General features: G+C 61.4%; 89 protein-coding genes and 9 pseudogenes (2 of these 98 running past the window's edge). 49 read left to right on the top strand and 49 right to left on the bottom strand.

Features of this window, described 5'->3' with window-relative positions; all coding sequences use genetic code 11:
- The 3 genes in view from R1A29_RS26725 to R1A29_RS26715 are tightly spaced (at most 40 nt apart) and all read left to right on the top strand, a layout consistent with a single transcriptional unit that may run on beyond the window.
- Positions 1-653, top strand: partial view of a putative bifunctional diguanylate cyclase/phosphodiesterase gene (locus tag R1A29_RS26725; protein ID WP_119427578.1) — the 3' portion only. 1,471 nt of this gene lie to the left of the window's left edge; only the last 653 of its 2,124 coding nucleotides appear in the window; its start codon lies beyond the left edge, outside the window; its stop codon occupies positions 651-653.
- A 40-nt stretch (positions 654-693) separates the two neighbouring features.
- Positions 694-1,185, top strand: a complete 492-nt coding sequence (locus R1A29_RS26720; RefSeq protein WP_114886018.1) for a M48 metallopeptidase family protein — start codon at positions 694-696, stop codon at positions 1,183-1,185.
- 24 nt (positions 1,186-1,209) lie between these two features.
- Positions 1,210-1,506 (top strand): winged helix-turn-helix domain-containing protein, encoded by a 297-nt coding sequence (locus R1A29_RS26715; RefSeq protein WP_008033286.1) that lies wholly within the window; start codon positions 1,210-1,212, stop codon positions 1,504-1,506.
- A gap of 207 nt (positions 1,507-1,713) precedes the next feature.
- On the opposite strand, the gene R1A29_RS26710 is transcribed toward R1A29_RS26715, so the two are convergent.
- The gene (locus tag R1A29_RS26710) at positions 1,714-2,166 is read right to left on the bottom strand and encodes a GNAT family N-acetyltransferase (RefSeq protein WP_085709127.1); all 453 of its coding nucleotides are present in this window, start codon (positions 2,164-2,166) and stop codon (positions 1,714-1,716) included.
- A gap of 256 nt (positions 2,167-2,422) precedes the next feature.
- On the opposite strand from R1A29_RS26710, the gene R1A29_RS26705 reads away from it, so the two are divergent.
- A complete protein-coding gene (locus R1A29_RS26705) occupies positions 2,423-3,160 on the top strand; it encodes a substrate-binding periplasmic protein (RefSeq protein WP_085709128.1) in 738 nt (245 codons plus the stop codon).
- A gap of 6 nt (positions 3,161-3,166) precedes the next feature.
- Here the strand turns inward: R1A29_RS26705 and yccS are convergent, their stop codons facing one another.
- From yccS to betI, 9 genes and pseudogenes are all read right to left on the bottom strand, one after another.
- Positions 3,167-5,350, bottom strand: coding sequence for a YccS family putative transporter (gene yccS, locus R1A29_RS26700; RefSeq protein WP_134828362.1), 2,184 nt, complete (start codon positions 5,348-5,350; stop codon positions 3,167-3,169).
- 110 nt (positions 5,351-5,460) lie between these two features.
- Positions 5,461-6,639: an NAD(P)/FAD-dependent oxidoreductase gene (locus R1A29_RS26695; protein WP_305835765.1), complete on the bottom strand. Its 1,179-nt coding sequence runs from the start codon at positions 6,637-6,639 to the stop codon at positions 5,461-5,463.
- A gap of 48 nt (positions 6,640-6,687) precedes the next feature.
- Positions 6,688-8,072, bottom strand: a pseudogene (gene dbpA / locus R1A29_RS26690) (ATP-dependent RNA helicase DbpA).
- A gap of 80 nt (positions 8,073-8,152) precedes the next feature.
- Complete coding sequence (gene mdtD / locus R1A29_RS26685; protein WP_085709132.1) at positions 8,153-9,592, bottom strand: multidrug transporter subunit MdtD; 1,440 nt, start codon at positions 9,590-9,592, stop codon at positions 8,153-8,155.
- Positions 9,593-9,656: 64 nt separating this feature from the next.
- Positions 9,657-10,994 carry a TldD/PmbA family protein gene (locus R1A29_RS26680; RefSeq protein ID WP_438300015.1) on the bottom strand — a complete coding sequence of 446 codons (1,338 nt, stop codon included), beginning with the start codon at positions 10,992-10,994 and terminating at the stop codon, positions 9,657-9,659.
- A complete protein-coding gene (locus tag R1A29_RS26675; protein ID WP_438300014.1) occupies positions 10,994-12,436 on the bottom strand; it encodes a TldD/PmbA family protein in 1,443 nt (480 codons plus the stop codon). The genes R1A29_RS26680 and R1A29_RS26675 overlap by 1 nt, the downstream gene beginning before the upstream one ends.
- A gap of 193 nt (positions 12,437-12,629) precedes the next feature.
- Entirely contained in the window at positions 12,630-14,333 is a 1,704-nt protein-coding gene (gene betA / locus R1A29_RS26670) for a choline dehydrogenase (RefSeq protein ID WP_438300013.1), read from the bottom strand.
- A 131-nt stretch (positions 14,334-14,464) separates the two neighbouring features.
- Positions 14,465-15,937 (bottom strand): betaine-aldehyde dehydrogenase, encoded by a 1,473-nt coding sequence (gene betB, locus R1A29_RS26665; RefSeq protein ID WP_438300012.1) that lies wholly within the window; start codon positions 15,935-15,937, stop codon positions 14,465-14,467.
- Positions 15,938-16,025: 88 nt separating this feature from the next.
- On the bottom strand, positions 16,026-16,619 hold the full coding sequence (betI, locus tag R1A29_RS26660; RefSeq protein WP_085688616.1) for a transcriptional regulator BetI: 594 nt from the start codon (positions 16,617-16,619) through the stop codon (positions 16,026-16,028).
- Between the two features lie 482 nt (positions 16,620-17,101).
- On the opposite strand from betI, the pseudogene R1A29_RS26655 reads away from it, so the two are divergent.
- A pseudogene (locus R1A29_RS26655) lies at positions 17,102-19,041 on the top strand (BCCT family transporter).
- A gap of 248 nt (positions 19,042-19,289) precedes the next feature.
- On the opposite strand, the gene choV reads toward R1A29_RS26655, so the two are convergent.
- From choV to R1A29_RS26640, 3 genes are all read right to left on the bottom strand, one after another.
- Positions 19,290-20,468, bottom strand: coding sequence for a choline ABC transporter ATP-binding protein (gene choV, locus R1A29_RS26650; RefSeq protein ID WP_085709138.1), 1,179 nt, complete (start codon positions 20,466-20,468; stop codon positions 19,290-19,292).
- Positions 20,465-21,310 carry a choline ABC transporter permease subunit gene (gene choW / locus R1A29_RS26645; protein WP_085709139.1) on the bottom strand — a complete coding sequence of 282 codons (846 nt, stop codon included), beginning with the start codon at positions 21,308-21,310 and terminating at the stop codon, positions 20,465-20,467. Before choW ends, choV begins: the two co-directional genes overlap by 4 nt.
- A 66-nt stretch (positions 21,311-21,376) precedes the next feature.
- On the bottom strand, positions 21,377-22,324 hold the full coding sequence (locus R1A29_RS26640; protein WP_085709140.1) for a choline ABC transporter substrate-binding protein: 948 nt from the start codon (positions 22,322-22,324) through the stop codon (positions 21,377-21,379).
- Positions 22,325-22,758: 434 nt separating this feature from the next.
- Here R1A29_RS26640 and R1A29_RS26635 point away from each other — a divergent pair, with 434 nt between their 5' ends.
- Together R1A29_RS26635 and R1A29_RS26630 are read left to right on the top strand one after the other, a co-directional pair.
- Positions 22,759-24,135 (top strand): L-serine ammonia-lyase, encoded by a 1,377-nt coding sequence (locus R1A29_RS26635; RefSeq protein WP_114886004.1) that lies wholly within the window; start codon positions 22,759-22,761, stop codon positions 24,133-24,135.
- A gap of 445 nt (positions 24,136-24,580) precedes the next feature.
- Positions 24,581-25,684 (top strand): GlxA family transcriptional regulator, encoded by a 1,104-nt coding sequence (locus tag R1A29_RS26630; RefSeq protein ID WP_065260190.1) that lies wholly within the window; start codon positions 24,581-24,583, stop codon positions 25,682-25,684.
- A 78-nt stretch (positions 25,685-25,762) separates the two neighbouring features.
- On the opposite strand, the gene R1A29_RS26625 is transcribed toward R1A29_RS26630, so the two are convergent.
- The 6 genes from R1A29_RS26625 to R1A29_RS26600 all read right to left on the bottom strand — a co-directional run bounded on the left by R1A29_RS26625 (position 25,763) and on the right by R1A29_RS26600 (position 30,960).
- A complete protein-coding gene (locus tag R1A29_RS26625; RefSeq protein WP_085688602.1) occupies positions 25,763-26,023 on the bottom strand; it encodes a hypothetical protein in 261 nt (86 codons plus the stop codon).
- A gap of 272 nt (positions 26,024-26,295) precedes the next feature.
- Positions 26,296-27,459 carry a gamma-butyrobetaine dioxygenase gene (locus tag R1A29_RS26620; RefSeq protein ID WP_438300011.1) on the bottom strand — a complete coding sequence of 388 codons (1,164 nt, stop codon included), beginning with the start codon at positions 27,457-27,459 and terminating at the stop codon, positions 26,296-26,298.
- Positions 27,460-27,483: 24 nt separating this feature from the next.
- Positions 27,484-27,960: a thioesterase family protein gene (locus R1A29_RS26615; protein WP_438300010.1), complete on the bottom strand. Its 477-nt coding sequence runs from the start codon at positions 27,958-27,960 to the stop codon at positions 27,484-27,486.
- A gap of 56 nt (positions 27,961-28,016) precedes the next feature.
- Positions 28,017-28,982 carry an L-carnitine dehydrogenase gene (locus R1A29_RS26610; protein ID WP_438300009.1) on the bottom strand — a complete coding sequence of 322 codons (966 nt, stop codon included), beginning with the start codon at positions 28,980-28,982 and terminating at the stop codon, positions 28,017-28,019.
- Between the two features lie 70 nt (positions 28,983-29,052).
- Positions 29,053-29,940, bottom strand: a complete 888-nt coding sequence (locus R1A29_RS26605) for a 3-keto-5-aminohexanoate cleavage protein (RefSeq protein WP_039768000.1) — start codon at positions 29,938-29,940, stop codon at positions 29,053-29,055.
- Between the two features lie 75 nt (positions 29,941-30,015).
- The gene (locus tag R1A29_RS26600; RefSeq protein WP_192552471.1) at positions 30,016-30,960 is read right to left on the bottom strand and encodes a choline ABC transporter substrate-binding protein; all 945 of its coding nucleotides are present in this window, start codon (positions 30,958-30,960) and stop codon (positions 30,016-30,018) included.
- Between the two features lie 192 nt (positions 30,961-31,152).
- Between R1A29_RS26600 and R1A29_RS26595 the strand changes: the two genes are divergently transcribed.
- Complete coding sequence (locus R1A29_RS26595) at positions 31,153-32,097, top strand: GlxA family transcriptional regulator (RefSeq protein ID WP_085688589.1); 945 nt, start codon at positions 31,153-31,155, stop codon at positions 32,095-32,097.
- A gap of 1 nt (position 32,098) precedes the next feature.
- Here R1A29_RS26595 and R1A29_RS26590 read toward each other — a convergent pair whose 3' ends face one another.
- From R1A29_RS26590 to R1A29_RS26580, 3 genes and pseudogenes are all read right to left on the bottom strand, one after another.
- Positions 32,099-32,515 carry a DUF3010 family protein gene (locus tag R1A29_RS26590; protein ID WP_438300008.1) on the bottom strand — a complete coding sequence of 139 codons (417 nt, stop codon included), beginning with the start codon at positions 32,513-32,515 and terminating at the stop codon, positions 32,099-32,101.
- A 32-nt stretch (positions 32,516-32,547) separates the two neighbouring features.
- A pseudogene (locus tag R1A29_RS26585) lies at positions 32,548-32,766 on the bottom strand (helix-turn-helix domain-containing protein); the annotation flags it as partial.
- Between the two features lie 16 nt (positions 32,767-32,782).
- Positions 32,783-33,184 (bottom strand): lysozyme inhibitor LprI family protein, encoded by a 402-nt coding sequence (locus R1A29_RS26580; protein WP_438300007.1) that lies wholly within the window; start codon positions 33,182-33,184, stop codon positions 32,783-32,785.
- Between the two features lie 234 nt (positions 33,185-33,418).
- Here R1A29_RS26580 and R1A29_RS26575 point away from each other — a divergent pair, with 234 nt between their 5' ends.
- From R1A29_RS26575 to R1A29_RS26530, 10 genes are all read left to right on the top strand, one after another.
- A complete protein-coding gene (locus R1A29_RS26575) occupies positions 33,419-34,396 on the top strand; it encodes a dipeptidase (RefSeq protein WP_039768004.1) in 978 nt (325 codons plus the stop codon).
- A gap of 214 nt (positions 34,397-34,610) precedes the next feature.
- Positions 34,611-35,141, top strand: coding sequence for a DUF5943 domain-containing protein (locus R1A29_RS26570; protein WP_007926354.1), 531 nt, complete (start codon positions 34,611-34,613; stop codon positions 35,139-35,141).
- A gap of 15 nt (positions 35,142-35,156) precedes the next feature.
- Positions 35,157-37,217 (top strand): dimethylglycine demethylation protein DgcA, encoded by a 2,061-nt coding sequence (gene dgcA, locus R1A29_RS26565; RefSeq protein WP_007959780.1) that lies wholly within the window; start codon positions 35,157-35,159, stop codon positions 37,215-37,217.
- A gap of 134 nt (positions 37,218-37,351) precedes the next feature.
- Positions 37,352-39,301 (top strand): dimethylglycine demethylation protein DgcB, encoded by a 1,950-nt coding sequence (gene dgcB, locus R1A29_RS26560; RefSeq protein WP_438300006.1) that lies wholly within the window; start codon positions 37,352-37,354, stop codon positions 39,299-39,301.
- Positions 39,301-40,521, top strand: a complete 1,221-nt coding sequence (gene etfA / locus R1A29_RS26555) for an electron transfer flavoprotein subunit alpha (RefSeq protein WP_114885994.1) — start codon at positions 39,301-39,303, stop codon at positions 40,519-40,521. Before dgcB ends, etfA begins: the two co-directional genes overlap by 1 nt.
- A 9-nt stretch (positions 40,522-40,530) precedes the next feature.
- Positions 40,531-41,301: an electron transfer flavoprotein subunit beta gene (gene etfB / locus R1A29_RS26550; protein ID WP_438300005.1), complete on the top strand. Its 771-nt coding sequence runs from the start codon at positions 40,531-40,533 to the stop codon at positions 41,299-41,301.
- A 1,185-nt stretch (positions 41,302-42,486) separates the two neighbouring features.
- A complete protein-coding gene (locus R1A29_RS26545; protein ID WP_438300004.1) occupies positions 42,487-45,939 on the top strand; it encodes an alpha/beta fold hydrolase in 3,453 nt (1,150 codons plus the stop codon).
- Positions 45,940-46,100: 161 nt separating this feature from the next.
- Positions 46,101-47,969 (top strand): hypothetical protein, encoded by a 1,869-nt coding sequence (locus R1A29_RS26540; RefSeq protein WP_248742244.1) that lies wholly within the window; start codon positions 46,101-46,103, stop codon positions 47,967-47,969.
- Positions 47,970-47,994: 25 nt separating this feature from the next.
- Positions 47,995-49,239 (top strand): metallophosphoesterase family protein, encoded by a 1,245-nt coding sequence (locus R1A29_RS26535; RefSeq protein WP_438300003.1) that lies wholly within the window; start codon positions 47,995-47,997, stop codon positions 49,237-49,239.
- A gap of 161 nt (positions 49,240-49,400) precedes the next feature.
- Positions 49,401-51,059: a hypothetical protein gene (locus R1A29_RS26530; RefSeq protein ID WP_438300002.1), complete on the top strand. Its 1,659-nt coding sequence runs from the start codon at positions 49,401-49,403 to the stop codon at positions 51,057-51,059.
- A gap of 71 nt (positions 51,060-51,130) precedes the next feature.
- Here R1A29_RS26530 and gbcA read toward each other — a convergent pair whose 3' ends face one another.
- The gene (gene gbcA, locus R1A29_RS26525; protein ID WP_438300001.1) at positions 51,131-52,423 is read right to left on the bottom strand and encodes a glycine-betaine demethylase subunit GbcA; all 1,293 of its coding nucleotides are present in this window, start codon (positions 52,421-52,423) and stop codon (positions 51,131-51,133) included.
- Between the two features lie 280 nt (positions 52,424-52,703).
- Here gbcA and gbcB point away from each other — a divergent pair.
- Positions 52,704-53,803, top strand: a pseudogene (gene gbcB, locus R1A29_RS26520) (glycine-betaine demethylase subunit GbcB).
- Between the two features lie 229 nt (positions 53,804-54,032).
- Here gbcB and R1A29_RS26515 read toward each other — a convergent pair.
- Entirely contained in the window at positions 54,033-54,857 is an 825-nt protein-coding gene (locus tag R1A29_RS26515; protein ID WP_438300000.1) for an SDR family oxidoreductase, read from the bottom strand.
- Between the two features lie 120 nt (positions 54,858-54,977).
- Entirely contained in the window at positions 54,978-56,018 is a 1,041-nt protein-coding gene (locus tag R1A29_RS26510; RefSeq protein ID WP_007959802.1) for a threonine aldolase family protein, read from the bottom strand.
- Between the two features lie 128 nt (positions 56,019-56,146).
- Between R1A29_RS26510 and R1A29_RS26505 the strand changes: the two genes are divergently transcribed.
- The 8 genes from R1A29_RS26505 to fdhA all read left to right on the top strand — a co-directional run bounded on the left by R1A29_RS26505 (position 56,147) and on the right by fdhA (position 65,791).
- Entirely contained in the window at positions 56,147-56,857 is a 711-nt protein-coding gene (locus R1A29_RS26505) for a TraX family protein (RefSeq protein ID WP_438299998.1), read from the top strand.
- A 159-nt stretch (positions 56,858-57,016) separates the two neighbouring features.
- Complete coding sequence (gene glyA, locus R1A29_RS26500) at positions 57,017-58,270, top strand: serine hydroxymethyltransferase (protein ID WP_085709159.1); 1,254 nt, start codon at positions 57,017-57,019, stop codon at positions 58,268-58,270.
- Between the two features lie 20 nt (positions 58,271-58,290).
- Entirely contained in the window at positions 58,291-59,541 is a 1,251-nt protein-coding gene (locus R1A29_RS26495; protein ID WP_003206307.1) for a sarcosine oxidase subunit beta, read from the top strand.
- Positions 59,542-59,554: 13 nt separating this feature from the next.
- A complete protein-coding gene (locus R1A29_RS26490) occupies positions 59,555-59,884 on the top strand; it encodes a sarcosine oxidase subunit delta (RefSeq protein WP_085709160.1) in 330 nt (109 codons plus the stop codon).
- Positions 59,881-62,898 carry a sarcosine oxidase subunit alpha gene (locus tag R1A29_RS26485; RefSeq protein WP_438299996.1) on the top strand — a complete coding sequence of 1,006 codons (3,018 nt, stop codon included), beginning with the start codon at positions 59,881-59,883 and terminating at the stop codon, positions 62,896-62,898. The genes R1A29_RS26490 and R1A29_RS26485 overlap by 4 nt, the downstream gene beginning before the upstream one ends.
- A 55-nt stretch (positions 62,899-62,953) precedes the next feature.
- On the top strand, positions 62,954-63,586 hold the full coding sequence (locus R1A29_RS26480; RefSeq protein WP_085709162.1) for a sarcosine oxidase subunit gamma: 633 nt from the start codon (positions 62,954-62,956) through the stop codon (positions 63,584-63,586).
- A gap of 49 nt (positions 63,587-63,635) precedes the next feature.
- Positions 63,636-64,493, top strand: a complete 858-nt coding sequence (gene purU / locus R1A29_RS26475; protein WP_114885971.1) for a formyltetrahydrofolate deformylase — start codon at positions 63,636-63,638, stop codon at positions 64,491-64,493.
- Between the two features lie 98 nt (positions 64,494-64,591).
- The gene (fdhA, locus tag R1A29_RS26470; RefSeq protein WP_085688554.1) at positions 64,592-65,791 is read left to right on the top strand and encodes a formaldehyde dehydrogenase, glutathione-independent; all 1,200 of its coding nucleotides are present in this window, start codon (positions 64,592-64,594) and stop codon (positions 65,789-65,791) included.
- 57 nt (positions 65,792-65,848) lie between these two features.
- Here the strand turns inward: fdhA and R1A29_RS26465 are convergent, their stop codons facing one another.
- From R1A29_RS26465 to R1A29_RS26455, 3 genes are all read right to left on the bottom strand, one after another.
- Entirely contained in the window at positions 65,849-66,154 is a 306-nt protein-coding gene (locus R1A29_RS26465) for a hypothetical protein (protein ID WP_438299993.1), read from the bottom strand.
- A 124-nt stretch (positions 66,155-66,278) separates the two neighbouring features.
- Positions 66,279-66,953, bottom strand: coding sequence for an anti-sigma factor (locus R1A29_RS26460; protein WP_438299992.1), 675 nt, complete (start codon positions 66,951-66,953; stop codon positions 66,279-66,281).
- A complete protein-coding gene (locus R1A29_RS26455) occupies positions 66,950-67,576 on the bottom strand; it encodes a sigma-70 family RNA polymerase sigma factor (RefSeq protein WP_265815093.1) in 627 nt (208 codons plus the stop codon). The genes R1A29_RS26460 and R1A29_RS26455 overlap by 4 nt, the downstream gene beginning before the upstream one ends.
- Positions 67,577-67,724: 148 nt before the next feature.
- Between R1A29_RS26455 and R1A29_RS26450 the strand changes: the two genes are divergently transcribed.
- Complete coding sequence (locus R1A29_RS26450; RefSeq protein WP_085709166.1) at positions 67,725-68,276, top strand: DUF2780 domain-containing protein; 552 nt, start codon at positions 67,725-67,727, stop codon at positions 68,274-68,276.
- Between the two features lie 14 nt (positions 68,277-68,290).
- Here the strand turns inward: R1A29_RS26450 and R1A29_RS26445 are convergent, their stop codons facing one another.
- Positions 68,291-69,178 (bottom strand): acyltransferase, encoded by an 888-nt coding sequence (locus R1A29_RS26445; RefSeq protein ID WP_438299991.1) that lies wholly within the window; start codon positions 69,176-69,178, stop codon positions 68,291-68,293.
- Positions 69,179-69,351: 173 nt separating this feature from the next.
- On the opposite strand from R1A29_RS26445, the gene R1A29_RS26440 reads away from it, so the two are divergent.
- The 4 genes from R1A29_RS26440 (at position 69,352) to creD (ending at position 73,480) form a co-directional block, all read left to right on the top strand.
- Positions 69,352-69,858, top strand: a complete 507-nt coding sequence (locus R1A29_RS26440) for a retropepsin-like aspartic peptidase RloA2 (protein ID WP_085709168.1) — start codon at positions 69,352-69,354, stop codon at positions 69,856-69,858.
- A gap of 73 nt (positions 69,859-69,931) precedes the next feature.
- Positions 69,932-70,612 (top strand): two-component system response regulator CreB, encoded by a 681-nt coding sequence (gene creB, locus R1A29_RS26435; protein WP_438299989.1) that lies wholly within the window; start codon positions 69,932-69,934, stop codon positions 70,610-70,612.
- A complete protein-coding gene (creC, locus tag R1A29_RS26430) occupies positions 70,612-72,027 on the top strand; it encodes a two-component system sensor histidine kinase CreC (protein WP_438299987.1) in 1,416 nt (471 codons plus the stop codon). Before creB ends, creC begins: the two co-directional genes overlap by 1 nt.
- An 82-nt stretch (positions 72,028-72,109) precedes the next feature.
- A complete protein-coding gene (gene creD, locus R1A29_RS26425) occupies positions 72,110-73,480 on the top strand; it encodes a cell envelope integrity protein CreD (protein ID WP_438299985.1) in 1,371 nt (456 codons plus the stop codon).
- 87 nt (positions 73,481-73,567) lie between these two features.
- Here the strand turns inward: creD and R1A29_RS26420 are convergent, their stop codons facing one another.
- The 8 genes and pseudogenes from R1A29_RS26420 to R1A29_RS26385 all read right to left on the bottom strand — a co-directional run bounded on the left by R1A29_RS26420 (position 73,568) and on the right by R1A29_RS26385 (position 82,476).
- On the bottom strand, positions 73,568-74,197 hold the full coding sequence (locus tag R1A29_RS26420; protein ID WP_438299984.1) for a glutathione S-transferase: 630 nt from the start codon (positions 74,195-74,197) through the stop codon (positions 73,568-73,570).
- Positions 74,198-74,263: 66 nt separating this feature from the next.
- Complete coding sequence (locus tag R1A29_RS26415) at positions 74,264-74,443, bottom strand: hypothetical protein (protein WP_438299983.1); 180 nt, start codon at positions 74,441-74,443, stop codon at positions 74,264-74,266.
- On the bottom strand, positions 74,440-75,570 hold the full coding sequence (locus R1A29_RS26410) for a PepSY-associated TM helix domain-containing protein (RefSeq protein ID WP_438299982.1): 1,131 nt from the start codon (positions 75,568-75,570) through the stop codon (positions 74,440-74,442). The genes R1A29_RS26415 and R1A29_RS26410 overlap by 4 nt, the downstream gene beginning before the upstream one ends.
- 74 nt (positions 75,571-75,644) lie before the next feature.
- Positions 75,645-78,071, bottom strand: a complete 2,427-nt coding sequence (locus tag R1A29_RS26405) for a TonB-dependent siderophore receptor (protein ID WP_438299981.1) — start codon at positions 78,069-78,071, stop codon at positions 75,645-75,647.
- Positions 78,072-78,234: 163 nt separating this feature from the next.
- The gene (locus R1A29_RS26400; RefSeq protein ID WP_438299980.1) at positions 78,235-79,206 is read right to left on the bottom strand and encodes a FecR family protein; all 972 of its coding nucleotides are present in this window, start codon (positions 79,204-79,206) and stop codon (positions 78,235-78,237) included.
- The gene (locus R1A29_RS26395; protein WP_114885954.1) at positions 79,203-79,721 is read right to left on the bottom strand and encodes an RNA polymerase sigma factor; all 519 of its coding nucleotides are present in this window, start codon (positions 79,719-79,721) and stop codon (positions 79,203-79,205) included. Before R1A29_RS26395 ends, R1A29_RS26400 begins: the two co-directional genes overlap by 4 nt.
- Before the next feature lie 111 nt (positions 79,722-79,832).
- Positions 79,833-80,540: a 3'-5' exonuclease gene (locus R1A29_RS26390; protein ID WP_438299979.1), complete on the bottom strand. Its 708-nt coding sequence runs from the start codon at positions 80,538-80,540 to the stop codon at positions 79,833-79,835.
- Positions 80,537-82,476: pseudogene (locus R1A29_RS26385) on the bottom strand (putative nucleotidyltransferase substrate binding domain-containing protein). Before R1A29_RS26385 ends, R1A29_RS26390 begins: the two are co-directional and overlap by 4 nt.
- Before the next feature lie 254 nt (positions 82,477-82,730).
- On the opposite strand from R1A29_RS26385, the gene R1A29_RS26380 reads away from it, so the two are divergent.
- A complete protein-coding gene (locus R1A29_RS26380) occupies positions 82,731-83,177 on the top strand; it encodes a response regulator (protein WP_114885948.1) in 447 nt (148 codons plus the stop codon).
- A 69-nt stretch (positions 83,178-83,246) separates the two neighbouring features.
- Here the strand turns inward: R1A29_RS26380 and R1A29_RS26375 are convergent, their stop codons facing one another.
- Positions 83,247-85,424 carry a malate synthase G gene (locus R1A29_RS26375; protein ID WP_438299978.1) on the bottom strand — a complete coding sequence of 726 codons (2,178 nt, stop codon included), beginning with the start codon at positions 85,422-85,424 and terminating at the stop codon, positions 83,247-83,249.
- Between the two features lie 476 nt (positions 85,425-85,900).
- Between R1A29_RS26375 and R1A29_RS26370 the strand changes: the two genes are divergently transcribed.
- Positions 85,901-86,419 carry a glycine cleavage system protein R gene (locus R1A29_RS26370; protein ID WP_011336250.1) on the top strand — a complete coding sequence of 173 codons (519 nt, stop codon included), beginning with the start codon at positions 85,901-85,903 and terminating at the stop codon, positions 86,417-86,419.
- Positions 86,420-86,642: 223 nt separating this feature from the next.
- Here R1A29_RS26370 and rarD read toward each other — a convergent pair whose 3' ends face one another.
- From rarD to R1A29_RS26345, 5 genes are all read right to left on the bottom strand, one after another.
- Positions 86,643-87,530: an EamA family transporter RarD gene (rarD, locus tag R1A29_RS26365; protein WP_114885944.1), complete on the bottom strand. Its 888-nt coding sequence runs from the start codon at positions 87,528-87,530 to the stop codon at positions 86,643-86,645.
- A gap of 66 nt (positions 87,531-87,596) precedes the next feature.
- Positions 87,597-88,571 (bottom strand): serine/threonine protein kinase, encoded by a 975-nt coding sequence (locus R1A29_RS26360; protein ID WP_438299977.1) that lies wholly within the window; start codon positions 88,569-88,571, stop codon positions 87,597-87,599.
- 116 nt (positions 88,572-88,687) lie between these two features.
- Positions 88,688-90,589, bottom strand: coding sequence for a PhoX family protein (locus tag R1A29_RS26355; protein WP_265813056.1), 1,902 nt, complete (start codon positions 90,587-90,589; stop codon positions 88,688-88,690).
- A gap of 72 nt (positions 90,590-90,661) precedes the next feature.
- Positions 90,662-91,426: a TOBE domain-containing protein gene (locus R1A29_RS26350; RefSeq protein WP_438299976.1), complete on the bottom strand. Its 765-nt coding sequence runs from the start codon at positions 91,424-91,426 to the stop codon at positions 90,662-90,664.
- 58 nt (positions 91,427-91,484) lie between these two features.
- Positions 91,485-92,225 carry a ComF family protein gene (locus R1A29_RS26345; RefSeq protein WP_438299975.1) on the bottom strand — a complete coding sequence of 247 codons (741 nt, stop codon included), beginning with the start codon at positions 92,223-92,225 and terminating at the stop codon, positions 91,485-91,487.
- A gap of 91 nt (positions 92,226-92,316) precedes the next feature.
- Here R1A29_RS26345 and bioB point away from each other — a divergent pair, with 91 nt between their 5' ends.
- The 11 genes and pseudogenes from bioB (at position 92,317) to R1A29_RS26290 (ending at position 107,028) form a co-directional block, all read left to right on the top strand.
- The gene (gene bioB / locus R1A29_RS26340; RefSeq protein ID WP_007959840.1) at positions 92,317-93,372 is read left to right on the top strand and encodes a biotin synthase BioB; all 1,056 of its coding nucleotides are present in this window, start codon (positions 92,317-92,319) and stop codon (positions 93,370-93,372) included.
- Positions 93,373-93,440: 68 nt separating this feature from the next.
- Positions 93,441-94,618 (top strand): annotated as a pseudogene (gene bioF, locus R1A29_RS26335) (8-amino-7-oxononanoate synthase).
- Positions 94,611-95,342 carry an alpha/beta fold hydrolase gene (locus R1A29_RS26330; RefSeq protein ID WP_438299974.1) on the top strand — a complete coding sequence of 244 codons (732 nt, stop codon included), beginning with the start codon at positions 94,611-94,613 and terminating at the stop codon, positions 95,340-95,342. Before bioF ends, R1A29_RS26330 begins: the two are co-directional and overlap by 8 nt.
- Positions 95,335-96,146, top strand: a pseudogene (gene bioC / locus R1A29_RS26325) (malonyl-ACP O-methyltransferase BioC). Before R1A29_RS26330 ends, bioC begins: the two are co-directional and overlap by 8 nt.
- Complete coding sequence (bioD, locus tag R1A29_RS26320; RefSeq protein ID WP_438299973.1) at positions 96,143-96,823, top strand: dethiobiotin synthase; 681 nt, start codon at positions 96,143-96,145, stop codon at positions 96,821-96,823. Before bioC ends, bioD begins: the two are co-directional and overlap by 4 nt.
- 106 nt (positions 96,824-96,929) lie before the next feature.
- Positions 96,930-97,226 (top strand): pyrroloquinoline quinone biosynthesis protein PqqE, encoded by a 297-nt coding sequence (locus R1A29_RS26315; protein ID WP_438299972.1) that lies wholly within the window; start codon positions 96,930-96,932, stop codon positions 97,224-97,226.
- A gap of 275 nt (positions 97,227-97,501) precedes the next feature.
- A complete protein-coding gene (locus tag R1A29_RS26310) occupies positions 97,502-99,307 on the top strand; it encodes a phenylacyl-CoA dehydrogenase (RefSeq protein WP_438299971.1) in 1,806 nt (601 codons plus the stop codon).
- 258 nt (positions 99,308-99,565) lie between these two features.
- The gene (locus tag R1A29_RS26305) at positions 99,566-101,680 is read left to right on the top strand and encodes a cytochrome-c peroxidase (RefSeq protein ID WP_438299970.1); all 2,115 of its coding nucleotides are present in this window, start codon (positions 99,566-99,568) and stop codon (positions 101,678-101,680) included.
- 208 nt (positions 101,681-101,888) lie between these two features.
- A complete protein-coding gene (locus R1A29_RS26300) occupies positions 101,889-103,178 on the top strand; it encodes a GGDEF domain-containing protein (protein WP_438299969.1) in 1,290 nt (429 codons plus the stop codon).
- A 90-nt stretch (positions 103,179-103,268) separates the two neighbouring features.
- Complete coding sequence (locus tag R1A29_RS26295) at positions 103,269-105,065, top strand: acyl-CoA dehydrogenase C-terminal domain-containing protein (protein ID WP_438299968.1); 1,797 nt, start codon at positions 103,269-103,271, stop codon at positions 105,063-105,065.
- A 184-nt stretch (positions 105,066-105,249) separates the two neighbouring features.
- On the top strand, positions 105,250-107,028 hold the full coding sequence (locus R1A29_RS26290) for an acyl-CoA dehydrogenase C-terminal domain-containing protein (protein WP_438299967.1): 1,779 nt from the start codon (positions 105,250-105,252) through the stop codon (positions 107,026-107,028).
- 228 nt (positions 107,029-107,256) lie between these two features.
- On the opposite strand, the gene R1A29_RS26285 is transcribed toward R1A29_RS26290, so the two are convergent.
- Complete coding sequence (locus R1A29_RS26285) at positions 107,257-108,186, bottom strand: LysR family transcriptional regulator (RefSeq protein ID WP_438299966.1); 930 nt, start codon at positions 108,184-108,186, stop codon at positions 107,257-107,259.
- Positions 108,187-108,355: 169 nt separating this feature from the next.
- Here R1A29_RS26285 and R1A29_RS26280 point away from each other — a divergent pair, with 169 nt between their 5' ends.
- From R1A29_RS26280 to R1A29_RS26265, 4 genes are all read left to right on the top strand, one after another.
- Positions 108,356-109,639: an aspartate aminotransferase family protein gene (locus R1A29_RS26280; RefSeq protein WP_438299965.1), complete on the top strand. Its 1,284-nt coding sequence runs from the start codon at positions 108,356-108,358 to the stop codon at positions 109,637-109,639.
- 252 nt (positions 109,640-109,891) lie between these two features.
- The gene (locus R1A29_RS26275; RefSeq protein ID WP_438302089.1) at positions 109,892-110,248 is read left to right on the top strand and encodes a type II toxin-antitoxin system RelE/ParE family toxin; all 357 of its coding nucleotides are present in this window, start codon (positions 109,892-109,894) and stop codon (positions 110,246-110,248) included.
- Complete coding sequence (locus tag R1A29_RS26270; RefSeq protein ID WP_438299964.1) at positions 110,241-110,561, top strand: helix-turn-helix domain-containing protein; 321 nt, start codon at positions 110,241-110,243, stop codon at positions 110,559-110,561. Before R1A29_RS26275 ends, R1A29_RS26270 begins: the two co-directional genes overlap by 8 nt.
- Positions 110,562-110,648: 87 nt before the next feature.
- Entirely contained in the window at positions 110,649-110,807 is a 159-nt protein-coding gene (locus R1A29_RS26265) for a YqaE/Pmp3 family membrane protein (RefSeq protein ID WP_065259115.1), read from the top strand.
- A 3-nt stretch (positions 110,808-110,810) separates the two neighbouring features.
- On the opposite strand, the pseudogene R1A29_RS26260 reads toward R1A29_RS26265, so the two are convergent.
- The 5 genes and pseudogenes from R1A29_RS26260 to pqqB form a co-directional block, all read right to left on the bottom strand.
- Positions 110,811-112,618: pseudogene (locus R1A29_RS26260) on the bottom strand (S9 family peptidase).
- On the bottom strand, positions 112,584-113,720 hold the full coding sequence (gene pqqE, locus R1A29_RS26255) for a pyrroloquinoline quinone biosynthesis protein PqqE (protein ID WP_371807421.1): 1,137 nt from the start codon (positions 113,718-113,720) through the stop codon (positions 112,584-112,586). Before pqqE ends, R1A29_RS26260 begins: the two are co-directional and overlap by 35 nt.
- 7 nt (positions 113,721-113,727) lie before the next feature.
- Positions 113,728-114,004 (bottom strand): annotated as a pseudogene (pqqD, locus tag R1A29_RS26250) (pyrroloquinoline quinone biosynthesis peptide chaperone PqqD).
- Positions 114,001-114,753 (bottom strand): pyrroloquinoline-quinone synthase PqqC, encoded by a 753-nt coding sequence (gene pqqC / locus R1A29_RS26245; protein ID WP_192552450.1) that lies wholly within the window; start codon positions 114,751-114,753, stop codon positions 114,001-114,003. Before pqqC ends, pqqD begins: the two are co-directional and overlap by 4 nt.
- Before the next feature lie 21 nt (positions 114,754-114,774).
- Positions 114,775-115,343: the 3' portion of a pyrroloquinoline quinone biosynthesis protein PqqB gene (gene pqqB, locus R1A29_RS26240; RefSeq protein WP_438299963.1), read on the bottom strand. It continues 343 nt past the right edge of the window; the window shows 569 of its 912 coding nt (coding positions 344-912); its start codon lies beyond the right edge, outside the window; the stop codon is at positions 114,775-114,777.

The raw sequence follows: 115,343 nt of genomic DNA, 5'->3' as shown, positions 1-115,343 counted from the left end.
GCGTCGGCGATGTGCCGCCGGGGCTGTTCCTGCCGTTGCTGGAAGAGGCGACGTTGATCAGTCGGCTCGGCAGTTGGATCTATCACCGCAGCGCCGGGCAGCGTAAGGCCTGGGAGTCCGAGTTTTCCAGGGACCTGGTGCTTGGGGTGAGCCTGAGCAATACCCAGTTTGGTTTGCCGAACCTGGTGACCGAATTGCGCCAGGTGCTGGAGCGCCATGGCTTGCAACCGCATCAGATGGAAGTGGAAGTGACCGAGGAGGCGCTGACGATCAACCCGGACGAGACCCGCAAACAACTGAAGCTGCTGCGCAATCTCGGGGTGCGGGTAGCGCTGGACGATTTTGGTTCCGGGTCCTGCTCGCTGTCGCATCTGCGGGATCTGGAGCTGGATACGCTCAAGCTCGATCGCCACCTGATCGCCCGATTGCCGGACTCGTCCCGGGACGCCTCGCTGGTGCGCACGGTCATCGACTTATGCAAGGAATACGGCTTGCTGGTGATTGCCGAAGGCGTGGAAACCGTCGAGCAATATCAATGGCTGCAAGCCCATGGCTGTGAGTACGTGCAAGGCTTCCTCGTGGCGCGGCCGTTGGTCGCCGAGGACGCGACGCGCTTTGCCGAGCCGTTCGACTGGAGCGCGTTGGCCGGTTGAATTCGCTACACTGGCGGCCTTTTCATGACCCGTGCCGCCCATGACCGCGTTGAAATACCTCCAGGCCTATCCCGCGCAATTGCAGGATCAGGTGCGCCAATTGATTGCCGAAGATCGCCTCGGTGATTACCTGAGCCAACGTTATCCGGGCCGCCACGATGTGCAGAGCGACAAGGCGTTGTACGGCTACGCGCTGGACCTGAAACAGGAATACCTGCGTAACGCCCCGGCCATCGACAAGGTTCTGTTCGACAACCGCCTCGACCTGACCCACCGCGCCCTCGGCCTGCACACCACGGTGTCGCGGGTGCAGGGCGGCAAGCTCAAGGCCAAGAAAGAGATTCGCATTGCCTCGCTGTTCAAGGAGGCCGCGCCGGAGTTTTTGAAGATGATCGTCGTGCATGAACTGGCGCACTTCAAGGAGTCGGATCACAACAAGGCGTTCTATAAATTATGTGAGCACATGCTGCCAGGCTATCACCAGATCGAGTTCGATCTGCGGGTGTACCTGACGTGGCGGGACATGCAATAAGACATCAAACAACGGAGCGCATGCATGGACGTGAGCAAGACCAAGAGCAGTTTCTACCGGCGCTTGTACGTGGCGTACCTGATCGACAGCGGCCTGGCCAGCAGCGTGCCGGCGCTGACCGACGTCACCGGCATGCCCCGGCGCACGGCGCAGGACACCATTGCGGCACTGGCGGATCTGGATATCGTCTGCGAGTTCGAGCAGGAAGAGGGCGCGCGCAACCATGCGGGGCGCTACCGGATTCGTGAGTGGGGGGCGATTGATCGGGGGTGGATCGAGAGGAATTTGCGGCAGATCAAGGCGGTTTTGGAGTATCCCTGAGTTGGTTGTTCGCCTCTGGATCGTTGCCCTCACCCCAGCCCTCTCCCGGAGGGAGAGGGAGCTGACCGAGGTGTCTTGCGTCATACATCGACCTGATTAAGCGTGGCGATTATGGATTCGACAACGCTCGTTCAGGTCGGTGGATCTCTCCAATTTTCCACGTTAGGTCCCCTCTCCCTCCGGGAGAGGGTTAGGGTGAGGGGCTTTTCAGGAGCGCCGCATCCCTATGTGCGGAATGTCATCCTCAAGATATTCCTCACCCGCCACCACAAACCCGTACCGCCCGTAATACCCCTGCAGATGCGCCTGGGCCGACAGATAGATCGGCACCTCTGGCCAACGCTTCTCAGCCTGTTTCAGCGCCTGTTCCATCATTTCATGCCCCAGGCCTTTGCCACGTCCGGCGGGCGCCGTCAGTACACGGCCGATCACCACGTCGCCGCCCTGGGATTCCGGGTCCAGCAGGCGCAGATATGCCACCAGTTGATCACCTTCCCACCCCATCAAATGGCAGGTGTCCCCGTCCAGATCCTGCCCGTCCGGGTCCAGGTACGCACAGCGCTGTTCGACCACGAACACTTCCGAGCGCAGTTTCAAAATGGCGTACAGCTGTTCCAGTCCCAGATCGCTGTGATGTTTGCAGACCCACTCGATTGTCATCTTCCGATTCCTTGAACTACGTCGCCCGATACTAAGCGCCACGTCGAAATATGTCTGTATGGCTGAGAAATCTGTGACAAAGGCCAAAATGCCATCATTCCCTTCTGGCGGCGCCGACATCTTTGTGTAATCTGCTGAGAAGCGCTGTGCAACGGCTTCAATGAGCTAATGTTAGGGCCTGGGATTCGCCGGTACGGGGCCTTGGGGTTTTGACTGAAAACACGCCGGGCGGCCCGCCCGCTAAGGATTTTCAAGCATGCCGCGATTGCATCGAGCGTTGGCTTTGATCGGATTGCTGTTGCTGGGTCAAAGCGCTGCAGCGGAGAAATTGCGTCTGGTCTTCGACGTCTGGCCGCCCTTTACCGATGACACACTGGTCAACGGTGGGCTGGCCACGGACATCGTCAGCACGGCCCTGGCCCGGGCCGGTTATGCCAGCGATTACGAACAGGTGCCGTGGGCGCGGGCGTTGCTCGGGGTTGGCGAGGGACGTTACGACGTGCTGGTCAACGCCTGGTACAACGACGAGCGTACGAAGCTCGGGCAGTTTTCCGACGAGTACCTGCTCAACCGCGTGCGTTTTCTCAAGCGCAAAGACACCCCCATCGAATACAACAACTTGCAGGAACTGCACACCTACCCGATTGCCGTGGTGCGCGGCTATGCCTATTCGGCGCCGTTCGATGCCGACACCGCGCTGCAGAAAGTTCCTGTGCATAACTTCGCCATGGCCGTGCGCATGCTGGCGGCGGACCGGGTCAAGCTGACCCTGGAAGACGAATACGTCGCCCGCTATTACCTGGCCCGTGAATCACCGAAGGTGCGTAACGCCGTGGAGTTCCTGCCCAAGCCTCTGAGCGAGAACAGCCTGCACATTCTGGTCAGCCTGAAGAACCCGGAGCACGAACAGATCGTGGCCGGGTTCGACAAGGCGATTGCGGCGATGAAGGCCGATGGCAGCTATGACAAGTTGCTCAGGCAGCACGGCATGTGAGGCGACTCAATCTTCGGCGGTGTCCTTGATCAAGTGCGCCGCCAGCGTGCGCAACGGGCCTAGCTGACGGCAGATCAGCGCCAGTTGCGTCTGCACCAGCCGTTGGCCTTCATCGATTTCGTCCGCCATTTGCTCAAGTTCATTGGCCAGCGCTTCTTCTTCATCGCTCTGGATCGCAATCGGCTGTTTGCTCGCCAGCCCCTGGGCGATCTCGTCGATGCTGCTGGCCAGTTTCACCCCGGCGCCATCGATCAGATGCTCACGCACTTCGGCCGGCAACTGGGTTTCCCGGTGCGCGCCAAGGCCCGACAGATAGCTGAGCAGGGTGTGCGACAGCACCAGGAAACGGAAACCGACATCGGCTTCCTTTCGGAAATGCCCCGGCTCCATCAGCATGTTCGCCAGCGTAGTCGACAGCGCCGCGTCGGCATTGTGCGCGTTGCGCCGGGCGAGGCGATAGGCGAGGTCGTCGCTCTTGCCGGCGGCGTATTGCTGCATGATCTGGCGCAGGTAGATGCTGTTGCAGGTCAGGGTGTTGGCCAGCACTTTGTTCAGGCGCCGACCCTGCCAGTCCGGCAGGAACAGGATCACCGTCAGGCCTGCGATCAGGCTGCCGAGCAGGGTATCGAACAGACGCGGCACAAACAGCCCGTAACCGTCGCCGACCTGGTTGAAGCAGAACAGCACCATGATCGTGATGGCGGCGGTGGCCACGGTGTAGCGGGTGGTGCGGTTGGTGAAGAACACCACGCCGGCGGCGATGGCGAAGCACGACTGCACCAGCGGGCTCGGGAACAGATCGAACAGCGCCCAGGCGATGGTCAGGCCGATGGCGGTGCCGAGAATCCGCTGGCCGAGTTTGCGCCGGGTAGCGCCGTAGTTCGGCTGGCAGACGAACAGCGTGGTGAGGATGATCCAGTACCCCTGCGACGGGTGAATCAGATGCACCATGCCGTAACCGATACTCAGTGCCAGCGGCAGGCGCAGGGCGTGGCGGAACAACAGTGACGTCGGCGTCAGTTGGGTGCGCAGGCGAGTCAGCACATCCTTGAAGTTGCGCGGCGAGCGGTCGAGCAGGCTGCTGTCGGTGGCATCGGCCAGGGCATCAGGGTTGCTGGCATCGCTGAGCAAGCGGTCAAGAGTGCCGAGGTTGGCCGCCAGTGCCCGCAGCGAACGCAGCAGCCCGCGCCAGGCCGGGTTGCTCTGGATGCGCAGGTGTTCGAGGGAGGCGTGCAGGTCGCTCAGGGCTTCGGCGAATGTCGCGTCGTAGATGAATGGCTGGCGCATCTGGATCGACTCGGCCAGCGCCCGGCACGCCTTGCCTTGCTGGCGCAGCAGGCGTTGGCAGCGGAACAGCACGTCGCTATGGAAAAACGCCTCGGCCAGCGCGTTGTAAGGGTAGTGCGAAGAACTGGCGCGTTCGTGAATGTCCTGGGCGAGGAAATAAAGCTTCAGGTAGCGGCTGACTTTCGAGCCGGGGCGGCCATTGCCGACGCGGTGCAGGATGATTTCCTTGGCACTGTTCAGTGCCGCCACGACGCGGCCGTTTTGCTGGGCCAGTTCCAGGCGCCGCGCTTCGACGTCCAGCTGACGGATCGGCTCGAACAGCGAGGCTTTCAGCTTCAGGTAATAACCCAGCTCACGAAACAGCCGCGCCAGGCTCTGCTGCACCGGCTGGTTGGAGAACATCGCCTGCCACAAAACCGACAGCAAACCGTACCACGCGGCCCCGGCCACCAGCAGCATCGGCTCGTGCCAGAAATCCGTGACTGCGCCGCCGCGCTGGTCCACGCCGATCATGGTGTAGACGGAAAGAATCAGCGTCGCCGAAGCAATCGCGCCATAACGCTCGCCGAGCGCACCGAGCATGGTCAGGCCGAAACTGGCCAGCGCCAGAGCGATGACGAACACGATGGGGTAGGGGAACAGCAATTCCACCGACAGCGCCGCAACGCTGAAACACACCAGCGTCACTGCCAGGGCATTGAGACGGCCCTGCCAACTGTCGTCGGTCTCGGCCAGGGCGCTGGCGATGATCCCGAGGAACAGCGGGATCAGCAGCCCCATTTCATCCTGATACCAGCACAGCGCCATGCTGCCGGTCAGGGCGATGAACACCCGCACGCTGTAGCTGAATTTATCCAGCGCCCACAGGCGCCGCAAAGACTGACGAAACGAGGTCGAGGACATGAAGTGCGAAGGCCTTCCGAGGCGATGCCGCTAAATTGAGCCAGTAATGACGCCGACGCAATGGCGCCGATCACATCTGACAGCAAAAAGTGTTCCGCACGGCCTTCAGGTCAGACGTATTGCGCCGCCGCGTAACCCGATGCCCAGGCCCACTGAAAGTTGAAGCCGCCCAGATGCCCGGTGACATCCAGCACTTCGCCGACAAAGTACAGGCCCGGGCTTTTCAGCGATTCCATGGTCTTGGACGAGACTTCGCGGGTGTCGACGCCACCGAGGGTGACTTCGGCAGTGCGGTAGCCTTCGGTGCCGGCCGGGACGACTTTCCAGCTGCCGAGCTTTTCGGCGATGTCTGCCAGTTCGGCGTGGGTGTACTGCTTCATCGGTTTGGAGACGAACCAGTTGTCCGCCAGCAGGTTGGCCATCTTCTTGGTGAAAATTTCACCGAGCAGGGTTTTCAGTTCGCTGTTCGGGCGCTCGGCGGTCTGCTGTTGCAGCCAGCTTGCGGCGTCGTGATCCGGCAGCAGGTTGATCTCGACCGTGTCGCCCGGCTCCCAGAACGAGGAAATCTGCAGGATCGCCGGGCCGCTGAGTCCGCGGTGCGTGAACAGTATGTTCTCGCGAAAGCTCTGGTCGTTGCAGCTGACCAGGCAATCCACCGAGGTGCCGGACAGTTCGGTGCACAGATCCTTGAGCTGATCGGTGATGGTGAACGGCACCAGACCGGCGCGGGTCGGCAGCAGGTCGTGGCCGAATTGCTTGGCGACCTGGTAACCGAATCCGGTCGCGCCCAGCGTCGGGATCGACAGGCCGCCGGTGGCGATCACCAGCGACTGGCACTGGATCTGGCCAAGGGTGGTGTCGAGCAGGTAGCCGCCCTCGACTTTCTCGATGGTCTGGATCGAAGTGTCGAGGTGCAGGTTGACGCCGACCTGATCGCACTCGTCCAGCAGCATGCCGAGGATGTCGCTGGATTTGTTATCGCAGAACAACTGGCCGAGTTTCTTCTCGTGATACGGCACGCCGTGCTTGGCGACCATGCCGATGAAATCCCACTGGGTGTAGCGGGCCAGCGCGGATTTGCAGAAGTGCGGATTCTGCGAGAGGAAATTGCCCGGCTCGGTGTACATGTTGGTGAAGTTGCAGCGCCCACCGCCGGACATCAGGATTTTCTTGCCGGCCTTGTTCGCGTGGTCGAGCAGCAACACCTGACGCCCGCGCCCGGCGGCGGTCAGTGCACACATCAACCCAGCGGCGCCAGCGCCAATGATCACGACTTCGGTAGAGCGCAAAACGGTGTCCTCACACAACGATCAGTATCGGTTTCGGTAACGTTCAGGTCAGAGGACGCGAACGCGCAGCGAACGACCCTTGATCTTGCCGTTGTTCAAGCGCTGCAGCGCCTGCATGACCACGGTGCGCTCGACGGCCACATAGGACTGGAAGTCGAAGATCGCGATCTTGCCAACCTGCGTGCCCGGAATACCGGCTTCACCGGTCAGTGCGCCGAGAATGTCACCCGGACGCACCTTGTCCTTGCGCCCGCCGGCGATGCACAGCGTGCTCATCGGCGGTTGCAGCGGGGCACCGCCCTGGGATTTCAGGTTGTCCACCTGATCCCAGTTCAGCGGGGTTTTCTGCAGTTGTTCGATGGCCTGGGCGCGGTGCGCTTCCGACGGCGCCACCAGGCTGACCGCGATGCCTTTCTCGCCGGCACGACCGGTACGGCCGACGCGGTGAATGTGGATTTCCGAATCCCGGGCAAGCTCGACGTTGATCACCATGTCCAGCGAATCGATGTCCAGACCACGGGCGGCAACGTCAGTGGCCACCAGTACCGAAGTGCTGCGGTTGGCGAACATCGCCAGTACCGGTCGCGGTCACGCTGTTCCAGATCGCCGTGCAGGCCGACGGCGGAGATGCCTTTGGAGGTCAGGTGATCGACGGTTTCCTGCACTTGCTGCTTGGTGAAGCAGAACGCCACGGTGGAGGCCGGGCGGAAGTGGTGCAGGACCTTGGTCACCGCGCTCATACGCTCTTCCGGTGAGATCTCGTAGAAGCGCTGCTCGATCTGGGTGTCGTCGTGGAACGCTTCGGCCTTGACCGTTTGCGGATCGCGCATGAACTTCGAAGCGAGTTGCTTGATGCCCACCGGGTAGGTCGCCGAGAACAGCAGGGTCTGACGGCGGGTCGGGGTCTGCTCGATGATGTCTTCGATGGCGTCGTAGAAACCCATGTCGAGCATGCGGTCGGCTTCGTCGAGGATCAGCGTGTTGAGGCCGTCGAGGACCAGCGAGCCCTTGCGCAGGTGCTGCTGGATGCGCCCCGGGGTGCCGACGATGATGTGCGCGCCGTGCTCCAGCGAGGCGATCTGCGGGCCGAACGACACGCCGCCGCACAGGGTCAGGACCTTGATGTTGTCTTCGGCGCGGGCCAGACGACGGATTTCCTTGGCGACCTGGTCGGCCAGCTCGCGGGTCGGGCAGATGACCAGAGCCTGGCAACCGAAGTAGCGCGGATTGATCGGGTTCAGCAGGCCGATGCCGAACGCGGCGGTCTTGCCGCTGCCGGTCTTGGCCTGGGCGATTAGGTCCATCCCCTTGAGGATCACCGGCAAGCTCTGCGCCTGGATCGGCGTCATCTGGGCATAACCGAGAGATTCGAGGTTAGCCAGCATGGCGGCGGACAGCGGCAAAGTATTAAAAGCGGTGGCGATGGTGGTCACGGGACTGGCCTGCAAAACAAAATGTCGCGCAGTGTAGCAGCCCCGTGCCACTTTCCTCGAAAGTTCTGGACGAACAGTGGTTAATGTTCGATGTGTTCGTCCGGATGTTCATCGGGACGTTTGACGCGCCGCCCGTCTTCTTTCGAGAGTTGCGAGAAGATGGTCGCCGCCAGCATCGCCATGACACCCACGGTCACGAACGTCAGCTGGAACGCGCCCAGCACCGTTTCAACGCCATCATTGCCGATTTCCGCCGTGAAGCCGCCGAGCAACGCACCGGCGCAGGCCACCCCGAGACTCAGCGACAACTGCGCGACCACCGACAGCAGGCTGTTGCCGCTGCTGGCGCTGGCGTCGTCGAGATCGATCAGGGTCACGGTGTTCATCGCGGTGAACTGCAGCGAGTTGATCGCGCCGAGAATCGCCAGCAGGCAAAGCAGCAGCCAATACGGTGTCTGCTCGCTGACCAGGCCCATGCTCGCCAGCATGATCCCCAGCGCCAGCGTGTTGCCGGTCAAAACGATGCGATAGCCGAGACGTTCGATCAGCGGCCGCGCCATCCACTTGGCAAACATCGCTGCGGCGGCCAGCGGCAGCATGCTCATCCCGGCCTGCGACGGTGAATAACCCAGCGCCACCTGCAGCAGTAACGGCACCAGAAACGGCAACGCGCCGCTGCCCAGACGGGCGAACAGGTTACCGATGATCCCCACCGCAAACGTCCGCGTCTTGAACAGCGAAGGCGCGAACAGCGGATTCTCGACTCGCCCGGCGCGCAACCAGTACGCGGCCAGACAGGCCATGCCACCGAACAGCAGCAACATCACGCGCAAGTGCGGCAAGTGCAATTCGCCAAGGCCTTCCATGGCGATGGTGATCAGAATCATCGCTGCGCCGAACAGCAGGAAGCCGAGGCTATCGAAGCGTGTGCGCTCGGTGCCGCGCAGGTCGGGAATGAACTTCCACACCGCGTAGCAGCCGATGACGCCGACCGGCAGGTTGATCAGAAAGATCCAGTGCCACGTCAGGTATTGCACCATCCAGCCGCCCATGGTCGGGCCGATCAGCGGGCCGAGCAGGCCGGGAATGGTGATGAAGCCCATGATCCGTACGAGTTCAGAACGCGGGTAGGCGCGCAGCACCACCAATCGCCCGACCGGCAGCATCAGTGCACCGCCGAGGCCCTGAATCACCCGGGCGCCGACCAGCATGGTCAGGCTGCTGGACAGGGCGCAGAGCAGCGAGCCGATGCTGAACAGCAGGATCGCGCCGAAGAAGATTTTCTTGGTGCCGAAGCGGTCGGCGATCCAGCCCGAGGCCGGAATCAGCAACGCCACGGTGAGCATGTAGGCGATGACTACGCCCTGCATGCGCAACGGGTCTTCGGCCAGATCCCGGGCCATGGCCGGCAGGGCGGTGTTGAGGATGGTCCCGTCGAGGGACTGCATGAAGAAAGCGATGGCGACGACCCACGGCAACCAGCGGGCGGTGATGGCGTCGAGAGGCGGGCGGTTGGGCATGGAACCTCTTGTGGTGTGGGGCTGTGAATGATCGTTCCCGCGCCAGGCGCGGGAACGATTTGTATCAGAGGGTCAAAGTCAGTCGGCTCACCAACGCCCCCGGCAACAACGCCGACGAGGTATTGCGCTGACTGTAGGTGCTCGCCGACAGCAGCAACTCGCGCTCGGCGGTCAACGCTTCCAGCTGCGAACCCAGCAGGCTGTAGGCACTGTCGTCGAAACGCATGGTGCTGACCGGCGCCTGAATCTCGCCGTTCTCGACCCAGAACGTGGCAAACCGGGTCATGCCGGTCAGGCGCGCCGCCGGTTGATCCGAGAAGTTCAGATACCACAGGTTGCTGATGTAAAGCCCGGTGCCCAGTTGCTTGAGAATCTCCGCTTGCGGCAGATCACCGGCGCCCATGTTCAGCGCGCTCGGCGATTCGCCACCGCCGGCACCGTTGGCCGTCAGGCCGTATTCGGCAGCACTGCGCGATCCCACCAACTGGTCACCCGCTTTGCCTTCGATGATCAACCGCAGGTCACTGCGCGGATAACCTTCACCGGAAAACGCCGGGCTCAGCGAGCCGCTGACTTTCTCGTCGAGGGAAACCAGCGGACTGAACGTCTGATCGCCGGCATACAGCTTCTGCAACGGACTGCTCTTGCTGGCAATCGACTGCGCCGAGAAACCACCCCAGCACAACATGCCCATGATTTCTTCCAGGGCTGCCGGTGCCAGATAGGCGCGGTATTGTCCCGGTGGCAGGGTGCGCAACGGACGACCGAGAAACTCAAGCTGCTCGCGGGCCTGCTGGAAACGCTTGGCGAAACCTTCGCTGCTCCACTCGTGCCCGGCATAGCTGGCTTTCACCGCTTCGCCGTTCTCGTGGAACAGGCTGAAGTCGAAGTTGAAGCTGTTGGCCTGATGCCAGCCGAACGCCCCTGAAGAACTGGCAAAACCACGGCTGATCGGGCCGGCGGCATAGAAACCGACCAGATCCAGCCCTTCGGCCGCCTCGGCGATTTCAGCGACCACCTGCTCGGTGTCCGGCAGCGGATGCTCCTGCACGTTCTGGCTCTGCCAGCCGTTGTGGTTGAGCAGCAGATAGGGATCCTGCGGTAGCAGCGGCAGGGTTTCGCGCAGTTGCTGCAAGCCTTCGGCGAGGCGTTGCAGATCGGTTGCCTGTTCGCCGGACAGAGTGATGTGCAGGTCGGCATGCCGCCCGTCGTCGATCAGTTTCAGACCGATACCGGCTTGTTGCACTTGCCCGGCCTGACGCACCTTGGCGTGGTTGAAGCGCACGAAGGCCGATGATTCGGCGTCGTAACTCAGGGTGAACTGCTCCGGCTCGCGCACAGCATCGCGCAGCCAGTTGACCAGCACCTTGAAGGCCTCGACCTGGCTCTTGGAAATACTCATCAGGCGTCTCCCCCAAACACATCAACATTGCTGAACACGCAGGCCGGCGAAGCGTGGCCGACGCGGATCACCTGGTTCGGTTCGCCCTTGCCGCAGTTCGGCGTGCCCAGCACCCGGGTGGTGCCGGCGTTGCCGACTGCGCGCAGGCTCTTCCAGAAGTGCGCGGAAATGCCCCGGTAGTTGGGGTTTTTCACCACGCCTTTGAGTTCGCCGTTTTCAATCAACTGGCCCCATTCGCAGCCGAACTGGAATTTGTTCCGCGCATCGTCGATCGACCACGAACGGTTGGTGCTCATCAGGATGCCGTTTTCGATGCCGCCGATCAGTTGTTCCAGCGACTGGTCGCCCGGCTCGATGTTGAGGTTGGCCATGCGGTCGATCGGCGGTCGGTTCCAGCCGCAGGCACGGCTGTTGGCGACACCGTCCAGGCCCGCGCGGTACTGCGACAGCGCACCGCCCAACGGCCGCACCAGCAGACCTTCGCGAATCAGGAATTGCTTGCTGGCAGCCGTGCCGTCGTCATCGTGGCCGTAGCTTGCCAGCTCTTCGGGAATGTCCGGATCGAAGGTCACGTTGAGCAGTTTCGAGCCGTATTGCAGGCTGCCGAAATCCGAGGTTTTGACGAAACTGGTGCCGGCGTAATTGCGCTCGTCGCCGAGAATCCGGTCCAGTTCCAGCGGGTGGCCGATGGATTCGTGGATCTGCAGCATCATCTGGTCGGGCATCAGCAGCAGGTCACGCGGACCTTGCGGCGTATTGGGTGCGAGCAACAGTTGCAGTGCCTGATCGGCGACTTGCGGACCGGCACCGATCAAACCGCAACGGCTGATCACGTCGGCGCCGCCCTGCTGGCCGAAGTTCTCGCGGCCGAGGCTGCGGGTCTGGCTGTCGTTGCCGTCGTAGGCGGTGACGTCCAGGCCCGGATAGACGAAGCGCTGGGCCTGGCGCAATTCAGCCCCGGCGCTGCTCAGGTAGATCTGTTCGACGTGGGTGATGCCGATGCTCACTTCCCAATTCACCAGGCGCTCATCCTTTGGCACCGAGGCGGATTCCGCACCGAGCAGCTCGAAGCATTCGCTCAGGGACGGGAAGGGTTGTTGCAGATTGGGTGAAAAGTAGTCGGCGCGGTCGCTGGACACCGGCTGCTGGCTCAGGTCGAGCAGGGCGTGGGGCTTGATCCGCCGGGCTTGCTGTTCGGCGCGCTCGAGGGCGGCTTGCAGGCCTTGTTGCGACAGGTCATTGGTCGCGGCGTAGGCTTCGACGCCGTTGACGCGAACGGTGAGCATCGCGCCTTCGTCGCGGCTCAGGCTCGGCGGTTCGGCGACGTTCTTGCGCACCGACAGGTACTGGCCGGACTCGCGTACATACCGCAAGGAAAAAAACTCGGCGCCCGTGCGCAAGGCAGCGAAGCGCTGCTTGAGCTGGGGGTGGAAATCGAACATCAGGGAACCTCCTTGTTATGGGAGTAGCGGCGAAGCGGATTCGGCGGGGAGGGGTGAAACGATTGCGCGAGGACTAGAGTAGGCCTGCGTCGGGGTAGGATCAAGTGAAGAGGGGGTGTAGGAGGATTTACCGCTTTGAGTCGGCTGATCGTTCCCACATTGCATGGGAACGATCACCGCCCGGTACTACGACTTACTGAGCAACAGCGCTCACATCACGCAGTGCCTTGCCTTTCACCGGCGCATCGCCAGCGACGTAGTACGGCGCCTTGCTGCGTGGCAGTGGCTGACGGCCACGGATCTTGTCGGCGATTTTCTCGGCCATCATGATCGTCGGCGCGTTCAGGTTGCCGGTGGTGATGATCGGCATGATCGAGGCATCGACCACGCGCAGACCCTGCATGCCATGCACGCGGCCCTGACCGTCCACGACCGCCATCTCGTCGGTGCCCATCTTGCACGAGCAGGACGGGTGGAACGCGGTTTCGGCGTGCTCGCGGATGAACTTGTCCAGCTGCTCATCGGTTTGCACTTCGATGCCCGGGCTGATTTCGCGGCCACGGAAGGCGTCCAGTGCAGGCTGTTGCATGATTTCACGGGTCAGGCGGATGCCGTCGCGGAATTCCTGCCAGTCCTGCTCGGTGGCCATGTAGTTGAACAGGATGCTCGGGTGCTGGCGCGGATCCTTGGATTTGACCTGGATGCGACCACGGCTCGGCGAACGCATGGAACCCATGTGCGCCTGGAAACCGTGCTCTTTCACACCGTTGCTGCCGTTGTAGTTAATCGCTACCGGCAGGAAGTGGTACTGGATGTTCGGCCATTCGAATTCCGGACGGGTGCGGATGAAACCGCCGGCTTCGAACTGGTTGCTGGCGCCGATGCCGGTGCCGTTGAACAGCCACTCGGCACCGATGGCCGGCTGGTTGTACCAGAGCAGCGACGGGTACAGCGAGACCGGTTGGGTGCAGGCGAATTGCAGGTACAGCTCGAGGTGATCCTGCAGGTTTTCGCCGACGCCCGGCAGATCGTGAACGACCGGGATGTCGAGGCTTTCCAGCAGTTTCGCCGGGCCGACGCCGGAGCGTTGCAGCAGTTGCGGCGAAGCGATCGCGCCGGAGCAGACGATGACTTCTTTGCGGGCGCGGGCTTCAACGCGCTCTTCGGCAGCGCCGACCAGATAACGCACGCCGATGGCGCGCTTGCCGTCGAACAGAACCTTGTCAGTCAGGGCGTGAGTGACGATGGTCAGGGTCGAACGCTTCTTGGCCACGTCCAGGTAACCACGGGCGGTGGAAGCACGACGGCCTTTCGGCGTCACGGTGCGGTCCATCGGGCCGAAGCCTTCCTGCTGGTAGCCGTTCAAGTCTTCGGTGCGTGGGTAGCCGGCTTGTACGCCAGCTTCAACCATGGCGTGGAACAGCGGGTTGTTGCCAGCCTTCGGCGTGGTCACGCTGACCGGGCCTTCGCCACCGTGGTAGTCGTTCGGGCCGATGTCGCGGGTTTCCGCTTTACGGAAGTACGGCAGGCAGTCGAGGTAGGTCCAGTCTTCCAGGCCTGGCAGTTTTGCCCAGCCGTCGTAGTCCATCGCGTTGCCGCGGATGTAGCACATGCCGTTGATCAGCGAGGAACCGCCAAGGCCCTTGCCGCGGCCGCATTCCATCCGACGACCGTCCATGTACGGTTCCGGATCGGTTTCGTACGCCCAGTTGTAGCGACGACCCTGCAGCGGGAATGCCAGTGCGGCCGGCATCTGCGTGCGGAAGTCCATGCGGTAGTCCGGGCCGCCTGCTTCGAGCAGCAGGACGGTGACGCCTTCGTCTTCAGTCAGACGGGTCGCCAGGGTGTTACCGGCAGAACCGGCACCCACAATGATGTAATCGAATTCTTGGGACATAGGTCCTCCGGGAGTTTCAAGCTGCAAGCTTCAAGCTGCAAGAGAGCAGCGAGCGGTGCTGAGATAGAGCGGCAAACCAAGCTGCTTTTACTTGCAGCTTGAAGCTTGCCGCTTGTCGCTGGATCAGCTGATCAAAATACCGAAACGTACTCGCCCAGCTCGACTTGCACGGACTTGATGCGCGTGAAGTTATTAAGAGAGCTGATCCCGTTCTCACGGCCAACGCCCGACTGCTTGTAACCGCCGACCGGCATTTTTGCGTCGGACTCGCCCCAGGCGTTGATCCAGCAGATACCGGCTTCCAGTTGATGAATCACGCGGTGGGCGCGGTTCAGGTCGCGGGTGACGATACCGGCGGCCAGGCCGAAGTCGGTGTCGTTGGCGCGACGGATCACTTCTTCTTCGGTTTCGTAGGTCAGGATCGCCATTACCGGGCCGAAGATTTCTTCACGAACGATGGTCATGTCGTCGGTGCAGTCGGTGAACACGGTCGGAGCCACGAACGCGCCTTTGGCGAATTCGCCGTCGGTCATGCGCTCGCCGCCGCACAGAACGCGGGCGCCTTCTTCTTTACCCTTGGCGATGTAGCCCAGCACGTTTTCCATGTGCGCGAAGCTGACCAGCGGGCCGAAGTTGGTGTTTTCGTCTTCCGGGTTGCCAACGCGGATGCGGGCAACGCGCTCGACGATCTTGGCTTCGAAAGCGGCTTTCAGGTGGCTCGGTACGAACACGCGAGTGCCGTTGGTGCAGACCTGACCGGAGCTGTAGAAGTTGGCCATCATGGCGGTGTCGGCGGCGCGATCCAGGTCGGCGTCGTCGCAGATGATCAGCGGGGACTTGCCGCCCAGTTCCATGGTCACGTCTTTGAGCGACGAAGCCGAAGCGCTGGCCATTACCTTCTTGCCGGTGTCGGTGCCGCCGGTGAAGGAGATTTTTTCGATGCGCGGGTGCTCGGTCAGCCAGGTGCCGACTTCACGGCCGCTGCCGGTCAGTACGTTGAACACGCCATTTGGAACGCCGGCTTCGGTGTAGATCTCGGCCAGTTTCAGGGTGGTCAGCGAGGTTACTTCGCTTGGCTTGAAGATCATCGCGTTACCGGCCGCCAGGGCTGGAGCGGATTTCCACAGGGCGATCTGGATCGGGTAGTTCCACGCACCGATACCGGCAACCACGCCCAGCGGCTCGCGACGGGTGTAGACGAATGCGGTGTCACGCAGCGGGATCTGCTCGCCTTCGATGGCGGGTACCAGGCCTGCGTAGTATTCCAGCACGTCGGCGCCGGTGACGATGTCGACGTACTTGGTTTCGGAGAAGGCTTTACCGGTGTCCAGGGTTTCCAGGGCAGCCAGTTCATCGTTGCGCTCGCGCAGGATGTCGACGGCGCGACGCAGGATGCGCGAACGCTCCATGGCGGTCATCGCGGCCCAGATCTTCTGGCCTTTTTCGGCGCTGACGACAGCGCGCTCGACGTCTTCCTTGGTCGCACGTTGCACTTGTGCGAGGACTTCACCGTTAGCCGGGTTGATGGCTTCGAAGGTGGCATCGCTGCCGGCGTCGGAGTACGCGCCATCGATGTAGAGTTTTTGCAGTTCGAAACGGGCCATAGTGTCCTCGCAAGTGCATAAGTGGTTGGCGTTGACCACCGCGATCAGGCTGCGGTGGCGTTCAGGGGCCGAGCGTTTTCTGTGTGCTCTAGCTCACCTTCTTGGCCAATTGGAAATCCATGTATTCGTAAGCGATCTGTTGCGCCTGCGCAGTGTCGAAAGCGTCTCCCGACAGCGCGCCGCGCAACCACAAGCCGTCAATCAGAGCTGCCAGTCCACGGGCGGCGGTGCGCGCATCTTCGAGCGGCAACACACGGCGGAACTCGCAGCACAGGTTGGAATACAGACGGTGATCGTTGATCCGCTGCAACCTGTGCAAAGACGGCTGGTGCATGCTGGTGGCCCAGAAGGCCAGCCAGGTTTTCATTGCCGGGCCATTGACCTGGCTGGCGTCGAAGTTGCCTTCGATGATCACCTGCAGATGCGCCCGGGGGCTGCTGTCTGCCAGCGCCTGACGGCGCGCGGTGACGTTCTCGCTGAGGACGCTCATCAGATACCGCATCGTGGCGGCAATCAGGCCGTTCTTGTCCTGAAAATAGTGACTGATGATGCCATTCGAGACACCGGCCAGACGGGCGATCAGCGCAATGCTGGCGTCCCCCATTCCGACCTGATCGACGGCCTGCAAAGTGGCTTCGATCAGTTGTTGGCGGCGGATGGGTTGCATACCGACCTTGGGCATCTTGCACATCTCCTTAGGCCTTCCGAGGGGCGATAAACGCCGATCGGATTGAGGGCCAGTCTATTTTGTTTTGATTGAACGTTCAATCAACAAAGAATAAGATCTGCGACAAATCGTCGCTGCCTACAGATTTTTCCTACGAGTAAGTGGCGATAAACCGACATCCGAAAATGCTCGAAACCTGCGCGGGGCAAGGCGCGGTTCGACGTTCGATGGACGTGTTGAATGGGCAAGACGCTCGAGGCCAGGTTTCGGATGAACGTCCGGACCTCGGCCACGACGGCGATTCGCGGTGCCATCTCTGCAGGTTCGGGCTTTTTTCGGGGTGTCTTTATATCACCCGCCGGTCGGCTGCCAACTAACCGATTGGTCGGGTTCCGTGTTGCCTTGTGTTCTTCTCTCGCACTGCCTGGAGCATTTGTGCCATGAGTTCTGCCTCGCTTATAAAGACCCCGCCCGAGAAGGTGACGGTCAACGGTTGGGTGTTCTACACCTCTACCGTGCTGATTCTGTTGTTGACCGCCATTCTGATCATCGCCCCGCAAGAGGCCGGCAGAATGTTGGGAGTGGCTCAGGCCTGGTTGTCCCGCAGCTTCGGCTGGTACTACATGGTGGTGATCGCCGCTTACCTGGTTTTCGTGGTGGGCCTGGCGTTTTCCTCCTACGGCAAACTCAAACTGGGTAGCAAGGACGACACCCCTGATTTCAGCTACGGCGCCTGGGCGGGGATGCTGTTCTCGTCGGGTATCGGTATTTCGCTGCTGTACTTCGGCGCCTCCGAGCCGCTGGATCACTACTTCAACCCGCCGGAAGGCGCGTCGGCCACCAACCTGGCAGCACGTCAGGCTGTCCAGCTGACCTTCCTGCACTGGGGCCTGCACGGCTGGGCGATCTATGCGCTGGTCGGTCTGGCCGTGGCTTATTTCGCATACCGTCATAACCAGCCGCTGGCACTGCGTTCGGCGCTGTACCCGCTGGTGGGCGAGCGTTGGGTCAAGGGCGCTGCCGGTCATGCGGTAGACGGCTTCGGCATGTTCGTGACCCTGCTGGGTCTGGTGACCAACCTGGGGATCGGCTCGCTGCAAGTGTCCTCGGGCCTGGAAAACCTGTTCGGCATGGAGCACAGCAACACCAACCTGCTGATCGTGATCATCGTGATGAGCACCGTGGCGACCATCGCTGCCGTGTCCGGCGTGGAAAACGGCATCCGTCGTCTGTCCAACCTCAACATTATCCTGTTCAGCGGCCTGCTGATTTTCGTGCTGCTGTTCGGCCCGACCCTGCACCTGCTCAACGGCTTCGTGCAGAACATCGGCGACTACCTCAACGGCGTGGTGCTGAAGACTTTCGACCTGTACGTCTATGAAGGCGACAGTGCCAAGTCCGACCGCTGGCTGGGCCTGTGGACTCTGTTCTACTGGGCCTGGTGGATTTCCTGGGCGCCATTCGTAGGCATGTTCATCGCGCGTATTTCCCGTGGTCGTACCGTGCGTGAACTGGTGGCCGGCGTGCTGCTGATTCCGCTGGGCTTCACTCTGGCGTGGCTGTCGATCTTCGGTAACTCGGCGCTGGACCTGGTGATGAACCACGGTGCGGTGGAACTCGGCAAGACGGCGCTGGAACAGCCGTCGATGGCGATCTATCAGTTGCTGGAACACTACCCGGCGTCGAAAGTCGTCATCGGTGTGTCGATCTTTGTTGGTTTCGTGCTGTTCCTGACCCTGCCGACTCCGGCGCGGTGATGATGGCCAACCTTTCCTGCAAGGGCGGCACCGTTGACGAAGACGCGCCGCACTGGTTGCGGATCTTCTGGTCGGTCGTGATCACTCTGGTGACCATCGGCCTGCTGTTCGCCGGTAACTTCGAAGCCATGCAAACCATGGTGGTGCTGGCCGGTCTGCCGTTCTCGGTGGTGCTGGTGTGCTTCATGTTCGGCCTGCACAAGGCGATGCGTCAGGACATGCAGATCGAACAGGAGCAAGCGCAACTGGCTGAGCGCGGCCGTCGTGGTTTCAGCGAGCGTCTGACCCAACTGGATCTTCAACCGAGCCAGTCGGTGGTGCAGCGCTTCATGGACAAACACGTCACTCCGGCGCTGGACGATGCGGCTGCCCAGTTGCGTGCCCAAGGCCTGGAAGTGCAGACGCTGCTGGGTAAATCCAAGCGTTGCATGGGCGTGCGTGTCGAGATGGAAGAGGGCAACCCTTTCGTCTACGAAGTGAGCCTGGACGGCTACCTGGCGACCCCGACCGAATCGGCCCAGTCCGATGAAGCGCGCCAGCGTTACTACCGCGCCGAGGTGTACCTGCACAACGGCAGCCAGGATTACGACCTGATGGGCTTCACGCAGGATCAGATCACACGCGATGTGCTCGATCAGTTTGAAAGCCATCGGCAGCTCCTTGGCCGGGTGTACAGCTAAGATCAAAAGCCCCCTCACCCTAACCCTCTCCCTTAGGGAGAGGGGACTGATTGGGGGATGCTTGAGAACTACGCCGACCTGAACGAGTTTCACTGAATCCATAATCGACTCGATCTTTCAGGTCGATGTATAGCGAAAGACACTTCGGTAGGTTCCCTCTCCCTTTGGGAGAGGGTTAGGGTGAGGGGACTTTCCCTGACCCAATAAAAAAGGGATCGCTCACCGCGATCCCTTTTTTTCATCCTGCCTTACCCCAGGTTCTTCCCGAGCAGCGCGTGATACAGCTCGCTGTCCCCGAGAATCCCCACCACATGATTGTTGTCGTGCAGCACCAGTTTGTTGCCGGTCTGGTAACGGATCTGCAACGCGTCACGCATGCCGATGTTCGAGTCCACCAGCGTCGGACGACGATCGAGACCTTCCACCGCTTGCCCCGGTACCCAGTTCTGCAGGTCGAGTACCGAGCCGTTCTTGCGTGCACCCTTGATGGTGTTGCCTTCGGCCAGGTCCAGCCATGAGTCGCCGCCCGGATCGAGGCATACCGAGCCGTTGATGCGTTTGCAGTTGTCCAGGGTGCGCATCAGGCTGCGACCGCAGAGCACGTTGAGCGGATTGGTGTGGGCGACGAAGGTGCGCACGTAGTCGTCCGCAGGGTTGAGCACGATCTCTTCCGGCACGCTGTACTGGATGATCCGGCCGTCTTTCATGATCGCGATGCGGCTGCCCAGTTTCAGCGCCTCATCGAGGTCGTGGCTCACGAATACGATGGTCTTGCTCAGCTTGCGTTGCAGTTCCAGCAATTCGTCCTGCAGACCCTGGCGGATCAGCGGGTCGAGGGCCGAAAACGGTTCGTCCATCAGCAAAATGTCGGCGTCCATCGCCAGTGCGCGGGCCAGGCCCACACGCTGCTGCATGCCACCGGACAGTTCGTTGGGTTTCTTGTTGCGCCACTGGGTCAGGCCCACCAGCTCAAGCTTGTCGTCCACCAGTTTGCGGCGTTCTTTCTCGGGACGGCCCTGCATTTCCAGTCCGAAGCTGATGTTCTCGCGCACCGTCAGCCAGGGCATCAGGGCGAACTTCTGGAACACCATGGCAATGCGCTTGGTGCGCATCATTTTCAGTTCGGCCGGGCTGCAGGAGGCGATGTCGATCTGTTTGCCTTCGTGCTCGACGAACAGCTTGCCGCGGCTCACGGTGTTGAGGCCGTTGATGCAGCGCAGCAGGCTGGACTTGCCGGAGCCGGACAAACCCATCAGTACGCAGATTTCACCTTTCTCGATATCCAGGCTGGCCTTTTCAACGCCGACAATCTGCCCGGTCTTTTTCAGGATCTCGTTACGGGTCATGCCCTGATCCAGCAGCTTGAGTGCCTCGCGTGGATCCTTGGCGAAGATAACGTCTACGTTGTCGAAGCGGATTATGCTCATGCGTCACCCCCTACTTTGGCGTCGGGTTGTTTGCAGATACGGTCGAGCATGATCGCCAGCAGTACGATCGCCAGGCCCGCTTCGAAGCCCAGGGCGATATCAGCAGTGTTCAGTGCGTTGACCACCGGTTTGCCGAGTCCGTCGGCGCCCACCAGTGCCGCGATCACCACCATCGACAGCGACAGCATGATGCACTGGGTGATGCCGGCTGCGATGCTCGGCATGGCGTGGGGCAGTTCGATCCGTGAAAGCAGTTGGCGACGCGAGCAGCCGAAGGCCTTGCCGGCGTCCATCAGTTCTTCCGGGACATCGCGGATGCCCAGGTAGGTCAGGCGGATCGGCGCAGCGATGGCGAACACCACCGTGGAGATCAGGCCCGGAACCACGCCCAGCCCGAATAGGGTCAGGGTAGGAATGAGGTAAACGAAGGTCGGTACGGTCTGCATCAGATCGAGCACCGGCCTCATCAAAGTGTAGAACATCGGTTTGTGCGCGGCGACGATGCCCAGCGGCACGCCGATGACCACGCAGACCAGGGTCGCGAACATGACCTGGGCGAGGGTTTCCATGGTTTCCTGCCAGTATCCCAGATTGAGGATCAGCAGAAAGGAGGCGATCACGAAGGCGGTCAGGCCCCATTTGCGTTGAATGAAGTGCGCGAGCAGAGCGATGAGGCCGATCAACACCAGCGGGTTGAACCAGGTCAGCGCAAACGTCACGCCGTGGATCATCGTTTCCAGGGTCACGGCGATTGCGTCGAAGGTGCTGGCGCCGTGTTGCGTCAACCATTCAACGAAGCCCGCGATGTACTGGCCTAAAGGGATTTTCTGATCAATCAGCATGGTAGTGAACGTCCGCATGCAAGGAAATAACAGCCCGGGCGGGACTGGCCCGCCCGGCATAAGCGATTACTGATTCAGCTTGGCTTTCACGGCCTCCAGGCCAGGTTTACCGTCAATGGTGGTCACGCCAGCGAGCCAGGTATCGAGCACCTGTGGATTCTTTTTCAGCCAGGCCTTGGCGGCCGCTTCAGGCTTCATCTTGTCGTCGAGGATGTTGCCCATCAGGGTGCTTTCCATGTCGACGGTGAACTCCAGATTTTTCAGCAACTGACCGACGTTGCTGCATTCCTCGACGTAGCCCTTGCGGGTGTTGGTCGCGACAGTAGCGGCGCCGAAATCCGGGCCGAAGAAGTCGTCGCCGCCGGTCAGGTATTGAATCTTGAAGCGCTTGTTCATCGGGTGCGGCGCCCAGCCGAGGAACACCACGGCGGTGTCGCGTTTCTGCGCACGGTCGACCTGCGAGAGCATGCCCGCCTCGGACGATTCGACGACCTTGAAGCCGGCGTCTTTCAGGCCGAAGGCGTTCTTGTCGATCATGCTCTGGATCAGGCGGTTGCCGTCGTTGCCAGGCTCGATGCCGTAGATCTTGCCGTCGAGCTCTTTCTTGAATTTGGCGATGTCGGCGAAGTCATGCAGGCCCTTGTCGTACAGCGCCTGCGGTACGGCGAGGGTGTATTTGGCGCCCTTGAGGTTGGTGCGCACCACTTCCACGGTGCCGGCGTCACGGTAGGCCTTGATGTCGTTTTCCATGGTCGGCATCCAGTTGCCGAGGAACACGTCCATGTTCTTGCCGTCGGCCAGCGACTTGTAGGTCACGGGCACGGAGATCATGGTGGTCTTGGTCTTGTAGCCGAGGGCGTCGAGCACCACGCTGGTGGTCGCGGTTGTTGCGGTGATGTCGGTCCAGCCGACATCGGAGAAGTTAACGGTACTGCACTGCGCCGGTTCTGCGGCTTGAGCCAGTAACGGCAGACTCAGCATGGCGGCCAACAACAACGACGGGGAACCTTTCATGGATGGACTCCTTGGTGTTTTTTTTGGCAGTGTTCCGACTGGACCACCGCACTTATAGGTTGCGGTTGGATGGCGTTCTGGAGACAGCTCTGTCACGGCGCCTTGCAATCGAGTCGATACGATCATGTACCAGTGAAAATCTGACGCCTACAGGGTGCGTCGTATCCAGTACAGGGATGGTCGCATCCAGTGTCAGTGACGTCGTTTACAGCTTTTTTCAGCCCTGTTTGGCCATCTGAACCGCATAAAAACGGCGAAAACACGGGCGAAAACCGGCACGGCGTTCGTGGGCATGAGTGCGTCGGTGTCAGACGCCGTGCGACCCGGGAAAAGCCTGATGATGCGGGCATTCCGGCGGATCGCAGCTTGAGCGTAGCAGCTCCGCAAGCGGGCGCTTCACGCCCCGGACCGGCACTCTCAGGAGCTCTGCATCAATGGCTATCAGCGTTTTCGACCTGTTCAAAATCGGCATTGGTCCCTCCAGTTCTCACACCGTCGGGCCGATGCGCGCCGCGGCGCTGTTCGTCGAGTCGCTGCGCGACAGATTCCTGCTGGAGCAGGTTCGGCGGATTGAAGTGCAGCTGTTCGGTTCGCTGTCGGCCACCGGTGTCGGTCACGGCAGCGACAACGCGGTGATCATGGGCCTGATGGGCGAGTGGCCGGACGCGATCGATCCGTCGCAGATCGGCCCGCGGATCCAGGCCCTGCGCGAAACTCACACCCTATTACTGGATGGTCGTTTGTCGGTGCCCTTTATATGGGCCCGCGACATGCGTCTGATCGACGAGAACCTGCCGTTCCACCCCAACGCCATGACCCTGGTTGCCGAAGGCGATCACGGCGAGATTCATCGCGACACCTACTATTCGGTCGGCGGCGGTTTTGTCGTCGATGAGGCGCAGGCCTCCAGCGGTGTGGTGGACCTGGATCGCACCGAATTGCCCTATGACTTCTCCAGCGCCGTCGAACTGCTGGAGTTGTGCAAGCAGAACAACCTGCGCGTGGCCGAACTGATGATGGCCAACGAGAAAGTCTGGCGCAGCGAAGAGGAAATCCGCGCCGGGCTGATGAAGCTCTGGCGGGCGATGCAGGATTGCGTCGAGCAGGGCCTCAAGCACGAAGGCATCCTGCCCGGCGGCCTCAATGTGCGTCGGCGTGCGGCCAAGTTGCACCGCAGTCTTCAGGAGTTGAACAAGCCCAACGTGATCGGCTCGACCCTCAGCGCCATGGAGTGGGTCAACCTGTTCGCTCTGGCGGTGAACGAAGAAAACGCGGCCGGCGGGCGCATGGTCACGGCGCCGACCAACGGCGCGGCCGGGATCATTCCGGCGGTGCTGCACTACTTCATGAAATTCAGCGAAGCGGTGACCGACGCCAACGTGGTCGATTATTTCCTCGGGGCGGCGGCGGTGGGGATTCTGTGCAAGAAGAACGCCTCCATCTCCGGTGCCGAAGTCGGTTGCCAGGGCGAGGTCGGTTCGGCCTGCGCAATGGCGGCGGCGGGGCTCGCGGAAGTGCTTGGCGCCACACCGGAGCAGTTGTGCAACGCGGCGGAAATTGGCCTGGAGCACAACCTCGGCCTGACCTGCGATCCGGTGGGCGGTCTGGTCCAGGTGCCGTGCATCGAGCGCAACGCGATTGCGGCGGTGAAGGCAATCAACGCGGCGCAGATGGCTTTGCGCGGCGATGGCCAGCACTTTATTTCGCTGGACCGGGTGATCCGCACCATGCGCGATACCGGCGCCGACATGCATGACAAATATAAGGAAACTTCACGGGGTGGATTGGCGGTCAGCGCGGTCGAGTGCTGATACGCCGACAGCGCCAGACCAGTCAAAACTGCGCACCAAGTGAGCATCGACAATAAAACGCGCCACCTTTTGGCGCGTCGCAATCAGATAAGAGTGTTTCCCACCCGCATGGCCGGATTCGCGCCGGCTACCGTCCGTCATCCGTGCCAGCGGTGACACTGTAGGACAATCCCCCGCAGCCCTGTTCCCACAAGTGCTACCGATCTGCTCACGCACCCCGGGGCAGGGCTTTCACCGCCGTTGATGGCACTTCGAACAACCTTTCGTCGGACGGCTTGTATAGACGCGTCGCGACGTCGTTTTCAGGAGTTATTGAACAGCCATTCAATTTTAGGCATGGCAATTGCTCTGTCATAACAAAGCCCCGTCTCACGCAAGAGAACGATGGCAATAACAAGAGCCTCCGCCTGAGGCCATCACCTGCTTTGTGTGAGGAGATACCGCGATGACGTCGTTCAACTCCGGGGCTCAACCCCAGAACCGTGCGCCTCAATCCATCGGCTTTCTGCTGCTGGACAATTTCACGCTGATTTCCCTGGCTTCCGCAGTCGAACCGCTGCGCATGGCCAACCAGTTGTCCGGTCGCGAGCTGTATCGCTGGACCACCCTCACCGTCGACGGTGGCCAGGTCTGGGCCAGTGACGGTCTGCAGATCACCCCCGACGCCTCCATGCACAAAGCCCCGGCCCTCGACACCATCATCGTGTGCGGCGGGATCGGCATTCAACGCACCGTTACCCGTGAACATGTCTCGTGGCTGCAAAGCCAGGCGCGCCAGTCCCGTCGCCTCGGCGCCGTGTGCACCGGCAGTTGGGCACTGGCCTGCGCCGGCCTGCTCGACGGCTTCGATTGCAGCGTGCACTGGGAATGTCTGGCAGCGATGCAGGAAGCTTTCCCGCGCGTGGCCATGAGCACCCGTCTGTTCACCCTCGACCGCAACCGTTTCACCAGTTCCGGCGGCACCGCACCGCTGGACATGATGCTGCACCTGATCAGTCGCGATCACGGCCGTGAACTGTCCGCCGCGATCTCGGAAATGTTCGTCTACGAGCGCATCCGTAACGAGCAGGATCACCAGCGCGTGCCGCTCAAGCATATGCTCGGCACCAACCAGCCGAAACTGCAGGAAATCGTCGCGCTGATGGAAGCCAATCTGGAAGAGCCGATCGACCTCGACGAGCTGGCGGTGTACGTCGCCGTGTCCCGTCGCCAGCTCGAGCGCCTGTTCCAGAAATACCTGCACTGCTCGCCGTCGCGCTACTACCTCAAGCTGCGCCTGATCCGTGCCCGGCAACTGCTCAAGCAGACGCCGATGTCGATCATCGAAGTGGCGTCGGTCTGCGGCTTCGTGTCGACGCCGCACTTCTCCAAATGCTACCGCGAATACTTCGGCATTCCGCCGCGTGACGAGCGCGTCGGCTCCAACACTACCCAGCAGGTGGCGATGCTGCCGCTGCCGCAGGCCATCGTGATGTCGCCGCTGTCCGGGCCGATGTCGGCGCTGAGCCAGGCGCGCAACGAGTCGACCTTCGCCAGCGTGCGTCTCTAAAACGAAAGATCGCAGCCTGCGACAGCGCCTTCAGCAAAGGCACTGTCGCAGGCTGCGATCTTTTTTTTCGGACAGGTATCAGGCGCGGGTCTGCTGGTACTGCGCCAGGGCCGGCAGCAACTGCTTGTCGATGGCTTCACGCACGATCGGCTGGATGCTCGCGCTGCTGGTGTACATCTGCTTGACCATGGTGCGCAGCGTGTTGGCCCGCACATCGTCCAGACCGCGCACGGCGCACTCGCAGGCCTGCTGTGCGGTAGAGCCCGACGGTACTTCGAATCCCAACGACTTGAGTTGGCCCAACAGGTCTTCCTGATCGATCAAATCGGCATACATCATGACGCGAATCCTTCTTTGGCAACGGAGGTCGTGGCTCGATTCTGGTGGGCCTGTACAGGCACGGCAAGGGCGATTTGTCGCAGTGTCCACATTGGCTATGAGCATGTCGTTTTCGGCTAACTCGCCGGCCAGGGGAGTGGGCACACTGGACTCAGCTCGCTTCACGAAGGTTTGGTCACCCTCGGCATGGCAGCTCCTCAACAGTACCCTCGCCCCGATCCTGTCACGGCTTGTATCGGGGCTTTTTTTGCCTGCAATAACGCTGGCGCGGTCTAGCGCTGAAGCACCAGAATCCGCGACAGCAACTCGTCCCGATCGATGTAGCAGCCCTGAAAATGCCGGGCTCCTGTAGTCGGGTCGAAGGCGTTGCGCGCATGCAGAGTGCGGCGATTGTCGAAGCACCACAACTCGCCCGGATTGAGCCGCTGCATCGCCCGGAAGCGCGGCTCGCGGGTCATGGCGATGAAGCGTCGATACGCTCGATACAGCACGGGCATTTGCTCCACGGACGTGTCGAACGCGCCGCGCAGGAAGTTGGCCATGCGGATTTCCGCAACCCGGCCCAAAGCATCGAGGGCGATGATCGGCGCAAGGCAGCGATAGTCGCTGTGGCGGTCCTTGTTGCGAAACTCCACCGGGATCTCGCACAGCGCCTTGAACGACGCGGGATCTTCCTGGCGCAACGCTTCGGCAATCGCAAAACCATCGACGAAAATGCTCTCGCCACCCTCGGCGTCGTTCACCAGGCAATGCAGAAATTGCAGCCCCGGTTGCAGCTCGCGGGTCGGCAGGTCCGTGTGCAGCGGCAAGTTGAAAGCGGTGTAGGCATTGCTGTCGGCATCGGCCTTGGATTGCACGTTGAACAGCACGCCGAAATTGCTCTCGCGGATGAACGAAATGCGCTGGGCGATCAGCTTCAGCGAGCCGGGTTCGGTAGGCACGCCGCGCACCTGGGTCAGGCCGATGTCGCGTACCGCCAGCAGCCATTGCAGCAGTGCCGCGTTGTCGTTCATCAGCGCTGAATAGTCGAACACCGGCAGCTGCAAATCGCTGTGCCACAGAAAGGCTTTCGGTTTGGCGGCGAGGCGTTCGGCACGGGACTCATCGTCATAGGCGTGGGCCCGCAACCAGCCTGCATCGAAGCGACTCAGGTGGCCGTCCTGCCAGTCGATGCGCAGGCAGCCATCGGTGTCGATATGCGCGGCGGCAGGTGACAGATCCGGCGCCGCATCGACGATCTCGAACACTTGCTCGCGGGTAACGCTGTAGACGCACTGCGGACACGGGCAGTTGTCCCGCAACCATACGTGGTGGAACGGGCTGACGCGCCCGTCGGCCCATTCGATCAGAACGCGATCCGCCAGGTTCTGCACGCCGTTCAGCGCGCTGATCAACGGATAAGTACGGAAATCGGCAACTGCGGCGGCGGTTTGCATGGCGGCTCCTTGCGATGAATGGATTTACCGGGCTGGGGGCAGGGCGATGACCCGGCCGATGTAAGCCGGGGCGGGCAGGTCGGCCTGCTCGGCGACGATGGCTTGCAGACGGCCCAGGGTTGCCGGGGTAAACGGTGCGGAACGCGGCCCGGCGAGATCGACGTGCAGCAGCATCTGTTCGTTGCCGGCCAGCTCCTTGTCACCACCGGCCAGGTGCAGGCTGTGATAGAGATGCAGGCGTTTCTGGTCGTGACCGATGATCTGCGTGCGCACTTCCACTTCGGCATCGAGCTTCACTTCGTGCAGGTAGTTGAGGTGCAGTTCGAGGGTGAACAGCGAGTTTCCGCTGGCTTCGCGGTGGTTGCTGTCCATGCCGAGACGATCCATCAGGGCGTCGGTGGCGTAGCTGAAGATCAGCAGGTAGAAGGCGTCGCGCAGGTGGCCGTTGTAGTCGACCCAGTCGGGGATGATGCGGGTTTGGTAGGTGGTGAGGGTGGGCATTTTTATCTCCAGGCACGAGCGCTCCCACGCTTTGCGCGGGAACGCTCAATCTGCAATTACTCGCTGAAACTCATTCCATGCTTTTCTTTGGTGGTCTTCACCGCCTCAAGCACCGCCAGCAGACAATCATCACGATAGCGCTCCAGCGCCGAAATACTGTGCCGCCCCAGTTGATCGCTGGTGCCATCCACCACATCGTCGATCAGCTTGTCCGTCAGTTCCGGCGCCGGCAGGTACGTCCACGGCAACTGCAACGCCGGACCGAACTGCGACATGAAGTGACGCATGCCGGCATCGCCACCGGCCAGGGTGTAAGTCAAAAACGTACCCATGAACGACCAGCGCAGACCGGCGCCAAAGCGGATCGCGTCGTCGATTTCACCGGTGGTTGCCACACCGTCGTTGACCAGGTGCAGCGCTTCGCGCCACAGCGCTTCGAGCAGGCGGTCGGCGATGAAACCGGGCACTTCCTTGCGCACATGCAGCGGGCGCATGCCGAGGGATTCGTAGACTTTCATTGCCGCTTGAACCGCTTCCGGCGCGGTGTTTTTGCCGCCGACCACTTCCACGAGCGGCAGCAGGTAAACCGGGTTGAACGGGTGGCCGACCACGCAACGTTCCGGGTGGGTCGAGCTCTCGTAGAACTCGCTCGGCAACAGGCCCGAAGTGCTGGAACCGATCAGCGCATTCGGCTTGGCCGCTGCGCTGATTTTGCTGTGCAGCTCCAGTTTCAGTTCGAGGCGTTCAGGGGCGCTTTCCTGGATGAAATCTGCGTCACGCACGCACTCTTCAATGGTCGCCACAAAACGCAGGCGATCCTGCGAAGCGCCCGGCGTCAGGCCGTTTTTCTCCAGCGCGCCCCAGGCATTGGCCACGCGTTTGCGCAGGGCCGCTTCGGCTCCCGGCGCCGGGTCCCAGGCCACCACGTCGAGGCCGTGGGCGAGGGCGCGGGCGACCCAGCCGCTGCCGATGACGCCGCTGCCCAGTGCTGCGAAGGTTTTGATTTCGGTGATAAAGCTCATGGTGATTTCCTGGAATGAGGCAAAAAAACGGTGGGCGCCAATGGCCCGCCCACCGGGGGAAAGGGTGATTTCAGCCGCGCTGGGTCAGGCCCATTTTCTTGCGACCTTCCGCTGGGGTCAGCACCCGGGCGCCGAGGCGGCTGAGGATCTCGGTGGCGCGTTCGACCAGTTGGCCGTTGGTCGCCAGCACGCCTTTGTCCAGCCACAGGTTGTCCTCCAGACCGACCCGCACGTTGCCGCCGAGCAGCACCGCTTGCGCGGCCATCGGCATCTGCATCCGGCCGATGCCGAAGCCTGCCCACACGGCGTCGGCCGGAAGGTTGTCGACCATGGCTTTCATGGTGGTGGTGTCGGCCGGCGCACCCCACGGAATGCCCAGGCACAGCTGGAACAGCGGGTTGTCGAGCAGGCCTTCCTTGATCATCTGTTTGGCGAACCACAGGTGACCGGTGTCGAAAATCTCCAGCTCCGCCTTCACGCCCAGCTCGGTGATGCGCTTGGCGCCGGCACGCAGCTGGGCCGGAGTGGAGACGTAAATGGTGTCGCCGTCGCCGAAGTTCAGGGTGCCGCAATCCAGCGTGCAGATTTCCGGCAGCAGTTCTTCGACGTGGGCCAGACGGGTCAGCGGGCCGACCAGATCGGTGTTCGGGCCGAACTCCATCGGGCTCTCGCCCGGGCCGATTTCCAGGTCGCCACCCATGCCGGCGGTGAGGTTGACGATGATGTCGACGTCGGCTTCGCGGATGCGCTCCATGACTTCGCGGTACAGCGCCACGTCACGGCTGAACTTGCCGGTCTGCGGGTCACGGACGTGGCAGTGCACGACTGTGGCGCCGGCCTTGGCCGCTTCGACGGCGGCTGCGGCGATCTGCTTTGGAGTGACCGGCACATGAGGGCTCTTGGCGGTCGTGTCGCCAGCACCGGTGAGTGCGCAGGTGATGATGACGTCGTGGTTCATGGTGCGTTTTCCTTCAGGCGTGATGGGTCTGTTCGCAGCCCGTGGTGGGCTGCGAAGTGGTTCGTTCGCTGCGGTTTATTTGCTGGTGAGCTGGAGGTTTTCAGCCGCCGGTTTGCCATCGAAGGTGGTGACGCCTTCGAGCCAGCGCTGTTTGTCCTGCGGGTGATCCTTGAGCCATTGCTTGGCCGATTCGAAAGCGTCCTTGTGATCGAGCAGCGGCTGCATCATCCGGCTCTCGTCTTCGGCGGTGAACGTCAGGTTGCTCAGCAGGCGACCGACGTTCGGGCATTGTTCGGCGTATTTCGGCGCGGTGACGGTCCACACGGTGGCCATGCCTTCGTTCGGGCCGAGGGCGTCGTCGCTGCCGGTCAGATAGGTCATCTTCACGTTGACATTCATCGGGTGCGGCGCCCAGCCGAAGAACACCACGGCTTCCTTGCGGCGCACGGCGCGGTCGACGGCGGCGAGCATGCCGGCTTCGCTCGATTCCACGAGCTGGAACTTGCCGAGGCCAAACTGATTCTTGGCGATCATCGCCTTGATCTGAGTGTTGGCGCCCGAGCCTGGCTCGATGCCGTAGATCTTGCCGCCCAGTTCTTTCTCGAACTTGGCGATGTCGGCGAAGGTTTTCAAGCCCTTGTCCGCCAGATAGGTCGGTACGGCGAGGGTGGCGCGGGCATCTTTCAGGCTCGGCGCTGGAAGGACTTTGACTTGGTTGGCGTCGACGAACGGGGTGATGGTCTGGGTCATCAGCGGGTTCCAGTAGCCGAGGAACAGATCCAGACGCTGGTCGCGGATGCCGGCGAAAATGATTTGCTGGGAGGCGCTGGTTTGTTTGGTGCTGTAGCCGAGGCCGTCGAGCAGAACCTGGGTCATGGCGCTGGTAGCGATCACGTCGGTCCAGTTCACCACGCCCATGCGCACGTTCTGGCACGACGCAGGTTCGGCCGCCATGACACTGGCGCTTAAAAACGCGGTACCGCTGAGTGCGAGAACACAGCTGCTGATCAGTCGTTTCATGTCGGGTTCCTCGGCAGGTCGTTATTGTGGGTCCCGGCGTCTGTCGCGCCGGTGATGCCAAGTTACGCAGCAATGCCCCTGTGAAAACGCACTGCGGCGACTGGCTCTTGCACTGTAGCGACCTGTGCTCTTGAACGCCGACGGCAAACGGCGTATCAACGTTGCACGCTACCCGCTGACCGAGTGCGCACCATGTCCCAGGATTTCTACTTTCTGTTGATGCCGGGTTTTTCCGCCATCGGTTTCATCTCTGCGATCGAACCGCTGCGGGTGGCCAACCGCTTTCGCGGCGAGTTGTATCGCTGGCACGTGTTGAGCGCCGATGGCGGGGCGGTGCTGGCGAGTAACGGGATGTCGGTCAACGCCGATGCGGCGCTGGAACCGCTGAAGAAAGGGGCGACGTTGCTGGTGGTCGCCGGGTTCGAACCGCTGAAATTCGCCACCCCTGCGCTGGAGCACTGGCTGCGACGCCTGGACAACGAAGGCGTGACCCTCGGCGCCATCGATACCGGCAGCTTCGTCCTCGCCGAAGCGGGCCTGCTCGATGGTCATCGCCTGACCCTGCACTGGGAAGCCATCGACGCCTTCAAGGAATCTTATCCACAGCTCAGCGTCACCCAGGAGCTGTTCGAGATCGACCGCCGGCGCATCACCTCCGCCGGCGGCACCGCGTCCATCGACCTGATGCTCGACCTGATCGCCCAGGCCCACGGCCCGCAACTGGCGATCCAGGTCAGCGAGCAGTTTGTATTGGGGCGGATTCGCCCGCGCAAGGACCACCAGCGCATGGAAGTCGCCACGCGTTACGGCATCAGCAACAAGAAACTGGTGCATGTGATCGGCGAGATGGAGCAGCACAGCGAACCGCCGCTGACCACCCTGGAACTGGCGGAATCGATCAAGGTGACGCGGCGGCAACTGGAGCGGTTGTTCCGCCTGCATCTGAACGACACGCCGAGCAACTTCTATCTGCGCTTAAGGCTGGAAAAGGCCCGGCAGCTGTTGCGCCAGACCGACATGAGCGTGCTGGAAGTCAGCATCGCCTGCGGGTTTGAATCACCGTCGTATTTCACCCGCAGCTACCGGGCGAAGTTTGCCCGGTGTCCACGCGAGGATCGGCGTACCGCTCAGGCCTGAGTTACTTCTTCATCAAAGCCGAGCAGGCCGCCTTGTAAGCCTCATGCTGATACTTGTTCAGCGTCCCCGGCAGCTCAAAGTTGTGCTTCTTGGTCTGGGCATTGATCGTCTGCGGCGACAGCAACGTCACCTCGCAACCGTCCAGCAACTGAAACACGCCCTCGATCTTGAACGTGGTCGGCCCGCCGGCAAACTCACCCTTCTTGCTGCGCTTCTTGATCGCGATTCGATCAATGGCGTTTTCTCGTACAAAAGACGCCACCTGAGCGGCGAACAGCTTCACGTTGGCCGCCTCGTCGTCATCGTCCAGGGCAATTTTCTTGGTGTTCAGAGCGACATGGCTCAGCGCCGAGCCGTTGAGGGACGCCACGGCGATGATCGCTTCACTGCCTTTGATTTCGATACCGCAGATGTTCATGTGAATCCCTTGATTGGCTGAAGAAGTACAGCTTACAGCTCGAGCTGGTTGGCAGTGATGCCAAACGCTGCTGCAATCTTCTCGCGAGTGACCTTGCGTGGCTTTGCAACGGTTTCCTGCTGTGCGAAGGCCGGCTGCGAAATGCCCATGCGTTTCGCCACTTCTTCCTGGGTCAGGTTGAGATGTTCGCGCCAGGCGCGAACCGGAAGGGCGCCATCAACGATGCGGCTAACGACTTCGTGGGGAATCATGCTTTCCATCTTCCAGTCACTCCTGACCTATCGACTCCAAAAACTCCGACCGCTCGTCACTCATCCGCGCCACGCAGTCATTCTGCGCAATCTTGAACGCCTTGCTGCCGTCCGTCGCCGGGAAGGCTTCGACGGCGCAGTCGGCGTCGCGGGTTTTCAGCCATTGTTGCTGGGCGGTCTTGAGTTTGGCGGTGATGTCGGCCAGTTGCGCGGGGTTCTTGCCGTAAGTCGACTGCATGCGTTCGTTCAGGCTGTTGTAGTTGTCCTTGAGCAGGTCTTCGGCGGTGGTGCGGCTGTAGGTCGAGCATTCCAGGGTCTGGACGTCGTTTTCCACCGCGTCGCACGGGTTGTTGTCGGACTCTTCGGCGGCGTGTACGCCGGTCGCAATCAGTGCCAAAGCCAGGAAGATCGATTTCATTGATGTCGCCGCTCTAATCCAGTGGTGTTTCCGGGATGCGGCAGATTCTGGCTCAAGCTCGCGGGCTTGAACAGGTGGCTGGTCGGACCGGTTGGCGACGCTTTGTCGCGGATTGACGCTTTCGGCAATTCCCCTGTCGTTTTTGCACCCGGCTGGTCGCGCACCGAGGCATATGCTGGCCCCAAAGCGCCGGCAGACGATTCGGCGCATGAATCGCCAATAAGGGGACGCCTGATGAGCCCAGCCGAATTACACGCCGACAGCATCGTTATCGACGGTCTGATCATTGCCAAATGGAACCGCGAGCTGTTCGAAGACATGCGCAAGGGCGGTCTGACGGCGGCCAACTGCACCGTGTCGGTGTGGGAGGGCTTTCAGGCCACGGTCAACAACATCGCCGCCAGCCAGAAGCTGATCCGCGAAAACAGCGACCTGGTGATCCCCGTCCGCACCACCGCCGACATCCGCAAGGCGAAGGAGCAGGGCAAGACCGGCATCCTCTTCGGCTTCCAGAACGCCCATGCGTTCGAAGACCAGATCGGCTATGTCGAGGTGTTCAAGCAGCTCGGCGTCGGCATCGTGCAGATGTGCTACAACACCCAGAACCTGGTGGGCACCGGTTGCTACGAACGTGACGGCGGCCTGTCGGGTTTCGGTCGCGAAATCGTCGCCGAGATGAACCGCGTCGGCGTCATGTGCGACCTGTCCCACGTCGGCTCCAAGACCTCCGAGGAAGTCATCCTCGAATCGAAAAAACCGGTCTGCTATTCCCACTGCCTGCCGTCGGGGCTGAAAGAGCACCCGCGCAACAAGTCCGATGAAGAGCTCAAGTTCATTGCCGACCACGGCGGTTTCGTCGGCGTGACCATGTTCGCGCCGTTCCTGGCCAAGGGCATCGATTCGACCATCGACGACTACGCCGAAGCCATCGAATACACCATGAACCTGGTCGGCGAAGACGCCATCGGCATCGGCACCGACTTCACCCAGGGTCACGGCCAGGACTTCTTCGAATACCTGACCCACGACAAGGGCTACGCCCGCCGTCTGACCAACTTCGGCAAGATCATCAACCCGCTGGGCATCCGCACCGTCGGCGAGTTCCCGAACCTGACCGAAACCCTGCTCAAGCGCGGCCACTCCGAGCGAGTCGTCCGCAAGATCATGGGCGAAAACTGGGTGAACGTCCTCAAAGACGTCTGGGGCGAATGAATAACTCTGGAGCCTACTCCGCTCGCCGATAGCTGCGTCAGGTCCTCGCGCCAAACTCGCCGTACGTCCCGTACTGTCTCGCTTGTCGCTCCGGTCCTTCCTTGCTCTCGACGTGCTCGCTACGGCTCCAAAGTCATTCATACGGCTTGTTTATAAGAGCAAAGCAAAAGCTTCGCTCGGCACCAACCACGAATTTTTCTGGAGTTAAGTTTCCATGGCCAAGATCGCCCCGCAATTGCCAATCGAAGTCGACAGCGAGACCGGTGTCTGGACCTCCGACGCCCTGCCGATGCTGTACGTGCCGCGGCATTTCTTCGTCAACAACCACATGGGCATCGAGGAAGTGCTGGGCGCCGACGCCTATGCCGAGATCCTCTACAAGGCAGGCTACAAATCCGCCTGGCACTGGTGTGAAAAAGAAGCCGAATGCCACGGCCTGGAAGGCGTCGCGGTGTTCGAGCACTACATGAAGCGTCTGTCGCAGCGCGGCTGGGGCCTGTTCAAGATCCAGGACATCGACCTCGATAAAGGCACCGCCAGCGTCAAGCTCGAACACTCGGCGTTCGTCTACGTCTACGGCAAGGTCGGGCGCAAGGTCGACTACATGTTCACCGGCTGGTTTGCCGGTGCCATGGACCAGATCCTCGCCGCACGCGGCAGCAAGATCCGCACCGTGGCCGAGCAGGTCTACGGTGGCTCCGAAGAAGGCCACGACGACGGCCTGTTCACCGTCAAGCCGTTGTAAGTCGAGGAACCCGCCATGGCTTTCGAAGCAATGTTTCAGCCAATTCAAATTGGCAAACTGACCATCCGCAACCGCGTGCTCAGCACCGCGCACGCCGAGGTCTACGCGACCGACGGCGGCATGACCACCGAGCGGTACGTCAAATACTACGAAGAGAAAGCCAAGGGCGGCATCGGCCTGGCGATCTGTGGCGGTTCGTCCGTGGTGGCGATCGACAGCCCGCAGCAATGGTGGAGTTCGGTGAACCTGTCCACCGACCGGATCATCCCGCACTTCCAGAATCTCGCCGACGCCATGCACAAGCACGGCGCCAAGATCATGATCCAGATTACCCACATGGGCCGTCGCTCCCGTTGGGACGGTTTCCACTGGCCGACCCTGATGTCGCCGTCGGGCATCCGCGAACCGGTGCACCGCGCCACTTGCAAAACGATTGAGCCGGAAGAAATCTGGCGGGTGATCGGCAACTACGCGCAAGCGGCTCGCCGCGCCAAGGCCGGTGGCCTGGACGGCGTCGAACTGTCGGCCGTGCACCAGCACATGATCGACCAGTTCTGGAGCCCGCGGGTCAACAAGCGGACCGACGAATGGGGTGGCACCTTTGAAGGCCGGATGAAGTTCGGTCTGGAAGTGTTGAAAGCGGTGCGCGCCGAAGTCGGTGACGACTTCTGCGTCGGCATGCGCATCTGCGGTGACGAGTTCCACCCGGACGGTCTGTCCCACGAAGACATGAAGCAGATCGCCAAGTATTACGACGATACCGGCATGCTCGATTTCATCGGCGTCGTCGGCTCGGGTTGCGACACCCACAACACCCTGGCCAACGTGATTCCGAACATGAGTTACCCGCCGGAGCCGTTCCTGCACCTGGCGGCCGGGATCAAGGAAGTGGTCAAGGTTCCGGTGCTGCACGCGCAGAACATCAAGGACCCGAACCAGGCCACGCGGATTCTGGAGGGCGGTTACGTCGACATGGTCGGCATGACCCGTGCCCACATTGCCGATCCGCACCTGATCGCCAAGATCAAGATGGGCCAGATCGACCAGATCAAGCAGTGCGTCGGCGCCAACTACTGCATCGACCGTCAGTATCAAGGTCTGGACGTGCTGTGCATCCAGAACGCCGCCACTTCCCGTGAATACATGGGCGTGCCGCACATCATCGAGAAATCCACCGGGCCGAAACGCAAGGTAGTGATCGTCGGTGCCGGCCCGGCGGGGATGGAAGCTGCCCGTGTGGCAGCCGAACGTGGCCACGACGTGACGCTGTTCGAGAAGAAAGAATTCATCGGCGGGCAGATCACCACGGCGTCGAAAGCGCCGCAGCGTGACCAGATCGCCGGCATCACCCGCTGGTTCCAGCTGGAGCTGGCGCGGCTGAAAGTCGACCTGCGTCTGGGCACTGCTGCAGATGCCGACACCATCATGGACCTGCGTCCGGACATCGTGGTGCTGGCGGTCGGCGGGCATCCGTACCTGGAACAGAACGAACACTGGGGCGCCGCCGAAGGGCTGGTCGTCAGTAGCTGGGACGTGCTCGACGGCAAGGTTGCGCCGGGCAAGAACGTGCTGGTCTACGACACCATTTGCGAGTTCACCGGGATGTCGGTGGCCGACTTCCTCGCCGACAAGGGCAGCCAGGTCGAGATCGTCACCGACGACATCAAGCCGGGCGTGGCCATCGGCGGTACGTCGTTCCCGACCTACTACCGCAGCATGTACCCGAAAGAAGTGATCATGACCGGCGACATGATGCTGGAGAAGGTCTACCGCGAAGGCGACAAGCTGGTTGCGGTGCTGGAGAACGAATACACCGGCGCCAAAGAGGAGCGGGTGGTGGATCAGGTGGTCGTCGAGAACGGCGTGCGCCCGGACGAAGAAATCTACTACGCGCTCAAGGACGGCTCGCGCAACAAGGGCCAGATCGATGTCGAGGCGCTGTTCGCGATCCAGCCGCAACCTTCGTTGAGCAGCAACGGCGACGGTTACCTGCTGTTCCGCATCGGTGACTGCGTGGCGCAGCGTAATACACACGCCGCCATCTATGACGCACTGCGGTTGTGCAAGGATTTCTAAAACCACACCGAACCAATGTGGGAGCGGGCTTGCTCGCGAAGAACGATAACGCGGTACACCTGATACACCGCGTCGCCTGATTCGCGAGCAAGCCCGCTCCCACATGAGACCCCGCGGTCTTTGGGAGCTTCACCATGCTCAACACCCTTCTTCCCATCCTGATCTTTGCTGCCCTGGGCCTCGCGGCTCTCGGCGCATTGCGACGGATAAACATGTGGCGTCGGGGCCGGGCCTCGAAGGTCGATCTGATCGGCGGCCTGTTCGCCATGCCCAAGCGTTACATGGTCGATCTGCACCACGTGGTGGCGCGGGACAAATACATCGCCAATACCCACGTGGCCACGGCGGGCGGCGCGGTGGCGTCGATCGTGCTGGCGATTCTGGTCCACGGTTTCGGCCTGCATAACCGCATCCTCGGCTACGCGTTGCTGCTGATGACGGCGGTGATGTTCGTCGGGGCGATCTTCGTTTATCGGCGTCGGCTCAACCCGCCGTCGCGACTGTCCAAAGGCCCGTGGATGCGCCTGCCGAAAAGTCTGCTGGCGTTCTCGGCGTCGTTCTTTCTGGTCACCTTGCCGGTGGCGGGGATCCTGCCGGAGAACTTCGGCGGCTGGGTGCTGGCGGCTATTCTCGGCGTCGGTGTTTTGTGGGGCGTGTCGGAGCTGTTCTTCGGCATGACCTGGGGCGGCCCGATGAAGCACGCCTTCGCCGGTGCGTTGCACCTGGCCTGGCACCGCCGTGCCGAACGTTTTGGTGGCGGTCGCTCTACCGGTTTGAAACCGCTGGATCTGAATGATCCGACCGCGCCGCTGGGTGTGGAAAAACCCAAGGATTTCACCTGGAACCAGTTGCTCGGTTTCGACGCCTGCGTGCAGTGCGGCAAGTGCGAAGCGGCATGCCCGGCGTTCGCCGCCGGCCAGCCGCTGAACCCGAAAAAACTGATTCAGGACATGGTGGTCGGCCTCGCTGGCGGCACTGATGCTCAGTTCGCCGGCAGCCCGTATCCGGGCAAACCGGTGGGCGAACACTCAGGCAATCCGCATCAACCGATCGTCAACGGTCTGGTGGATGCCGAAACCCTGTGGTCGTGCACCACTTGCCGCGCCTGCGTCGAGGAATGCCCGATGATGATCGAGCACGTCGATGCCATCGTCGACATGCGTCGTCACCTGACCCTGGAAAAAGGCGCGACCCCGAACAAGGGCGCCGAAGTCCTGGAAAATCTGATCGCCACCGACAACCCTGGCGGTTTCGCTCCGGGCGGGCGGATGAACTGGGCGGCGGACCTGAACCTCAATCTGCTCAGCGAGAAGAAATCCACCGACGTGCTGTTCTGGGTCGGCGACGGCGCCTTCGACATGCGCAATCAGCGCACCCTGCGCGCCTTCGTCAAAGTGCTGAAAGCGGCCAAGGTCGACTTCGCGGTGCTGGGGCTGGAAGAGCGTGACAGCGGCGATGTGGCCCGCCGTCTGGGTGACGAGGCGACTTTCCAGTTGCTCGCCAAACGCAATATCCAGACCCTGGCCAAATACCGCTTCAACCGCATCGTCACCTGCGATCCGCACAGCTTCCACGTGCTGAAAAACGAGTACGGCGCCTTCGACGGTAACTACCTCGTGCAGCACCACAGCACCTACCTGGCGGAAATCATCCAGGCCGGCGCGCTGAACCTCGGTCAGCACAAAGGTAACAGCGTGACCTATCACGATCCGTGCTACCTCGGCCGCTACAACGGCGAGTACGAGGCGCCGCGCGAGGTGCTGCGCGCCCTCGGCATCGAGATCAAGGAAATGCAACGTTCCGGCTTCCGTTCGCGCTGCTGCGGCGGCGGTGGCGGGGCGCCGATCACCGACATTCCGGGCAAGCAGCGGATTCCCGACATGCGCATGGAAGACATCCGCGAGACCGGCGCCGAGCTGGTGGCCGTGGGTTGTCCACAGTGTACGGCGATGCTCGAAGGCGTGGTCGAACCGCGTCCGCTGATCAAGGACATCGCCGAACTGGTGGCCGACGCGCTGCTCGAAGACGCTGCGCCGAACAAGCCTGCCACTCCGGCCAAACGTGAACCTGCGGAGGCCCACTGATGAGCGACATTATCCGCCGCGACCCCCGCGCCGAATGGATCGCACGTAACCGTCTGCATCCGCTGCACGCGGCCATGCAACCGGCGCAACACAGCTGGATGGGCCCCAACGGGATCATCCGCAAGAATCTGCACGGCATCGGCTTCATCGGGCCGAACGGCATCAAACGCATCGACCGCAGCGGCGCCCAGCAGGGCGGGGCGGTCAAACGCTCGGCAGCAGTCGAAGTGCAATTGCCGCTGCATCAGGTGCCGGCCCCGGCGTTCTACATCAGCGTGGTGCCGGACATGGTCGGCGGCCGCTTGAGCAGCCACGACCGCGACCTGCTCGGCCTGGCCCATCAACTGGCCGGCAGCGACGGCGCGGTGCTTGCCGTGGTGTTCGGCGAGCACAAAGAAAACGCTTTCGCCACGGCGGGCGTTGACCGCTTGCTGGTGCTGGAAGGCGAAGAATTCAGCGGTTATGCACCGGAGCAACGGATCCAGGGCCTGCGGGCTGTGGATAACCAGTTCAACCCGCGCCACTGGCTGCTGCCGGACAGCCGCAGCGGTGGTGGCGAACTCGGTCGGCGCTTTGCCGCCGCACTGGGCGAGCGCCCGGCCACGCGGGTGTGGCAGGTCAAGGATCAGGAGTGTATTGGCCGCGCCGGTGCCGGGTTGCAGGATCTTGCCCGTCCGGTTGCACGGCTGATTCTGGCGTCCGCCGAATGCGCCGAACCGGTCAGCGAAACCCGTCACGAAGCGCTGCCGGTGGAGTTATCCACACCCGTGGCGCGCAGCCTGTCGCGGATCGAGGATCTGGGCGCCGTGGCGGTGGACCCGGCGGCGATTCCGATGGCCGAAGCCGAGTTCATCTTCTCCGGTGGCAACGGGGTCAAGGACTGGGAGCTTTTCCACAGGACCGCCGCCGCTCTTGGCGCCACCGAAGGCGCCTCGCGGGTGGCGGTGGACGACGGTTTCATGACCCGCGACCGCCAGGTCGGCGCATCCGGCACCTGGGTTACCGCGCGGGTTTATGTGGCGGTGGGAATTTCCGGGGCGATCCAGCACCTGCAAGGCATCGGAGCCTGCGACAAGGTGGTGGCGATCAATCTCGATCCGGGCTGCGACATGATCAAGCGTGCCGATCTGTCGGTGATCGGCGAAAGCGCGGAAATTCTTCAGGCCTTGATCGCGGCGGTAGAGGCTTACCGCAACGAAGCCAAGCGCGATGCGGCTTAAGGAACGGTTATGAGCACAAAGATCATCAGTCTGGTTTCAATCGGCGCCCACCCGACCTCGGGCCGCCCGCGTCGTGCCGAACAGGATGCACGGGCGGTGGAACTCGGCTTGCAACTGGCTGGGGATAACCTGCAAGTGCTGCACGCCGGCGACATTGCAGAACCTGCGTTGCGCGCCTATCTGGGCATGGGCCTGGAACAGATGCATGTGCTGGAACAACCGGCTGGCGCCGACGCGCTGCCGGCGTTGACCGACTATTTGCGGGATGCCGGGGCTCAGGTCGTGTTGACCGGCAGTCAGGCGGAAACCGGTGAAGGTTCGGGGATGCTGCCGTTCCTGCTGGCCGAAGGGCTGGGCTGGCCGCTGGTGGTGGGGCTGGCGCAGGTCGAATCGATCAACGACGGCTCGGCGCTGGTGCTGCAAGCATTGCCCCGTGGGCAGCGCCGTCGGTTGAAAGTGCGCCTGCCGTTTCTCGCGACTGTGGATAACGCGGCGCCCAAGCCACGGCAAAGTGCTTACGGCCCGGCGCGGCGCGGCGTTCTTCAGGCAAAAGATGTGGAAGTGGTGGATGACGAATTGCTTTCGGTGGCGACACTGCAACCGGCCAAGCCACGGCCGAAGCGGTTGAAGGTGATCAAGGCCAAGAGCGGGGCGGACCGGATGAAGGCGGCTACGGCCAAGGCTAGTGGGGGTGGGGGGCAGGTGCTCAAGGGTGTGACTGCTGAGGCTGGGGCGGAAGCGATTTTGAAGTTGCTGATTGAAGAGGGTGTTGTCCGCTAGAAGCCCCTCACCCTAGCCCTCTCCCGGGGGAGAGGGGACTGACCGAGTTGGGCCGGCCACTTACATCGACCTGCGACTTCAGCGGTGACCTTGGTTCGCCAAGCATTAACCACTTGATCTGGCTTTAGTTTGATCAACCCTGAGGTCGCGATGACCGCTCAGGTCGATGTACCTCTCGAGATCACTACCGTAGGCTCCCTCTCCCTCCGGGAGAGGGCTGGGGTGAGGGAAGGCTGTTTACCCACAATCCCTGTTGGCGGATCTGTGGATAACGTGTTCGCCCCTCCCTGAACCCCACGCCAATCAAGCCCTACAGTCATCAGATCAAAAAATAACCAGCCTAACTTGCGGTTTTTTCGGGCTTTTTCCCAAGGGTAACTTCTCAAGTTGCCCCCAATCTCTGTTGGCCCTTCTGTGGATAAGATGTTCGCTATCCGCTGCAGGCCATATAAATCGTGGCTTACGATGGGTTGATCGAAAAATGATCAATTCGACCTTTTGAAACAATAATCTTCACGTAAACCCCGATTTATCAAGCCCTCCAGCGCTTTTCCACAGCACCCGCGAAGTTACCCCCGAACTCTGTTGGCGCTTCTGTGGATAAGGTGTTCGCCATCCTCTGAAAGCCACGTAATCCGTTGTCTGTAGCGATTTGATCAAAAAACAGTCAATCGCTAATGGAATCGCTGCTTCTGAATAAGTCACGGTTTTTCTTCACAAAACCCCGATTATTTTCCAAGGTCATCCACAGTTGTCCCCATTTGCTGTGGGTGGCTGTGTGGATAACTTGTTCGCCAAACCCTGCAAGCCCCGCCGGCTATAGTCCAAACGGCAATTGATCACATTTCATACAGTTCTAAGAGCGTGCCTTGACTTCAAACCGGCCGCTGTCTTCACTCCAATGGCACAAGGACCGCCGTCACTTATCCACATCTGGTTCAGGGAGAACGCGTGATGGATACCCAGCCACATCGCTCACCCCTCAATCCTCGCTTGCTGTCAGCCCCGAAGCCGCGCACGCGCACCTTGCGTCGTGCCGCCAATCAGCATGCCCGTCTATAGCGCCTGAATCCTGCCACACCGCTGTACTGCCGTCGGGTTTGCCCCGGAGGCCAGGTGCCCGTTCGCCCATTGATTGCAGGCAACCGCAGAGTTGCCCCATCTGCCTGAGAGAGGAACCACCTCATGACACGGATCGCAACGCCCATCAGCGACATCAAGGAACACTACGACGTGATCGTCATCGGCTCCGGGTACGGCGGCGGCATTGCCGCTTCGCGTCTGTCCCGGGCCGGAAAAAAGGTGTGCCTGCTGGAGCGCGGTCGGGAAATCCAGCCCGGCGAATACCCCAACACCATGATCGCTGCGACCGAAGAGCTGCAGGTGCACGACCCCGACGGCCACATTGGCTCGCGCACCGGGTTGTTCGATCTGCACGTCAACGCGCAGCAGAACGTGGTGGTCGGTTGTGGCCTCGGTGGCACGTCGCTGATCAATGCCAACGTTTCGCTGGAACCGACAGCCGATGTGTTCAAGGATCCACGCTGGCCATTGGCGGTGCGTGAGGACCAGGATGGCTTGCTCAAGGAGGGCTACAGAAAGGCCCGGGAGATGCTCAAACCCAACGCTTATCCGGACAGCGCACCGAACCTGGCCAAGCTCGATGCCAACAAAAAGTCCGCGGACTTCCTCAAGCAAGGCGCGAATTTTTACAAGCCGCCGATCAACGTGACCTTCGACAAACTGCCGAACAACCTCAACCACGTCGGCGTCGAGCAACTGCCGTGCAACCACTGCGGCGACTGCGTTTCGGGCTGTAACAACAAGGCCAAGAACACCACGCTGATGAACTATCTGCCGGACGCCACCAATCACGGCGCGGAGATTTACTGCCAGGCCCAGGTGCGGCATCTGGAGCGCGACGGTGATGGCTGGATCGTGCACTTCCAGTACCTCGACAGTGGCCGCGAGAAATTCGACGCGCCAACGCTGTTCGTGAAGGCCGACATTGTCGTGGTGTCTGCCGGCACCTTGGGCTCCACGGAAATTCTGCTGCGCTCGCGGGACAAGGGCCTGGCGATGTCCGGCCAGCTCGGCGAGAACATGAGCGGCAATGGCGACATCCTCGGCTTCGGCCACAACTGCGAGCAGGCCATCAACGGCATCGGTTTCGGCACGCACTCGGCCAAGGAGATGAAACCGGTCGGCCCGTGCATCACGTCGATCATCGACATGCGCAACGAGGGTGATCGCAGCAGTCGCATGGTCATCGAGGAGGGCTCGATTCCCGGCGCCCTCGGGCGGCCGATGGTGCCGGCGATGGCCGGGTTCGCCGAGATGATCGGCGTGCCCACCGACGACAGCTTCAGCGGCAAGGTGAAGTACAAGGAGCGCGAAGCCGAAAGCTTCCTGCGCGGCCCTTACTACGGCGCGCTGCACAACATGCAGACCTACCTGATCATGAGCCACGACAGCGGCCAGGGGCGCATGGTCCTCGACAGCAAGGATCAACTGCGCATCGACTGGCCGGGCGTCGGCGAGCAGGAAAACTTCAAGATCGGCAACGAACGGCTGCACCAGAGCACCAAGGCTTTGGGCGGGATCTGGGTCGAGAATCCGATCTGGACCAAGTTGCTCAAACACAGCATCGTCTCGGTGCATCCGCTGGGCGGTTGCGTGATGGGTGAAGACGCCGCGCAAGGCGTGGTCAACCACAAGGGCCAGGTGTTCAGCGGCGCCAGTGGCACCGATGTCTACGCCAACCTGTACGTGACCGACGGCGCGGTGATTCCGACCTCACTGGCGGTCAACCCGCTGCTGACCATCTCCGCCGTCAGCGAGCGCAACATGGGCCTGCTGGCCGCCGACCGTGGCTGGAAAATCGATTACACACTGCCTTCGGCGCCGCGCAAACAACCGGTGCCACCGACTCTCGGCGTGCAGTTCACCGAGACCATGAAGGGCTATTTCTCCCGCGCCTTTACCGCTGCGCAGAGTACCGATCTGAAGGTTTATGAGGCGGCGGCCAAACGCGGCGAAGCAGACAACTCGCCGATCGATTTCACCCTGACCATCACCGCCAACGACCTCAACCGGATGATCAAGGAGCCGGAGCACGCCGCGACGATCGTCGGCACGGTGATCGCCCCGGCGCTGTCGCCGCAGCCGCTGACCGCCAGCAACGGCGTGTTCAACCTGTTCGAGCAATTCGAGCAGCAGGTCGACACACGCCACATGAAATACGACATGAAACTGACCGCCGAGGACGGCAACGACTATTTCTTCAGCGCCTTCAAAACCGTGCCGGAAGACAATGGCGTGCTGAATATCTGGCATGACACCAGCACCCTCTACGTCACGCTGTATCGCGGCCCGGATAAATCCGGCGAAGTCATCGGCTCGGGTGTGATGCACATCAAACCGGCGGATTTCGCCAAGCAGATGACCACCATGAAAGTCCTCAACGCGCGCAACGAGCGTGAGCGCATTGAAGGGCTGGCGCGGTTCGGCAAGTTCTTCGCCGGGATCCTCTGGGAGAGTTACGGCGGGGTGTTCGCCGGCGACAAATACTTCAACCCCGACGCACCGCCACGCTTGAAACGGCCGCTGGATGCGCCGACGCCGGATGTGCATTTCTTCCCCACCGAGGACGGCGTGGAGCTGCGCCTGAGCCGCTATCAGGCCGGCAGCAAAGGGCCGGTGATGCTGGTGCACGGGTTGGGTGTGGGCTCGAACATCTTTTCCACCGATACGATCCAGACCAACCTGCTGGAGTTTCTCTGCAAGCATGACTACGACGTGTGGCTGCTGGATTTCCGCGTGAGCATCCTGCTGCCGGCGAGCAAGAAGGAATGGAACGGCGACCAGATCGCCCAGTACGACTTCAAGGCTGCCATCGCGCAGATCCAGCAGAAGACCGGCGCGAAGGACGTGCAGTGCGTGGTGCATTGCTACGGCGCAACGACCTTCTTCATGTCGTTGCTCGCCGGGTTGCAAGGCGTGCGTTCGGTGGTCTGCTCGCAGATCGCCGCCGACACGGTGGTTGCGACGGCGACGGGGTTGAAGGCCGGTTTGCACTTGCCGGGGATGCTTGACGCCATCGGCATCAAATCCATGACCGCCTACGCCGACAGCAAGGAGAACTGGTTCAACCGCCTCTACGACAAGGCCCTCAACGGCTACGCGCGGATCGAAGCCCAGGGTTATTGCACCAACCCGGTGTGCCACCGCATCACCTTCATGTACGCCTCGCTGTACCGGCACGACACCCTCAACGAGACGCTGCACGACAACCTGCATGAACTGTTCGGCGAGTCGAACATCGAGACCTTCGAACACCTGGCGCTGATCGTGCGCAAAGGGCATCTGGTGGACTTCAAGGGCAACGATGTGTACATGCCGCACTTCGACCGGCTGACCATGCCGATCTGCTTCATCAGCGGCGCGGAAAACCAGTGCTACTTGCCGGAGAGCACGCTCAAGACCTATCAGCGGGTTTGCGAGAAGCACGGACCGGAGCGCTACAGCCGGCATGTGGTGCCGGGTTATGGCCACATCGACTGCATGTTCGGCAAGAACGCGGTGGTCGATGTGTATCCGATCATCCTTGAACACCTGGAGAAAACCGCCCTCGGTTGATCTCGGACCGAGTCGACTGCATCGCTGGCAAGCCAGCTCCCACAGGGTTTTGTGCCGGTCACAAAATCAGCAGACACCCCAGTCCATGTGGGAGCGAGCTTGCTCGCGATGGCGACAGGTCAGGCACTACTTCTCTCGGGTTGCACAAGGAAATGGATGACATGGACAGCTACATCCGCTGGTTTCAACGTTTCATCTGGCTCGGCATTGCGATGAACATGGTGTTCGCGATCCCGGCGCTGTTCGCGCCGGGGTTGCTGACATCGGTGGTCGGCCTGCCGCCGCAACTCTCCGACCCGTGGCTGGAAAACGCCGGGATGCTGCTGGTGGGCATCAGCGTTTTCTACATGCCCTCGGGCTTCAACGCGCCGCGCTACGTGGTGCATTCCTGGCTGTGCGTGCTGACGCGGCTGATCGCCGTGGCGTTCTGGATCTACCTGATCGACACCAGCAGCCAGGGTTCGGTGTTCGTGCCGATGCTGATGGGCGACCTGAGCTTTTTCCTGATCCTCGGCATCCTGCTGTACCTCGGCACCACTCCTGAAAACCGACCACTGGCGCTGCTCTGTGACGGCTGGCGCGAATGGCGGGCGGCGTGGGCGCGGCATTGGCAGAACCACGCGTTCAAGGTCGGCACGCTGGTAGTGGTCGCGCTGTTGGCGTTCATCGGTTACCAGACCTGGTATCAGATGCTGCGGGTGGTGCCGGAGCAGGAATATGCCTCCGACGAAGATCACTACAAATACGCCGCCATTGGCCTGGGCATCGAAGCGCGGATTCCGTATTACCTGTTCTCCGTGCTGCCGCAGATGTGCCCGGAGAAGATGCCGAAGCCCGGCGGCTGGGAAGTCTTCGGCTTCCTGTTCGAGAACGGCAAGGACCTGCCGATCGGCATGGCCAAGCGGCAGATCGGTTACCCGACTGTCGAGCCGAACTGCGCGCTGTGCCACACCGGTTCCTACCGGGCGAATGCCAGCGACGTTGCGGTCAATGTGCCGAGCGCACCAGCCAACACCCTGCAACTGCAAGCCTTCCAGTGGTTCGCCTACGATTGCGCCAGCGACCCGAAATTCACCACCGACGCGGTGATGGCGGCGATCAACAGCAAGTTCCAGCTCGGTTTTTTCGAGCGGCTCTACAACCGTTACCTGATCATCCCGATGGCCAAGACCGCGCTGCTCAAACAGAAGCAGGCCTACGCCTGGCAGAAGTTGCGTCCGCCGCAGGGGCCGGGGCGTACCGACACCTTCAACCCGACGAAAATGGTGGTGTTCGGCTTCCCGGATGACTCGACCATCGGCACCGTCGACCTGCCGCAAGTGTGGAACCAGAAACCCCGGGAATCGATGTACCTGCACTGGGACGGCAATAACAACAAGATCCACGAGCGCAACTACGCCGCCGCGATGGCCGTGGGTGCGACGCCGGAATCGGTGCTGCCGCCGAGCTTCAACCGCGTGACCAACTGGCTGCTCGGGCACAAGGCACCCGCGTGGCCGTGGGCGCTGGATCAGGCCAAAGTCGCCCAGGGCAAACCGATCTGGGAAGCCAATTGCGCCGGTTGCCACGACTTCGGGCGCGCCGACACCGGGCAGGTCACCACCAACATCGACCAGCTCGGCACCGATCCGCATCGCCTCGACTCGTTCACCACCGGGTTGGTGGCGGCGTTCCACACCTTCAAGAAACCGCCGTTCGATTTCGGCGCCTACCGCAAGACCCAGAGCTACAGCAACACACCCACCGACGGCATCTGGCTGCGCGCGCCGTATCTGCACAACGGCTCGGTGCCGACCCTGTGGGACTTGCTGCAACCACCGGAAAAACGTCCGCAGGTGTTCATCACCGGCTCTGACATCTACGACCCGGTCAATGTTGGTTTCGTCACCAGTGGCGCCCAGGCCAAAGCCTCGGCGGACTTCAAGTACGACACGCGCCTGGAGGGCAATCACAACACCGGTCACTTGTATGGCACGACGCTGTCGGACGACGACAAACGCGCGCTGATCGAATTCATGAAAACCCTGTGAACCCTTACGGATAGAGGATTACACCATGTCAGCGGTCGGTAACCTGAAGCATGAATACGACAAGGTCAAAGTACGTCTGCACGGCTTGATCACGCGAGTGGAAATGGCCTGGATGAAGCTCATCAGCGAACTGGAACCCGAGGAGTTCCAGGCCATCATCAAGTTGCTCCAGCGTGGTCATGATCAGGCGCAATACGTGCTGAAAAACGGCGAGTTGCCGGATGACGAGCCGGCGGTGCCGTGGGAGTTGTCCCACGGGTTGTCGATCCTGCGCATCGGCAATGCAACGCCGTTGCCGCAGTCCCCTGATCAACTGCAAACCAAAGTGCTCAAAGACGGCACGTTACTGGGCTGCCGCAAGTGGGAACTGCTGGACCTGCTGTGGAGCGAGGCGCTGCTCAAATGGATCGAAAACCTGCGTCACCACGCGACCTTCGGCACCGACCCGGCGCTGGTGACCATGGATCGCGAAGTGACGTTGGCGATTGCCGGCGACTGGGGCACCGGGCCGTTCAACAGCCATGCGCCGGCGGTGTCGGTGGCCAACCAGATGCAACTGGCCAATGCCGACTTCACCATTCACCTGGGGGATGTCTATTACGCGGGCACTCACTCCCAGGAAGACACCGACATGTCCGGCTGGCCGATGGGCACCCACGGCTCGTTCACCCTCAATTCCAACCACGAGATGTACAGCGGCGCCCACGGTTATTTCAAGGAACTGGCCGCGCGTTTTCCGGGGCAGCAGGGCACCAGCTACTTTGCCCTGATCAACGACGACTGGCTGATTGTCGGGCTGGATACGGCCTATGCCTCGGACGTGTTGAACCTGTACATGGACGGCACGCTGAACGAACCGCAGATTGCCTGGATGAAGGGCTTGCCCAAACGCAAAAAACTGATGGTGCTCAGTCATCATCAGGGCTTCGATATCACCGGGCACAACAAGACCGCGCTGTATCAACCGGTGTGCGATGCATTGGGGCGGGAGCCGGATTACTGGTACTGGGGGCATCTGCACAACGGCATCGTCTATGCGACCCAGGGTGGGTTGCATGCACGCTGCGCCGGGCACGGGGCGATTCCCTATGGCACCACCAGCGAGTTGAACGGACATTCGCGGGTGCTCTTTTCGGAGACGAAGGATGCGAACGATCCGGACTATCCGCTGCGGGTGTTGAACGGGTATGCGAAAGTTAGGCTGGACGGGGAAAATATTGTTGAAGAGTTCATCGCCGAGAATGGGGAAGTTCGCTGGCGATCAATCTAGTGTATTTAATTTAAGTGCGCCCGGTTGGGCGCATTTTTGTTTTTCAAACTTATAACAACATTCGGAACTATATATTAGATATACGAATTGTTTGATTTTTCGGTTAATAAGTTGCCGGCAGTCATTCGGTTGTCGGAACTTTTGTCATGGAAAATTGAACGATGTTTACTATCAAGAAGACAGTGTTGTTGCTGGGGCTGCTGAGTGCCCAGCTTGGATCTTTGTCGTTAGTGTCTGCCGCCGAGACGGCGCCCGGAATCAATAACTTCAAGAAGCCATTCAACGAATACTCATGGGTCACTGCACACAATGGTTATCTCGATGACATGCGCACTCAGCTTAACCGAGGTGTGCGTGGTTTCATGCTGGACCTGCATCCCGGAAACCTGCAGGGCGGGGCCGATGTTTATTTGTGTCACACCGGTGAAAAAGGTACTTGTGACGTACGTTCGGACATGAAATTTGCCGATGCGTTGAACAACGTGTTCCTGCCTTATCTGCGCAGCAATCCCAACGCCGTCGTGACGTTGTTGCTCGAAAATCTTGTGGAAAGGAATGCTTTCAATGAAGCGATGAATCGGGTGCCTGGCCTGGCTGACTGGGTATTCGACCCCAAAGCCTATTCGAACACCCGGACGTGGCCGACACTTGAACAGATGATTGGCAGCGGTAAGCGACTGGTCATTCTCAGCGACCGAAATGCCGGTGAGTACATGGTCAACGGCAAGGTTGTCAGTGTTCTGCAGGACAATCAATGGGAAAGCCAGAACCATTGGGATCTGGGCGTTACGACGGTCAAGCATGACTGGAGTTGTCCATCGCGCTGGACGAATTACTATCCGACCGTGGCCGCCTCTGGATTTACTCAATGGCCAAGGTTGTTCGTGATGAACCAGTTTCACGCCTGGGGTGCAACAGCGCAGCACGCCGGTGACATGGATAACAACCTGACGTGGCTTGAGCGTCGAGTCGATAACCATTGCGCAAGCGCATTGGGCAAACGCACTGCGCCGAGCTTCATGACGATCGATTTCAACCAGGTCGGTGACGCGTTTCCCTATGCGGCTGCACTGACCCAGGGTGGCTTCTACTTTTATGAGAAGAACCATGCAGATAAAACCGGTGACACTGTATGCGTGGTTCCGGCAGGTCAGGATCTCGACTTCAAGTTGCCAGCGCGAGGCTGCGAGAACGATGAAGCCAGATCGCTCGAATTACGCGGAATTGCCAAAGGTACTCGCCTAAGTGTTTATGACTCGGCCGATGGTAATGCCAGAGACGACCATGCTTATATTGATGTCAAACGCGACATTGGTATGGATGAGTCGGTAAAGCTGGGTAGTTTCGAGTCTAATTTCGAGAATGCCGATATTAAGGTCACGTTTGTCAGGAATAATGGTCTGGACGGGAAAATATCGCGTATCACGATTGGCAAGACTCCGCCGCCTGGAGACTTTCGTGACGCCAATGTTGTTTTGTACGAAGGTAATTCGGCCAGTCAGAATATTGTATGCAACGTAGCCTTGACTCGAGCCTACACCTTTGACTTCGGTGGGAGCAGCGGCTGTAAAAACGATGAAGCAAGATCCGCCAAAATTACAAAGGCCAAGGCCGGTACCAGTTTCATGGTCTACGGAGATAAAGGTGTTAAAGAAAACCAGGGCTACGCCCGTGTGGATGTTTTAAGGGATATCACTTCCCCCGTGGTGGTGGGCAGCTTCGAAAAAAGCTACGACGGTGGTGCCTATCGCGTCATTCGGGGTGGTCCCGGCAACCAACTGGACGGCAAGGTATCCAGCATGAGGGTGATCATGCCGTAACAGGGATTAGTCAATGCAAAGCCCGCAGCGTCCGGTGACGTCTGCGGGCTTTTTGCTTGAATGGCTTCGACTCAACCCTGTACCGGCACGCCTTTGAGGTACGGCGCAGGCTCGGCGCCGAGGTTGCTCAGCATCCGCTCGCTGTACCAGTCGACGAAGTTGACCACGCCGAACTCATAAGTCTTGGAGTACGGCCCCGGCTGATACGCGGTGGAGTTGATCCCTCGCTGGTTTTCTTCCGCCAGGCGACGGTCCTGATCGTTGGTCGCGTCCCACACCTTGCGCATGCGCTCGACGTCGTAATCCACGCCTTCGACCGCATCCTTGTGCACCAGCCACTTGGTGGTGACCATGGTTTCCTGGGCGCTGATCGGCCACACAGTGAACACGATGATGTGGTCGCCCATGCAGTGGTTCCACGAGTGCGGCAGGTGCAGGATGCGCATCGAGCCCAGGTCCGGGTTTTTGATCCGGCCCATCAGTTTGGCGCAGCCCTGCTTGCCGTCCATGGTCATCGACACGGTGCCCTTGAGCAGCGGCATGCGCACGATGCGATTGCGCAGGCCGAAGCTGGCGTGGGCGTAAGGGATCTTTTCGGCTTCCCACGCGGCAGCAGAGGCGGCGACGTGGTCCTTGAACGCCTGGTCGGCGCGCGGGTCGGTGACGTCGTCCCACTCCAGCAGGGTTTTCAGCAATTCCGGGTGCGAACCGTTGCAGTGGTAGCACTCGCGGTTGTTTTCCAGCACCAGTTTCCAGTTGGCCTTTTCCATCAAGGTGGTGGTAATCGCCACCTTGGTGTTCTCCATGTCGTAGGGTTCCATGTAGTGGTTCAGAGTCGACAGGAAGTCATCGATGGCCGGCGGGTTCTCCGCCAGGCTGATGAAGATGTAGCCGCCGGCGGTCTTCACGTTCACCGGTTTGAGGCCGTACTGCTTCATATCGAAATCGGCGCCCATTTCGGTGCCGGCGAACAGCAGACGACCGTCCAGCTCGTACGTCCACTGGTGGTAGTGGCAGACCAGTTTGGCGACCTTGCCCTTGTCGCTGGTGCACAGGCGCGAGCCACGGTGGCGGCAGACGTTGTGGAACGCATGCACCACGCCTTCGGCGCCGCGAATGACGATGATCGGGTTCTTGCCGATCTGCAGGGTGATGTAGTTGCCCTTGGCCGGGATCTCGCAGGTCATGCCGGCAATCAACCACTCTTTCTGGAAGATCTCCTGCATGTCGATATCGAACAGGCGCTCGTCACTGTAGAACGGTTGCGGCAGCGAATAGGTGCGCTCGCGCTCCTGCAGCATTTGCGCGGTGGCCTTGCGTGCGGGTTCCAGCAGGTCGCCCAGGCTGAGTTTTGCGGTGTCCATCGATGAATTCCTCAAGGCCATCTGCGTGGCCGCGAAAGTGGCTGATCAGGGTTGCAGCGCAAGGTGTAAAGAATCTGTTTGTGTTGGGGCGAGTGTGGGGCCGCCGCTGCCCGGAACCTTATCCATGGGCGACATGGTGCAATCTGTTCCCGACGCGTAACCCCCGGTGGTTGGGGGCTGGTCGCGATAAGTATGTGAATGTCGCGGATAGGTAAACGGGCCGTTCGCGCTATACGCAGAATCGCCACATGAAGGCCGACAGTCGGCCGTGGAGAACAGCATGTCGAACAGCTTCCTGAATCCGGTCACCACCCAGACCTGGGCCAATGGCCGACACATCGTCCGTTGCGTCAAAGTCATCCAGGAAACCTGGGACGTGCGCACCTTCTGTTTCATGGCCGACCAGCCGATCCTGTTCTTCTTCAAGCCCGGGCAGTTCGTGACCCTGGAGCTGGAAATCGAAGGCCAGCCGATCATGCGTTCGTACACCATCTCCAGCTCGCCGTCGGTGCCGTACAGCTTTTCGGTAACCATCAAGCGCGTGCCGGGAGGCAAGGTGTCCAACTGGCTGCACGACACCCTGCACGAAGGCCAGGAGCTTGCGGTACACGGCCCGGTCGGGCTGTTCAACGCCATCGACTTCCCGAGCCCGAAAGTGCTGTACCTCAGCGGCGGCGTCGGCATCACCCCGGTGATGTCCATGGCGCGCTGGTTCTACGACACCAACGGCAACGTCGACATGACGTTCATCCACAGCGCCCGCTCGCCCAAAGACATCATTTACCACCGCGAGCTGGAACACATGGCGTCGCGGATCGACAACTTCAGCCTGCACCTGATCTGCGAGAAGCATGGGCTGGGCGAGCCGTGGGCCGGCTATCGCGGTTACCTGAATCACAAGATGCTGGAACTGATGGTGCCGGACTTCCTTGAGCGCGAAGTCTTCTGCTGCGGCCCGACGCCGTACATGACGGCGGTCAAGCGCCTGCTGGAAAACGCCGGCTACGACATGAAGCGCTATCACGAGGAATCCTTCGGCGCCACGCCACCGGAAGCCCGCGCCGACGCAGTGGAACAGGCCGAACAGGCCGCCGAAGCACCGGAAATCCCGGCGGCGGATCTGCACCGGTGGAGTTCACCTCATCGGACAAGAGCATCCGCGTGGCCCCTGGCGAGACTGTGCATGCGGCAGCGGCCAAGGTCGGCCTGATGATCCCGAAAGCCTGCGGCATGGGGATCTGCGGGACGTGCAAGGTGCTCAAGCTCGGCGGCGAAGTGGAGATGGATCACAACGGCGGGATCACCGAGGACGACGAGGCGGAGGGGTACATTCTTTCTTGCTGCAGCGTGCCGAAGGGGGATGTGCGGATCGAATACTGATCGGCGGTGGGGCGGTCTCCTGCGCCAGGCCTACCCCCTCACCCCAGCCCTCTCCCGGAGGGAGAGGGAGCCGACCGAGGTGTCTTAAGTGATCCATCGACCTGAATGATCGGGTCGATTATGGATTCGGTATTTTTTTTCCAGGTCGGCGTAATCCTTGAGCATCCCCTATCAGTCCCCTCTCCCTTTGGGAGAGGGTTAGGGTGAGGGGGCTTCACGGACACACTGATCAATCCACAAACAAATCCGTCATCAACTTCGCATCACTCCCCGGTTCAAAGCGGTAATGATCGAACTCGGTCACGCCGCTCTCCCGCAAGATCTCCTCATCGATCAACAACCGCCCGGTAATCCGCCGCTCGCTGCTACTCAAAATCACATGCGCCGCATCCGCCATGATCTGCGGCGTGCGCGCATGCTTGAACGACTCCCGGTTGCCCAACTGAAATTCGATCGCCGCCGTGGCGATCATGGTCTGCGGCCACAGCGAATTGACACTTATCCCGTAGTTGGCGAATTCCTCGCTCATGCCCACCGTCAGCATGCTCATGCCGTATTTGGTCACGGTGTAGGGGCTGTACTGGGCGAACCATTTGCTGGCCATGTTCAGCGGCGGTGACAGGTTGAGAATGTGTCCGCCTGACTTTTTCAGATAGGGCAGGGCTGCCTGGCTGCAGAGCAGGACCGCACGGGTGTTGATCTGGTGCATCAGGTCGAAGCGCTTGAGTTCGATGTGTTGCACGCCTGTCAACTTGATCGCCCCGGCGTTGTTCACCAATGCATCAATGGCGCCGAAATGCTCGTTGGCCTGGGCCAGCGCCTGACGCACGGCCTCTTCCTCGCGCACATCCAGCTGCAGGGCCAAAGCCTTGCCGCCAGCCGCTTCGACTTCCGCCGCGACACTGTGAATGGTGCCGGGTAACTTGGCGTGGGGTTCGGCGCTCTTGGCGGCGATCACGATATTGGCCCCGTCCCGCGCAGCCCGCAGCGCAATCTCGCGCCCGATGCCACGGCTGGCGCCAGTGATGAACAAGGTTTTGCCTTTTAGCGACATGCGCAAGCTCCTGCTTATTGTTATGTGAGCGATGGCTCGACAGACAATGTAGACGATGGAGCTGAAACGGGAGGGAGGAGCTGTGGCGGGGGAGCAGGCTCCCGCGCCACGGGGAGGCGATCAGGCCGACATGACTTCGCGAATGTCGCGGGCCAGTTCACGCACGCGTTCTTCTTCGGTGTCCCACGAGCACATGAAGCGGGCGCCGCCCTTGCCGATGAAGGTGTAGAAGCGCCAGCCGCGAGCGGTCAGGGCGGCGATGGCCGGTTCCGAGAGTTGCAGGAACACGCCGTTGGCCTGGACCGGGAACATCAGTTCCACGCCCGGGATGTCGCTGACCAGTTCCGCCAGCAATTGCGCGCAGTGGTTGGCGTGGCGGGCGTATTTGAGCCAGGCGTCGTTTTCCAGGATGCCGACCCACGGCGCCGACAGGAAGCGCATCTTCGACGCCAGTTGCCCGGCCTGTTTGCAGCGGTAGTCGAAGTCTTCGGCCAGTTTATGGTTGAAGAACAGGATTGCCTCACCCACCGCCATGCCGTTCTTCGTGCCGCCGAAGCACAGCACGTCGACGCCGGCCTTCCAGGTCAGGTCCGCCGGCGAGCAGCCGAGGAATGCGCAGGCGTTGGAGAAGCGGGCGCCGTCCATGTGCAGGTTCAGGCCCAGTTCCTTGCAGGTGTCGCTGATGGCGCGGACTTCTTCCGGGGTGTAGACGCTGCCGACTTCGGTGGCCTGGGTCAGGGTCACGACGCGCGGTTTCGGGTAGTGAATGTCCTGGCGCTTGAGGGCGACTTCGCGGATCGAGGCCGGGGTGATCTTGCCGTTTTCGGTGCCGGCGATCAGCAGTTTCGAACCGTTGGAGAAGAATTCCGGTGCGCCGCATTCGTCGGTTTCGACGTGGGCGGTTTCCGAGCAGATCACGCTGTGGTAACTCTGGCACAGCGACGACAGCGCCAGGGAGTTGGCGGCAGTGCCGTTGAAGGCGAAGAACACTTCGCAATCGGTCTCGAACAGCTTGCGGAAATAATCGGAGGCGCGTGCTGTCCACTCATCGTCACCATAGGCGCGCTGGTGGCCGTGGTTGGCCTGTTCCATGGCAGCCCAGGCTTCGGGGCAGATACCGGAGTAGTTGTCGCTGGCGAATTGTTGGCTCTTGTCGGTCATGGCCGGCTTCCGTGATCGAGGCGCTTGTGGCGCTTCGTGGGGTCAATGATGGTGCGCACTGTACCGAAGATCATCCGGGGAGCACACGGGATGTCGCTGACAGAACATTACAGGGATGCGCGCCGATTATGCACCTGAGCCGGCGCGACGGCGCACTCGATCTGCTCAAGTGGCTGGCGCTGCTGAGCATGCTGCTCGATCACCTGCGATATGTCGGGATCAGCGCCGATTGGCTGTATGTGCCGGGGCGGCTGGCGTTCCCGTGGTTCTGCCTGGCGATGGCGGCGAACCTGGCGCGGGACGGCGCGCGCAAGACCGAATGGCGTTATCTGGGCTGGTTGCTGCTGTTCAGTCTGTTCAGCGAGATTCCCTACCGTTTGTACGTTCCCGATCCCGACACCTTGAACGTGATGCCCACGCTGGCGCTGGGTTTGCTGGTGGCGCGGGGCTGGCAGGATCGGGCACTGATTTCGCGATTGCTGGCTGTCGGCGCCTTGCTGGTGGCCGCGTTGTTCCCGGAGCGACTGATGTTCGGTCTGTTCGGCGTCCTGCTGCCATTGGCGATGTTGCTGGTGTTTCGCAAACCCTGGTATTTCAGCCTGCTGCCGGGGCTGGTGTGTCTGGCGGCGAATCAGTGGCAGGTGCTCTTCGAATCCGCGCAGTTCGGCAACCGTGTGGCGGTCCTCGGCATTGCGACCTGCCTGATTGCGCCGCTGTCCGGAATGTTCCTGTTGCGACATGCCACTTTCCTTCGCGCGCCACCCCTGCGGCGCTGGGCGTATGCGCTCTATCCCGCGCATTTCCTCGTTCTTCTGGCCTTGCGCCAGCTGCTTGTTTGAGTCCGTCGCTGTCGCCATGTCGTAAACGCACCTTTGCGTGGCGTCCGTAGGCATTTGACCTCCCTGCGCCGGCCATACCATCGGCATCAAAGGGCACTGCCAACATAGCCAGTGCCTTACCGAGACGAATGGCGCACAGATGCCGCTGGGAGAGACGCGATGTTCAGCAAGCAAGACCGGATCCAGGGTTACGACGATGCACTGCTGGCGGCGATGAATGCCGAGGAGCAACGTCAGGAAGATCACATCGAGCTGATCGCGTCGGAGAACTACACCAGCAAGCGCGTCATGGAAGCGCAAGGCAGCGGCCTGACCAACAAGTACGCCGAAGGCTATCCGGGCAAGCGCTACTACGGTGGCTGCGAGCACGTCGACAAGGTTGAAGCGCTGGCCATCGAACGCGCCAAGCAACTGTTCGGCGCCGATTACGCCAACGTCCAGCCGCACTCCGGTTCCTCGGCCAACAGCGCGGTTTATCTGGCATTGATCCAGGCTGGCGACACCATTCTCGGCATGAGCCTGGCCCACGGCGGTCACCTGACCCACGGCGCCAAGGTGTCGTCCTCGGGCAAGCTGTACAACGCCGTGCAGTACGGCATCGACACCAACACCGGCCTGATCGATTACGACGAAGTCGAGCGTCTGGCCGTCGAGCACAAACCGAAAATGATCGTCGCCGGTTTCTCGGCCTACTCGAAAACTCTGGATTTCCCGCGTTTCCGTCAGATCGCCGACAAGGTCGGTGCGCTGCTGTTCGTCGACATGGCTCACGTCGCTGGTCTGGTGGCTGCCGGTCTGTACCCGAACCCGCTGCCGTATGCCGACGTGGTGACCACCACCACCCACAAGACCCTGCGCGGTCCCCGTGGCGGCCTGATCCTGGCCAAGGCCAACGAAGAGATCGAGAAGAAGCTCAACGCGGCGGTATTCCCCGGCGCCCAGGGCGGCCCGCTGATGCACGTCATCGCCGGCAAGGCCGTGTGCTTCAAGGAAGCGCTGGAGCCTGGCTTCAAGGCTTATCAGCAACAAGTGATCGACAACGCCCAGGCGATGGCGAGCGTCTTTATCAAACGTGGCTACGATGTAGTGTCCGGCGGCACCGACAACCATCTGTTCCTGGTCAGCCTGATCCGTCAGGGCCTCACCGGTAAAGACGCGGACGCCGCTCTCGGTCGCGCCCATATCACCGTCAACAAGAACGCCGTACCGAACGACCCGCAGTCGCCGTTCGTCACTTCCGGCCTGCGCATCGGCACCCCGGCGGTGACCACCCGCGGCTTCAAGGTGGCGCAGTGCGTGACGCTGGCCGGCTGGATCTGCGACATCCTCGACAACCTCGGCGATGCCGATGTCGAGGCCAACGTCGCCCAGCAGGTTGCGGCCCTGTGCGCAGACTTCCCGGTTTATCGCTGAGCGTTCTGGAGTAAATGACTATGCAACGCTATTCGGGCTTCGGCCTCTTCAAGCACTCCCTCAGCCACCACGAAAACTGGCAGCGCATGTGGCGCACGCCGACCCCGAAAAAGGTCTACGACGTGGTCATCGTCGGCGGCGGCGGGCACGGTCTGGCGACTGCCTACTATCTGGCGAAAGAGCACGGCATCACCAACGTGGCCGTGGTCGAGAAGGGCTGGCTGGGCGGCGGTAACACCGCGCGCAACACCACCATCGTTCGCTCCAACTACCTGTGGGACGAGTCGGCGCACCTGTACGAACACGCGATGAAACTGTGGGAAGGCCTTTCGCAAGACCTGAACTACAACGTGATGTTCTCCCAGCGCGGCGTCTACAACCTGTGTCACACCCTGCAGGACATTCGTGATTCCGAGCGTCGGGTCAGCGCCAACCGCCTCAACGGCGTCGACGGCGAACTGCTCAACGCCAAGCAAGTCGCGGACGAAATTCCGTACCTCGACTGCTCGAAAAACACCCGCTACCCGGTGATGGGCGCAACCGTCCAGCGTCGCGGCGGCGTGGCCCGTCACGATGCCGTGGCGTGGGGCTTTGCCCGTGCCGCCGACGCCCTCGGTGTGGACCTGATCCAGCAGACCGAAGTGATCGGTTTCCGCAAGGAAAACGGCGTGTGCATCGGCGTTGAAACCAACAAGGGTTTCATCGGCGCCAAGCGCGTCGGCGTGGTCACCGCCGGTAACTCCGGACACATGGCCAAACTCGCCGGTTTCCGTCTGCCGATCGAATCCCACCCGCTGCAGGCGCTGGTGTCCGAGCCGATCAAACCGATTATCGACAGCGTGATCATGTCCAACGCCGTGCACGGTTACATCAGCCAGTCCGACAAGGGCGACCTGGTGATCGGCGCCGGTATCGACGGCTACAACGGCTACGGCCAGCGCGGTTCGTATCCGGTGATCGAGCACACCATCCAGGCCATCGTCGAGATGTTCCCGGTGCTGTCGCGGGTACGCATGAACCGTCAGTGGGGCGGCATCGTCGACACCACGCCGGACGCCTGCCCGATCATTTCGAAAACTCCGGTACCGAACATGTTCTTCAACTGCGGTTGGGGCACCGGTGGCTTCAAGGCCACACCGGGTTCGGGCAACGTGTTTGCCGCGAGTCTGGCCAAGGGTGAAATGCACCCGCTGGCCGCACCTTTCTCCATCGACCGTTTCCACAACGGTGCGTTGATCGACGAACACGGCGCTGCGGCTGTCGCCCACTAACAGGAGAAATCCCATGTTGCATATCTTCTGTCCTCACTGCGGCGAACTGCGCTCCGAAGAGGAATTCCACGCATCCGGCCAGGCGCACATCCCGCGTCCGCTGGATCCGAACAGCTGCACCGACGAGGAGTGGGGCGACTACATGTTCTTCCGCGATAACCCGCGCGGTCTGCACCACGAGTTGTGGGATCACGTCGCCGGTTGCCGCCAGTACTTCAACGTCACTCGCGACACCGTGACCTACGAGATTCTCGAAACCTACAAGATCGGCACCAAGCCGCAATTCACCGACAAGGCTGACCCTGCGAAAACAGCCACGCCGGCGCTGGGAGAGAAGGTATGAGCCAGACCAATCGCCTGTCCAACGGTGGACGGATCGACCGCAACAAAGTGCTGAGCTTCACCTTCAACGGTCAGAGCTACAAAGGCTTCGAGGGCGACTCGCTGGCCTCGGCGCTGATTGCCAACGGCGTCGACATCATCGGCCGCAGCTTCAAGTATTCGCGCCCTCGCGGCATCTTCGCCGCCGGTGCCGAAGAGCCGAACGCGGTGCTGCAGATCGGTGCGACCGAAGCCACCCAGATTCCTAACGTGCGTGCCACCCAACAGGCGTTGTACCAAGGCCTGGTCGCCACCAGCACCAACGGCTGGCCGAGCGTCAACAACGACATGATGGGGATTCTCGGCAAGGTCGGCGGCAAGCTGATGCCGCCGGGTTTCTACTACAAAACCTTCATGTACCCGCAATCGTTCTGGATGACTTACGAGAAGTACATTCGTAAGGCCGCAGGTCTGGGTCGCTCGCCGACCGAAGTCGATCCGGACACCTACGACTACATGAACCAGCACTGCGACGTGCTGATCGTCGGCGCCGGCCCGGCCGGTCTGGCCGCTGCACTGGCTGCTGCGCGCAGCGGTGCACGAGTGATCATCGCCGATGAACAGGAAGAGTTCGGCGGCAGCCTGCTCGATTCCCGCGAAAGCCTCGACGGCAAGCCTGCCGTGGAATGGGTTGCCAGTGTGGTTGCCGAATTGAAGAACACCCCGGACGTGCTGCTGTTGCCGCGCGCCACGGTCAACGGTTACCACGACCATAACTTCCTGACCATTCACGAACGCCTCACCGATCACCTCGGCGACCGCGCGCCAATCGGCCAGGTGCGTCAGCGCATCCACCGCGTCCGCGCCAAGCGCGTGGTGCTGGCGACCGGTGCTCACGAGCGTCCGCTGGTCTACGGCAACAACGACGTGCCGGGCAACATGCTGGCCGGTGCGGTGTCGACTTACGTGCGCCGTTACGGCGTGGCACCGGGCAAGAAACTGGTGCTGACCACCAACAACGATCACGCCTATCGCGTAGCGCTGGACTGGCTCGACGCCAGCCTGCAAGTGGTAGCCATCGCCGACGCCCGCAGCAATCCGCGTGGCGCATTGGTTGAAGAAGCGCGTGCCAAAGGCATTCGTATCCTCACCGGCAGCGCCGTGATCGAGGCCCGTGGCAGCAAGCGTGTGACCGCTGCCCGCGTGGCCGCCATCGATGTCAAAGGCCATGCCGTGACCAGTCCCGGCGAATGGCTGGACTGCGACGTGATCGCCAGCTCCGGCGGCTACAGCCCGGTGGTGCATCTGGCGTCGCACCTGGGCGGCAAGCCGATCTGGCGCGAAGACATCCTCGGTTTCGTACCGGGCGAAGCACCGCAGAAACGCGTGTGCGTCGGCGGCATCAACGGCGTCTACGGTCTCGGCGATTCCCTGGCCGACGGTTTTGAAGGTGGCGTGCGCGCCGCGGCCGAAGCCGGTTTCCAGACCGTCGAAGGCGTGTTGCCGAAGGCCCTGAGCCGCCATGAAGAACCGACGCTGGCGCTGTTCCAGGTGCCGCACGAGAAGGGTACTTCCCGGGCACCGAAGCAATTCGTCGACCTGCAGAACGACGTGACCGCCGCCGCCATCGAACTGGCGACCCGCGAAGGTTTCGAGTCGGTCGAGCACGTCAAGCGCTACACCGCACTGGGCTTCGGCACCGATCAGGGCAAGCTCGGCAACGTCAACGGTCTGGCCATCGCCGCCCGTTCGCTGAACGTGACCATCCCGCAGATGGGCACCACGATGTTCCGGCCGAACTACACGCCGGTGACGTTTGGCGCAGTAGCCGGTCGTCACTGCGGGCACATCTTCGAACCTGTGCGTTACACCGCACTGCATCAATGGCACCTGAAAAACGGCGCAGAGTTCGAAGACGTCGGCCAGTGGAAGCGTCCGTGGTACTTCCCGAAAAACGGCGAAGACATGCATGCCGCGGTCAAACGCGAGTGCAAGGCTGTGCGCGACAGCGTTGGCCTGCTGGACGCTTCGACCCTGGGCAAGATCGACATCCAGGGCCCGGACGCCCGTGAGTTCCTCAACCGCGTGTACACCAACGCCTGGACCAAGCTCGACGTGGGCAAGGCCCGCTACGGCCTGATGTGCAAGGAAGACGGCATGGTCTTCGACGACGGTGTGACGGCGTGTCTGGCCGACAACCATTTCGTCATGACCACCACCACCGGCGGCGCGGCTCGCGTCCTGCAGTGGCTGGAGCTGTACCACCAGACCGAATGGCCGGAAATGAAGGTGTACTTCACCTCCGTCACCGACCACTGGGCGACCATGACCCTGTCCGGCCCGAACAGCCGCAAGCTGCTCAGCGCCGTGACTGACATCGACCTGGCCAGCGAAGCGTTCCCGTTCATGACCTGGAAAGAAGGTCTGGTCGGCGGTGTGCCGGCGCGGGTGTTCCGCATCTCGTTCACCGGTGAGCTGTCGTACGAAGTCAACGTCCAGGCCGATTACGCGATGGGCGTGCTGGAAAAAATCGTCGAGGCCGGCAAGCAGTACAACCTGACGCCGTACGGCACCGAGACCATGCACGTCCTGCGGGCCGAGAAGGGCTTCATCATCGTCGGCCAGGACACCGACGGCTCGATGACCCCGGACGACCTGAACATGGGCTGGTGCGTCGGTCGCACCAAACCGTTCTCGTGGATCGGCCAGCGCGGCATGAACCGTGAAGACTGCGTGCGTGATCAGCGCAAGCAACTGGTGGGCCTGAAGCCGATCGATCCGAACGTATGGCTGCCGGAAGGCGCGCAACTGGTGTTCAACACCAAGCAGACGATCCCGATGACCATGGTCGGCCACGTGACATCCAGCTACGCGCACAACTCCCTCGGTTATTCGTTTGCCATGGGTGTAGTGAAGGGCGGTCTGAAGCGTCTGGGCGAGCGGGTGTTCGCACCGCTGGCGGACGGCAGCGTGATCGAGGCGGAAATCGTTTCTTCGGTGTTCTTCGATCCGAAGGGCGATCGCCAGAACATCTAATTGATCGCTCCCGTGCCTGGCGCGGGAGCGGCACAGAATTCAGGAAGGGTGCTTTATGACCGCAGCCAACGTGTACCAACAACGCCCGACCACCGGGGCCAAGGCCGAGTCGTCGCTGCATCACGCCGACCTCGCCAGCCTGGTCGGCAAGGGCCGCAAAAGCGCCGGTGTCACCGTGCGCGAGAAAAAACTCCTGGGGCATCTGACCCTCCGTGGCGATGGGCACGATGCCGCGTTCGCAGCCGGTGTGCACAAGGCCCTGGGCATCGAGTTGCCGGGCGCCCTGAGCGTGATCGTCAAAGGCGAAACCAGCCTGCAATGGATGGGGCCGGACGAGTGGCTGCTGATCGTGCCGAGCGGTGAAGAGTTCGCCGCCGAGCAGAAACTGCGCGAAGCGCTGGGCGATCTGCACATCGCAATCGTCAACGTCAGCGGCGGCCAGCAAGTGCTCGAACTGAGCGGCCCGAACGTGCGTCAGGTGCTGATGAAGTCCACCAGCTACGACGTGCATCCGAACAACTTCCCGGTCGGCAAGGCCGTGGGCACGGTGTTCGCCAAGTCGCAGCTGATGATTCGCCACACCGCCGAAGACACCTGGGAACTGCTGATCCGTCGCAGCTTCTCGGATTACTGGTGGTTGTGGTTGCAGGATGCGTCCGCCGAATACGGCCTTAGCGTTCAGGCGTAATGATCGTTCCCACGCTGTGCGTGGGGACGAGTAGAGGAGAAACACAACAATGAGCCGCGCCCCGGATACATGGATTCTGACCGCCGACTGCCCCAGCGTTCTCGGCACCGTGGACGCGGTGACGCGTTTTCTGTTCGAGCAGGGCTGTTACGTCACCGAGCACCACTCGTTCGATGACCGGCTCTCGGGCCGCTTCTTCATTCGTGTGGAATTCCGCCAGCCCGACGGTTTTGACGAGCAGTCCTTCCGTGCCGGCCTCGCCGAACGCGGTCAGGCGTTCGGCATGATCTTCGAGCTGACCGCGCCGAACTACCGGCCGAAAGTGGTGATCATGGTCTCCAAGGCCGATCACTGCCTCAACGACTTGCTCTACCGCCAGCGCATCGGGCAGTTGTCGATGGACGTGGCGGCGGTGGTGTCGAACCACCCGGACCTCAAGCCTCTGGCCGACTGGCACCAGATTCCCTACTTCCATTTCCCCCTCGACCCCAACGACAAACCGGCTCAGGAGCGGCAGGTGTGGCAGGTGATCGAAGAGGCCGGCGCCGAGCTGGTGATACTCGCCCGCTACATGCAGGTGCTGTCGCCGGAGCTGTGCCGCAAGCTCGATGGCAAGGCGATCAACATTCACCACTCGCTGCTGCCGGGCTTCAAGGGCGCCAAGCCGTATCACCAGGCCTACAACAAGGGCGTGAAGCTGGTGGGCGCGACCGCGCACTACATCAACAACGACCTCGACGAGGGGCCGATCATCGCCCAAGGCGTCGAGGCGGTGGATCACAGTCATTACCCCGAGGACCTGATCGCCAAGGGCCGGGACATCGAAGGTCTGACCCTGGCCCGGGCCGTGGGGTATCACATTGAGCGGCGGGTGTTCCTGAACGCCAACCGCACCGTCGTTCTTTAAGTCATAACAACGCAAGACCAACAAGCAATAACCCGAGCACTTAACGCGCTGCCTGCCTGGGCGGCGCGGTTCCATAAAAACAACAGCGAGGTGAAAGCATGTCTGGCAATCGTGGTGTGGTGTATCTCGGCGCTGGCAAGGTCGAAGTACAGAAAATCGACTATCCGAAAATGCAGGATCCGCGCGGCAGGAAGATCGAGCACGGTGTCATCCTGCGTGTGGTTTCAACCAACATTTGCGGCTCCGACCAGCACATGGTGCGCGGCCGTACCACCGCTCAGGTCGGTCTGGTGCTGGGGCACGAGATCACCGGTGAAGTGATCGAGAAGGGCAGTGACGTCGAAAACCTGAAAATCGGCGATCTGGTGTCCGTTCCGTTCAACGTGGCTTGCGGGCGCTGCCGTTCCTGCAAGGAGCAACACACCGGCGTGTGCCTGACCGTCAACCCGGCCCGCGCCGGCGGTGCCTACGGTTACGTCGACATGGGCGACTGGACCGGCGGCCAGGCCGAATACGTGCTGGTGCCGTACGCCGACTTCAACCTGCTGAAACTGCCGGACCGCGACAAGGCCATGGAGAAAATCCGTGACCTGACCTGCCTCTCCGACATTCTGCCGACCGGTTACCACGGCGCCGTCACCGCTGGCGTTGGCCCGGGCAGCACCGTTTACATCGCGGGCGCAGGTCCGGTCGGTCTGGCGGCTGCAGCATCCGCCCGTCTGCTCGGCGCAGCGGTGGTGATCGTCGGTGACGTCAACACCATCCGCCTGGCTCACGCCAAGGCTCAGGGTTTTGAAATCGTCGACCTGTCGAAAGATACCCCGCTGCACGAACAGATCGCCGCGCTGCTGGGCGAACCTGAAGTGGATTGCGCGGTGGACTGCGTCGGCTTCGAAGCTCGCGGTCATGGTCACGACGGCGTCAAATCCGAAGCCCCGGCCACGGTGCTCAACTCGCTGATGGGCGTGGTGCGCGTCGCCGGCAAGATCGGTATTCCGGGCCTGTACGTGACCGAAGATCCGGGGGCTGTCGATGCCGCCGCGAAAATGGGCAGCCTGAGCATCCGCTTCGGCCTCGGTTGGGCCAAATCCCATAGCTTCCACACAGGGCAAACCCCGGTGATGAAGTACAACCGCCAGCTGATGCAGGCGATCATGTGGGACCGCATCAACATCGCCGAAGTGGTAGGCGTGCAGGTCATCAGCCTCGACCAGGCGCCGGAAGGTTATGGCGAGTTCGATGCGGGCGTGCCGAAGAAGTTTGTGATTGATCCGCACAAGTTGTTTAGTGCGGCGTAAGTTTTAGCCATAAAAAAGAGCAACCGGTCAGGTTGCTCTTTTATATTCCAATCAAACTTATAAGCCTACTGAGCACGTTTTCGGGTTGTTGTCAGTGATTGTGCACTCATCGTTCTTCCAATTTTTCCCTGTGGGCTTGATCGGAGTGTTGGACTCTACAACGGTAGTGGAGCCGAGGTCGTTCTTGCCGTCATGTTGGCAAATGAATTTTTCCCCGTCTTTAATGCGCGCAGCCGTAGGTTTCAGAGTCTCTCCGCCGCTTGCATCGCTAACTGAGGTTGTTGGACAGCTAATCTCTGCTGCATGGGCAGTCCCCATCAATGCCAGGCAAATAAGTGCGCCGGTGACAAGTTTCAGTTTCATTGTTCGTACTCCGTTACTTAAGTGGTCTGGAAATACTCCCTCCTGACATGCCGATCGCCAACTGTCAGATCTGACAGTTGTTTATTTGATTTCGCAATATGAGATTGATTGTTGTAATTTCCGGTTATAACGCCGCCAGCGCCCCTTGATAAAGAACCGGCCCTGTCGGCTGCCCGGTCGGCGACCCACCCTTCGGCTCAAGACTCACCGCCAGTGCAATCGGCTTGCCGATAAGCGCCTTCTGCGCCTCACTCAATTCAACCTTGCCTTTGCCGCCCGCCGGGATCACGCCCAGGGAGATCGGCTTGCCATCGGCGGGAATCGCCCACAGTTCCAGACTACGCTGAGGATCGACGGCCGCAAGTGTCAGCGGCTCGACTTGCAGGTAATTGTCATGGGCCTCGACCTTCAGCGCCGGTTGCGCGTCGGCGCTCAGCAGGGTAGCGCGGTAGCGGGCGTCGTCGTGGGTGTACAGCGAGCCGAGGAACACCAGCACCACGATGGAGGCCAGGGCTGCCGTTACCCGCAGCCAGTTCCAGAACGGACGTTTCTCCGGCACATGCAGTTCTTGCGGTTCGATCCGCGCGGTGACGCCATGCCACACGCGCTCCGGCACCGGGACTTCCGGCAGTGTTTCGGTGAGGCTGGCGAGGCTTTCCTGCCAGTGCGCCAGTTCGGCGCGCAGGGCGGCGTCCTCCAGCAGCAATTGCTCGAAACGCCGACGGGCCGGCGCAGCCATCAAGCCGATGGCGTAATCGGCGGCGAGGGCGCGGCGCAGGGCAGGGGTCTGGTAGTTCATGATTCAAGGCACCGGCGCAGGCGTTCCATGCCCCGGCGAATCCACGACTTGACCGAGCCCAGCGGCGCCGCCAGATGCTCGGCCAGTTCCGAGCAGGACAAACCCTGAAAATACGCCACGGTGATCGACCGGCGCTGCATGCCTTCGAGGGTTTCCAGGCAGCGGTTCAGGGCAGTGGCTTCGCGGGCGCTGTTCAACAGGTCATGGGCCGAGGGGTTCTCATCCACCAGGGCTTCCTGCTCGAAATCCGTCAAAGGCCGGTCGCGATGCTTGCGCAACTGGTCGATGGCCTGATTGCGAGTGATGTTGATCATCCAGGTCATCGGTGCCGACAGGTGCGATTCGTAGCGTGAGGCGTTGTTCCAGATGCGCACGAAGCTTTCCTGCAACACTTCTTCGGCCAGATCCGGTCGCCCCATGAACCGCAGGGCCACGCCGTGCAGGCGCGGGCCCACGCTGCGGTACAGGGTTTCGAAGGCACGGCGGTCGCCCAGTGAGCACTGGGCCAGCAATTGCCGGAGCTGATCGGTGTCGGCGAGGGTAATGACGAGTCTCCAGACAGGGCGGGCGCTGGTTTCGGATAGTTCACAGGCTAGTTCAGCGACAGCGCTCGTGCCATTCATGGGTCGATTTCCGGGGTTTCACATTTCCTATACGCGAGCCGGCTCAAAATGGATGCGCTACGCTCGGAACAGGCTGGCGAATTGCCGGTCAAACCGACAGTTTTGCCACCCGTGACGGGCGGTTTTCATGACGAAAGAGGATGTCTGGATGAAGATTTCACGCGGTTTCGCACTGGCTTCGCTGATGACGGTTGTGGCGAGCCCGGTTTTCGCAGGTTTCAGCCTGGATGACGTGACCAAGGCAGCCTCAAGCATGCAGGGCGGCAACGCCGCCACCGCCGCCGCACCGACCTCGGAAACGGCCGGTCTGCTGCAAGCGGTCACCGGTCTTGGGGTTACACCACAACAAGCCGTCGGTGGCACCAGTGCAATGTTCGGCCTGGCGAAGAACAAGCTCAGCGGCAGCGATTATTCGGAACTGGCCAAAAGTGTTCCGGGGCTCGACAAACTGTCGGGCGGTGCCGGTCAGTTGGGCGCGCTGAGCAGCGTGCTCGGTTCTTCCGGCAAGTCGGCGGGTCTGGATAACGCGCTGGGCAATGTGAAGAGCACCAGTGATCTGAACAGCGCATTCGGTGCGCTGGGCATGAACGACAGCATGGTCGGCCAGTTCGCCCCGGTCATTCTCAAATACCTCGGTGACCAGGGCGTTGGCGGTTCGCTGCTGAAAACCCTCGGCGGTGTCTGGGGCGTCGGCGGTTGACCGACCCCCGCTGATCAGCCGCGTTCGCCGCGCAGTTCGGCGATGCGCTGGTCTTTCTCGGTCCAGAGCTGGTTGACCCAGCTCTGGACCTTCTCGCGAAACACCGGATCGTTTTCGTAATCGCCCTGCCACAGCGCCGGGTCGAGTTCACGCGTTCGGATATCGATGATCACCCGCGGTACGTTGCCGCTGATCAGATCCCAGAACCCCGGAATCTTCGGCTGTGGATAAACCACGGTCACATCGAGAATCGCGTCCAGCTGTTCACCCATCGCCGCCAGTACAAACGCCACGCCGCCGGCCTTGGGCTTGAGCAGATGGCTGAACGGTGACTGTTGCTGCGTGCTCTTGGCCACGGTGTAGCGGGTGCCTTCCAGGTAATTCACCACCGTCACCGGCTGGCGCTTGAACAGCTCGCAGGCGGCTTTGGTGATTTCCAGATCCTTGCCCGCCAGCTCAGGGTGTTTCGCCAGGAATGCCTTGGTGTAGCGCTTCATGAACGGGTAATCCAGCGCCCACCAGGCCAGGCCGAGGAACGGTACCCAGATCAGTTCTTTCTTGAGGAAGAACTTGAAGAACGGCGTGCGCCGGTTGAGGGTCTGGATCAGCGCCGGGATGTCGACCCACGACTGATGGTTGCTGATCACCAGATACGACGTGTCGCCACGCAGATCATCGCCGCCCCGGATGTCCCATTGCGTCGGGATGCACAGGCGGAAGATCAGTTTGTCGATCTCCGCCCAGGTCTCGGCGATCCACATCACCGCCCACGAGGCGTAATCGCGAAAGCGTCCCGGCAGGATCAGCTTGAGCAGGGCGAACACCATCAGCGGGCCGAACAGCACCAGGGTGTTGAGCAACAGCAGCAGGGTGACGAGACAGCCGGTGAGCAGGCGGCGCATAAGCAACTCTTGAAAGCGGATGGGCGCGCCATGATAAGTGCCTTCGGGCGACAGGCCAAATCATGGGTTACGAATGTTTCACCTTTGGCGCGTTAGCCTTGCGGGAACGATCAAGCGAACAGCGGTCTAAAATCTCGCGTCAGACGCCCCCATTTCCCAAGGAAGCCCATTACGTGAAATCCCTCCTTGCATTGCTTTCCCTCGTTGCCCTGCCGGTGCTGGCCGCCGAGCCGACTCTGTACGGGCGCTACGAATACATCGCGCTGCCGGAAATCGGCGGGCAAGTGCTCAAGGCGAAAATGGACACCGGCGCGCTGACCGCCTCGCTGTCGGCCAAGGACATCGAGACCTTCACCCGCGACGGTGAAGACTGGGTGCGTTTCCGCCTCGCCACCAAGGATGCCAGCAACAAGGTGTTCGAACACAAGATCGCGCGGATCAGCAAGATCAAGAGCCGCTCCGACGAGGACGACGAGGATCGTGACACCACGGAAGTTGCCAAGCGTCCGGTGGTCGATCTGGAGCTGTGCCTGGGCAACGTCAAGCGTACCGTCGAGGTCAACCTGACCGACCGCAGCCATTTCAACTACCCGTTGCTGATCGGCGCCAAGGCCTTGCGTGAGTTCGGCGCAGCGGTAAACCCGGCGCGCCGCTTTACTGCGGACAAACCGGACTGCTGAAACAAGTGGTCTCATTGACGTAACGTCAGGCTTGGGGCACCGTTCGCGCACTCATTCCACAGGCTCGGACGCCATGCCTCATATCCTGATTGTCGAAGACGAAGCGGCGATTGCCGACACGCTGATTTTTGCCTTGCAGGGCGAGGGCTTCACCACGACCTGGCTGAGCCTCGGCGCGCAAGCGCTGGAGCATCAGCGCCAGACACCGGCTGATCTGATCATCCTCGACATCGGCCTGCCGGATATCAGCGGCTTCGAAACCTGCAAGCAACTGCGCCGGTTCAGCGAAGTGCCGGTGCTGTTCCTCAGCGCCCGGGATGCGGAGATCGACCGGGTGGTGGGCCTGGAAATCGGCGCTGACGATTACGTGGTCAAGCCGTTCAGCCCACGGGAAGTGGCGGCGCGGGTCCGGGCGATTCTCAAGCGCATGGCACCGCGCGCGCCGGCCGAAGCCTGGTCGGGGGTGTTTCGCATCGACCCCGAACGCGTGCAGATCAGCTATCGCGGCCAGGCGTTGAGCCTGACCCGTCACGAATTCCGTTTGCTGCAATGCCTGCTTGAACAACCCGAACGGGTGTTCAGCCGCGAGCAACTGCTCGATGCGCTGGGTGTGGCAGCCGACGCCGGTTACGAGCGCAGCATCGACAGCCACATCAAGAGCGTGCGCGCCAAGTTGCGCCTGATACGCGCCGAAGCCGAGCCGATCCAGACCCATCGCGGCCTCGGCTACAGCTACAGTCCGGGGCACAGCTGATGTCACTGGGGTTGCGGATTTTCCTGGTGTACGTGCTGTTTATCGGCCTTACCGGTTATTTCGTGCTCAACACCGTGATGGAAGAAATCCGCCCCGGCGTGCGTCAGTCCACCGAGGAAACTCTGGTCGATACCGCCAACCTGATGGCGGAAATCCTCAAGGATGATTTCAAGGCCGGCACCCTCAGCCAGAATCGCTGGCCGGAACTGCTCCGCGCCTATGGCGAGCGCCAGCCGAAAGCGACGATCTGGGGCCTGCCGAAAAACCAGGTCAACCACCGCATCTATGTCACCGACGCCAAGGGCATCGTGGTGCTGGATTCCAGCGGTCTGGCGGTCGGTCAGGACTACTCGCGCTGGAACGACGTCTACCTGACCCTGCGCGGTGAATACGGCGCGCGCTCCAGCCGCAGTGACCCGAATGATTCGAACTCTTCGGTCATGCACGTCGGTGCGCCGATCCGCGACGATGGCCAGATCATTGGCGTGGTTACCGTGGCCAAGCCCAACAGCTCGCTGCAACCCTATGTCGACCGTACCGAGCGCCGCTTGCTGGCTTATGGCGCCGGGCTGATCGTCCTGGGTCTGCTGTTCGGTGCGCTGTTGTCCTGGTGGCTGAGCCGGGCGCTGCATCGTTTGACCCGTTATGCCGAGGCGGTGAGCGAAGGGCGCCGGGTGGAAGTGCCGCATTACCGTGGTGGCGAGCTGGAACAACTGGCGAGCGCCGTGGAACAGATGCGCACTCAGCTTGAAGGCAAGGCCTACGTCGAGCGTTACGTCCACACCTTGACCCATGAGCTGAAGAGCCCGCTGGCGGCGATTCGCGGCGCCGCCGAATTGCTGCAGAGCGAAATGCCATTGGCGCAACGCCAGCGATTCGTCGGCAACATCGACAGCGAAAGTGCGCGCATGCAGCAGTTGATCGAGCGCTTGCTGAATCTGGCGCAAGTGGAGCAGCGGCAGGGCCTTGAAGAGCGCGTCACGGTGCCTTTGGCGGCATTGCTCGATCAATTGCTGCAGGCACAGATGGCGCGCATCGAAGGTCGGCAACTGCGGGTCGAGCAAAGCATTGCGACGGATTTATCGTTGATCGGTGAGCCGTTCCTGCTGCGTCAGGCACTGGGCAATCTGCTGGAAAATGCGCTGGATTTCACACCGCCAAACGGTTTGCTGCGCTTCAGTGCCGAGCGGGTTGGTGAGCAGATCGAGATTCGTCTGTTCAACGAGAGCGCCCCGATTCCCGACTACGCATTGCCGCGTCTGAGTGAGCGTTTCTATTCGTTGCCACGCCCCGACAGCGGCCGTAAAAGCACCGGCCTGGGGCTTAACTTCGTCGAAGAAGTGGTCAAGCTGCACGGCGGTTCGATGCACATCGGCAACGTCGAAGGCGGGGTGGAAGTCATCCTGCAGCTGTAGTCTCCACACAAACTCCACATTCCTCCCATATTCCCCCACACCTGCCTCGCAGACTCTGCCCATCGAAACAGGGAGAGTCCCCATGAACAAAAATCTGACCATGAAGCTCGGGGCGATTGCCCTGCTGATCCTGCTGTTGCTGATTCCACTGCTGATGATCGACGGCATCATCGACGATCGCCAGCAACGGCGCGACGGTGTGCTTGAAGACATTGCCCGCAGCTCAAGCTACAGCCAGCAGATCAGCGGGCCGGTGATGGTGGTGCCGTACCGCAAAGTGATACGCACCTGGAAGACCCGGGAAAAAAATGGCGAGCAATATCTGGAGCTCAGCGAAGAACGGGGTCGACTGTACTTCCTGCCGGAGCGCTTCGAACTCGACGGCCAGGTGCAGACCGAGCTGCGTGCCCGGGGCATCTACGAGGCGCGGCTGTTCCATGCAGAAAACCGCATCAGCGGGCATTTCTCGCTGCCGGCGCAGTTGGGCATCACCGAAGACTTCACCGATTACCACTTCGATGCACCGTTTCTGGCGATCGGTATCAGCGACATTCGCGGGATCGAAAATGCCCTGAAACTGGAACTCGGTTCGCAACGCCTGGACTTCGTGCCCGGCACGCAAGTGGGCTGGCTCGGCGAAGGTGTTCGGGCGACGTTGCCGGCGCTCGATACAACTCAGGCCACGGAACTGGCGTTCGGTTTCGACCTGCGCTTGCAGGGCACCGGCTCGTTGCAAGTGCTGCCGGTGGGCAAGACCAGTCGCGTGAATCTTTCCGCCAACTGGCCGCACCCGAGCTTCATCGGCAACTTCCTGCCGGCCAAACGAGAGGTCACCGATCAGGGCTTCACCGCCGATTGGCAGACTTCGTTCTTTTCCACCAACCTGCAAGAGGCCATGAGTCGTTGCGCGTCGGGCAACGATTGCGAGGCGTTCAACGGGCGCAGTTTCGGGGTGAGTTTCATCGATCCGGTGGATCAGTACCTGAAGAGTGACCGGGCGATCAAATATGCGCTGCTGTTCATTGTCCTGACGTTTGCCGGTTTCTTCCTGTTCGAAGTGCTGAAAAGCCTGGCGGTGCACCCGGTGCAATACGCGTTGGTGGGTGTGGCGCTGGCGTTCTTCTACCTGTTGTTGCTGTCGCTGTCGGAACACATCGGGTTTGCCTGGGCATATCTGCTGTCGGCCAGTGGTTGTGTGTTGTTGATTGGCTTCTATGTCTGCCACGTATTGCGCAGTGTGCGTCACGGCTTGAGTTTTTCCGCGGGGCTGGCGGCGTTGTATGGCTTGCTCTTCGGCTTGCTGAGCGCCGAGGATTACGCGCTGCTGATGGGCTCGCTGCTGCTGTTCGGCCTGCTGGGTGTGTTCATGGTGCTGACCCGGAATCTGGACTGGTACGGCATCGGGCAGAAACCGGCCAAGCCCCTGGAGTTTGATCTCGGAGCGGTGCAATGAGCCGGTTTGTGGGGTTGCGTGAGGAACAGCGGGAGGCGGAGGTGTTGATGACGCTGATCTTTGCGTCGTTGCCTCCCGCCCGATGCGTCAAACCTTCGGCATTGTCGCAATCATCGAGGGGCGCTGGCTTACTTCAAAGAACCAGTTGGCCAGTTGCGGGTTGGCTTCACGCCAGCCCAGATCCGGGAAGCGCAGATCCAGATAACCCAATGCACAGGCCACGCTGATCGCGGCGACGTCGAAATGGCTGGTCAGTTCGGCGATGGCGTCGTGTTCCAGCAGCGCCAGGGTGCGGCGGATCTTGTCGCGTTGCGCGTCGAGCCACTCGTCCCAGTGCTTCTCCGGGGCGCGCAGCACTTGCTCGTAACGCACCATCACCGAGGCATCCATGATCCCGTCAGCCATCGAGGCCAGGGTCAGGCGCCGCCAGCGGGCCGAGCCGTCGCGAGGGATCAGCGGGTTGCCGACGTGCTGGTGGTCGAGGTAGTCGAGGATCACCCGGCTGTCATGGATGACGTTGCCGTCGGCCAGGCGCAGGGCCGGGATCTTGCCCAGCGGGTTGTCTTCGTTCAGCGCGGCGTTGGGGCTGACCGGTGTCAGGACGCAGTCCTGCAGGGCGACGCGATCCTGCTGGCCGGTTTCGTGCAGCAGCACCATGACTTTGCGCACGAACGGGGACAGGGTGTTGTGGAACAGGGTCATGCTGGGAGCGGACATCGGCAGGGTCTCGGTCAAGGGCAATGAACGGGCAGCATAGCGCGTTGCCCGTCAGGCTCAAGCCAATCAGCGCCGTTGCAACAGACCCCGCAAGGCGAGGGCGGCCGGCACACCCAGACCGATCCAGCTCAAGCCGTCCCAGATCCCGTCGCCCAGCAGCGCGGAAAACAACCCCGCCGCACTGAGCAACGCGATTACCAGTGGTGTGCTGAAGACTTTCCAGAAGTTCGACTGACGCGGTTTCATGCCGAAGCCTCCGCCGTTTCCAACACCGGTTTCGCGGCCTTGCGCCGCACAACCCACAAGTACACGCCGCTGCCGAGGACGATGATGGTCAGCACGTCCAGCGTGGCCCAGAGGATTTTCATCGGCATGCCGCCGTAGTCGCCAAAGTGCAGCGGCTGCGACATGCCCATGGCGTCCATGTACCACGGCCGTTCAGCGACCGCCGTGACTTGCAGGGTGCTGGCGTCGATCAGCACTGGCGTCAGCAGGTGCGAAGTCAGGTGGGTGCCGCCCTTCATGAACACCGAGTAATGGTGCTCGCTGGAAAACCGCGTGCCGGGGAAGGCGATGAAGTCCGGTTTCATCCCCGGAGCGACTTCGCCGGCGATATCCAGCAGGCGGGTGGCCGGGGCGAGATGCGTCAGTGGCGGCGCATCGCGGTAGGGCGCGATCATGGCGTTGAGCGAATCGTTGCGCCAGGCCGCGATGATCAGATCGGCACAGGCGCTGATCACTCCGGTGACACCCACCACCAGCGCCCAGGTCAGGGTCACCACGCCGATCAGGTTGTGCAGGTCGAGCCAGCGCAGGCGGGTGGATTTGTCCCGGCGCACGGTGCCGAAGTCCAGGCGACGCATGAACGGCAGGTACAACACCGTCCCGGAAATGATTGCGACCACAAACAACACGCCCATGAACGCCAGCAGCAACTTGCCCGGCAGACCGGCAAACATGTCGACGTGCAGACGCAGGATGAACAGCATCAGGCCGCCATTGGCCGACGGTGTTTCCAGGGCTTCGCCGGTGCGCGCGTCGAGCATGAAGGTGTGCGAGGAATTCGGCTCGGTGCCGGCGGTCTTCGCCATGATCGTCAGCACGGTGTTCGGCTCGTCGTCTTCGAAACCGAAGTACTGCACGACTTCACCGGGGCGATGAGCTTCGGCGGCTTGTACCAGTTGCGCCAGATTCAGGTGCGGCGTGTCGGCCGGCATCTCGCGCACCACCGGAGCGTCACCGAGCAGGTGCTCGATCTCATGATGGAAGATCAGCGGCAGACCGGTCAGGGCCAGCAGCAGCAAAAACACGGTGCAGATCAGGCTGGTCCAGGTGTGAACGAACGACCAGCGACGGATTGTTTTACTTTTCATTTCATGACCTTCAAAAACACCAAAGCCGTCCACGAGGGACGGCCTGGTTGCAGGGCCTGTTTCAGCTCAAGCAATTACCACTTGTAGGTGGCGCTGGCGACGACGCTGCGCTGGTCGCCGTAGTAGCAGTAGAAGCTGTCACAGGTGGAAATGTAGTCCTTGTCGAACAGGTTGGTGGCGTTGACTGCCACCGACGCACCTTTGAGGCTGTTGTCCAGGCGGCCGAGGTCGTAATGCACGCTGGCATCGAACACGGTGTAGGCGTCCGCCTTGCCCAGCCAGGTGTTGGCCTTGTCGCCGTAGGTGTTGCCGGTGTAGCGCACACCGCCGCCGATGCCGAAGCCGTCGAGCACGCCGCTGTGCCAGGTGTAGTCGGTCCACAGCGAGGCTTGCTGGTTCGGCATCAATTGCAGGCGGTTGCCCTTGTCGACACCGTTCTGCACTTCGGACTTGGCCAGGGTGTAGGCGGCGATGACCTTCAGGTTTTCGGTGACGTCGGACGTGGCTTCCAGCTCCAGGCCTTTGACTTTCACTTCGCCGGTCTGGCTGGTGATCGATACGCCGTTGACGAAGGAGCTTACCGAAACGTTTTTCTGGGTCAGGTCATACACGGCGGCGGACAGCAGGGTCTTGCTGCCGGGTGGCTGGTACTTGATGCCCAGTTCCCACTGCTTGCCTTCGGTCGGCTTGAGCGATTCCGTGGAGGAGGCGTCGGCGCCACTGGTGGGCTGGAAGGATTCGGCGTAGGAAATGTACGGCACGAAACCCGAGTCAAACACGTAGCTCAGTGCCGCGTTGCCGCTGAAGGCCTTGTCGCGGTCGGTGTTGGTCGCGTCGGCCTTGTTGATGAACTTCGTGCCGGTGTGCACCCAGTCTTCACGACCGCCGAGGGTCAGGCGCCATTGGTCGAGGGCCATCTGATCCTGCACGTACAGACCGGTCTGGTTGGTCTTCTGCTCATAGTCGTAGAAGGCAGTGGAACGCGCCGGACGCACGATCGGCTGACCGTAGATCGGGTTGAGCACGTTGGTGGTCAGGCCATCACCGAAGATCGAGGTGTAGTTGTTGTTGCTGCGCTGGTGATCCAGACCCAGCAGCAGCGTGTGGCGGATGTCGCCGGTGGCAAAGTCGGCCTGGAAGTTGTTGTCCACGGCGAACTGGCTGATGTCCTCATTGACACTGGTGCTGGTGCGGCCGACGTTGCCGTCGTTGTCCACCTGAGTGTACGGATACGAGCCCGGGGTCAGGCTCTTGAACGACAGCTCCGATTTGGTGTAGCGCAGGTTCTGCTTGAACTGCCACACATCGTTCAGGCGATGTTCGAAGGCATAACCGAGCGCGTAATAAGTGCGGTCGTAGTATTCCCAGTCCGGATCGCCGAGGTTTTTGTGGTGGGAAACCTTGCCGAACGGCATGTCGATCTTGGTGCCCTGCACCGGCAGGAACTGGCTGGTGATGCCGGTATCGTCGCGGGTGAACTGGGTCAGCAGGGTGAATTTGGTGTCGTCGTCGATGTTCCAGGTCAGGCTTGGCGCGATGTTGTAGCGCTTGTTGTCGACGTGATCGACCTGCGTGCCGCTGTCACGTACCACGCCGCTGAGGCCGTAGAGGAACTGGCCGGCGTCGTCGATCTTGCCGGTGCTGGCGAAGTTGATCTGACGGTGGTTGTCGCTGCCGTATTGCAGCTGGATTTCGCTGCTCTGCACGTCGCTCGGGCGACGACTGACCATGTCCAGCAAGCCGCCCGGCGGGGTCTGGCCGTAAACCGACGAGGCCGGACCGCGCAGCAGAGCGAGGCGATCGAGGTTCCAGGTTTCCTGTTTCGGGTTGGCGTACACGCCTTTTGGCAGCGGCAGGCCATCGAGGAACTGGGTCGGTTCGAAGCCACGCACGCGCAGCCAGTCGGCGCGGGTGTCGCTGCCGTAGCTGCTGGCGGTGATGCCCGGCATGTAGCGCACGGCGTCATCGAGGCTGTGCACGCTGCGGTCGTCCATCTGCTGGCGGGTGGCGACGGAGATCGAACGTGGCGCTTCGACCAGCGCGGTGTCGGTCTTGGTGCCGGCGGCGGTACGGGTGGCGGTGTAGCCTTCGACCGGCCCCCAGGCGGTTTCGGTGTTTTCCAGGCTGATCACCGAAGTTTCCGGCAATGCCACCACGCCTTCCGGGACGGCAATCAGGGTGTAGGTCCCGGTGCCGCTCTGTTGCAGTTGCAGACCGGTGCCGCGCAGAGCAGCGCTCAGTGCGCCCGCCGCGTCATATTGGCCGTTGACCGGTGCCGAGGTCTTGCCGGCTGCCAGTGACGGATTCAGCGACAGCGTGAGGCCGCCCTGGCTGGCGATCTGGTTCAGGGTGGTGGACAGCGGCGCTGCCGGCAGGTTGTAGGCGCGAACGCTCGATGTCTGTTCAGCGGCGATCAACTGGCTGCTGACCAGCGGGGTGCAGAGGGCAATGGCGACCGCCAGCAAACTGGGGCGCAACAAGGTGTCTAGCGAACGGGACATACGGCGGCTCCTGAATGGAAATATTTCTCAATTGCCTGTGTGCCGGACGAGATTCGAAAAGTGATAGGGCTGGATGAAAATAATTTCGATTAACGGACGGCATGGCGGCTGAAGTCAGCTGAAAGTCCGTTTTCATGGAGGGGTGAGCAGGTAACGCGGTGTCTCAGGGCTTCGGATCAGCCTTGGCCACGGTGACCCACCACGGCGTGTGCTGCTCGATCTGCACCGGCAGGGTCGGGAGCAGGGCGCTCAACGCTTTGTCGGTATCGTGCAGCGGGAAGCTGCCGGTGATGCGCAGGTCGGCCACTTCCGGGGTAATACCCAGGTGGCCGCGACGATAGCGGCCGAGTTCGTGCACCAGGTCTTCCAGGCGGGCGTTGTCCACCACCAGCATGCCGCGGGTCCAGGCATCGGCGCCGGGGTTGAGCGCCACCACCGAATCCAGACCGTTGTTGCGGATCAGCACTTGCTGGCCTTCACGCAGGATTTGTTCCTGCGGATCGGATTGCGGATGCGCCGCGACGGCAGACTGCAGCACGCTCAGGCGCGTGCCCTGTTCTTCGCGTTTGACCAGAAACCGCGTACCCAGCGCACGCATGCGGCCTTCGCGGGTTTCGACGATGAACGGTCGCGCATCGCCATGGCCGGTCTCGATAAGGATTTCGCCTTCCTGCAACACCACCAGGCGCTGCTTTTCATCGAACCGCACATCCATGGCGCTGTGGGTGTTGAGATTGACCACGGTGCCGTCTGCCAGCCGCACGGTGCGTTGTTCGCCGGTGGCGGTGCGCTGGTCGGCGAGCCAGTAATCCAGCGGCAGATAGTGTTCTGCGGCAAACAGCGACAGGCCGATCACCGCGACAACACTGGCCAGACCACTGCCAAGCTTGCGTACACGCCGGCGAATGCCTTCGCGCGATTGCAGCAACGCGGCGCGGGCCGGACCGCTGGCCACGCTGAAACGCTGGTCGAGCATGCCCAACTGGCGCCAGGCCCGGGCGTGTTCTTCGTTGGCCGCGTGCCATTTGGCAAATTCTTCGCGCTCCAGTGGCGTGCTGGAATCGAGGGTCAATTGCCAGGCAATTGCCGCGTCCAGCACATGAGCCGGCACCGGTCTGGAACTGGCCGGGTTCATGTCGGTTCACCGTACAGGGCGATGTAGCACTGGCGGATGCCCTGGGCCAGATACTGACGCACCCGCGGCACCGACACGCCGAGTTTGTCGGCGATCTCGGCATGGGTCAGACCGTCGAGACGGTTATAGAGGAACGCGGCGCGGGCCTTGGTCGACAACTGGCCGAGCATTCGGTCGATGGCTTTGAGGTCTTCGAGGATCAGTTGCTGTTCTTCGACCGATGGCTGCTCGCCTTCGGGAATCAGCATCAGTTCGGCGAGATAGGCCTGCTCCAGCGCGGCACGACGGAAATAGTCGAACAGCAGGCCTTTGGCGATTGCCACCAAAAAGGCACGAGGTTCGCGGGGCGTCAGCAGTTCCTCGCGACCGAGCAGGCGCACGAAGGTGTCCTGACTCAGGTCTTCGGCGCGTTGCGGACAAGCCACGTTGCGTCGCAGCCAGGCCAGCAGCCAGCCGCGATGGTCGCGATACAACGCACCGACGAGCTCACTGTGAGGGCTTTGGGCTGACGACACGAAGACACCGACTGGGAAATGTTAACCAACGAGAATTGTTCGCGATTGTGGCAGAGGTGGGAATGGTTAGCAATTGGCCACCGGTCGGGTTGTCGGGCGACAACCCGGGGTTCAGAACGAATGCGTCTGCTGGCGGCGCTTCCACTGGCTCAGGCGTTGTTGCAGATTCAATGGGCTGTGAATTTGTTGCTGTCGTGCCCGGCTGAACAGAATCAACGCCAGTTCCGCCGTTGCCAGTGCGTCGGCGCTGGCGTGGTGGCGCTCGAACACTTCGAGCTTGAACCAGTTGATCCACTCGTCCAGACCCGCCTCGCGAATGTGTGCCTGCGGGCAAACCAGCGGTGCAATGTCGGCGACATCCAGAAACACCTGCTGCAACTTGTGCCCCAAATGCTCCCTCACGGCACGGCCCAGCATGTGTTGATCGAACGGCGCATGAAACGCCAGCACCGGACTGTCGCCAATGAACTCCAGAAGCTCGAGCAATGCCTCGGCCGGCTCGCTGCCGGCGGCAATCGCATTCGGCCCCAAACCATGGATCAACACGCTGGGACCAAGTTTGAGTTCACGACATTGCAGCGTGCGTTCGAATTGCTGGCTGAAATCGATGGCGCCGTCCTCGATCACCACCGCGCCAATCGACAGCACCCGATCCTTGTTCAGGTTGAGCCCGGTGGTTTCCAGATCCAGCACCACCCAGCGCTGTTCGCGCAGGCTGCACTCGCTCAGTTCGCCGATTGCCGGCAGTTGCGCCAGACGTTGTCGCAGTTCGTCCGGCAGAACGGGGCTGGCCGGACGCAGCCAGGAGAACAGGCTCATAGCTGATACCGCAGGGTAAGGCTGCTCTGTAGGCGTTGAGCCTGGCGCAGGGATTCACGCAGAATGCGCCGGTCCAGATGATTGAGGCTGTCCGGATCGACCCGGTTGGAGTACGGCAGGTTTTCCCGGGTCTGCAGTTGATGCTGCTGCATCCGTGTCTGCTGGATGAAGTGGTAGGCCTCTTCGTAAGCGGCGCCATCCAGCCGGTCGATGACTTCTTTATCGACCAACTGGCGGAAACGTTCGAGGGTGTTGTTGGCGTCGATGCCGTTGGCCAGTGCCAGCAGGCGTGCGCCATCGACAAACGGCGTCAGGCCCTGGATCTTCAGATCCAGCGTGGCTTTCTCGCCGTTCTTTTTCGTCAGTACGAATTCACGGAAACGCCCCACCGGCGGACGGTTGCGCAGGGCGTTCTCGGCCATCATGCGCTGGAACAATCGATTGTCGCCGACCTGATCGAGAATCCCCCGGCGCAATTGCTCGCAACCCTGTTCATCGCCCCAGACCACCCGCAGGTCGAAATAGATGCTGGAGCCCAGCAGGTTTTCCGGCGTCGCCTCGCGAATGAACGCGGCAAAGCGCCGGGCCCATTCGGCGCGGGACAGGCACAGCTGGGGATTGCCGGCCATGACGTTGCCCTTGCACAGGGTGAAGCCGCACTGCGCCAGGCTGTTATTGATCTGCTGGGCGATGGGCAGCAACTTGCCGCGAATCTCCGCCGCATGGGCCGCATCCCGGGCCTCGAACAGAATGCCGTTGTCCTGATCGGTGTGCAGGGTCTGCTCACGCCGGCCTTCGCTGCCGAAACACAGCCAACTGAACGGCACACCGGGGTCGCCTTTCTCGGCGAGGGTCAGTTCGATCACCCGGCACACGGTGTGATCGTTGAGCAGGGTGATGATGTGAGTGATCTGTGTCGAAGAGGCGCCGTGGGCTAGCATGCGCTCCACCAGTTGGCCGATCTCGCCGCGCAGGGTCACCAGTTGTTCAACCCGCTGGGCGCTGCGGATGGTCCGCGCCAGGTGCACCAGATCGACCCGTTGCAGCGAGAACAGATCCCGCTCGGAAACCACGCCGCACAATCGCTGATCCTTGACCAGGCAGACATGGGCGATATGCCGCTCGGTCATGGCGATCGCTGCGTCGAAGGCGCTGTGGTCCGGCGACAGATAGAACGGCGAGGGCGTCATGTGGCGTTCGATCGGTTCATTGAAATCGCCGACACCTTCCGCCACCACATGCCGCAGGTCGCGCAGGGTGAAAATCCCCAGCGGCGCCTTGTGTTCATCCACCGCGACAATGCTGCCGACCTGTTGTTCGTGCATCAGCTTCACCGCTTCGCGCAGCGGTGTGGTCGGGCTGCAGGTCACCGGATGGCGCATGGCCAATTCGCCGAGGCGGGTGTTCAGCGAATACTGGGTGCCGAGGGTTTCCACGGCTTTTTGCTGGACCTGCTGGTTGACCTGATCGAGCAGGCTGCTGACCCCGCGCAGGGCGAAGTCGCGGAAGGTGTTGGAGAGGGCGAACAGCTTGATGAACGCCAGTTTGTTCAGTTGCAGGCAGAAGGTGTCTTCGCCGGCCAGGTGTTCGGTACGGGTCGCTCGTTCGCCAAGTAGCGCGGCGAGGGGGAAACACTCGCCGGTGGTGATTTCAAACGTGGTTTCGGTGCCGCCCTTGGCCGTGTGCGGACGCTCGCCGACCACCCGGCCCTGCTTGACGATGTAGAAGTGTTCGACCGGTCCGTCGGCGGGTTTGATGATGCTCTCGCCCTGACCGTAAAAGCGCAGCTGGCATTGCTCCACCAGATAGGCCAGGTGGGCGTGTTCCATCTGATTGAAAGGGGGAAACGCTGGAGGAATTGCAATGTGCCCTGAATGTTCTGCAACACCGCGGTTTTCCCTGCCTGGGTGAAGGCGTCCGCTTTACTCATAACCATTACCGCAGTCTTTTTCGAATTGTTGTTATTGGATCGTTGCAGCCATGGTCGACCCCGGCGCGCAGGGTGCCCATTGGACGTAAGTCTAGGTTTGGCATGCCGTTGGGTAGTTTTCGGATATGCCCTACACAAACAGTCGGAAATTCTCGGGTTCGCCCCTTGGAAAAAAATCCGACGAAGTGCACATTGAAGCTCTGCCCAGCGATGTCTGACCACTGTGCCAGGGGATCGATTTTGAAAACGTAGAGAACGCCATGTCCGACCACGATATTTTGAGCGACGCCGAGCGGGAAGCGCTCAGCGCCGTCATGCTGGAACCCGACCTGCCGCCGCAGCGGGTACTGATCGTTGATGACGACAAGGACGCCCGCGAGTTGCTGTCGGAGATCCTCGGGCTGGATGGCATTCGTTGCATGACGGCGGCCAGTGGCGAATCCGCGCTGAAGATGATCGAGGAAAAACCGTCAATCGGCCTGGTGATCACCGATCTGCGGATGGGTCATGTCGACGGGCTGGACCTGATTCGTCAGGTACGAGAGTCGGCGCGGGCGGCGATGCCGATCATCATTGTGTCGGGCGATGCCGACGTGAAGGATGCGATTGCGGCGATGCATTTGAGCGTGGTGGATTTTCTGCTCAAGCCGATTGATACGGCGAAGTTGCTCGGGCTGGTCAAACATGAGCTCGGCATAGAGCCTTAGTTGTTCCGGCACAAACAAAAAGCCCTGATCGAAAGATCAGGGCTTTTTCGTGTCCGGCATTCGCGCAGGTTACAGGCCGTTGGCAGCCTTGAACTCGCGACGACGACGGTGCAGGACCGGCTCGGTGTAGCCGTTCGGCTGCCTGGTGCCTTCGATCACCAGTTCGACCGCCGCCTGGAAGGCGATGTTGCTGTCGAAGTTCGGTGCCAGCGGACGGTACAGCGGGTCGTTGGCGTTCTGACGGTCAACCACCGGCGCCATGCGCTTGAGGCTTTCCATCACTTGCGCTTCGGTCACGATGCCGTGGCGCAGCCAGTTGGCGATGTGCTGGCTGGAGATACGCAGCGTCGCACGGTCTTCCATCAGGCCGACGTCGTTGATGTCCGGCACCTTCGAGCAACCCACGCCCTGGTCGATCCAGCGCACCACGTAACCGAGAATGCCCTGGGCGTTGTTGTCCAGTTCGTTCTTGATCTGCTCCGGCGTCCAGTTCGGGTTGACCGCCAGCGGGATGGTCAGGATGTCATCGACCGAAGCACGGGCACGTTTGGCCAGCTCGGCCTGACGGGCGAACACGTCGACCTTGTGGTAGTGCAGCGCGTGCAGTGCGGCAGCCGTTGGCGACGGAACCCAGGCAGTGTTGGCGCCGGCCAGCGGGTGAGCGATTTTCTGCTCGAGCATCGCTGCCATCAGGTCGGGCATCGCCCACATGCCTTTACCGATTTGCGCACGGCCTTGCAGGCCGGTACTCAGACCGATATCGACGTTCCAGTTCTCGTAGGCGCCGATCCACTTCTCGGCCTTCATGTCAGCTTTGCGCACCATCGGGCCGGCTTCCATGGAGGTGTGGATTTCGTCGCCGGTGCGGTCGAGGAAGCCAGTGTTGATGAACACCACGCGCTCGCTGGCCGCCTGGATGCAGGCCTTGAGGTTGACCGTGGTGCGGCGTTCCTCGTCCATGATCCCGACTTTCAGGGTGTTGCGCTTGAGGCCCAGCACGTCTTCGATGCGACCGAACAGCTCGTTGGTGAACGCCGCTTCTTCCGGGCCGTGCATCTTCGGTTTAACGATGTAGACCGAACCGGTGCGGGTGTTCTTGCGCGAGGTGTTGCCGCTCAGGTTGTGCATCGCGGCGAGGCAAGTCACCAGACCGTCGAGGATGCCTTCCGGCACTTCATTGCCGTGCTTGTCGAGGATCGCGTCGATGGTCATCAGGTGACCGACGTTACGCACGAACAGCAGCGAGCGGCCGTGCAGGGTCAGTTCGCTGCCGTCGACCTTGGTGTAGGTGCGATCCGGGTTCATGGTGCGGGTGAAGGTCTGGCCGCCCTTGGAAACGGATTCCGCCAGGTCGCCCTTCATCAGGCCCAGCCAGTTGCGGTAGATCACCACTTTGTCGTCGGCATCGACGGCGGCCACGGAGTCTTCGCAGTCCATGATGGTGGTCAGCGCCGCTTCCATCAGGATGTCTTTGACGCCGGCGGGGTCGGTCTGGCCGACCGGGGTGCTGGCATCGATCTGGATTTCGAAATGCAGACCGTTGTTCTTCAGCAGGATCGCAATCGGCGCATTGGCGTCGCCCTGGAAGCCGATCAGTTGGGCATCGTTGCGCAGACCGGAGTTGCTGCCGCCCTTGAGGGTGACGACCAGTTTGCCGTCAGCGATCTTGTAGCCGGTGGAGTCGACGTGAGAGCCGGCGGCCAGTGGCGCTGCTTCGTCGAGGAATGCACGGGCGAAGGCGATGACTTTGTCGCCGCGCACCTTGTTGTAGCCTTTGCCTTTTTCCGCGCCGCCGGCTTCGCTGATGGCGTCGGTGCCATACAGGGCGTCGTACAGCGAGCCCCAGCGGGCGTTCGAGGCGTTGAGGGCGAAGCGGGCGTTCATCACCGGAACCACGAGTTGCGGGCCGGCGGTACGGGCGATTTCGTCATCGACGTTTAGCGTCGTTGCCTGGAAATCAGCCGCTTCTGGCAGCAGATAACCGATCTCTTGCAGGAAGGCTTTGTAGGCCACGGCGTCGTGCGGCTGACCGGCACGGGTCTGGTGCCAGCCATCGATACGGGCCTGGAAGTCATCGCGTTTGGCGAGTAGGGCTTTGTTCTTCGGCGCCAGGTCGTGAATGACCTTGTCGGCACCTTCCCAGAATTTGTCGGCGGTGAGGCCGGTACCGGGAATGGCTTCGTTGTTCACGAAGTCGAACAGGACTTTGGCGACCTGCAGGCCACCGACTTGAACGTGTTCAGTCATTGCTTGCCTCACTCTGCTCAGCTATTTAGCTTTTCAGCTCTTCAATTTAACAATGAAGCCTCTGGCCATTTAAACCACAAACCCCTCGACCAGTACATGCCATCGCTGGCGGCTGGGCTGGGACCAATCAACGGCTTGGGGGCCTTGCTGACGGGGCTTTCAGGGTTGCGAACGTGCCTTGGGCAGACATCGATCCAACGTTATGTAGTGCGCGCTGCGGCATACTACATGATGACTTGCGGTTGTGAAAATCAGACTAATTACGTCGTTCTGCGACCCCATGACGCATTGCGGTCACGGCGCGGAACGGGATGTTCTCAAAAAACCAATGGATTGTTCCAGCTAAATATCAAAAGTTGTACACATAAATACTATGTGTCTGCTATGGCCCCTCGTTTGCCGTCATCACGGCAGTGCCGGCCGGCTTGCCTATACTTGCTTTTCTATAACAAAAGTCATGACAAGAGGGCTGCGCCATGGATCACCTCGTACTCACCGTCTTCGCGCCGGACAAGCCCGGGCAGGTCGAGCGCATCGCCCAATGCATCGCCGAGCACGGCGGCAACTGGCTGGAAAGCCGCATGTCGCGAATGGCCGGGCAGTTCGCCGGGATTCTGCGAGTCGGTGTGCCGGCGGAGGCTTACGACGAATTAGTCGATGCCTTACAAGCGCTGTCGGCGCAGGGCATTCGCGTGCTGGTGGCCGAAAGCGGCATCGAGCAGGCCTGCACCTGGAAGCCGATTGCCATGGAACTGGTGGGTAATGATCGTCCGGGCATCGTGCGCGACATCACCCGGCTGCTGAGCGAGCAGGGTGTGAACCTCGAACGGCTGGTGACCGAGGTGCGCCCGGCGCCGATGAGCAGCGAGCCGCTGTTCCACGCCGAAGCCATTCTGGCGGTGCCACTGACCTTGTCGCTGGATGTGCTGCAATCGCGCCTGGAAACCCTGGCCGATGACTTGATGGTGGAGTTGGTGCTGCGTACCGACTTGTGAGGACGGATCGGGTTATCCAGTTTAAACGTGCACCTGCCTGTGGATAACCTGTAGAGACTACCTTCCAGGCCACGTCCGCCGTGGCTTTGCGTGGGTTGATCAAAAAACCGCCAGCATTCAGTGACTTGCGCACAAACGGCGGGGATCACGCTGTGGATAACCTTGGGAAGGAACGATACAGGCCACGAGAACCGTGGCCTGTGGAGGTTTGTGCGTTTTTTGATCAGCTGCGCCGACGCAGACTTATCCACGCATCGACGCTGTACACCGCCAGACCGGCCCAGATAAACATGAAGGCGATCAGCGTGCTGGACGACAAATGCTCGCCGAACAGCAGCACGGCTTGCAGCAGCACCAGCGTTGGTGCCAGGTATTGCAGGAAACCGAGGGTGGTGTAAGGCAGATGCCGCGCGGCGGCGTTGAAGCACACCAGCGGCACCAGCGTCACCGGACCGGCCGCCACCAGCCACCAGGCTTCGGAGGTGGTCCAGAACGCGGCCTGTGCGCTGGTGGCGGTCGGATTGAACAGCAACCACGCGAGAGCGATCGGCACCAGCATCCAGGTTTCCACCACCAGCCCCGGCAACGCCTTGACCGGCGCCTGCTTGCGGATCAGCCCGTAGAAACCGAAGGTCAGTGCCAGCACCAGCGACACCCACGGCAGGCTACCGACCTGCCATACCTGCTGTGCAACGCCGACCGCTGCCAGACCGACCGCCAGCCACTGCATGCGGCGCAGGCGTTCGCCAAGGATCAGCATGCCCAGCAGCACATTCACCAACGGGTTGATGTAGTAACCGAGGCTCGCTTCCAGCATCCGCCCGTTGTTCACCGACCAGACGTAAGTCAGCCAGTTGGCCGCGATCAAGGTGCCGCTCAGCGCAAGAATCGCCAGGCGTTTCGGGTTGTCGCGCAGCTCCTGCCACCAGCCCGGATGCTTCCAGACCAGCAACAGCAGCCCGCCGAACAGTGCCGACCACAGCACCCGGTGGATGATGATCTCCACCGCCGGGACTTCGGCGATGGCTTTGAAGTAGAGCGGGAACAGTCCCCAGATGATGTAGGCACTCAGGCCCAGAATGTACCCGCGACGCGGGTTGGCGGCTTGCATGCAGAGTCCTTGCTTAGGCAGCTAACAAAGCAGCGATTGTACGGGCAGTTGTATAGACGTGTCGTGTCAGAAAAGCTTCAGCGGCTCTTCATTCAACGCCGACAGTTGCTCACGCAACGCCAGCACCTGATCGCCCCAATACCGTTCGCTGCCGAACCACGGAAAACTGCGAGGAAACGCCGGATCATCCCAGCGTCGCGCCAGCCAGGCGCTGTAGTGCATCAGGCGCAGGGCACGCAGCGGTTCAATCAGCGCCAGCTCCCGCGGGTCGAAATCGTGGAATTCGTTGTAGCCGTCCATCAATTCCGACAGCTGCCCGAGACAATCCTGACGGTCGCCGGCGAGCATCATCCAGATGTCCTGCACCGCCGGGCCCATGCGGCAGTCGTCGAGGTCGACGATGTGGAACATCTCGTCGCGGCACATCATGTTGCCGGGGTGGCAGTCGCCGTGCATGCGGATGTTCCGGTGCGGCGTGGCGGCATAGACATCTTCTACACGCTTGAGCAGGTCGCGGGCGACGGACTCGTAGGCCGGCAGCAGGCTTTTCGGAATGAAGTTGCCATCCAGCAAAGTGGTCAGCGACGCATGGCCGAAGTTCTGCACGGCCAGTGCTTCGCGGTGTTCGAACGGCTTGGTTTCGCCGACCGCGTGCATGCGCCCGAGCAACTGACCGAGGCGATACAACTGATCGAGATTGCCCGGCTCCGGCGCCCGACCACCGCGACGGGGGAACAGGGTGAAACGGAAACCGGCGTGTTCGTGCAGGGTCTGGCCGTTGTGGACCAGTGGCGCCACCACCGGGATCTCGACGTCGGCCAGTTCGAAGGTGAACTGGTGTTCTTCGAGAATCGCTTCGTTGGTCCAGCGCTGCGGGCGATAGAACTTGGCGATCAGCGGTTCGGAGTCTTCGATGCCGACCTGATAGACGCGGTTTTCGTAACTGTTGAGCGCCAGAATGCGCGCGTCGCTCAGAAAACCAATGCTTTCAACGGCATCAAGCACGAGGTCTGGGGTGAGGGTTTCAAACGGGTGGGCCATGCTGACTCCTGCGCGCGGCAGGCTGCCGCGTCCGGCCCAGCATGGTAGCGCAGACGGGCTGTCTTGAGTGGGATCGTTCCCGTGCAGGACACGGGAACGATCAGAGCGTTGCGGCATCAGGCGCCGACGATCCCGCCATCCTCACGGGTAATCGCCATCACCGAAGAGCGCGGCTTGCCGTTCGGCAAATGCTCGGGGAAGGTCGAGCCGCCGTTCTCGCCCGGATGCTGAATCCCGACAAACAGGGTTTTCTGGTCCGGCGAGAAACTGATCCCGGTGACTTCGCAACCGATCGGCCCGACCATGAACCGGCGAATCTCGCCGGTCTTCGGATCGGCGCAGAGCATCTGGTTGTTGCCCATCCCGGCAAAGTCCCCGGCGTTGCTCGAATCACCGTCGGTGAGAATCCATAGTCGGCCAGCCTTGTCGAAACCGAGGCCGTCCGGGCTGTTGAACATGTTCTGCGGGGTGATGTTCGACGAGCCGCCCTTCGGCGTGCCGGCGTGCACGCTCGGGTTGCCGGCCACCACGAACAGATCCCAGCCGAAAGTCTTCGAACCGTGATCGTCGCGGTCGGTACGCCAGCGCAGAATCTGCCCGTAGACGTTCTTTTCGCGCGGGTTCGGCCCGCCCACCGGTTGGCCGTCTTCGCCGCGCTTGGCGTTGTTGGTCAGGGTGCAATAGACCTGGCCGTCCTTCGGGCTGACTACGATCCACTCCGGGCGGTCCATGCGCGTGGCGCCGACCACACTGGCGGCGAGACGCGCGTGAATCAGCACTTCAGCCTGATCGGCAAAACCGCTGCTGGCGTCGATGCCGTTTTTGCCGTGGGTCAGTTCGATCCACTGGCCCTGGCCTTTCGGGTGATCGGGGTTGCCGTCGCCGGCGTCGAACTTCGCCACGTACAGGGTGCCGTGGTCGAGGATGTCGCGGTTGGCTTTGGCGTTGCGGTGATTGATGCGGTCGCGGCTGACGAACTTGTAGATGAACTCGCCGCGTTCGTCGTCGCCCATGTACACCACGGCGCGACCGTCGTCGGTCTCGGCCAGGGCAGCGTTTTCATGTTTGAAGCGACCGAGGGCGGTGCGTTTGACCGGCGTCGATTGCGGATCGAACGGGTCGATTTCCACCACCCAGCCGTGACGGTTCAGCTCGTTCGGGTTCTTCGCCATGTCGAAGCGCGGATCGAACGGATGCCAGTTGATCTCGCGGCTGGCGGCTGTCACGCCATAGCGTTTTTGCGCCGGGTCGAACTGCTGCTGGGCGTTGCTGCTGCCGAAGCAGTCGGTGAAGTTCTCTTCGCAGGTCAGGTAAGTGCCCCACGGGGTTTTGCCGTTGGCGCAGTTCTGGAAGGTGCCGAGGACTTTCTTGCCGTGCTTGTCGGCGCTGGTTTTCATCAGCTCGTGGCCGGCCGCCGGACCGCTGATGCGCAGCGGCGAGTTGCCGTGGATGCGGCGGTTGTAGCGTGAACCCTGAACGAACTGCCACTGGCCGTTCTTGCGCGCCACTTCGATCACCGACACACCCTCGCAGGCCAGGGCCTTGCGCACGTCTTCCGCCGACTGCGGCAGTCCGCCGTGGGGGTAGAGGTAGCGGTAGTTGGTGTATTCGTTGTTGATCGCCATCAGCGCGCGATTCTTGTCGTCCGGGAAGGCGAACAGGCTCATGCCGTCGTTGTTGTCACCGAACTGCACTTCCTGTGCGGCTGCGGTGCCGTTGCCGCTCGGGTCGAAGGCCGGACCGTTCTTGTGCAGGGGCTGGCCCCAGCTGATCAGCACCGACGATTTGTAGCCCTTGGGCAGGCTGATGACGTCGGTGGTGGCAGCCGGAATGCTGTCGAAGCCGAGCAGGCGGCTGTTGCCGGCGCTGACACCGGTGGCCAGCGCGCTGCGGCTCAACAGGCTGCCACCGAGGAACATCGCCGCGCCGCACAGTGCGCCGGCACCGATGAAACCACGACGGCTCATGCCGACCATTTTTTCCAGGTCAGTGGATTGGTTTTCTTCTAATAGGCTCACATCAGGCTCCCTGCTTGGTTTTGGCAGCCACCTTAATGAGAGGCGATGAAGCTTTTGTTGCAGGGATCCGGGCTAGAGCGGTGTGCCGATCAGCACATTGGACGGCGAGAACTGCACTTGTACCGGCTGGTCGACGTTCAGTTTGTGGGTGCGCAGGTGCAGCGGCTCAGCCAGGGCGCAGAGTGTCTGGCCATTGGGCAGGGCGATGCGCACTTCGCTGGGGCCGTCCTCGGCGTCGAGAATCGCTTCGAGGGTGCCCTTGAGAAGATTGTGACCAGATGTTGCGGCCTGCCCGTTGCCCAACAATTCAAGCCAGCCAGCCTTGATCAGTGCCACCACTTCGGTGCCCGGTTGCAGCTCCAGATGCACGGTGCTGTCGTGGGTGATTTGCGCATCGATGCACAGGCCTTCGGCAAGCTCGAGGCGGATCAGGTCATTGCGGCCCTGATGCTCGATGCTCACGACCTTGCCGTGCAATTGGTTGCGGGCGCTGGTCCGGAGCATCAAGCGACCGAGCAGATCCAGATCGCTGGCGTCTTCGGCGGCTTCCAGCACCTGGGCCTGCAAGGCTTGTAGCTTCTGATAAAGACGCAGCACCCGTTCGCCTTCGCTGGACAGTTTCGCGCCACCGCCGCCCTTGCCGCCGACAGCCCGTTCGACCAAGGGTTTCTGCGCCAGATTGTTCAACTCATCGATGGCATCCCACGCCGCCTTGTAACTCAGGCCCGCGCTTTTCGCGGCGCGGGTGATCGAGCCCTGTTCGGCGATGTGTTGCAGCAGGGCGATGCGCTGCGGGCGGCGGACGATGTGCTGGGACAACAGGGAAGGCAAGGACATGTCGGGTGCTTTGTGCTGGGTTGATGGAGGAGGAAGTTGGCCGCTTGGCGCGTGCGAGTCAAGCCGCGTCGCCAGGTTTCGGTGTTCGGGCCAGGCAGTAGACGTCGACCCGCATGGCGCCGGCGTCTACCAGCAGCCGGGACAGCGCCTGGGCGGTGGCACCGGTGGTCAACACATCATCGACCAAGGCCAGATGCCGACCTTGTACATGAGCGTCTGGCAAAAGATCGAAGGCATTGTGCAGATTGCGTTTGCGCGCCTTGGCGTCGAGTGCCTGCTGGGCACTGGTGTCCTGAATACGGCGCAGGGCATTTTCTTCACAGGGCAGATCCAGTTGCTTGCCGAGCCATTGCGCAAGCATGGCTGCCTGATTGAATCCGCGCTGCCGCAGGCGCTTGTTCGCCAATGGCACCGGCAACAGGGCGTCCGGGCGTGGCAGGCCCTCGTCGAAGCGATGTTGCAGGCATTGCCCGAGAACCTCGCCCAACAGCCGGCCAAACGGCCATTTTGCGTTGTGCTTGAACCGGGTGATCAGGCTGTCCACCGGGAAGCCGTAGGACCAGGGAACCACCACCTGTTCGAAGGCGGGCGGATCCTTCAGGCAATCACCGCATGTCAGGCCTGCTGCGGGCAGCGGCAATGCGCAGGTCATGCATTGATCGCCAAGCCAGGGCAGATCGGTTTCGCAGGCTACGCAGAGGGAGGTTTCGGTTTCCGCCGGCTCATCGCAAATCAAACAGTGTTGGTTGTTATTTAACCAGATGTAAACCGGTCTATCTTGATGTGGTTGACAGTGCATGACTCTTCCTTAAATATGCCGAACATCCGTGTCGTGCCTGTGGGTATTCCGTTTCCCCAGGCGCAAGCCAAGCATAACCAAGGAATCGCCCATGAGCGCCAGCACCACTGCCACCCTGCGTCACGACTGGACTTTGGCCGAAGTCAAAGCACTCTTCGTTCAGCCTTTCAACGACTTGCTGTTCCAGGCGCAGACGGTGCACCGCGCGCATTTCGACGCCAACCGCGTCCAGGTTTCCACCCTGCTGTCGATCAAGACCGGCGCCTGCCCGGAAGATTGCAAATACTGTCCGCAGTCCGGTCACTACAACACCGGCCTGGAAAAAGAAAAGCTGATGGAAGTGCAGAAAGTCCTCGAAGAGGCTGCTCGCGCCAAAGCCATCGGTTCGACCCGTTTCTGCATGGGGGCGGCGTGGAAACATCCGTCGGCCAAGGACATGCCCTACGTCTTGAAGATGGTCGAAGGCGTGAAAGCCATGGGCCTGGAAACCTGCATGACCCTCGGTCGTCTCGATCAGGATCAAACCGAGGCGCTGGCCAAGGCCGGCCTCGACTACTACAACCACAACCTCGACACCTCGCCGGAGTTCTACGGCAGCATCATCACCACCCGCACCTACAGCGAGCGTCTGCAGACCCTGGCATACGTGCGTGATGCCGGGATGAAAATCTGCTCCGGCGGCATCCTCGGCATGGGCGAGTCCCTCGATGACCGCGCGAACCTGCTGATCCAGCTGGCCAACCTGCCGGAGCATCCGGAATCCGTGCCGATCAACATGCTGGTGAAAGTCGCCGGCACGCCGCTGGAGAATGCTGACGACGTCGATCCGTTCGACTTCATCCGCATGCTCGCCGTGGCGCGCATCCTCATGCCGCAGTCCCACGTGCGCCTGTCCGCCGGTCGCGAGGCGATGAACGAGCAGATGCAGGCCCTGGCGTTCTTCGCCGGCGCCAACTCGATTTTCTACGGCGACAAACTGCTGACCACCGCCAACCCGCAGGCCGACAAGGACATGCAACTGTTTGCGCGTCTGGGCATTCAGCCGGAAGCCCGCGAAGAGCATGCCGACGAAGTGCATCAGGCTGCCATCGAGCAGGCGCTGGTGGAGCAGAAGAGCAGCGAGCAGTTCTACAACGCCGCTGTCTGACTGCCCGTTCTTCTCAGGTGCTGCCTCGGGCAGCGCCTGCTGATTCATTTGCCACACGTGAGGCTTGCATGTCTTTCGATCTCGCCGCACGCCTTGCTGCCCGTCGTGCCGAAAATCTCTATCGCCAGCGACCGCTGCTTGAAAGCCCACAAGGGCCGGAAGTGGTGGTCGACGGTCAGCCGTTGCTGGCGTTCTGCAACAACGATTACCTGGGCCTGGCCAATCATCCGCAAGTGATCGAAGCCTGGCGTGCCGGTGCTTCGAAGTGGGGCGTTGGCGGCGGTGCTTCGCATCTGGTGATCGGCCACAGCGGCCCGCATCATGAGTTGGAGGAAGCCCTGGCCGACCTTACCGGACGGCCACGTGCGCTGTTGTTCACCACCGGCTACATGGCCAACCTCGGCGCGGTCACGGCGCTGGTCGGGCAGGGCGATACGGTGCTGGAAGACCGGCTCAATCATGCGTCGTTGCTGGATGCCGGATTGTTGTCCGGCGCGCGCTTCAATCGCTATCTGCACAACGACGCCGACAGCCTGGCCAAGCGTCTGGAGAAAGCCACCGGCAATACGCTGGTGGTCACCGACGGCGTGTTCAGCATGGACGGCGATCTCGCCGACCTGCCGGCGCTGGCCGAGAGGCCAAGGCCAAAGGCGCTTGGTTGATGGTCGATGACGCCCACGGTTTCGGTCCGCTGGGAGCGAACGGTGGCGGGATCGTCGAGCATTTCGGTTTGAGCCAGGAGGACGTGCCGGTGCTGGTCGGCACCCTCGGCAAAGCGTTCGGCACGGCGGGTGCGTTTGTCGCCGGCAGTGAAGAGTTGATCGAAAGCCTGATCCAGTTCGCCCGCCCGTACATCTACACCACCAGCCAGCCGCCGGCGCTGGCCTGCGCGACGCTGAAAAGTCTGGAGTTGCTGCGCAGCGAACACTGGCGCCGCGAGCATCTGCAGACGTTGATCCGCCAGTTACGCCGTGGCGCCGAACAGATCGGACTGGAGCTGATGGACAGCTTCACGCCGATCCAGCCGATCATGGTTGGCGATGCCGGCCGCGCCGTGCGTTTGTCGCAGATGCTGCGCGAGCGCGGGCTGATGGTCACCGCGATCCGTCCGCCGACCGTGCCTGCCGGCAGTGCGCGGCTGCGGGTCACCTTGACCGCCGCCCACAGTGAGGCGCAGGTGCAACTATTGTTAGAAGGACTGGCCGATTGCTTTGCCCAACTCAAGTCGGAGCCAAGCCATGCGTGATCGACTGATTCTGCTCCCCGGCTGGGGCCTCGGAGTTTCTCCGTTGGAGCCGTTGGCGGCGGCGCTGCGTGGGCTCGACGAACACCTGACGGTGGAAATCGAACCGTTGCCGGAGCTGGAGTCCAGCGATCCCGCAGACTGGCTCGACGAACTCGATGAGCGCATTCCCCAGGACGTCTGGCTCGGCGGCTGGTCGCTGGGCGGCATGCTGGCTTCTGAACTCGCGGCGCGGCGTGGTGAACATTGCTGCGGCTTGCTGACGCTGGCGAGCAATCCTTCTTTTGTTGCCCATGAGCAATGGCCGAGCGCGATGCCGGCGGAAACCTTCGATGCATTTCTGGCCGGTTGCAGTGCTGACCCGCGCCAGACCCTCAAACGTTTTTCTCTGCTGTGTGCTCAAGGTGCGCAAGACCCGCGCGGCGTGTCGCGGCTGTTGCTCGGCGGCGCGCCGAACGCTTCGCCGGCGGCGCTGATGGCGGGTCTGGAGTTGCTGGCGCAGATCGATACGCGCAATGCCTTGCAGGTGTTTCGAGGTCCGCAATTGCATCTGTTTGCCGGGCTGGACGGGCTGGTGCCGGCGGAAGCCGCGGGCGAGTTGTTCGCTTTGCTGGCAGATGTCGAGGTCGGGCTGATCGAGCAGGCCAGTCATGGGTTTCTTCTGGAAGACCCCCACGGTGTGGCCGGTGCGATCCAGGCGTTTTTAAGTGAGTGTGGTGATGACTGATTTGTCTCTTGCTGCGCTGCCCGGCGGCTTGCCTGACAAGCGCCAGGTAGCGGCTTCCTTTTCCCGTGCAGCGGCCAGCTACGACAGTGTCGCCGAGTTACAGCGTGATGTGGGCACGCAGTTGCTGAATCGTCTGCCGATGGATTTTCTGCCGCCGCGCTGGCTGGATCTCGGCTGTGGCACCGGTTATTTCACAAGAGCGCTGGCCGAACGTTTTGCAGGAAACGAAGGGCTGGCGCTGGACATCGCCGAGGGCATGCTCAATCACGCCCGGCCATTGGGTGGTGCAACACACTTTATTGCCGGCGATGCCGAACGCTTGCCGTTGCAGGACTCGACCTGCGATCTGATCTTTTCCAGCCTCGCCGTGCAGTGGTGCGCAGACTTTGAGGCGGTGCTCGGCGAAGCCTTCCGGGTGCTGAAACCGGGGGGATTTTCGCGTTTGCTAGTCTTTGTGTAGGGACGCTGTACGAACTGCGCGACAGCTGGCGTCAGGTCGATGGTCTGGTGCATGTCAACCGCTTCCGCGAGTTCGCCCGGTACGAGCAATTGTGTGCGGCCAGTGGTTTGCGCAGTGTTTGTCTGGAGAACCGGCCGCATGTGCTGCATTACCCGGATGTGCGCAGCCTGACCCATGAACTCAAGGCGCTGGGCGCGCATAACCTGAACCCCGGTCGACCGGGTGGATTGACCGGTCGGGCACGGATTCTGGGGTTGGTCGAAGCCTACGAGCAGTTCCGTCAGCAACAAGGCCTGCCGGCGACTTATCAGGTGGTCTACGCCGTGTTGGAGAAACCCTTATGAGCGCAGCCTATTTCATCACCGGAACCGACACTGACGTCGGCAAGACCACCGTTGCTGCCGGATTGCTGCATGCCGCCAGATCGGCTGGGTTGAGTACGGCGGCGGGTAAACCGGTGGCGTCCGGTTGTGTCGTAACGCCCAAAGGCCTGCGCAATTCCGATGCCCTGGCGTTGCAGGCCGAGTGTTCTTTGCCGCTGACTTATCAACAGGTCAATCCGGTGGCGTTCGAGCCGGCGATCGCGCCGCATCTGGCGGCACGAGAGGCCGGTGTGGCGCTGACCGTGCAATCGCTGCTGGGGCCGATGCGCGAGATTCTGGCCATGAACGCCGACTTCACGTTGATTGAAGGCGCGGGTGGCTGGCGGGTGCCGTTGGCGGATCAGGACAATCTGTCGGACCTGGCGATAGCGTTGCAGCTGCCGGTGATTCTGGTGGTGGGTGTGCGTCTCGGGTGTATCAGCCATGCTTTGCTGACGGCCGAGGCGATTGCCCGAGACGGACTGCAACTGGCGGGATGGGTGGCGAACATCATTGATCCGAAGACCTCGCGGCTGGAAGAAAACCTCGCGACCCTGGCCGAGCGCATTCCGGCGCCGTGTCTGGGACGAGTGCCGAAACTCAAGGCCGTCAGCGCCGAGACGGTTGCCGAGCATTTGCAACTCGATCTGCTCGACTGATTTTGGCTATGACAAGGCACTGTGCCATTAGTGTTTTTGACGGGTGTTTTTCTGACGCCTCTGGTTCAATGACAGCCATTGATCCTTCCCAAGGATGAGAGCTCCCATGGAAATCTCCGGTAGCACAGCTTTTTATGCAGGTCTGAGCACCATTCAGACCGGGCAGAACCGCGTCGATCAGGCCGCCAGCCAGATCGCCAACAACACCATCGAGCGCTCGGTCACCAGCCAGTCTTCCGAGGCCCAGATCGATCGCCTGCGCGGTATCGATCGTAGCCAGCAAATGGATCCGGGCAGCGCCATGGCCGAGATGGCCCAGGGCAAGTTTCAAGTGGAACTGGGCACGAAAGTCGCCAAGGCATCCGATGAAATGCTCGGTACGATTATCGATACGTTCGCCTGATTTTCTGATCTACGCTTTGCCAGACGCCGCGACTGTTCGCGGCGTTTTTCGTTGTAAGTCCTTCTCCCTCAACTAATCTTTTTTCAGTGCGCATGGCTCGTTCGGGCGCATGGCGCGGTGCTGTGTCCGGCGTTCTGAAAATGTGATGACGAATGGCAAAAGAACGACGCTTGACAAGATTTCGGCGTAAACGTATGTTTCAAACAACTGTTTGACCGTCACAACAAATCAATGCGGTCGTTCATTCCCGGTTACATCAGCAGAGGTTTATCGCTATGCCTGACTACAAGGCCCCCTTGCGTGATATTCGCTTCGTTCGTGACGAACTGCTTGGCTACGAAGCGCACTATCAGAGCCTTCCAGCGTGCGCAGAGGCAACGCCGGACATGGTTGACGCCATTCTCGAAGAGGGCGCCAAGTTTTGTGAGCAGGTGCTGGCACCGCTGAACCGCGTGGGCGACATCGAAGGTTGCACCTGGAGCGAGTCCGGCGTGAAAACCCCGACCGGCTTTAAAGAGGCCTACAAGCAATTCGTGGAAGGCGGCTGGCCAAGCCTGGCCCATGATGTCGAGCACGGCGGTCAAGGCCTGCCTGAATCGCTGGGTCTGGCTGTAAGCGAAATGGTCGGTGAAGCCAACTGGTCGTGGGGCATGTACCCGGGCCTGTCGCATGGCGCGATGAACACCATTTCCGAGCACGGCACCCCAGAGCAGCAGGAAGCCTATCTGACCAAACTGGTCTCCGGTGAATGGACCGGCACCATGTGCCTGACCGAGCCGCACTGCGGCACCGACCTGGGCATGCTGCGCACCAAGGCCGAACCTCAGGCCGACGGTTCCTACAAAGTCTCCGGCACCAAGATCTTCATCTCGGCCGGTGAACACGACATGGCCGACAACATCGTCCACATCGTACTGGCCCGCCTGCCGGATGCACCGGCCGGCACCAAAGGCATTTCTCTGTTCATCGTTCCGAAGTTCCTGCCGAACGCCGACGGCACCGTTGGCGCCCGCAACGCTGTGAGCTGCGGCTCGCTGGAACACAAGATGGGTATCCACGGCAACGCCACCTGCGTGATGAACTTCGACGGCGCGACCGGTTTCCTGATCGGCCCGGCGAACAAAGGCCTGAACTGCATGTTCACCTTCATGAACACCGCACGTCTGGGTACCGCGCTGCAAGGTCTGGCCCACGCCGAGATCGGCTTCCAGGGTGGCCTGAAGTACGCCCGTGACCGTCTGCAAATGCGCTCCCTGACTGGCCCGAAAGCGCCGGACAAAGCCGCTGACCCGATCATCGTGCACCCAGATGTACGCCGCATGCTGTTGACCATGAAGGCCTTCGCCGAAGGCAACCGTGCGATGGTGTACTTCACCGCCAAACAGGTCGACATCGTCAAATACGGCGTTGACGAAGAAGAGAAGAAGAAAGCCGACGCACTGCTGGCCTTCATGACTCCGATCGCCAAAGCGTTCATGACCGAAGTCGGTTTCGAATCCGCCAACCACGGCGTGCAGATCTACGGCGGCCACGGCTTCATCGCCGAGTGGGGCATGGAGCAGAACGTTCGCGACAGCCGCATCTCGATGCTGTACGAAGGCACCACCGGCATCCAGGCACTCGACCTGCTGGGCCGCAAAGTGCTGATGACTCAAGGCGAGGCTCTGAAAGGCTTCACCAAGATCGTCCACAAGTTCTGCCAGAGCAACGAAGGCAACGAAGCCGTCAAGGAATTCGTCGCGCCGTTGGCTGCACTGAACAAAGAGTGGGGCGAGCTGACCATGAAGGTCGGTATGGCCGCCATGAAAGATCGCGAAGAAGTCGGCGCGGCCTCCGTGGACTACCTGATGTACTCCGGTTACGCCTGCCTGGCCTACTTCTGGGCCGACATGGCGCGTCTGGCGGCTGAAAAACTGGCTGCCGGCACCAGCGACGAGGCGTTCTACACCGCCAAGCTGCAAACCGCGCGCTTCTACTTCCAGCGCATCCTGCCGCGTACCCGTACGCACGTGGCAACCATGCTGTCGGGTGCCAACAACCTGATGGACATGAAGGAAGAGAACTTCTCGCTGGGCTACTAAGTCTTAACGCGGTCGTTCTGAAAACCGCTGCTCCTTCGGGGGCAGCGGTTTTTTTGTGCCCGGATTTCCCCAATCCCGGGGCTGATTCCCCAGCATCGACGACGGCTTTGCTCAGCCGATCCCCTGCGCTTATTGATTCAAGATGTTTCCAGAAGAGTGGCCAATTAATTGCACTGCCCGAATTACCGGTGCTGACCAGAACTGCCTGCTCAAAGAAGCATGACGCCCCGGCACTTAACAACAGTCAGGGTGAAGCCTATGAACATCAGTCGACTCGCTCGTTTGACCTTCTGGTTACCCGTCGCGCTGTCAGTCCACAGCGCGTGGGCCGCCGACCCCGCCGAAGTCGATCCTCCCGTGCCGGAGGTGCCGTCGCTGCAGTCGTTGCGCGGGATGGTGCCGCCCGATCCGTCCGGGACCGAAGGCGGACGCAAGGTCGATCTGATGACCGACTACGTGCTCAACCGCTCTGCCGCCATCCTGTTGGGCAAAGCGTTGTTCTGGGACATGGAGATCGGCAGCGACGGCGCAACGGCGTGCGCCTCCTGCCACTACCATGCCGGCGTCGATCACCGCATCATCAACCAGATCAACCCCGGCCAGGCCAACACCAACGCCAACGTTGCCTCGATCTTCAACAAGCCGTTTGTGGCCTCCGACATTCCCGGTGACGTGGCGACCTACTCCACGCTGTCCGGAGGCAAAGGCGGGCCGAACTACACGCTGAAAAAAACCGACTTTCCGACTCATGTGCTGAGCAATCCGCTGGAGCGCAACTCACCGATCGTTTTCTCGACTGACGATGTGGTCGGTTCCCAAGGCGTGTTCGACGCCAACTTCGTCAAACCCAATCAGCCGCGGTTCGACAAATGCACCCAGCAGCCGGACGGCCTGTTTCAGGTCGGCGGCATCAACGTCCGGCGCAGCACCGGTCGCAACGCGCCATCGGTGATCAACGCCGCGTTCAACGTGCGCAACTTCTGGGACGGCCGGGCCAACAACGTGTTCAACGGGTTTTCGCCGTTTGGCAATCGCGACCCGGATGCGGGGATCTACGTGACCAGCGAACGCAGCACGGTCGCCACCAAAGTAAGGCTGGCGCTCAACGATGCGTCTGCCGCCTCGCAAGCTGTCGGCCCGCCCGGCAGCCCGGTGGAAATGTCCTGCGGTGGCCGTACCTTTGCCGACATCGGTCGCCGGATGCTCGACACCCTGATGCTCAAGCAGCAACGGATCTCGTCCAGCGATTCGGTGCTGGGGCCGGTGTCCGGTGCGCGGCGTCCGACCTATCGCGAACTGATCAAGAATGCCTTCCAGCCCCGGTTGTGGAACGCCACGCAAAACGTGTTGGTGGGCGGTGCGCCGTACACCCAGATGGAAGCCAATTTCCCGCTGTTCTTCGGCCTGGCGATCCAGATGTACGAAGCCACGCTGATCTCCGATCAGGCACCGATCGATGCTTACCTGCAAGGCGATCACACCGCCATGAACGCGCAACAGATCGAGGGCATGAACCTGTTTCTCGGCAAGGGCAAATGCGTCAATTGCCACGGCGGGCCGGAGCTGACCAACGCGGCCAGCCGCTTGCTGATGCACCCGCGTGAGCGCATCGAGCGGATGGTGATGGCTGACAATCTGACCACGCTCTACGACAACGGCTTCTACAACACCGGCGTCCGCCCGACTTCGGAAGATCTGGCCCTCGGTGGCGCGGATGCCTGGGGTAATCCGTGGTCGTTCACCCGCCAGTACAACACGGTGTTGCAGGGTGGAAAATCCGTCGATCCGCTGGATGTCGACGTGTGCACCTTCGAAGCGCCGCTGAGTGCAGCGATTCCGTGCGATGCCACGCTCAAGCCGAATGTCGGGTTCCGCGATTCAGTCGACGGCGCATTCAAGACCCCGACCCTGCGCAACATCGCCTTGACCGGCCCGTACTTCCACAACGGCAGTCGCGCCACGCTCAAGCAGGTGATGGAGTTCTACAACCGTGGCGGTGACCGGCGCGGCGATGATGCCAACAACACCAGCGGCTTCGAGCACCCGGCGGTGAATCAGCACAACACCTCCAACCTCGATCCGGACATGACGGCGCTGAACCTGACGCCCGAAGAAATCGACGCACTGGTGAAATTCATGGAGGTCGGCCTGACCGATCCGCGCGTCGCCTGGGAACGGGCACCTTTCGATCATCCGTCGCTGGTCATTCCGCAGGGCCACGTCGGTGATGAAAATGCCGTGACCCAGCGCCCGGCCAGTCCGAAAGTCACGACCCGTCAGGCAACGGATGCAGTGCTCAATCTCAAGCCTTACGGCGCCGAAGGTCGGCCCGCAGCGGAGGGCCCGTTGCAGCCGTTCTACAACGATCTCTGAGCAGAGATGATCGTCATGGCCATCACGCATGGTGGCCATGACGAAAGTTTCATGCCCGCCAAGGAAAAAACCTTGATTGAAGGCTCAGAAACCAGGGGATTCGGCCGTTATAGAGACAACCTGTGATCTGGATCACATTGTGTGTGCTTAACTGGCCACATTGCAGGCACAATGCCATCTCTTTGCCAAGACGGTCGGAGCTTTACCCTTGCCGCGTTCTTCCGCTGTACGTTTCAGTCATTTTTTACCTTCACTGCTGTTGTTGCTTGCGGGGTTGGCGGCTGCGTACGTCAAAGACCTCAACGTGTTCTTCACCTCGCTGTTCAACGTGTTGCCAACCCTGGTGCTGTTGCTCGGCGGATCGTATTGCGCGGTTTACCGACGCCAGCGCGAACTGTTTCTGATGGTCACGGTGTACATCGCCTACTTCCTGCTCGACACCCAGACCGACTATTACCGCGACAACGGCAAGGTGCGCGAAGACGCGGCGGTGGTGTTCCATCTGGTCTGCCTGCTGTTGCCGTTATTGTTCGGTCTGTTTGCGGCGTGGCAGGAGCGCACGCACCTGTTTCAGGACATGGTGGCGCGGTTTGCCGTGCTGCTGGCGTTTGGCAGTGTGGCGCTGGGGCTTGAGCAAAGTTATCCCCAGGCGTTGCTGATGTGGCTTTCGGAGATCCGCTGGCCGGCCCTGCACGGCGCTTGGATGAGCCTTATCCAGATGTCCTATCCGGTGTTCCTCTCGGCGTTCCTGTTGCTGGCCTGGCAGTACTGGCGCAACCCGCGTCCGCTGCACGCGGCGCAACTGGTGGGGTTGCTCGGGGTGTTCTGGATGCTGCCGAAAACCTTCATCCTGCCGTTCACCCTGAACATCATGTGCAGCCAGGTGATGCTGATGATCGCGGCGGCGGTGGCGCACGAGGCGTATCAAATGGCCTTCCGTGACGAGCTCACCGGTCTGCCGGGCCGTCGCGCACTGAACGAACGGATGCAGCGGCTGGGTCGCAACTATGTGCTGGCGATGAGCGACGTCGATCACTTCAAGAAATTCAACGACACTCATGGTCACGACGTGGGTGACCAGGTCCTGCGACTGGTCGCCAGCAAGCTGTCCAAAATCAGCGGCGGCGGTAGGGCCTATCGCTATGGCGGAGAGGAATTCGCCCTGGTGTTTGCAGGCAAGACCCTTGAAGAGTGCATGCCGCACCTGGAAGTCATCCGCGAGTCGATTGCGTCCTACAACATCCAGCTGCGCAATCAGGAAAACCGCCCGCAGGATGATCAACAGGGGCGTCAGCGACGGGGCGGCTCCGGTGCGTCCAGCGTATCGGTCACGGTCAGTATCGGTGTCGCCGAACGGGTCGAGCAGCGCACCCCGGAAGACGTGCTCAAGTCCGCCGACCAGGCGCTCTACGCCGCCAAGGGCGCGGGCCGCAACTGCGTGATGGCGTTCGGTCAGAACCGCCGTGGCGCAGTGCGTATGGACAGCGCCGCAGGTTGAGTGATGACGGCGCATTCAGCGTCTGGACAGTGATTGTGGGGCAGGGTGGCCGGCAGTAGGTTGAAACCATCTGCTGACGGAGAAGCCACCATGCCCGAGTACAAAGCTCCCCTGCGCGACATGCGCTTTCTGATCGACCACGTCTTTGACTTCCACACTCAGTACGCGGCCCTGGGCGCTCACGATGCCAGCCCGGACATGGTCAACGCGATCCTCGAGGAGGGCGCGAAGTTCTGTGAGAACGTTCTGGCACCGCTCAATCGCAGCGGCGACGAAGAAGGCTGCCATTTCGACAACGGTGTGGTGACAACACCTACAGGCTTCAAGCAAGCTTTCGCACAATACGTGGAAGGCGGCTGGCATGGTCTGGCGGCGGATCCGGCCTACGGCGGCCAGGGCCTGCCGAGTTCGCTGGGGCTGGTGATCAGCGAAATGGTTGCGTCCAGCAACACCTCCTGGGGCATGTACCCGGGCCTGACCCATGGCGCGATGTCGGCGATCCACGCCCACGGCACCGAGGAGCAGAAAAACACCTATCTGCGCAAACTCACCGCCGGGCAGTGGACCGGCACCATGTGCCTGACCGAAGCCCACTGCGGCACCGACCTGGGCATCATCAAGACCCGCGCCGTGCCCCGGGCCGACGGCAGTTATGCGGTCACCGGCAGCAAGATTTTCATCTCCGCCGGCGAGCACGACATGAGCGACAACATCATTCATCTAGTGCTGGCCAAACTGCCGGACGCCCCGGCGGGCACCAAAGGCATTTCGCTGTTTATCGTGCCGAAATTCCTCCCGGATGCAGCCGGCGAGGCAGGGGAGCGCAATGGTGTTTCCTGCGGCTCGATCGAACACAAGATGGGCATCAAGGCCTCGGCCACTTGCGTGCTGAACTTTGACGACGCCAAAGGCTTCCTGATCGGCGAGCCGAACAAAGGCCTCAACTGCATGTTCACCATGATGAACCACGCACGTCTCGGCACCGGGATGCAGGGTTTGTGTCTGGGCGAGGCGAGTTTCCAGGGGGCGATCAAATACGCCAACGACCGCTTGCAGATGCGCGCCCTGACCGGCGCCAAAGCTCCGGACAAACCGGCGGATCCGATCATCGTCCACCCGGACGTGCGGCGCATGCTGCTGACCATGAAAGCCTTCAACGAAGGCAATCGCGCGCTGACCTATTTCACTGCGCAGATGCTCGATGTCGCGCACCTGAGCCCGGACGCCGACGCGCGTCAGGAGGCCGAAGACCTGTTGGCGTTTCTGACCCCGATCTGCAAGGCGTTCATGACCGACACCGGGCTGGAGGTGACCAACCACGGCATGCAGGTGTTCGGTGGCCACGGTTTCATCCGTGAGTGGGGCATGGAGCAACTGGTTCGCGACTGCCGGATTGCACCGATCTACGAAGGCACCAACGGCATTCAGGCGCTGGATCTGCTGGGGCGCAAAGTCCTTGGCAGCCAGGGCAAGCTGCTGCGCAATTTCACCAAAATCGTCCACAAATTCTGTGCGGCGAATGCCGGGCATGCGCAGCTGGGCGAGTTTGTCGCGCAACTCGACGAACTTAATCGGCAGTGGGGCGAGCTGACCATGAAAGTCGGTATGGCCGCGATGAAGAATCCGGATGAAGTCGGCGCCGCGTCGGTGGATTACCTGATGTACAGCGGTTACATCGTCCTTGGCTATTTGTGGCTGCGTATGGCGCTGGTCGCCCAGGCGCAGCTGGAGTCGGGCGAGGGTGATGGCGATTTTTGCCAGGGCAAACTGGCGACGTGCGAGTTCTACTTCAAACGGTTGTTACCACGTACTGCGGCGCACCGCGCGGCGATCGAGGCGGGCAGCGATTGTCTGATGAAACTGCCGGCGCAATTGTTCTCGCTGTAACAAGCCACTGTTAAACAAAAGAGCCCGCTGATTGCGGGCTTCTTTTTGAGTACAAGGTGGTGACTAAAAATAACAAAACAGTCATGGCCTGACCCTATGTGTCGCAAAAGTTGTTGGGTTACACTCCAGCTCAACGAAATCACCCTTCCACGAATCACCTGTTTAGATCTTTGCGAGGTTTGCCATGGCTGACTACAAAGCGCCGCTGCGCGATATGCGCTTCGTCCTCAATGAAGTGTTCGAAGTCGCCAAACTCTGGGCCGAACTGCCGGCCCTGGCCGAGACCGTCGACGCGGAAACCGTTGAAGCCATTCTCGAAGAGGCCGGCAAGGTCACCAGCAAAAGCATCGCGCCCCTGAGCCGCGCGGCCGACGAAGAAGGCTGCCACTGGGCCGACGGTGCCGTCACCACGCCGGCCGGTTTCCCACAGGCCTATCAGACTTATGCCGAAGGCGGCTGGGTCGGTGTTGGCGGTGATCCGGAATACGGTGGCATGGGCATGCCCAAAGCCGTGTCGGCTCAGGTCGAGGAAATGGTCAACTCCGCCAGCCTGTCCTTCGGTCTGTACCCGATGCTGACCGCCGGCGCCTGCCTGTCGATCAACGCCCACGCCAGCGAAGAGCTGAAAGCCGCGTACCTGCCGAACATGTACGCCGGGATCTGGGCAGGTTCCATGTGCCTGACCGAGCCGCATGCCGGCACCGACCTGGGCATCATCCGCACCAAGGCCGAGCCGCAGGCCGACGGTTCCTACAAGGTCAGCGGCACCAAGATCTTTATCACCGGCGGTGAGCACGACCTGACCGAAAACATCATCCACCTGGTGCTGGCCAAACTGCCGGACGCACCGGCGGGGCCGAAAGGCATTTCGCTGTTCCTGGTGCCGAAGTTCATGGTCAATGCCGATGGCAGCCTGGGTGCGCGCAACCCGGCGAATTGCGGTTCGATCGAACACAAGATGGGCATCCAGGCTTCGGCCACTTGTGTGATGAACTTCGACGAAGCCGTGGGTTATCTGGTCGGCGAGCCGAACAAAGGCCTGGCCGCGATGTTCACCATGATGAACTACGAGCGTCTGGGTGTTGGTATCCAGGGCCTGGCCACCGGCGAGCGCTCGTACCAGAACGCCCTCGAATACGCCCGTGATCGTCTGCAAAGCCGTTCGCCGACCGGCGCGCAGAACAAGGACAAGGTGGCCGACCCGATCATCGTCCACCCGGACGTGCGTCGCATGCTGCTGACCATGAAAGCCTCGAACGAAGGCGGCCGTGCGTTCTCCACCTACGTGGCGATGCAGCTCGATACCGCCAAGTTCAGCGAAGACGCAGCGACCCGCAAGCGTGCGGAAGATCTGGTTGCCTTGCTGACGCCAGTGGCCAAGGCATTCCTGACCGATCTGGGTCTGGAAACCACGGTCCATGGCCAGCAGATCTTCGGCGGCCACGGCTACATCCGCGAGTGGGGCCAGGAGCAACTGGTGCGTGACGTGCGCATCACCCAGATTTACGAAGGCACCAACGGCATCCAGGCGCTGGACCTGGTAGGCCGCAAGATCGTCGGTAGCGGTGGCGCGTTCTACAAACTGTTCGCTGACGAGATCCGACATTTCACCGCCACTGCCAGTGCTGATCTGGGCGAGTTCACCAAGCCGCTGAATGAAGCCGTCGACAACCTCGACGAACTGACCTCGTGGCTGCTGGACCGGGCGAAAACCAACCCGAACGAAATCGGTGCAGCGTCGGTCGAGTATCTGCAAGCCTTCGGCTACACCGCTTACGCCTACATGTGGGCGTTGATGGCCAAGGCATCGCTGGGCAAAGAAGCGCAGGATGATTTCTACGCGAGCAAGCTCGGCACCGCGCGGTTCTATTTCGCCCGTCTGCTGCCGCGGATTCACTCGTTGAGCGCGTCGGTGAAGGCTGGCAGCGAGTCGCTGTTCCTGCTGGATGCTGCGCAGTTCTGATGATGTAACGTCATGTAAGCGATCTCTTACATGACGTGCTGCTGTTCTCCCATAGGCGCAGATTGGATCCAGAGCTAATCTACTTTCCATGGACGTCGCGCAGGAAGCGCAAAGCAACAACACGGACACGTAAGGATTCTGCCAGGGTGGCGGAGTGAAATGGATGTCAGGGAAACAGTCTGCAAAGCCCCGCTTCGGCGGGGTTTTCTTATGCCCGCAGAAAAGTTTTCAGCTCAGCGAATCCAGACCTGGCGCAGCTTTGAGCGGTTTTTCCTCGCGCTGCATCACTTCCTCCAGCAACGTTCCCAGCAAGGCCAACGACGCCTGCTGACGCTGCACATCGCGACACACCAGACCCACCTTCAGCGGTACCCGGGGTTCGCTGATCGGTTTCCACAGCAAGTCCTGATCGTCGTACTCCTTCTGTGAGCGCCCCGGCAATACCGTCGCCAGCCGTGTGTGCGGCAGGCTGTCGAGAATCCCCACCATGTTGTTCAGTTCTGCCTGTACTTGCGGACGGCGCCCGAGGCTGGCCAGTTGTGCCTGCCAGATCTGGCGGATCTGAAATTCCTCGCCCAGCAGCAACATGGGCAATTCTGCAGCCTGGCTCATCGAGACTTTCTTGAATTCGCGCAACGGATGATCTGCCGGGATGACCAGCGTCAGTTCATCTTCGTACAGCATCACACCGTGCAGACCCGGCTGGCGGGGCGGCAGATAGCTGATGCCGATGTCCAGCGAACCATTGAGCAGGCGCCGCTCGATCTCCAGTCCCGTCAGTTCATAAATCTGCACCACCAGATGGGGTTGGGCCTTGCGCACCCGCTCAAGCATTTGCGGCACCAGGCTGGTGTGCACGGTTTGCAGCACACCGATCGCCAGCGTACGCAGCGCCTGCCCCTTGAAGTTGCCCAGCGCCTCGCGCGCACGTTGCATGCCGTCGAGCAATGGCAGCGCGTGGTTGTACAGCGTGTGGGCGGCCAGGGTCGGCAGCAGGCGTTTGCTGCTGCGTTCGAACAGGGTGACGTCGAGGTTCTGTTCCAGATGGCGGATCTGCTGGGACAACGCGGGTTGAGAGATCGACAGGCGCTCGGCGGCACGCCCGACATGGCCTTCTTCGTAGACCGCGACGAAATAACGCAGTTGTTTGAAATCCATAAGTGATACTTATCGAAAATGCTGGGAAATCGAAATGGCTCGGCGCCTTGAAGAGGCCTAGTCTAACCGCATTCACAAGGCTTACAGGGCCGGAAAGCGCAATGACCAGCGTTTGCTTCGAAAGTGTTTATATAGGCAGTTCAAAAAACCTCAATCGAGGTTTTTTTCAATGAATCTGTTCAGCTTGCGGCGCCAGGCGCCGAGTCTCGATGACCTGGCTTTTGAAACCCATGAACCGGATGCCGCTGATGGCCTGAATGCCGAGCGCCTGATGCCCAGCGTCGAGCGACCGCAGCAGGTTTTCGTTCGCGGACAGGGCTCCTGGTTGTGGGACAGCAATGACCGCGCCTACCTGGACTTTTCCCAGGCCGGCGGCGCCAACAGCCTGGGCCACAGCCCTTCGGCGCTGGTCAAAGCCATTGCGGGTCAGGCCCAGGCGCTGATCAATCCCGGATTCAATCTGCACAACCGCGGCATGCTCAGCCTCGCCGAGCGTTTGTGTGCCAGCACTTCCAGCGATCAGGCGTATCTGCTCAACAGTGGCAGCGAAGCCTGTGAAGCCGCGATCAAACTGGCGCGCAAATGGGGCCAGCTGCATCGCGGCGGCGCCTCGCGGATCATTGTCGCCAGACAAGGCTGTCATGGACGTAGTCTGGCGACGATTTCGGCGTCGGACAGTTGCAACCTGCACAATCGCTTCGCACCGCTGCTGCCGGGCTTCGATCTGGTGCCGTTCAACGACCTGCCGGCGCTGCATGCCGCCGTCGATGCGCAGACCGTGGCGATCATGCTCGAACCGATCCAGAGCGATGCCGGTGTGATACCGGCGACCGAGCATTACCTCAAGGGTGTCGAACGCCTGTGTCGTGAACTGGGGATTCTGCTGATCCTCGACGAAGTTCAGACTGGCATCGGCCGCTGCGGCACCTTGCTCGCCGAACAATCCTACGGCGTACGCGCCGATATCGTCGTACTCGGCAAGGGCCTTGGCGGTGGCGTACCGCTGGCGGCGCTGCTGGCGCGAGGCAAGGCCTGCTGTTTCGACTTCGGCGAGCTGGGCGGTACGCATCACGGCAACGCCCTGATGACCGCCGCCGGCCTGGTGGTACTCGACAGCGTGCAGGACCGCTCCTTCCTCGAACAGATCCGGGAAACCGGCCAGCATCTGCGCGAAGGGCTCGCCCGTCTGGCCCATCGTTATGAACATGGCGAGTTGCGCGGGCAAGGGCTGTTCTGGGGACTGACCCTGTCGGAAGACTCCGCCGAGGCCGTGGTCAAAGCCGCGCTCCATGAAGGCTTGCTGCTCAACACTCCACAAGCCAACTGCCTGCGCTTCACACCGGCGCTCACCGTCAGCAAGGCCAACATCGACGAAATGCTCCTGCGCCTGGCCCGCGCCTTCTCCCGGGTACGCACGGCGCAACTGCAATGCCGAAAAGGGATTGCCGTCTGAGCTGAAGTTTCCCACCCGAATTCAAGAACCGTCTCGCGGTATAACGCACGCCCCACGCCTGATTCTTTTGGCGTGGGGCGTTTTTTTGTGGCCGGGTTTTGCGAGCGCGGTTTAGTGCTTGAGGATTGGCAACTGCGGTGTTTCTTTAGTGGGCCTCGGCAAGGATTGCCGATGCCAGTAGACCAAAATTGTCGAAAGACGGGCTTTGTAATCTATACCACTGAGTGGTATGTTTTTTTGGAAGGGATACCGATGTCGTTCAGGTTGTTCAAGACAAAAGGTTTTGCGATACAGGCCAGCAAAGCATGGATCACCGACGAAGAACTCCGCGAGGCTTTTGCCGAGATGCTTGATGGTCAAGCGGACAATCTGGGAGGCGGAGTCTGGAAGAAGCGCCTGAACGAAAACCGTCACCGGTCGATTGTTCTGGCCAAAGGCGGGCACTACTGGGTTTATCAGGTGCTGTTCGCCAAAAAGGATCGGAGCAACATCAGTTCTACGGAGCTGAAGGAACTGCGCAAACTGGCGAAAGCCTATGCGCAACTTACCGAAGAGCAGATTCAAGGCTTGTTGGTCATGAAGGCGTTTGTGGAGATAACTCATGAGTAAAAAATTCAAAAGTGACGTGTTTGAATCCGTTCACGAGTCGGCCAATGCCCTGCTTGCAGTCGGCGCGATCAGCAAGGCAACGATGCGTGAGTTTGATGAGTCGTGTCTTGCAGCGGTTCCCGATGCGATCCCGGCGGAACAGATCAAGGCACTGCGTGAGCGCAACAACGTCAGTCAGCCAGTGTTCGCTCGTTATTTGAACACCAGTGCGTCGACCGTCAAGCAATGGGAATCAGGAGACAAGCACCCAAGCGGCATGGCCTTGAAGCTGCTCAGTATCGTGCAGAAACACGGTCTGCAAATTCTGGCTTGAGTGCAATAGCACTGAACCCTGACAAACGGCACAGGTCGATTAGCTTGTATGGCTCAGTCGAGCCAGCCCCCAATCAGGAGCTGCCCCATGGACTTCATCCGCATCATCATCGCCATTATCTTGCCGCCGCTGGGTGTGTTTCTGCAGGTCGGGTTCGGCGGCGCGTTCTGGCTGAATATCCTGCTGACGCTGTGCGGTTACATCCCGGGGATCGTGCACGCGGTGTACATCATCGCCAAGCGCTGAGTTTCAGTCCGCCAGGCCCATGACTCGCCGATAGAAACGCCACTCCTGCTCCAGCGCATGGGCCTGATTGACGGCCCGGCGGAAGCCGTGACGTTCGTCGGCGTAGTAATGCGCTTCGACTTCGATGCCGTTGTGCTCCAGACCCGCGACCATGTCGCGGGTCTGTTGCGGCACGACCACGGCATCCAGTTCACCCTGAAAGAAAATCACCGGCACGCGAATGTTGCCGGCGTGCAGCAACGGTGTGCGGGCGGCGTAGCGTTCGGCGTCTTGCTCGGGATCGCCGATCAGCCAGTCCAGATAATCACCTTCGAACTTGTGTGTCGCGCGGCCCAGAGCCACCGGATCGCTGACGCCGTACAGGCTGGCGCCGGCGCGGAACACTTGATGGAATGCCAATGCGCACAGCGTCGTGTAACCACCGGCGCTGCCACCGCGGATGAACGCACGCTCGCCGTCGATCATGTCGCGATCATTCAGGTAAGCGACCACCGCACAGGCATCCTCGACATCCACCGCGCCCCAGCTCAGATGCAACGCCTGCCGATATTCCCGGCCATAGCCGCTGCTGCCACGGTAGTTGAGGTCGGCGACGGCGAAGCCGCGTTGCGTCCAGTACTGGATGCGCGGGTCGAGCATCGGGTAGCAGGCCGACGTCGGGCCTCCGTGGATGAACACCACCAGCGGCGGTTTGGCATCACCATTGATGGCCGGATAAAAGAAACCGTGCGCTTCACCTGAACCGCTGGGGTAACGCAGGGTTTGCGGACGGCTGATGCGCTCGGGGGCAACGGTGCGACGCCGCCGGCCAGCACTTTCACTTCACGCGACTCGCGATCAATGGCAAGTACCGCTGAAGGGCTGATCGGTGAAGCGGCGATGCAGTAAATGAACTGATCATCGACAGCCAGATGACGGAAGCGACTGTAGTCGCTAGTAAAGTCTTCGCCGTTGAGCGCCAGACGACCAAAACCGCCTTCGCTCCAACTTGCCAAATAGCCTTCGTCGATGGGCAGCCAGGTACAGCCGCCGAGTTGCCACGGCGCTGGTGCGTGATCGGCTTCGGCACAAGGTAACGGTTGCAGGCCGTCTGCAGACTCGACCCACGGTTGCCAATATCCGCCACGGTCGGTCAGGCAGCCCAATCGGCCACTGGCATCGAAGCGCGGTTGCTGGATCGACTCTTCAAGCGTTTCACCGGCCACGCAACGGGGGGCAGAAAATCCACTACCTGCGCGCTCGGCGAGCATCAAACGGGTGGACGTCCACGGCTGATGCGGACGGCTCCACTCGATCCACGCCAGGCGCTGACCGTCCGGGCTGATGATCGGCGACGCGTAAAAGTCTACGCCTTCAACCAGCGTATGGCGGTCGCCATTCGCCAGATCGATGGCCACCAGACGATGGCGATCACCGTTCTCTTCAACGGCCAGCACCTGCCCGTTGGCAAAGTGCAGATCGCCATATCGATACTCGCCCGACGTCAATGCCACGGGCTCGCCGTCCAGCGTCTGTTGGTACAGCTGCTGATCCGCCTCGTTGACGAAAACTACTCCATCAGGCGTCAGACAAAACGCCCCGCCGCCATATTCGTACACCCGGCTGCGCACGCTGAAACCCGCAGGCGTCAGACATTTCGCCACGCCATCGCGCCAGTGCCAGATCCGGCACGCGGCGTCTGCAGGGCGGTATTCATTCCAGAACAAACCCTGTGCGCCGAGCTGCAGTTCGGCGAAATCCACACCGGCAGCAACGGCGGCAGTGGCGCTGAAAGGCTCAGCCTTTGGCGATGAGGCGCGAGTTTCGTTCATTGCGAAAGGCCAGTTGTTCGATGGTCTGGGTGGCGTGCTCGGCTTCTTCGCGGGCCTTGAGGATCACGCCGTGATGTTCGGACTTGCTGCACACCGGATCGGCATTGCTGGCATCGCCGGTGAGCATGAACGCCTGGCAGCGGCAGCCGCCGAAGTCCTGTTCTTTCTCGTCGCAGGAGCGGCACGGCTCGGGCATCCAGTCATAACCGCGAAAGCGGTTGAAGCCGAACGAGTCGTACCAGATGTGCTGCATGCTGTGGTCGCGCACATTGGGAAATTGTACCGGCAGCTGTCGGGCGCCATGGCAGGGCAGGGCGGTACCGTCCGGCGTGACCGTCAGAAACAGACTGCCCCAGCCGTTCATGCAGGCTTTCGGGCGTTCTTCGTAATAGTCCGGGGTGACGAAAATCAGTTTGCACGGATGCCCTTCGGCTTCCAGCTTGGCGCGGTATTCGTTGGTGATGCGTTCGGCGCGGACCAGTTGTTCCTTGGTTGGCAACAGGCCGACACGATTGAGCTGCGCCCAACCGTAGAACTGGCAGGTGGCGAGTTCTACGAAGTCCGCCTCCAGTGCAATGCACAGCTCGATGATGCGGTCGATCTTGTCGATGTTGTGCCGATGGGTGACGAAGTTCAGCACCATCGGATAGCCGTGAGCTTTCACTGCGCGAGCCATTTCGAGTTTCTGCGCAAAGGCCTTTTTCGAGCCGGCGAGCAGGTTGTTCACTTGCTCGTCGCTGGCCTGGAAGCTGATCTGGATGTGATCGAGCCCGGCCTTCTTGAAGTCGCTGATTTTCTGCTCGGTCAGGCCGATGCCGGAGGTGATCAGGTTGGTGTAGAAGCCCAACTGCCGCGCCTCACGGATCAGCTCGGCGAGGTCCTGGCGCACCAGCGGTTCGCCCCCGGAAAAGCCCAGTTGCGCCGCACCCATCTCCCGCGCCTCGCGGAACACCTTGATCCACTGCTCGGTGCTCAGCTCTTTGCCCTGCTCGGCGAAATCCAGCGGATTGGAGCAGTACGGACATTGCAGCGGGCAACGATAAGTCAGCTCGGCGAGCAGCCAAAGCGGCAGGCCGATTTCCGGTTTGGCCGGGACTTGCACCGATGACTCAGGCAAGTTCGATCCAGTGCTGCGCACGGGCAACCTCCATGAATTGCTCGATGTCGTCACCGAGCTCGGGTACGCCGGGGAACTGTTCTGTCGAGTTCGGCGATGATCGCCGCGACATCCCGCTCACCGTCGATCAGGCCGCCGATCAGTGCGGCACTATCGTTGAGCTTGATCATGCCTTCCGGGTACAGCAGCACATGGCCTTTCTGCGCCGGTTCGTACTGGAAGCGGTAGCCGGGACGCCAGGTCGGAGTCTTGCTGCGGTCGAAACTCATAAGGCGATTCCTTTATGCCAGACCCGTTGATCGGTGACGCTGTGATACGGCGGGCGGTTCAGTTCGTAGGCCATGCTCATGGCATCGAGCATGCTCCAAAGGATGTCCAGTTTGAACTGGAGAATTTCCAGCATGCGCTCCTGGCCTTCGCGGGTCTTGTAGTGCTCGAGCGTGATCGCCAGACCATGCTCGACATCGCGCCGGGCCTGACCGAGGCGAGTGCGGAAGTACTCGTAGCCGGCCGGGTCGATCCACGGGTAATGCTGCGGCCAGCTGTCGAGGCGCGATTGGTGGATCTGCGGCGCGAACAGTTCGGTCAACGAGCTGCTGGCGGCTTCCTGCCAACTGGCGCGGCGGGCGAAGTTGACGTAGGCGTCCACGGCGAAACGCACGCCGGGCAGCACCAGTTCCTGGGAGCGCAATTGATCCGGATCGAGACCGACGGCCTGGCCGAGGCGCAGCCAGGCTTCGATGCCGCCGTCTTCGCCGGGGGCGCCGTCGTGGTCGAGCAGGCGCTGAATCCACTCGCGGCGGATCTCGCGATCCGGGCAATTGGCGAGGATCGCCGCGTCTTTCAGGGGAATGTTCACCTGATAGTAGAAGCGGTTGGCGACCCAGCCCTGGATCTGCTCGCGGGTAGCCCGGCCTTCATACATCGCCACGTGATACGGGTGATGGATGTGGTAGTAGGCGCCCTTGGCGCGCAGGGCCGCTTCGAATTCGGCGGGGGACAGCGGGATGTCGGTCATTGCGGTTCTCCGGGCCATTTGTTACAGGACGATGCTCATGCCGTCATACGCCACTTCAACATTGCGCCGCACCAGTTCCGCGCGCTCCGGGGAGTCTTCGTCGAGAATCGGGTTGGTGTTGTTGATGTGGATAAGCACTTTGCGCTGCTCGGGAAGCTGTTCCAGCACTTCGAGCATGCCGCCGGGGCCGTTCTGCGCCAGGTGGCCCATTTCACGGCCGGTGCGGGTGCCAACGCCACGGCGCTGCATTTCATCGTCGTCCCACAGCGTCCCGTCCACCAGCACGCAGTCGCTGCCGGCCATGATTTCCAGCAACGGCGCATCGACTTTGCCCAGGCCCGGCGCGTAGAACAGTTTGCCGCCGGTGCTGAGGTCTTCGACGATCAGGCCGATGTTGTCGCCCGGATGCGGGTCGAAGCGGTGCGGCGAGTAGGGCGGGGCGGCGCTGCGCAACGGCAGTGGGGTGAAGCGCAGGTTCGGGCAGGCGGCGACGGTGAAGCTCTGGTCGAGTTCGATGCGGTTCCAGTCCAGCCCGCCGTTCCAGTGCTTGAGCATGGTGAACAGCGGGAAACCGGTGCTCAGGTCTTCGT

Source organism: Pseudomonas sp. NMS19W, from assembly GCF_051554255.1.
GTDB classification, from domain to species: Bacteria; Pseudomonadota; Gammaproteobacteria; order Pseudomonadales; family Pseudomonadaceae; genus Aquipseudomonas; species Aquipseudomonas kribbensis.
Note: the sequence above shows the minus strand (reverse complement) of the source record. Positions and strands in the feature narration are given on the sequence as shown.

What these genes read in the sequence shown, in the direction of transcription:
- choW (WP_085709139.1), bottom strand. Translation starts at nt 21,310, where the DNA reads ATGCTGATTGATCAGAAAATCCCTTTAGGCCAGTACATCGCGGGCTTC.
- R1A29_RS26405 (WP_438299981.1), bottom strand. Translation starts at nt 78,071, where the DNA reads ATGTCCCGTTCGCTAGACACCTTGTTGCGCCCCAGTTTGCTGGCGGTC.
- R1A29_RS26345 (WP_438299975.1), bottom strand. Translation starts at nt 92,225, where the DNA reads ATGCACTGTCAACCACATCAAGATAGACCGGTTTACATCTGGTTAAAT.
- R1A29_RS26575 (WP_039768004.1), top strand. Translation starts at nt 33,419, where the DNA reads ATGAGCCCAGCCGAATTACACGCCGACAGCATCGTTATCGACGGTCTG.
- bioD (WP_438299973.1), top strand. Translation starts at nt 96,143, where the DNA reads ATGAGCGCAGCCTATTTCATCACCGGAACCGACACTGACGTCGGCAAG.
- R1A29_RS26290 (WP_438299967.1), top strand. Translation starts at nt 105,250, where the DNA reads ATGGCTGACTACAAAGCGCCGCTGCGCGATATGCGCTTCGTCCTCAAT.
- fdhA (WP_085688554.1), top strand. Translation starts at nt 64,592, where the DNA reads ATGTCTGGCAATCGTGGTGTGGTGTATCTCGGCGCTGGCAAGGTCGAA.
- R1A29_RS26455 (WP_265815093.1), bottom strand. Translation starts at nt 67,576, where the DNA reads ATGAATGGCACGAGCGCTGTCGCTGAACTAGCCTGTGAACTATCCGAA.
- betB (WP_438300012.1), bottom strand. Translation starts at nt 15,937, where the DNA reads ATGGCCCGTTTCGAACTGCAAAAACTCTACATCGATGGCGCGTACTCC.
- R1A29_RS26610 (WP_438300009.1), bottom strand. Translation starts at nt 28,982, where the DNA reads ATGAGCTTTATCACCGAAATCAAAACCTTCGCAGCACTGGGCAGCGGC.
- R1A29_RS26275 (WP_438302089.1), top strand. Translation starts at nt 109,892, where the DNA reads ATGTCGTTCAGGTTGTTCAAGACAAAAGGTTTTGCGATACAGGCCAGC.
- R1A29_RS26380 (WP_114885948.1), top strand. Translation starts at nt 82,731, where the DNA reads ATGTCCGACCACGATATTTTGAGCGACGCCGAGCGGGAAGCGCTCAGC.
- R1A29_RS26415 (WP_438299983.1), bottom strand. Translation starts at nt 74,443, where the DNA reads ATGAAACCGCGTCAGTCGAACTTCTGGAAAGTCTTCAGCACACCACTG.
- R1A29_RS26705 (WP_085709128.1), top strand. Translation starts at nt 2,423, where the DNA reads ATGCCGCGATTGCATCGAGCGTTGGCTTTGATCGGATTGCTGTTGCTG.
- betI (WP_085688616.1), bottom strand. Translation starts at nt 16,619, where the DNA reads ATGCCCAAGGTCGGTATGCAACCCATCCGCCGCCAACAACTGATCGAA.
- R1A29_RS26305 (WP_438299970.1), top strand. Translation starts at nt 99,566, where the DNA reads ATGAACATCAGTCGACTCGCTCGTTTGACCTTCTGGTTACCCGTCGCG.
- R1A29_RS26450 (WP_085709166.1), top strand. Translation starts at nt 67,725, where the DNA reads ATGAAGATTTCACGCGGTTTCGCACTGGCTTCGCTGATGACGGTTGTG.
- R1A29_RS26615 (WP_438300010.1), bottom strand. Translation starts at nt 27,960, where the DNA reads ATGCCCACCCTCACCACCTACCAAACCCGCATCATCCCCGACTGGGTC.
- R1A29_RS26620 (WP_438300011.1), bottom strand. Translation starts at nt 27,459, where the DNA reads ATGCAAACCGCCGCCGCAGTTGCCGATTTCCGTACTTATCCGTTGATC.
- R1A29_RS26680 (WP_438300015.1), bottom strand. Translation starts at nt 10,994, where the DNA reads ATGAGTATTTCCAAGAGCCAGGTCGAGGCCTTCAAGGTGCTGGTCAAC.
- creC (WP_438299987.1), top strand. Translation starts at nt 70,612, where the DNA reads ATGTCACTGGGGTTGCGGATTTTCCTGGTGTACGTGCTGTTTATCGGC.
- R1A29_RS26370 (WP_011336250.1), top strand. Translation starts at nt 85,901, where the DNA reads ATGGATCACCTCGTACTCACCGTCTTCGCGCCGGACAAGCCCGGGCAG.
- pqqC (WP_192552450.1), bottom strand. Translation starts at nt 114,753, where the DNA reads ATGACCGACATCCCGCTGTCCCCCGCCGAATTCGAAGCGGCCCTGCGC.
- R1A29_RS26630 (WP_065260190.1), top strand. Translation starts at nt 24,581, where the DNA reads ATGACGTCGTTCAACTCCGGGGCTCAACCCCAGAACCGTGCGCCTCAA.
- R1A29_RS26460 (WP_438299992.1), bottom strand. Translation starts at nt 66,953, where the DNA reads ATGAACTACCAGACCCCTGCCCTGCGCCGCGCCCTCGCCGCCGATTAC.
- etfA (WP_114885994.1), top strand. Translation starts at nt 39,301, where the DNA reads ATGAGCGACATTATCCGCCGCGACCCCCGCGCCGAATGGATCGCACGT.
- R1A29_RS26510 (WP_007959802.1), bottom strand. Translation starts at nt 56,018, where the DNA reads ATGACCGACAAGAGCCAACAATTCGCCAGCGACAACTACTCCGGTATC.
- R1A29_RS26400 (WP_438299980.1), bottom strand. Translation starts at nt 79,206, where the DNA reads ATGAACCCGGCCAGTTCCAGACCGGTGCCGGCTCATGTGCTGGACGCG.
- R1A29_RS26360 (WP_438299977.1), bottom strand. Translation starts at nt 88,571, where the DNA reads ATGGCCCACCCGTTTGAAACCCTCACCCCAGACCTCGTGCTTGATGCC.
- R1A29_RS26715 (WP_008033286.1), top strand. Translation starts at nt 1,210, where the DNA reads ATGGACGTGAGCAAGACCAAGAGCAGTTTCTACCGGCGCTTGTACGTG.
- R1A29_RS26330 (WP_438299974.1), top strand. Translation starts at nt 94,611, where the DNA reads ATGCGTGATCGACTGATTCTGCTCCCCGGCTGGGGCCTCGGAGTTTCT.
- R1A29_RS26505 (WP_438299998.1), top strand. Translation starts at nt 56,147, where the DNA reads ATGCACCTGAGCCGGCGCGACGGCGCACTCGATCTGCTCAAGTGGCTG.
- purU (WP_114885971.1), top strand. Translation starts at nt 63,636, where the DNA reads ATGAGCCGCGCCCCGGATACATGGATTCTGACCGCCGACTGCCCCAGC.
- choV (WP_085709138.1), bottom strand. Translation starts at nt 20,468, where the DNA reads ATGAGCATAATCCGCTTCGACAACGTAGACGTTATCTTCGCCAAGGAT.
- R1A29_RS26515 (WP_438300000.1), bottom strand. Translation starts at nt 54,857, where the DNA reads ATGTCGCTAAAAGGCAAAACCTTGTTCATCACTGGCGCCAGCCGTGGC.
- R1A29_RS26540 (WP_248742244.1), top strand. Translation starts at nt 46,101, where the DNA reads ATGGACAGCTACATCCGCTGGTTTCAACGTTTCATCTGGCTCGGCATT.
- R1A29_RS26530 (WP_438300002.1), top strand. Translation starts at nt 49,401, where the DNA reads ATGTTTACTATCAAGAAGACAGTGTTGTTGCTGGGGCTGCTGAGTGCC.
- creD (WP_438299985.1), top strand. Translation starts at nt 72,110, where the DNA reads ATGAACAAAAATCTGACCATGAAGCTCGGGGCGATTGCCCTGCTGATC.
- R1A29_RS26535 (WP_438300003.1), top strand. Translation starts at nt 47,995, where the DNA reads ATGTCAGCGGTCGGTAACCTGAAGCATGAATACGACAAGGTCAAAGTA.
- R1A29_RS26480 (WP_085709162.1), top strand. Translation starts at nt 62,954, where the DNA reads ATGACCGCAGCCAACGTGTACCAACAACGCCCGACCACCGGGGCCAAG.
- R1A29_RS26545 (WP_438300004.1), top strand. Translation starts at nt 42,487, where the DNA reads ATGACACGGATCGCAACGCCCATCAGCGACATCAAGGAACACTACGAC.
- R1A29_RS26675 (WP_438300014.1), bottom strand. Translation starts at nt 12,436, where the DNA reads ATGTTCGATTTCCACCCCCAGCTCAAGCAGCGCTTCGCTGCCTTGCGC.
- R1A29_RS26580 (WP_438300007.1), bottom strand. Translation starts at nt 33,184, where the DNA reads ATGAAATCGATCTTCCTGGCTTTGGCACTGATTGCGACCGGCGTACAC.
- R1A29_RS26410 (WP_438299982.1), bottom strand. Translation starts at nt 75,570, where the DNA reads ATGAAAAGTAAAACAATCCGTCGCTGGTCGTTCGTTCACACCTGGACC.
- rarD (WP_114885944.1), bottom strand. Translation starts at nt 87,530, where the DNA reads ATGCAAGCCGCCAACCCGCGTCGCGGGTACATTCTGGGCCTGAGTGCC.
- R1A29_RS26640 (WP_085709140.1), bottom strand. Translation starts at nt 22,324, where the DNA reads ATGAAAGGTTCCCCGTCGTTGTTGTTGGCCGCCATGCTGAGTCTGCCG.
- R1A29_RS26315 (WP_438299972.1), top strand. Translation starts at nt 96,930, where the DNA reads ATGGAAATCTCCGGTAGCACAGCTTTTTATGCAGGTCTGAGCACCATT.
- R1A29_RS26310 (WP_438299971.1), top strand. Translation starts at nt 97,502, where the DNA reads ATGCCTGACTACAAGGCCCCCTTGCGTGATATTCGCTTCGTTCGTGAC.
- R1A29_RS26490 (WP_085709160.1), top strand. Translation starts at nt 59,555, where the DNA reads ATGTTGCATATCTTCTGTCCTCACTGCGGCGAACTGCGCTCCGAAGAG.
- R1A29_RS26710 (WP_085709127.1), bottom strand. Translation starts at nt 2,166, where the DNA reads ATGACAATCGAGTGGGTCTGCAAACATCACAGCGATCTGGGACTGGAA.
- R1A29_RS26280 (WP_438299965.1), top strand. Translation starts at nt 108,356, where the DNA reads ATGAATCTGTTCAGCTTGCGGCGCCAGGCGCCGAGTCTCGATGACCTG.
- R1A29_RS26285 (WP_438299966.1), bottom strand. Translation starts at nt 108,186, where the DNA reads ATGGATTTCAAACAACTGCGTTATTTCGTCGCGGTCTACGAAGAAGGC.
- etfB (WP_438300005.1), top strand. Translation starts at nt 40,531, where the DNA reads ATGAGCACAAAGATCATCAGTCTGGTTTCAATCGGCGCCCACCCGACC.
- R1A29_RS26635 (WP_114886004.1), top strand. Translation starts at nt 22,759, where the DNA reads ATGGCTATCAGCGTTTTCGACCTGTTCAAAATCGGCATTGGTCCCTCC.
- R1A29_RS26295 (WP_438299968.1), top strand. Translation starts at nt 103,269, where the DNA reads ATGCCCGAGTACAAAGCTCCCCTGCGCGACATGCGCTTTCTGATCGAC.
- dgcB (WP_438300006.1), top strand. Translation starts at nt 37,352, where the DNA reads ATGCTCAACACCCTTCTTCCCATCCTGATCTTTGCTGCCCTGGGCCTC.
- mdtD (WP_085709132.1), bottom strand. Translation starts at nt 9,592, where the DNA reads ATGCCCAACCGCCCGCCTCTCGACGCCATCACCGCCCGCTGGTTGCCG.
- bioB (WP_007959840.1), top strand. Translation starts at nt 92,317, where the DNA reads ATGAGCGCCAGCACCACTGCCACCCTGCGTCACGACTGGACTTTGGCC.
- R1A29_RS26495 (WP_003206307.1), top strand. Translation starts at nt 58,291, where the DNA reads ATGCAACGCTATTCGGGCTTCGGCCTCTTCAAGCACTCCCTCAGCCAC.
- R1A29_RS26595 (WP_085688589.1), top strand. Translation starts at nt 31,153, where the DNA reads ATGTCCCAGGATTTCTACTTTCTGTTGATGCCGGGTTTTTCCGCCATC.
- R1A29_RS26625 (WP_085688602.1), bottom strand. Translation starts at nt 26,023, where the DNA reads ATGATGTATGCCGATTTGATCGATCAGGAAGACCTGTTGGGCCAACTC.
- R1A29_RS26265 (WP_065259115.1), top strand. Translation starts at nt 110,649, where the DNA reads ATGGACTTCATCCGCATCATCATCGCCATTATCTTGCCGCCGCTGGGT.
- glyA (WP_085709159.1), top strand. Translation starts at nt 57,017, where the DNA reads ATGTTCAGCAAGCAAGACCGGATCCAGGGTTACGACGATGCACTGCTG.
- R1A29_RS26590 (WP_438300008.1), bottom strand. Translation starts at nt 32,515, where the DNA reads ATGAACATCTGCGGTATCGAAATCAAAGGCAGTGAAGCGATCATCGCC.
- R1A29_RS26465 (WP_438299993.1), bottom strand. Translation starts at nt 66,154, where the DNA reads ATGAAACTGAAACTTGTCACCGGCGCACTTATTTGCCTGGCATTGATG.
- R1A29_RS26485 (WP_438299996.1), top strand. Translation starts at nt 59,881, where the DNA reads ATGAGCCAGACCAATCGCCTGTCCAACGGTGGACGGATCGACCGCAAC.
- gbcA (WP_438300001.1), bottom strand. Translation starts at nt 52,423, where the DNA reads ATGGACACCGCAAAACTCAGCCTGGGCGACCTGCTGGAACCCGCACGC.
- R1A29_RS26570 (WP_007926354.1), top strand. Translation starts at nt 34,611, where the DNA reads ATGGCCAAGATCGCCCCGCAATTGCCAATCGAAGTCGACAGCGAGACC.
- R1A29_RS26270 (WP_438299964.1), top strand. Translation starts at nt 110,241, where the DNA reads ATGAGTAAAAAATTCAAAAGTGACGTGTTTGAATCCGTTCACGAGTCG.
- betA (WP_438300013.1), bottom strand. Translation starts at nt 14,333, where the DNA reads ATGTCCCAAGAATTCGATTACATCATTGTGGGTGCCGGTTCTGCCGGT.
- R1A29_RS26420 (WP_438299984.1), bottom strand. Translation starts at nt 74,197, where the DNA reads ATGTCCGCTCCCAGCATGACCCTGTTCCACAACACCCTGTCCCCGTTC.
- R1A29_RS26375 (WP_438299978.1), bottom strand. Translation starts at nt 85,424, where the DNA reads ATGACTGAACACGTTCAAGTCGGTGGCCTGCAGGTCGCCAAAGTCCTG.
- R1A29_RS26600 (WP_192552471.1), bottom strand. Translation starts at nt 30,960, where the DNA reads ATGAAACGACTGATCAGCAGCTGTGTTCTCGCACTCAGCGGTACCGCG.
- dgcA (WP_007959780.1), top strand. Translation starts at nt 35,157, where the DNA reads ATGGCTTTCGAAGCAATGTTTCAGCCAATTCAAATTGGCAAACTGACC.
- R1A29_RS26350 (WP_438299976.1), bottom strand. Translation starts at nt 91,426, where the DNA reads ATGTCCTTGCCTTCCCTGTTGTCCCAGCACATCGTCCGCCGCCCGCAG.
- R1A29_RS26445 (WP_438299991.1), bottom strand. Translation starts at nt 69,178, where the DNA reads ATGCGCCGCCTGCTCACCGGCTGTCTCGTCACCCTGCTGCTGTTGCTC.
- R1A29_RS26390 (WP_438299979.1), bottom strand. Translation starts at nt 80,540, where the DNA reads ATGAGCCTGTTCTCCTGGCTGCGTCCGGCCAGCCCCGTTCTGCCGGAC.
- R1A29_RS26720 (WP_114886018.1), top strand. Translation starts at nt 694, where the DNA reads ATGACCGCGTTGAAATACCTCCAGGCCTATCCCGCGCAATTGCAGGAT.
- creB (WP_438299989.1), top strand. Translation starts at nt 69,932, where the DNA reads ATGCCTCATATCCTGATTGTCGAAGACGAAGCGGCGATTGCCGACACG.
- yccS (WP_134828362.1), bottom strand. Translation starts at nt 5,350, where the DNA reads ATGTCCTCGACCTCGTTTCGTCAGTCTTTGCGGCGCCTGTGGGCGCTG.
- R1A29_RS26605 (WP_039768000.1), bottom strand. Translation starts at nt 29,940, where the DNA reads ATGAACCACGACGTCATCATCACCTGCGCACTCACCGGTGCTGGCGAC.